This window comes from Burkholderia sp. PU8-34, assembly GCF_053427725.1.
Genome location: NZ_JBSAXC010000012.1, coordinates 1 through 115,343, shown reverse-complemented (window position 1 = coordinate 115,343; position 115,343 = coordinate 1). Strand labels below are relative to the sequence as shown.

The following is a 115,343-nucleotide window of genomic DNA, read 5'->3' as shown; positions in this document are numbered from 1 at the left end:
GCCGTAGTCGGTGTTGTCGTAGCCGATGCGCTTGATCGTGTCGCGCGCGATCTGGATGTAATCGATGTTGGCCGTCGTGGTGATTTCACCGGCCAGAACGACGAGACCCGTGTTGCACAGCGTTTCGGCGGCAACGCGGGAGTACTTGTCCTGCTCGAGGATGGCGTCGAGAATCGCGTCCGAGATTTGGTCCGCGACCTTGTCCGGATGGCCTTCGGAGACGGATTCGGACGTGAAGAGATAATCGTTTGCCACTTGTTCAGGCTCCTTTGTGGTTACGGGTGGTATCACGTAGCCAGCTTCTATCAGCCTGAAGCGGCGACGCTTTAGCGGATTACCAGTACCGGGAAGCGCGCTTCGCGCCAGCCGGCTTCGCCCCGCAAGTTGTCAGTTAACTCGGCGAAGCCCGTATTATAGCGGCTTTCCAGAATTGTCACAGAGCGCCGCCCGTGCCGCATCTTCCGCTGTCTTTCAACCCCATTTGCAACGTGCCGGCTGACCGGATCCACGGAGGTCGCGCATGCTAGGCCGCCTTGGTACGCTTCTCGCCATCGGCTTCCTGAAGCTGCTCGCGCGCCTGCCATACGGCCTGACCGCGCGGCTCGGCGACGGCCTGGGCTGGCTGCTCTATCAGATCCCCAGCGGGCGAAAGCGCATCGTACACACCAATCTGAAACTCTGTTTCCCGGACTGGAGCGACGAACGCCGCGAGGAAGTCGCCGGCCTGCATTTCCGCCACGCGATCCGCAGCTACGTCGAGCGCAGCTACCAATGGTTCGCGTCGGAGGAGACCTATCGCAAGCTGTTCACGGTCGACAGCGAGATCGATCTCACCGACCCCGACATGCCGCCGACCCTCCTGCTCGGTTTCCACTTCGTCGGAATCGAGGCGGGCTCGATGGCGATCAATCTCGCACTCGGCCGCATGTGCGGCTCGCTCTACACGCCGATGAAGAACCCCGAGATCGAGGCTGCGGCCAAGGCCGGCCGCAGCCGCTTCGGTGCGGAGCTGGCGAGCCGGGCCGACAGTGCGCGCGTCGTGCTGCGCTGGCTGCGCGATCGCAAGCCGGTGATGCTCGGCGCCGACATGGACTACGGGCTGCGCAACTCGACGTTCGTGCCCTTCTTCGGCGTGCCCGCGTGCACGCTGACGGCGGTCGGCCGGTTCGCAAAGACGGGTCACGCGCAGGTCTTGCCCTTCATCGGCGAAGTGCTGCCGAACTACAAGGGCTACCGGCTGAAGGTGTTCAAGCCGTGGGACCACTACCCGACCGGCGACGACGATCTCGACGCGCGCCGGATGAACGAATTCCTCGAAGAGCAGATTCCGCTGATGCCCGAGCAGTATTACTGGGTCCACAAGCGGTTCAAGACCCGCCCGCCGGGCGAGCCGAGCCTTTACTGAGCCGGGGCGCGCCAGCGGCCGCGCGCGTTGCAACGAAGGTGCGCCGGCACGACGCAGGCACTGCCGTCAGACGGTGCGCGACTGCGCCCGCTTCACGTTCGGCGCGCCCTTCGCGCGCGCCTGCCAGAGATCGTACGCGGCCTGTTGCGCGAGCCAGAGATCCGCGCGCCCGCCGTTGTCTTCGCCAAGCCAGGCTTCGAGGCGCAGCGCCATTTCCGGCGAAATGCCGGCATGGCCGTGCAGAATGCGCGACAGCGCCGCGCGCGTCACGCCGAGCTGCGCAGCGGCCTCGGTGACGGTCAAGCCGAGCGCCGGCAGTACGTCGTCGCGCAGCGTTTCGCCCGGATGGGGCGGATTGGACATGCGAGTCATGGCGTTGAATCACCTCAGTGGTAGTCCTGGTAGTCGACCAGGACGGCATCGGGCCCTTCGAACCTGAAGGTCAGGCGCCAGTTGCCGCTGACGCTCACCGCGTAGTGGCCCTCCAGCCCGCCGGCGAGCCCGTGGAAGCGCCAGCCCGGCACGTTCATGTCGAGCGGCTGGCTCGCGACGTCGAGACGGGCAAGCTGGCGCCGCAGTCTTGGAGCATGGTCGGGCCGAATGCCTGCCTTGCTCCCGTTCATGAAAAACGCCTCCAGCCCCTTGTGCTGCCATGACTTGATCATGGGCCTCCCATACTCGAGTCGCGATGTCGACGGCATGGTCCGCACAGCGTATAGCCACACTATACGAATCGCCTGATTGAATTGTCAATTTGACCGGTACGAAAGCGCGCGCCCGGTTCATCCCGTGCGTTCACGACGCTCGAACCTGCGTCGCGGGATGCGTCCTCCGCGACGACGCCTGCCACGCCGAACCCTGTCAATCTGCCCCCCTGCCGCTCGCGCAACCAGTCGACCGATCGACAGATACCGCCCCCTTTCGCCTTGGCAAGCAGCGTGAAACGCCCGCCCGCACGGGACGTCCATGACGGCTGCATGTATCATTCGCGATTGAGATCAGCACGACGAAACGGCCGTCCGGCATGACGCCGCCACGGCCGCGCCGCGCTGACCCCTTGTTCGCCATGGAATTCCGGTACCAGTGAAACTCTCGTTCACCAAGATGCACGGCGCGGGCAACGACTTCGTCGTGCTCGACGGCTACTCCCGCGCGCTGCCGCCGCTCACCGAAGCGCAGGTGCGCGCGCTCGCCAACCGCCACTTCGGGATCGGCGCCGACCAGTTGCTGGTCGTCGAAAAGCCGACCGTCGACGGCGCGGACTTCAAGTACCGGATCTTCAATTGCGACGGCGGCGAGGTCGAACATTGCGGCAACGGCGCGCGCTGCTTCGTCAAGTTCGTGCTCGACCGGCACCTCACCGACAAGCGCAGCGTGCGCGTCGAAGTGATGAAGGGCCTGATCACGTTGACGATGCAGGACAACGGCGAGGTCGTCGTCGACATGGGCGCGCCCGTGTTCGCGCCGGTGCTCGTGCCGTTCGACGCGTCGGGCCTCGACGGCCGCGCGGATGGCCGCGACACGCTGTGGCCGCTCGACGTGAACGGCGAAACGCGCTGGATCTCGACCGTGTCGATGGGCAACCCGCACGCGGTGCAGGTGGTCGACGACGCCGAGGCGTATCCGGTGCTCGCCGAAGGCCCGCTGATCGAACGCCACGCGCGCTTTCCGCAGCGGGTCAACGCCGGCTTCATGCAGATCGTGTCGCGCCACGAAGTGAAGCTGCGTGTCTACGAACGCGGCGCAGGCGAGACGCTCGCCTGCGGCACCGGCGCGTGCGCGGCGGTCGCGGCCGGCATCCGGCGCGGCCTGCTCGACACGCCGGTGACCGTGCACACCCACGGCGGCACGCTGACGATCGGCTGGGACGGTGCGCAGGACGAGGCCGCCCCGCTGCTGATGGCGGGGCCCGCCACGACCGTGTTCGAAGGCGAGATCGACCTGGCCGCCTGACCCATTCACCGTCCTGATTGAACGCTCCCGCCCCATGAACGATCGCGAAGTCGCCGACTACCTGCTCGCCAACCCCGAATTCTTTGCACGGCACGCCGAACTGCTCGCCACGATCCGTCTCGCGAACCCGCACGGCAAGGCGGCGATCTCGCTGCAGGAGCGGCAGATGGAGATGCTGCGCGACAAGAACAAGCATCTCGAGCGCCGGCTCGCCGAGCTCGTGCGCTACGGCCACGAGAACGACAGCCTGTCCGCGAAGTTCAGCCGCTGGACCGCGCGCGTGATCGCCGAGCGCGATCCGTACGCGCTGCCGCGCACGATCGCGGACGGCCTCGCCGACGTGTTCGACGTGCCGCAGACTGCGCTGCGCGTGTGGGACGTCGCCGACACGTACTCGCAGGCCGACTTCGCGCGCCAGGTCGGCGAAGAGGTGCGCCTCTTCACGAACGGGCTCTCGACGCCGTACTGCGGCGCGAACACGGGCTTCGAAGCCGCCCAGTGGCTCGCACCCGCGATCGCCGCATCGGCGAACGCGACGGACGGCGGCGAAGCGGCCCCGGCCGGCGACGGCTCGGCCGCATCGGTCGCGCTGCTCGCGCTGCGCGCGCCGCTGGCCGGTGCCGACACGCCCGCGTTCGGGCTGCTCGTGCTGGGCTCGCCGGACCCGCGCCGCTTCCACGACGGGATGGCGACCGACTTCCTCGCGCAGATCGCGACGCTCGCCAGCGCCGCGCTGACGCGCCTGCTGCCGCACTGATCCGCACGCCGCACCCATGACCGACGATCCGATCGCCGCGTACCTGTCGAACCTGAAGCACGTCAGGAAGCTGTCGGATCACACGCTGCGCGCGTACACGCACGAACTCGACGAACTGAAGAAGCTCGCCGCGGGCCGCCCGCTCGAAGCGCTGACCGCTGCCGACATGCGCGGCGCGGTCGCCCGCGCGCATGCGGGCGGCCTGTCCGCGCGCTCGATTTCGCACCGGCTGTCCGCGTGGCGCGCGTTCTACCGCTGGCTCGCGCAGCGCATCGAGCTTCCCGCGAACCCGGTCGCCGCGGTGCGCGCGCCGAAGCGCGCGAAGACGCTGCCGAAGGCGCTGTCGGTCGATCATGCAGCGGCGCTGATGGACGCGCCACTGCCCGACACGACCGAAGGCATCCGCGACCACGCGATCCTCGAGCTGTTCTATTCGTCCGGCCTGCGCCTGGCCGAGCTGATCGGGCTCGACGTGACGTACGCGCAGGCAGACGGCTACCGCTCGACCGGCTGGCTCGACCTCGCGGAAGCCGAAGTCACTGTGCGCGGCAAAGGCGACAAGGAGCGCAAGGTACCGGTCGGCCGCAAGGCGATCGACGCGCTGAACGCGTGGCTCGCGGTACGCGACACCTTCGTGAAGCACGACCCGCATCCGCTGTTCCTGTCGGTGCGCGGCAACCGGATGTCGCCGGGCGTCGTGCGCGAACGCGTGAAGCGCGCGGCGCTCGTCGCGGGCATTCCGGCGCACGTCCATCCGCACGTGCTGCGCCACTCGTTCGCGACGCACGTGCTCCAGTCGAGCGGTGACCTGCGCGCGGTGCAGGAGCTGCTCGGCCATGCGAGCGTCTCTGCGACGCAGGTGTACACGTCGCTCGATTTCCAGCACCTCGCGAAGATTTACGACAGCGCGCACCCGCGCGCGAAGAAGCGCGACTGACGCGCTTTCAGTTCTGACCCGCCGCGCCCGATGTCCGGACGAAGTCCCCGCGGGACGCGGCCCATTTCGATCAAGCCATGCAAACCGTCACACTCAAACCGTCGAAGGACAAATCGCTGCTGCGCCGTCATCCGTGGATCTATGCCAACGCGATCGACCGCGTGGACGGCAAGCCCGCACCCGGCGCGACCGTCGTCGTGCGCGCGCACGACGGCCGCTTCCTCGCGCGCGGCGCGTACAGCCCGCAGTCGCAGATCCGCGTGCGCGTGTGGAGCTTCGACGAGAACGAGCCGATCGACCATGCGTTCTTCAAGCGGCGCGTGCAGCGCGCGGTCGCGCACCGCCGGACGATGGTCGCCGGCACCGGCGCGGTGCGGCTCGTGTTCGGCGAGGCCGACGGGCTGCCGGGGCTGATCGTCGATCACTACGTCGAGGACTCGGGCAACGCATCGCCGCGCGGCCAGCTCGTCTGCCAGTTCATGGCCGCGGGCGTCGAAGCGTGGAAGGACGCGATCGTCACCGCACTCGTCGGCGCGACCGGCTGCCCGAATGTCTACGAGCGCTCGGACGTGTCGATCCGCGACAAGGAAGGCCTCGAGCAGACGACCGGCGTACTCGCGGGCGACGCGCCGCCCGCGACGCTGATCTCGAACGAGAACGGCGTGCGCTACCACGTCGACGTGCCGAACGGCCACAAGACCGGCTTCTACATCGACCAGCGCGACAACCGCGCGCTCGTCGCGCAGTACGCGCACGAGCGCGACGTGCTGAACTGCTTCTGCTACACGGGCGGCTTCTCGCTCGCGGCGCTGAAGGGCGGCGCGAAACGCGTCGTGTCGATCGACTCGTCGGGCGACGCGCTGGCGCTCGCGCAGCAGAACGTCACCGCGAACGGCTTCGACCCGGCCCGCGCAACCTGGCTCGACGCCGACGCGTTCAAGACGCTGCGCCGCCTCGTCGACGAAGGCGATCGTTTCGACCTGATCGTGCTCGACCCGCCGAAGTTCGCGCCGACGCGCGACAGCGTCGATCGCGCCGCGCGCGCATACAAGGACATCAACCTGAGCGGCTTCAAGCTGCTGCGTCCGGGCGGCCTGCTGTTCACCTATTCGTGCTCGGGCGCGATCGACATGGACCTGTTCCAGAAGATCGTCGCGGGCGCGGCCGCCGACGCGAAGGTCGACGCGCGAATCCTGAAGCGGCTCGGCGCAGGCGTCGACCACCCGCTGCTCGCCGCCTTCCCGGAAGGTGAATATTTGAAGGGCCTGCTGTTGCAAATCGTCTGATCGCCCCGATATGGGCGGGCAGCAGCTGTCCGCCCGGCCGAAGGGCGGGGGCTTGACAGATATGTTTCAATGGATGGTTGTGCGCCCGGCTCGCCGGGTGCAACGCACATCCCGGCTTTGACCCCGATTCACGAACCACAGGCGACCGACATGGCCACTCCCGTCACCATCCTCACCGGCTTCCTCGGCAGCGGCAAGACGACGCTGCTCAAGCGCATCCTGAACGAACAGCACGGCATGAAGATCGCCGTGATCGAGAACGAGTTCGGCGAGGAGAACATCGACAACGAGATCCTCGTGCAGGATACGAACGAGCAGATCATCCAGATGAGCAACGGCTGCATCTGCTGCACGATCCGCGGCGACCTGGCCCGCGCGCTCGGCGATCTGGCCGCGAAGAAGCGCGAAGGCAAGCTCGACTTCGACCGCATCGTGATCGAGACGACCGGCCTCGCGAACCCGGGCCCGGTCGCGCAGACGTTCTTCATCGACAGCGAGATCGCCGACGACTTCCTGCTCGACGCGGTCATCACGCTCGTCGACGCGAAGCATGCCGACGCGCAGCTCGACGAGCACGAAGTCGTGCAGCGCCAGGTCGGTTTCGCCGACCGCCTGTTCATCACGAAGTCGGACCTCGTCGACGACCAGACGGTTGCCGACCTCAAGCACCGCCTGATGCACATGAACCCGCGCGCGGCGATCAAGGTCGTCAACTTCGGCGACGCGGACATCAAGGAAATCTTCGACCTGCGCGGTTTCAACCTGAACGCGAAGCTCGAGATCGATCCGGACTTCCTCGCCGAGGACGACCACGCACATCACGCCCATGACCACGGCCATGACCACGATCACGACCACGCGAACTGCGATCACGATCACGGCCACTGCGACCACGATCACGCGCACGGTCATCACCACCACCACGCGCACCACGACGACAAGATCAAGTCGTTCGTGTACCGCAACGACCGCCCGTTCGACCCGAACAAGCTCGAGGACTTCCTCGGCGGCATCCTGCAGATCTACGGCGAGCGGATGCTGCGCTACAAGGGCGTGCTGTACATGAAGGGCGTCGACCGCAAGGTCGTGTTCCAGGGCGTGCACCAGATGATGGGCAGCGATCTCGCCGCGAAGTGGCTGCCGGTCGAGAAGAAGACCAACAAGATGGTGTTCATCGGCGTCGATCTGCCGCAGGACCTGATCACCGACGGCCTCGACGCCTGCCTCGCCTGACGACGCGGCGCCATTTGCCACCATTCGCCGCCGGTTCCCGCCCGGGTGCCGGCGGCCGCGGCAGGCCGCGAGCGGCGAGGGTTTTGGCGTCATCGCTTTTTCGCGGTTTGCGCGTTATATTTTCTAGATATTGGCGCAGCCGACGGGGATCGACCCGATACGGCGCAGGCTTGCGATTCAGTTACAATACGTGCCCGCTGGAGTACGGCCACAAAACGTCCGGACAACAGGCCCGGCTCTTGCGGAACGACTATCCGGGAATCGCAAACGTGCCGGATTGCGTGTCCGCCACCCGGCCGCGACCGATACGATCTGCCGCGCAGCACACCGGTTCGCCGCGCGCGCACATCGACGCCAGGCCTATCCTGGTATTTGAGAACCGGTTTTCCAGAGGCTTTCGGCCCCGCAGCGACTAAACGCAAATGATTGCAATCGCAGTTGCGGGTAATCCCAAAGTGCAGGCAATATCTCGTGATTTGCCGCACATTGAAGAAGCAAGCAGATGACGAAGAAACTCTTGACCGAAGCCGAAATCCTGAAGATGAGCGACAAGGATTACATGAATGAGGATCAGCTCGCCTTCTTCAAAGCTCGGCTCGAACAATTGCAGGCGGAAATTCTCCATAACGCCGGCCAGACGACCGAGAACCTCCGCGAGACGGTGATCGTGCCCGATCCCGCCGACCGCGCGACGATCGAAGAAGAGCACGCGCTCGAACTGCGTACGCGCGACCGCGAACGCAAGCTCCTCAAGAAAGTCCAGCAGTCGCTCGCCCGCATCGATTCCGGCGACTACGGCTGGTGCGAGGAAACCGGCGAGCCGATCGGCATTCCGCGCCTGCTCGCGCGCCCGACCGCCACGCTGTCGCTCGAGGCGCAGGAGCGCCGCGAGCTGCGCCAGAAGCTGTTCGGCGACTGACCAGCCGGCGTTCCGCCCAGACACGCTGCTTCACGAAAGCGCGCGGCCTCCCGCGCGCTTTTTGTTTTTCCGGCCAGGCATCCCCGGTTTTTCCGGCCGGGTTCCCGGCTCCCCCTTGATATCCCGCCGCGCGCCCTAAAATGAATCCAATGCGCGCCGGGCCGCTCCCCGGCGCACCGCGATTCATGCGGCGGCGCAGCGCGCCGCCGCCTCTTCCCCGTTTTTCTCAAGGAACGCAGATGGAGCAATTTCACGGCACGACCATCGTTTCGGTCCGGCGCGGCGACAAGGTCGCGCTCGGCGGCGACGGCCAGGTGACGCTCGGCAACATCGTCATGAAGGGTGGCGCGCGGAAAGTGCGGCGGATCTACAACAACCAGGTGCTGGTCGGCTTCGCGGGCGGCACCGCCGATGCGTTCTCGCTGCTCGACCGCTTCGAGGCGAAGCTCGAGAAGCACCAGGGCAACCTGACCCGCGCGGCCGTCGAGCTCGCGAAGGACTGGCGCACCGACCGGATGCTGCGCCGCCTCGAGGCGATGCTGATCACGGCCGACGCGACCACCACGCTCGTCATCACCGGCAACGGCGACGTGCTCGATCCGGAAGAGGGCATCTGCGCGATCGGCTCGGGCGGCGCGTACGCGCAGGCCGCGGCCCGCGCGCTCGCCGAGAACACGGAGCTGTCGCCGCGCGAAATCGTCGAGAAGGCGCTCGAGATCGCCGGCGACATGTGCATCTACACGAACCACAACCGCATTATCGAAACGATCGAGTAAGGACCGCACCATGAGCACCATGACCCCTGCCGAGATCGTCTCGGAACTCGACAAGCACATCATCGGCCAGGACAAGGCGAAGAAGGCCGTCGCCGTCGCGCTGCGCAACCGCTGGCGCCGCCAGCAGGTCGCCGACCCGCTGCGCACGGAAATCACGCCGAAGAACATCCTGATGATCGGGCCGACGGGCGTCGGCAAGACCGAAATCGCGCGCCGCCTCGCGAAGCTCGCCGATGCGCCGTTCATCAAGATCGAAGCGACCAAGTTCACCGAAGTCGGCTACGTCGGCCGCGATGTCGACAGCATCGTGCGCGATCTGATCGATATCTCGGTCAAGCAGACGCGCGAAGCCGAGATGCGCAAGGTGCGCAGCAAGGCGACCGACCAGGCGGAAGACCGCATCCTCGACATCCTGCTGCCGCAACCGCGCGCGGTGGGCTTCGGCGCGAGCGCCGAGCACGCGAACGACGACAACAACGCGACGCGCCAGACGTTCCGCAAGCGCCTGCGCGAAGGCCAGCTCGACGACAAGGAAATCGAGCTCGACCTCGAGCAGCCGACGGTCGGCATGGACATCATGGCGCCGCCCGGGATGGAAGAGATGACCGAGCAGATCCGCTCGATGTTCTCGAACCTCGGCGGCGGCAAGAAGCAGCGCCGCAAGGTGAAGATCAAGGAAGCGCTGAAGCTGCTGACCGACGAGGAAGCGGCGAAGATGCTGAACGAAGAGGAAGTGAAGACGAAGGCCGTGCAGAATGTCGAGCAGAACGGCATCGTGTTCCTCGACGAGATCGACAAGATCACGTCGCGCAACAACGAAGGCAGCGGCGGCGAAGTGTCGCGCCAGGGCGTGCAGCGCGACCTGCTGCCGCTCGTCGAAGGCACGACGATCAACACGAAGTACGGGATGGTGAAGACCGATCACATCCTGTTCATCGCGAGCGGCGCGTTCCACCTCGCGAAGCCGAGCGACCTGATTCCCGAACTGCAGGGGCGCTTTCCGATCCGCGTCGAGCTCGATTCGCTGTCGGTGAAGGACTTCGAGGCGATCCTCGTCGCGACCGACGCGAGCCTCGTCAAGCAGTATCAGGCGCTCCTCGCGACCGAAGACGTGCAGCTCGAGTTCGCCGACGACGGCATCCGCCGCCTCGCGGAGATCGCGTATGCGGTCAACGAGAAGACCGAGAACATCGGCGCGCGGCGTCTCTATACGGTGATCGAGAAGCTGCTCGAGGAAGTGTCGTTCGCGGCCGGCAACCACGCCGGCGAGCGCGTGATGATCGACGCGAAGTATGTCGACCGTGCGCTCGGCGAGGTATCGCAGGACGAGGACCTGTCGCGCTACGTGCTGTAACGCGTGAGCAGTCCGTAGCAAAAACGGGCGGCACCTTCGGGGCCGCCCGTTTTTTCATTCACGGCGACCGGCGCGGGCGACCGGCGTGGGCAACCAGCGAGAGCGCCAGCGCGGGCTTACTGCCGCACCGGCTTCTTCGCGAGCTTGCGCTGCAGCGTGCGGCGGTGCATGTTCAGCGCGCGCGCGGTCGCCGAGATGTTGTTGTTGTTTTCCGCGAGCACGCGCTGGATGTGCTCCCATTCGAGCCGGTCGACCGACAGCACGACCGGATTCTCGAGCGCCTCGTCCGCCTGCACCTCGCTTGCGTTGGTCTGCAGCGCGGCCAGGATCGATTCGACGTTCGCCGGCTTCGCGAGATAGTTGTCGGCCCCCTCCTTCACCGCCTGCACGGCGGTCGCGATGCTCGCATAGCCGGTCAGCACGAGGATCCGCGCGTCCGGCTGCAGGTCGCAGAGCGGCGCGATCAGGCTCAGGCCCGAATCCTCGCCGAGATGCAGGTCGACGGTGATGAACTGGAACTTGGCGCCGGCGGCGAGCTTGAGCGCCGTGTCCTTGTCGTGCGCCTGCTGGACCGCATAGCCGCGGCGCTCGAGGCCGCGTGCGAGCGTGCCCGCAAACACCTCGTTGTCGTCGATCACCAGGAAGTTGTTGTCGCTCATGTGGTTTCTCCGTCTACGTGTTGGGTGTGGCGGCGGGTGACGCCGCATGGCGCGCGACCGGCAGGCGCAGCACGGCCCGCGTGCCGCGACCTGACGAAGCGCCGGCCGGGCGACCGGCAGGCGTCCCGTTCGCGCCGTTCGAACGCCCGGCGGCATGGCCCGCGGGACGCGGCGTCACATCGGACAGCTCGATCACGCCGCCGAGCCGCGCCGCCGCGCTGAACGCCAGGTACAGGCCGACCCCGTGCCCGCCCTGCGTGCTGTCGACCGGCATCGCGCCGAGCGACTCGCGCAAAGCGACCGGAATGCCCGGGCCATCGTCGCATACTTCGAATTCGATTTCGTCCGTCGTGCCGCCGTGCGCGACCTTCGCGGCGAGCGTCACGCGTTGCGGGCTCGCGCGCGCGGCGTTGTCGAGCAGGATCGTCAGGATCTGGCCCGCCGCGACGGTATCGTCGAGCGCGACACCTGCCGGACGCGCGCCGAGCAGCTCGAACTGCACGTGCGGATGCCGCAGGCGCCAGTGCTCGACGAACGTGTCGAGCCAGTCGTCCACCGGCTGGCGGCTCGCCGGCGCGCTCGCGCGGCTGCGCAGTCGCGCGAGCGCCGACGTGCACAGCATCATCTGCTCGTCCAGCACCTTCAGGTCGGCCTCGTAGCGGGCGAGCCCCGCGTCGGCGCGCGCGGCGTCGCGCAACTCCTCGGTCAGCATCGCGATCGTCGACAGCGGCGTGCCCATTTCGTGCGCGACGGTCGCCGCCTGCACGCCGAGCGCGACCGCCCGCTCGTCGCGCAGCAGGTGCTGCTGCGCCTCGCCGAGCGCCGCGTCGCGCTGGCGCAGCGCATTCGACATGCGCGCGACGAACCACGCGATCAGGCCGACGCTCACCATGAAGTTCGCCCACATCCCGGTGCGGTAGTAGTCGAACAGGTTCGCCGGGTTGTCCAGGTTGAGCGGCACCGAATCGAAGCCGAGCGACGCATAGCAGGCAACCGCGAACGCCGCGAGCCAGATCATCAGATGCCACGGCAGCACCGCCGCCGCAATCGCGAGCGACGGCAGGTACAGCGACACGAACGGGTTGGTCGTGCCGCCCGACAGGAACAGCAGCGCCGACAGCGCGCCGAGGTCGACCCATAGCTGGCCGAGCAGCTCGAAATTGGTCTCGGGCCGCGCGCGCAGCACGCGCACCCAGGTCAGCGCGTTGAAGACGATCTCGAGCGCGATGACCATCAGCATCGCCGGCAACGGCAGATGCACGCCGAAATAGGTCTGGACGACGCCGATCGTCACGAGCTGGCCGATGATTGCAAGGTTGCGCAGCCAGAACAGGTGGCTCAGGTTGACGCGGCCGGTTGTAGTGATTCGTTGCATTCGCGCAGTTTACCCGTTTAGCCGCCGATGCCCCTAGCAGAGGGCCAGACCATGAGCGCGCCGCGCTTCATTCCGCCAGGCCCGCGCTAGCCGGACGCTCCGGCGACGCGCCGCGCGGTCTCGTCGGCAAGGCATTCCGGGCACAGGCAGCGCGCGCCGAGCGCCGGCTGCGCACCGTCGGGCAGGCCGGGCATCGACGCGCACCAGCATTCGAACGGCTGCGTGCGCGCACCGCAGTCGAAACTGCGCCCGCAACGCGGACAGCGCGCGCGGTGCGGGTCGGAACGGCGGTCGGTGGCGGAGGCGGTCATCGGGCGGTGATAAAGGGTGGCGATCGAGAGCGACGATCAACGGCGGGCGCGGCGGCGCCCAACGCGACAAGCATAGCGCGGCGGCCGGATTTTGCACGTCGGCCGTCCGGCTGATGTCACCGGCCGCTGCATACGGGTACGCTTGTCGCAACCGTGTCGCTGCAGCCCGCCGAGCCTGCTGCCGGACCTGCGCCGCCGGTCCAAATTCCCGATGCTGCGCTGCGCCACTCCTGTACAATTCGCCGTGTTTCAACCGTTCCCAGCCAGAGCCGCCGCCATGTCCGAGCCCATCGACCTCTCGCAGATCGCCCCCACTCTGAAAGCCGAAATCCTCGCGGAGGCGCTGCCGTACATCCGCCGCTACCACGGCAAGACCGTGGTCATCAAATACGGCGGCAATGCGATGACGGAAGAGCGGCTCAAGCAAGGCTTCGCACGCGACGTGATCCTGCTGAAGCTGGTCGGCATCAACCCGGTGATCGTCCACGGCGGCGGCCCGCAGATCGACCAGGCGTTGAAGAAGATCGGCAAGCAGGGCACCTTCATCCAGGGCATGCGCGTCACTGACGAAGAGACGATGGAAGTCGTCGAATGGGTGCTGGGCGGCGAAGTGCAGCAGGACATCGTGATGCTGATCAACCACTTCGGCGGCCACGCGGTCGGCCTGACGGGCAAGGACGGCGGCCTGATCCACGCGCGCAAGCTGCTGATGCCGGATCGCGACAATCCGGGCCAGTACATCGACATCGGCCAGGTCGGCGAGGTCGAGGCGATCAACCCGGCGGTCGTGAAGGCGCTGCAGGACGACGCGTTCATCCCGGTGATCTCGCCGATCGGCTTCGGCGAAGATGGTCTCTCGTACAACATCAACGCCGACCTGGTCGCCGGCAAGCTCGCGACGGTGCTGAACGCCGAGAAGCTGCTGATGATGACCAACATCCCGGGCGTGATGGACAAGGACGGCAACCTGCTGACCGACCTGTCGGCGCGCGAGATCGACGCGCTGTTCGAGGACGGCACGATCTCCGGCGGCATGCTGCCGAAGATCTCGTCGGCGCTTGACGCCGCGAAGAGCGGCGTGAAGTCGGTGCACATCGTCGACGGCCGGATCGAGCACTCGGTGCTGCTCGAGATCCTGACCGAGCAGCCGTTCGGCACGATGATCCGCTCGCATTGAGCGCCCGCCGCAAGACCGCCACCCCTGACCTGCCGGCCGCAGCCCTGCGCCGGCGCGTATCGCGCAGCCGGCCCCGCGCCGGTGCGCCGGTGTGGCTGTTCGACCTCGACAATACCCTTCACCACGCATCGCACGCGATCTTCCCGGAGATCAACCGGGCGATGACGCAATACATCGTCGACGCGCTGCAGGTCGAGCGCACCGAAGCCGACCGCCTGCGCAACGGTTACACGAAGCGCTACGGCGCAGCGCTGCTTGGCCTCACGCGCCATCATCCGATCGATCCGCACGACTTCCTGCGCGTCGTCCACACGTTTCCGGACCTGCCCGCGATGCTGCGGGCGGAGCGCGGCCTCGCACGGATCGTCGCCGCGCTGCCGGGCCGCAAGTTCGTGCTGACCAATGCGCCGGAAAACTACGCGCGCGCAGTGCTGCGCGAGTTGCGCATCGAGCGGCTGTTCGAGCGCGTGATCGCGATCGAGCACATGCGCGACCGCCGCACGTGGCGCGCGAAGCCCGACCACACGATGCTGCGCCGGACGTTGCGCGCCGCCAACGCGCGGTTGGCCGACGCGATCCTCGTCGAGGATACGCGCGGCCACCTGAAGCGCTACAAGCGCCTCGGCATCGGCACGGTGTGGATCACCGGCCATCTGCCTGGCCACCTGCCGAGCACCGGCCGCCCGCATTATGTCGATCAGCGGATTCGTTCGTTAAAATCGCTTCGACTGGGCACTCGATCGGGGCGACAGAAATGCAGCCGACTCACCCGCAGGACCAAGCGGTAACGGAAGACCAGGCCACCTCCACCCGCACCCGTGCGCGCCCGAAACCGGGTGAGCGCCGCGTGCTGATCCTGCAGACGCTCGCGGCGATGCTCGAGGCGCCGAAGCGCGAAAAGATCACGACGGCCGCGCTCGCGGCCCGGCTCGACGTGTCGGAAGCGGCGCTCTACCGCCATTTCGCAAGCAAGGCCCAGATGTTCGACGGCCTGATCGAGTTCATCGAAACCACGTTCTTCGGCCTCATCAACCAGATCGCTGCAAAGGAGCCCGATGGCGTGCTGCAGGCGCGCGCGATCGCGCTGATGCTGCTCAATTTCGCGGCGAAGAATCCCGGCATGACGCGCGTGCTGACGGGCGAGGCGCTCGTTGGCGAGCACGAGCGGCTCGTCGAGCGGGTCGACCGGATGATGGAGCGTGTCGAGGCAACCGTCCGGCAGAGCCTGCGCGTCGCGCTGATGGAGGCCAATGCGCGCCGCGACGGCAACGCATACGCGGACGGCGCCGTGCCGCTCTCCGCCGACTACGATCCGGCCGTGCGCGCGAGCCTGCTCGTCAGCTACGTGATCGGCCGCTGGCATCGCTTCGCGAAGAGCGGCTTTCAGAAGCTCCCCGGGGAACAGGCCGACGCCCATCTGCGCCTGATCCTGCAATGACCGGCGCCTGACGCGCGAGCCCGCGGCGGCCCCCCCCGCCGCCCCGCGCCCGGCCGAACCTGGAACGCCACCGCTCGCGACGCACGGCCCGCGCAGCCGGCGCAATCCCGCTTCCGCGGACAGCAAATTTCGAACTCGTCCAATTTCATCAGACCAACCACTCGGTTTATTTTTATCTCATTTGAGTTTGGATGAGGTGAGCGAGTGAATTTCTGTTTTTTCCATTTGCGGACGCGTGCGCGCGAGCCATTCCCCGGCGCGGAACCGCCTCACGTATCGCCGGCTGCGCCACGCGCCGCACGGTTCGCACGTTCCGCGCTGCTCGCCGGCGCGGTGATGCCCTGGCCGTCGGTTGCCGCGGTCGACGACGGCGGCGCCCAGCGCGCGGATGGCGTCGCGCTCGAAGTCGCGCCCGGCGACTATTCGACAACCGGCAACGCCAAGCCGGTGCTTTCCGCCGTCAACGGGGGCGTGCTGACCACCACCGGCAAGACGCGCCTGTTCTCGTCGGGTGTCTCGGCGCCAGCCGCTTCCGCCTGGCATACCGGCTCGCGCATCGTGCTGCGCGATGCCGAGATCCGGACCCGAGGCCCGCTCGGCTACGGCCTCGACGCCCGTTTCGGCGGCACCGTGCTCGCCAACGACATCGCCATCGACACCGACGGCGACAATGCGCACGGCGTCTACGTCGACGTGAGTGGCAACGGCGTCGATATTGCCGGCAGCGCGATCGTCACGCGCGGCCGGGAAGCGCACGGCATCGCCGTCAACTACGCTCCCGGCGCGGTCGTGAACGCTGCCGATACGCTCATCCATACCGGCGGCTTCGTCGGCTATGGCGTGTTCCTCAGCTACGACGACATACGCGCGACGCTGGATCGCGTCGACGTCCGCACCATCGGCGACTATGCATCGGCGCTGTTCATGCCGGGGGCCTCCACGACGACCTTCCACGACGCGCGCCTGGAAACCGACGGCTACGCCGCGCTCGGCGTGGACACGCGCAAGGGCAACGTCGAACTCGCGCGCACGCGCGTCTTCACGCATGGTGAAAGCGCGCATGGGCTGTACGCGTCGAAGGAGTACGACGAGACGCCCGTCATCCGGACAACCGATACGGACGTAGCCACGAGCGGTGCCCGTTCGATCGGCGTCGTCGCGCGGCTCGGCGGCCGGGTCGCGATGACAGGCGGCAGCATCGCGACGAGCGGCCCGCGTGCGTACGGTCTGCTGTCGAATGGCGCAGGCTCGACCGCTTCGATCGCGGATGGCGCCGTCACGACGGCCGGCCAGAACGCGGCCGCGCTCTATGCGGGCAAAGGCGCCTCGATCGACCTGCTGCGCACGGACGTGCGCGCGTCCGGCGACGGCGCGCCGGCCGCTGCGGTCTACGGCGGCACGCTGAGCGTCGACGGCGGCTCGCTCGTCAGCGAGCGGCACGGCGCAATCGACGCGTCCGATGCGGTCATCACGCTGCGAAACGGCGCGCGCGCCGCCGGTGGCAACGGCGCACTACTGTCCGTCGACGCGCAATCCGGCGCAGCCGTGCACATGACGCTCGATACCGGCGCGCAGATGGTAGGCGACATCGCCAATCGGCCGGACGCCGACGGAAACCCGATACCCACGGTCACCGCCGTCACCGACGTCGCGCTGTCCCGCGCGTCCGCATGGACCGGTGCGACGGACGCGATCCGGTCGCTGTCGCTCGACACGGGCAGCCGCTGGACCGTCACCGCGGATTCGTCGGTCGGCTCCGTTACGCTGAACGATTCGACGATCGCGTTCGCGTCGCCGGACGCCGGCAAGCCGCGCACGCTTGTCGTGACGGGCGACTACGCGGCGAACGACGGCAAGCTGCTCGTTCACACGACGCTTCGCGACGATTCATCGCCCACCGACAGGCTCGTGATCGACGGCGGGCACGCGTCGGGCAATACGGGCATCGTCGTGAAGCGCACCGGCGGCGAAGGCGCGCAGACGACGGTCGGCATTCCGATCGTCGAAACCCGCAACGGCGGCACGACGGACGCCGCGGCGTTCGCGCTCGATGCGGCGTCGGACGGCTACCGGAAGGGCTTCGGCACGCTGTCCGCGGGTGGCTACGACTACATGCTCGCGCGCGGCGGGCATGGCGGCCGTGCGGAAGACTGGTATCTGGTGTCCGCCGCCAAACCTGTCGAACCGCCGCCTGTCGAACCACCGCCTGTCGAACCACCGCCTGTCGAACCACCGCCTGTCGAACCGCCGCCTGTCGCACCACCGCCTGTCGAACCACCGCCTGTCGCACCACCGCCTGTCGAACCACCGCCTGTCGAACCGCCGCCTGTCGAACCACCGCCGACCGAATCAGGCGACGACAACTCGGCCACGCTTCCGGAAACCGTCGATCCGCCCCACCCCGCCGCCGTCGCGCCGGAGCCGGACGCGTATCTCGCGAACGCCGACGCGGCCGCGATGATGGCAATCCACTCGCTGCACCAGCGCGAGGACCGCTCGCTGCGTGCCGACGGCCCGCGCTCAGGCGCGCTCGACGGTGCAGTCTGGGTACGCGCGGAAGGTGAGCTCGCGTCGCGCTCGGGCGGCGAGCGCAGCGTGCGCGGCAACGGCCGGCGCGTACACGCGGGCGCCGACCTGCTGCGCTTCGACGACGGCCGCGGCGGCAGTTTCCGACTCGGTGCGATGGGGATGTACGGCAGTTTTACGAGCTGGTCGACGCGCACGCTGTGGAACGCGGCCGAGCAACGCGAAGCGCCGGCGACCGCGCGCGGAAGCGTCGACGGCTACAACGTCGGCCTGTACGGCACGTGGTACGGCAATCGGGACATCCTGTCGGGGCCGTACGTCGATACGTGGTGGCTGTACGGTGCGTACCAGAACACGATCGGCGGCAGCCTCACTGGCGATTCGTACCGGTCGAGCACGGTCACGGGCTCGGTCGAGGCAGGCTATTCGCTGCCGTTCTACGAGCAAGGCGAATCGCGCTTCTTCGTCGAGCCGCAGGCACAGCTCGTCTATTCGCACTACCACGCATCGGCGCATGACGCGCCGTCCGGGCGCATCGGCACGCAAAGCGCGAACGACGTGCTGGCGCGGCTCGGCGTGCGCGTGCACGGCGTGACCGCGATGCCGGCGGGACGCGAGCTGCGGCCGTTCGTCGAAGCGAACTGGTGGCGCGGCCCCGGCTCGCGCTCGCTGACGATCAACGGCAACACGTTCGACTACGGCGTGCCGCGCGACCGCGCGGCGCTTGCGGCCGGCGCGACCGGGCAGTTGACGAAGCGCGTGAGCGTGTCGGCGAGCATCGGCGTCGATACGGACTTCGGCGACTACTCGACCGTGAAGGGGCAGATCGCGGCGAAGTATCGCTGGTGAACGCTTCCGGCCAGCGCCTCGGCAGTGCGAGCAGGCGCGGGCCGGACGCCCCGCATGGTCGCGCGCGCCGCCGGCTGCGCCCCGCCGCCCGAACTTCGGCTATACTCTGCCGACTGCCGCCACCTTGGCGGCAGGTCGGAAGCGCGCCGATTTGCTGACTCGATTGCGGGCGCGCGAACCGGCCGGGGCCTTGATTTGTCTTGGTCCCGGCGGTTCACTACAAATGCGGCTAAAGAGGTCGTCAGCCGCGCATCTTCGACTCCGCGCATCGCCGACACCATTTAGCCGCCCAGTCATAAGGCGGAACGAATGGAATCGATCGGCATCGTCGCTCCACAGACCATGCACTTCGCCGAACCGCTGCGCTTGCAAAGCGGCAGCGTGATCGGCAACTATCAGCTCGTCGTCGAGACGTACGGCGAGCTCAACGCCGCGCGCTCGAACGCGGTGCTCGTCTGCCACGCGCTCAACGCGTCGCATCACGTCGCCGGCGTCTACGCGGACGATCCGCGCAGCACCGGCTGGTGGGACAACATGGTCGGCCCGGGCAAGCCGCTCGACACCAACCGCTTCTTCGTGATCGGCGTGAACAACCTCGGCTCGTGCTTCGGCTCGACCGGCCCGATGAGCACCGACCCATCCACCGGCAAGCCGTACGGCGCGCGCTTTCCGGTCGTCACGGTCGAGGACTGGGTGCATGCGCAGGCACGCGTCGCCGACGCGTTCGGCATCGAGCGCTTCGCCGCGGTGATGGGCGGCAGCCTCGGCGGCATGCAGGCGCTCGCGTGGAGCCTGATGTATCCGGAGCGCGTCGCGCACTGCATCGACATCGCGTCCACGCCGAAGCTGTCCGCGCAGAACATCGCGTTCAACGAGGTCGCGCGCTCGGCGATCCTGTCCGACCCCGACTTCCACGGCGGCGACTACTACGCGCACGGCGTGAAGCCGAAGCGCGGCCTGCGCGTCGCGCGGATGATCGGCCACATCACGTACCTGTCCGACGACGACATGGCCGAGAAATTCGGCCGCGCGCTGCGCCGCGCCGACGGCGCGCTCGACGCGTACAACTTCAGCTTCGACGTCGAGTTCGAGGTCGAGTCATACCTGCGCTACCAGGGCGACAAGTTCGCCGACTACTTCGACGCGAACACCTACCTGCTGATCACGCGCGCGCTCGACTACTTCGATCCGGCGAAGGCGTTCGACGGCAACCTGACGGCCGCGCTTGCGCAAACGCAGGCGAAATACCTGATCGCGAGCTTCTCGACCGACTGGCGCTTCGCGCCGGCGCGCTCGCGCGAGATCGTCAAGGCGCTGCTCGACAACAAGCGCACGGTCAGCTACGCGGAGATCGACGCGCCGCACGGCCACGACGCGTTCCTGCTCGACGACGCGCGCTATCACAACCTGATCCGCGCCTATTACGAACGAATCGCCAACGAGGTGGGCGCATGAACCAGCAAGCGCTGAATTCCCTGTCCGCGCGCGCGGACTTCCGCGCGATCGCCCGCTGGGTCGAGCCGCGCTCGACCGTGCTCGACCTCGGCTGCGGCGACGGCTCGCTGCTGTCGCTGCTGACGGAGGAACTGGACGTCAGCGGCTACGGGATCGAGCTGAACGACGCGGGCGTGCTCGCGAGCGCGAAGAACGGCATCAACGTGATCCAGCAGAACCTCGAGGACGGCCTGCGCCTGTTCGAGGACCACAGCTTCGATTTCGCGATCCTGTCGCAGACTTTGCAGACGATCCACCAGACGGCCGCGATCCTGCGCGAAACCGCGCGGGTCGGGCGCGAATGCATCGTGTCGTTCCCGAACTTCGGCTACTGGGCGCACCGGCTGTCGGTGCTGCGCGGCCGGATGCCGGTGTCGAAGTCGCTGCCGTACCAGTGGCACAACACGCCGAACGTCCGCGTGCTGACGATCAAGGATTTCGAGGCGCTCGCGCCCGAAGTCGGCGTCACGATCCTCGACCGCGTCGTGCTGCACGAAGGCCAGCCGATTCGATGGGGCGAGAACTGGCGTGGTAGTCTTGCTGTCTATCGCGTCAAGCGCAGCTGAGCCGGGGGGCCGTTGACGAACGGTACGGCCGGTCAGGTACGGCCGGTCAGGACGGCCGGTCAGGACGGCCGGTTAGGCCCGGCCCGCTTTGCGCGGGCGGCCGACACGCTGCGCCGCCCCGGCCGCCGCACGCGCTGCCGCCGCATTTACGCCAACGTTACGCCAACGCTACCCAGTTCCAGTACATGTCCAAAACGCCACACGAGGCGCCCGCACTCACCGCTCACGAGGATCATCCCGGCTGGCGCGCCTTCCTGAACACGCACATGCTGATCTGCGTGTTTCTCGGTTTCACGTCCGGCCTGCCCCTCTTCACGCTCGTCTATCTCGTCCAGGCCTGGCTGCGCTCCGAAGGCGTCGACCTGAAGGCGATCGGCCTGTTCGCGCTGATCCAGTTCCCGTATACGTGGAAGTTCCTGTGGGCACCGCTGATGGACCGCTACGTGCCGCACCTGCCCGGCTGGCGGCCGGGCCGCCGGCGCGGGTGGATGCTGCTTACGCAGCTCCTCGTCGCCGGCGCGATCGCCGCGCTCGGCTTCGTGTCGCCGCGCAACTCGATCTGGACGGTCGCCGCGCTCACCACGCTCGTCGCGTTCTTCGGCGCGAGCTCGGACATCGTGATCGACGCGTATCGCCGCGAGCTGCTGCGCGACACCGAGCAGGGCCTCGGCAATGCGGTGCACGTGAACGCATACAAGATCGCCGCACTGATCCCGGGCTCGCTGTCGCTGATCCTGTCCGATCACCTGCCGTGGAGCGGCGTGTTCGCGTTTACCGGCGCGTTCATGCTGCCGGGCATCGTGATGACGCTGTTCGTGCGCGAGCCCGAAGTGGCCGGCACGCCGCCGCGCAACCTGCGCGACGCGGTGATCCTGCCGTTCCGCGAATTCATCCTGCGCGATGGCTGGGCCGGCGCGCTGCTCGTGATTGCGTTCATCTTCCTGTTCAAGCTCGGCGATACGATGGCGACGACCTTGTCGACGTCGTTCTTCCTCGACATCGGCTTCAACAAGACGCAGATCGGCGTGATCGCGAAGACAACCGCGTTCTGGGCGAGCCTCGCGGGCGGCATCATCGGCGGCATCTGGCTCGTGAAGATCGGCATCGCGCGCGGGCTGTGGATCTTCGGCATCCTGCAGATCGTGTCGACGCTCGGCTTCGCATGGCTCGCGAAGGCCGGCGCGCAGCCGGGGCTGATGGCCGCCGTCTACGGCTTCGAAACGTTCTCGACGGGCCTCACGCTCGCCGCGTTCACCGCGTACATTGCGAGCACCACCGACCCGCGCTACACCGCGACGCAGTTCGCGCTGTTCACGAGCCTCGCGTCGGTGCCGCGCACGCTCGCGTCCGCCGCGAGCGGCTACATCGTCGCCGACATGGGCTGGTTCAACTATTTCCTGTTGTGCGCCGCGCTCGGCATTCCGGGCATGCTGCTGCTGTTCAAGGTCGCGCCGTGGAACGGCGACGCACGCGACAACGGGGTCGCCCGTGCGCAATGACCGACTGCGGCGCCTCGCACATCGGGGCGCGTCGCTGAGCCTCAGCGTCGCGGTGGCGCTCGGCGCGGGTTTCGCGCACGCGGGCGACACGGGGGCCGCGGCGGCGCCCGGCTCGGCGCAGTCGACCGTACCAAACCCGCCTGCCGCGCCCGCACAAGCCATCTCCACGCCAGCCACGCCGCCCGCACCACCCGTTGCGCCCGCCACCGCCGAGCCGGCCCAGCCTACCGGCGCTGCCGCGTCCGCGAAGGCGTACACGCCGACGCCGCAACAGGTCCGTTTCGGCGACGCGGTCGCGTTCCGCACGCTGATTCCGTCGCCGTTGCTCGAGCAACTGACCGCGAACGAATACGCGCAGATCGTGCTGGCCGCCGCGCAGGCCAACCGGCTGCTCCCCGCGAACCAGCCGCGCGTGAAACGCCTGCGCGCGATCGTCGCGAAGCTTGCGCCGTATTCGGTGAAATGGAACGACCGGGTCAAGACGTGGTCGTGGGACATCAACGCGATCCGCTCGCGCGACATCCGCCTGTCCTGCCTGCCGGGCGGCAAGATACTCGTCTACGGCGGGATGCTCGACCGTGTCCGCCTGAACGACGACGAGTTCGGCGTGCTGCTCGCGCACGGCATCGCGCACGCGCTGCGCGAACACGCGCGCGGCAACTTCAGCGAAGCGTCGCAGACGTCGCTGCGCGCGGCGTCGCTGCCGCCGCTGTTCGGCGTCGGCGATCCGCTGCCGCAGTCGCTGAACCTCGGCGAGCGCCTGCAGACGCTGCGCTACGATCCGACCGACGAAACGGAAGCCGACGTGATCGGCGGCGACATCGCCGCACGCGCCGGCTTCGACCCGCGCGCCGCGATCACGCTGTGGGACAAGCTCGCGGTGGCGACGCGCGCGAACAAGGCGACGGGCTACATCTACGCGCATCCGTACAGCGCCGCGCGCCGGCAGGATCTGCTGAACCGCCTGCCGGATCTGCTGCCGCTGTACGCGAAAGCGATCGGCAAGCGCGTTGACACGCTGCCCGACTACGCGGGGATCAGCGCGCAGCAACGCAAGGTCGTGCGGCGCTGAACGGGTGGCTCTGCGTGCGAGCTACGCAGTACGCATCACGCATCACGCATCACCCAGCACCCAGCACCCAGCACCCAGCACCCAGCACCCAGCAGCATACTCTGACGTCGGCACGCGCCCCATCGCGCATGCGCATACCTGCCTCCGCCGCATTACGCGCCACTCGTCGTCCCGGCCGACAGATCGATCGCCGTGCGCTCCTCGAATGGCCGGCTCCCCGTCTCGCGCATCCAGCGCACTTCGTCGCCGGGGCTGCGGCCGAACAGCCGCTTGAACTCGCGGCTGAACTGCGACGCGCTCGCATAGCCGACCCGCGCGGCCGCCGTGCCCGCGCCCACCCCGTCCTGCACCATCATCAGCCGCGCCTGGTGCAGGCGCGCGGCCTTCACGTACTGCATCGGCGACGTCGCCGTCACGTGCTTGAATTGCGCGTGGAACACCGCGAGACTCATGCCGGCCTCGCGCGCGAGCGTATCGACGTCGAGATCGGCGGTCGGGTCCGCATGGATGCGCCGCAGCGCCTTCGCGACGCGGCCGAAATGATGTTGCTGCACGAGTGCCGCGCGGATCGCGTCGCCCTGTGCGCCGGTCAGCACGCGGTACGCGATCTCGCGCATGATCGACGGCCCGAGCACGCGCGTGTCGTGCGGCGACACGAGCGTCTCGAGGAGCCGCAGCACCGCATCGGCGAGCGGCGTGTCGAGCGGAGTCGAATACACGCCACGCGGCTCGCTGACGGCCGCGCCGCGCGTCTCGTCGAGCAGGATCGACAGCTCGGCGACCACCGCGAGGTCGATCCGGATCGAGATCGCGAGAAACGGCTCGTCCGCGCTCGCGAAGGTTTCGCATTCGAACGGCAGCGGCACCGACAGCAGCAGATACTGCTGCGCGTCGTAGACGAACGACTGCTCGCCGAGATAGCCGAGCTTGCGCCCCTGGCAGACGACGACGATGCTCGGCTCGTACAGCACCGGCATGCGCGGCACCGGCCGGTTCACGCGGATGAAGCGCACGCCTTCGAGATCGGCACGCGTATCGCCCTCGTTCGGCGCGAGACGCCCGAGCAGGTCGATCATGCGGCGCTGCACACGGTCACCGGTATCGGCAAAAAGGGGCTGGAAGCTCATCGGTGCGATCCTGTGCTGCAAGAGAAACTGGCTTGCAATGTAGCACTTCGAAAGCGTTTTCTCGGCAGATCGGCGGCAACTCGAGAGGAATAGGCAAAGCTTCGAGACCTTCAGGTATTTCGCCGCGACGGCGCGCTCCTTACGATGGCGTCCTGTCTCGCCGCACCGCCACATGGTGCGACGGCAGTCTCTTTTGCCGGACAAGGAGCCACGCATGAGCACAACCTATGCCTACGCAACGACCGACGCGCAGTCGCCGCTCGCCCCGTTCGAATTCCAGCGCCGCGCGCTGCGCGACCTCGACGTGCAGATCGAGGTGCTCTATTGCGGCGTCTGCCACTCGGACCTGCACCAGGCCCGCAACGAATGGAAGAACACGATCTATCCGGTCGTGCCCGGCCATGAAATCGTCGGCCGCGTGACCGCAACCGGCGCGCAGGTGTCGCGCCTCAAGGTCGGCGAACTGGTCGGCGTCGGCTGCCTCGTCGATTCGTGCCGCACTTGCGCGAGCTGCGCAGAAGGGCTCGAGCAGTATTGCGAGAACGGCTTCGTCGGCACCTACAACGGGCAGGACCGCGTAACCGGCGACATCACGTACGGCGGCTATTCGACGCAGCTCGTCGTCGACGAGGCGTTCGTGCTGCGCGTGCCGGAGACGCTCGATCCGGCCGGTGCCGCGCCACTGCTGTGCGCGGGAATCACCACGTATTCGCCGCTGCGCCAGTGGAATGTCGGCCCCGGCAAGAAGGTCGGCATTGTCGGCCTCGGCGGCCTCGGTCACATGGGCGTGAAGCTCGCGCGCGCAATGGGCGCGCACGTCGTGCTGTTCACGACGTCGCCGTCGAAGGTCGAGGACGGCAAGCGGCTCGGCGCGCATGAGGTCGTGATCTCGAAGGACGAAGCGCAGATGAACGCGCACCTGAACAGCTTCGACTTCATCCTGAACACGGTTGCCGCGCAACACGACCTGAACCCGTTCCTGCACCTGCTGAAGCGCGACGGCACGATGACGCTCGTCGGCGCGCCGGAGCACGACCATCCGTCGCCGCAGGTGTTCAACCTGATCTTCAAGCGCCGCCGTCTGGCCGGCTCGCTGATCGGCGGGATCGCCGAGACGCAGGAGATGCTCGACTTCTGCGCGGCGCACGGCATCACGTCGGACATCGAAACAATTCCGATGCAGCAGATCAACGCCGCTTACGAGCGGATGCTGAAGAGCGACGTGAAGTACCGGTTCGTGATCGACATGGCGTCGCTCAAGCCGCAGCGCCGAGCGTGAGGTGAAGCGCGGCGACGGCAGTGCACGCCATCGCCGCGCCAGGCAAAAAGGGCCGCGACATGAAGAACACCCCAAAGGTTGGATCCAGGTCCAGCTTTCGGGGTGCAGCTCACATTCGCGGCCCGTTTTGCATCCGGCGGCATCCGGCGCCCGCGCAACGCGCGGACCGGCTTGTTACTTGTAGTCGTAATCGACCGTCAGCGGCGCATGGTCGCTGAACTTGATGTCGCGGAAGATCGACGTGCTTTTCGCGGTGCCTGCGATGCCCGGCGTCGCGATCTGGTAGTCGATCCGCCACCCGACGTTCTTCGCATACGCCTGGCCGCGGTTGCTCCACCACGTGTACTGCTCGGGACGCGGATCGAGCGTGCGGAACACGTCGACGTAGCCGACGTCGTCGAACAGCTTCGTGAGCCATGCGCGCTCTTCCGGCAGGCAGCCCGAGTTCTTCTGGTTGCTCTTCCAGTTCTTGATGTCGATTTCCTTGTGGACGATGTTCACGTCGCCGCACAGGATCACCTCGCGCTTCTTCTTGAGCTGCGCGAGGTGCGGCATGAACTCGTCCATGAAGCGGTACTTCGCCTGCTGGCGCTCATCGCCGCTCGAGCCGGACGGCACGTACACCGACACGACCGACAGCTTGCCGTAGCGCGCCTCGACGTAGCGCCCTTCCGAATCGAATTCGCTGCTGCCGAAGCCGATGATCACGTCGTCGGGCTCGTGGCGGCTGTACATGCCCGCGCCGCTGTAGCCCTTCTTCTCCGCGTGGTGGAAATAGCTCTTGAAGCCGTGCGGCTCGACGAATTCGGCCGGCAGGTCGTCAGCCGAGACCTTGATCTCCTGCACGCATACGCAATCGGCGTTCTGTTCGCCGAGCCAGTCGAAGAAGCCCTTCTTCGCGGCGGAGCGGATGCCGTTCAGGTTGGCGGTAATCACACGCATCATGTCGTTTCCGTTCAGTGTTCTCAGGTTCGTATCGTAGCGCAGCGCCTTGTTTGCCGCGCGTCGCCAGCCGCGCCTGGCCGGCCGCGCCTAGCTGATCTTCACGCCTTCGAGCTCGGGCTTCGGCGGAGGAAATTCCAGCTTCATGTCGGTCAGCGTGCGCAGCAGCAGTTCGGCGATCATCACGTTGCGGTGCGTCTTCGAGTTCGCCGGGATCACGTACCACGGCGCATGCTCGGCCGACGTCGCGGCGAGCGCGTCTCGGTAGGCCGCCTGGTACGCATCCCAGTGCTTGCGCGCGTCGAGATCGGAGATGTCGAACTTCCAGTGCTTGGTCGGATCGTCGACCCGTGCCTGCAGCCGGTCGCGCTGCTCGTCCTTCGAGATGTGCAGGAAGCACTTGACGATCGTCGTGCCGTTCTCGACGAGCATCGTCTCGAAGTCGCGAATCTGCCGATAGCGGCGTTCGCACTCCTTGTCGTCGATCGCCCCCAGCACGCGCGGCACGAGCACGTCCTCATAGTGGCTGCGGTTGAAGATCGCGAGCTCGCCGGCCGCCGGCACCTGTGCATGCACGCGCCACAGGTAGTCGTGCGCGGCCTCGATCGGCGTCGGCGCCTTGAACGACACGACGCGCAACCCGAGCGGATCGACCTCGCGGAACACCGCGCGCACGGTGCCGTCCTTGCCGCTGGTGTCCATCCCCTGCAGCACGAGCAGCACGCGCTTCTTCTGCTGCGTGTGCAGCCGTTCCTGCTCCGTGTCGAGCGCCATCGACACGGCCGACAGCCGTTCGCGGTCGGTTTCCTTCGCCCCCGACGAGAACGGCTTCGCGGACGGATCGAACGCGTCGAGCGTGAACGCCGCGGCGTCCTTCTCGCGCGTGTGGTACGGCACCCGGTAGTCGTCGAGCGACGGTTGCTTCGCCATGCGTTCCTCCGTGTGATGGCGCGCACGCCACGTGCGCACCAGATGCAACGGGCCGCCCCGAACAGCGTCGGCGGCGGCCCGTCGTCAAGCGCGGTTCAAGGCGTGTGCGGCTTACCCGAGCTTCTTCTTCAGCAGTTCGTTGACCTGCTGCGGGTTCGCCTTGCCCTTGGTCGCCTTCATCGCCTGGCCGATCAGCGCGTTGAACGCCTTTTCCTTGCCCGCGCGGAATTCCTCGACCGACTTCGCGTTCGCCGCGAGCACCTCGTCGATGATCGCTTCCAGCGCGCCGGTATCGGAGATCTGCTTCAGGCCCTTCGCGTCGATGATACGATCCGCCGCGCCTTCGTCGGTCGCCTTCTCGTCCCAGATCGTCGCGAAGATTTCCTTCGCGATCTTGTTCGAGATCGTGCCGTCGGCGATGCGCTGCAGCACCAGCGCAAGCTGCGCGGCCGACACCGGAATCGCGTCGATCTCGATGCCGTCGCGGTTGAGCTGCGACGATACGTCGCCCATCAGCCAGTTCGCCGCGATCTTCGCGTTCGCCGCGCCGGCCTTCGCGACCACCGCCTCGAAGTAGGCGGCCATCGCCTTGCTCGACGTCAGCACGCCCGCGTCGTACGCGGACACGCCGTACTGCTCGGCGAAGCGCTGCTGCATCGCGGCCGGCAGTTCGGGCATGCCGGCCTGCACGCGCTCGATCCAGTCCTGGCCGATCACGAGCGGCATCAGGTCCGGGTCGGGGAAGTAGCGGTAGTCGTGCGCGTCTTCCTTGCTGCGCATCGAGCGCGTCTCGCGCTTGTCCGGGTCGTACAGGCGGGTTTCCTGCACGACCTCGCCGCCGTCCTCGATCAGCTCGATCTGGCGGCGCACTTCGTAGTTGATCGCTTCCTCGAGGAACCGGAACGAGTTCAGGTTCTTGATCTCGGCACGCGTGCCGAACTTCTCCTGGCCGACCGGGCGCACCGACACGTTCGCGTCGCAGCGGAACGAGCCTTCCTGCATGTTGCCGTCGCAGATGCCGAGCCACACGACGAGGCCGTGCAGCGCCTTCGCATACGCGACCGCCTCGGCCGCGCTGCGCATTTCCGGCTCGGTGACGATCTCGAGCAGCGGCGTGCCCGCGCGGTTCAGGTCGATGCCCGTCATGCCCGCGAAGTCTTCGTGCAGCGACTTGCCCGCGTCCTCTTCGAGGTGCGCGCGGGTCAGGTTGACCGTCTTCGAATACGCGTCCTTGCCGGCCTTTTCATTCGCGGGCACCTGGATCGTGATCTGGCCGCCCTGCACGACCGGGATCTCGTACTGGCTGATCTGATAGCCCTTCGGCAGATCGGGGTAGAAATAATTCTTGCGCGCGAAGATGCTGCGCGGCGCGATGGTCGAGCCGATCGCGAGGCCGAAGCGGATCGCCCGCTCGACCGCGCCGCGGTTCAGCACCGGCAGCACGCCCGGCAACGCGAGGTCGACCGGACAGGCCTGGGTGTTCGGCTCCGCGCCGAACTGCGTCGGCGCACCCGAGAAAATCTTCGAGACGGTCGACAGTTGCGCGTGCGTCTCGAGACCGATAACAACTTCCCATTGCGTCATGATCATGCCTCCCGCCGAGCCGCCTCAAGGGAGGCATGCGCCCCCTCGGGGGGCAGCGAACAAAGTGAGCGTGGGGGCTCATTCCCCACCCCCGCCGGAACTTGCTTGTGCCAATCGGTCGCGCGCTGGAACGCGTCGGCGACCTGCAGCATCCGGGCTTCGTTGAAATAGTTGCCGATGATCTGCAGGCCGACCGGGCGCTTCGCGTTCGCGCCGAAGCCGCACGGCACGCTCATGCCGGGCAGGCCCGCAAGGCTCACCGACAGCGTGTAGATGTCCGCGAGATACATCTGCACCGGATCGTCGCCCTTCGCGCCGAGATCCCATGCGACCGTCGGCGACGCCGGGCCCATGATCACGTCGCAGGACTTGAACGCTTCCTGGAAATCCTGCGCGATGATGCGGCGGATTTTCTGCGCCTGCAGGTAATACGCATCGTAGTAGCCGTGCGACAGCACGTAGGTGCCGACCAGGATGCGGCGCTTCACCTCGGGCCCGAAGCCCTCGGCGCGCGACTTCTTGTACATGTCGAGCAGGTCGCCGTACTGCGCCGCGCGGTGGCCGTAGCGCACGCCGTCGAAGCGCGACAGGTTCGACGATGCCTCGGCCGGCGCGATCACGTAATAGACGGGGATCGACAGCTCGGTCTTCGGCAGCGACACGGGCACGAGCGTCGCGCCGAGCGCTTCATACGCCTTGAGTGCCGCGTCGATCGCCGCGCGCACGTCGTCGGCGAGGCCGGCGCCGAAGTATTCGTTCGGCAGGCCGATGCGCAGGCCCGCGAGCGGCTTGGCCGCGTCGTTGCCGGGCGCCCACGGCTGGCCGAGGTGGCGCGTGAAATCCTCGTCGTCGCGCTCGAGGCTCGTCGAGTCGCGCTCGTCGAAGCCCGCCATCGCGTTCAGCAGCAGCGCGCAGTCGGCCGCACTCTGCGCCATCGGGCCGCCCTGGTCGAGCGACGACGCGAACGCGATCATCCCGTAGCGCGACACGCGGCCGTAGGTCGGCTTGATGCCCGTCACGCCGGCGAACGACGCCGGCTGGCGGATCGAACCGCCGGTGTCGGTGCCGGTCGCGGCCGGCGCGAGGCGCGCGGCGACGGCGGCCGAACTGCCGCCCGAGCTGCCGCCCGGCACCGCGTTCGTGTCCCACGGGTTCTTCACGGGGCCGAATGCCGAGTTCTCGTTCGACGAGCCCATCGCGAACTCGTCCATGTTGGTCTTGCCGAGCGTCACCATGCCGGCCGCCGACAGGCGGGCGACGACGGTCGCGTCGAACGGGCTCGCGTAGTTCGCGAGCATCTTCGAGCCGGCGGTCGAGTGCCAGCCGCGCGTGACGAAGACATCCTTGTGCGCGATCGGCAGGCCGGTGAGCGGGCCGGCCGCGCCGCGCGCGAGTTCCGCGTCGGCGGCCTTCGCCTGCGCGAGGGTGAGATCGGCGTCGACATGGACGAATGCGTTCAGGTCCTGTGCGGCGTCGATCCGTTTCAGATAGTACTGGGCCAGCTCGACGGCCGAGCATTCCTTGGCGGCGAGCGCGGCGCGCAGTTCGGTCAGGCTTTTTGCGTGCATTGAGTGGTTTTCCTGGGAATTCTTGGGCGCGTGCAGCGCGAGCGCGGTACGAAGCGGGTACGGATCGGCGCGCACGCGTGTAGTCGAACGCTTACTCGATCACCTTCGGCACGAGGTAGAGGCCGTCCTGGACGGCCGGCGCCGGCCGCTGGTTGTCGTCACGGTTCACGGCTTCCGTGACGGCGTCGTCGCGCAGGCGCTGCGCGACTTCCTGGATCTGCTCGATCGGGTGGGCGAGCGGCGCGATGCCGGTGGTGTCGACTGCCTGCATCTGCTCGACGAGGCCGAAGAATTCATTGAGCTGGCCAAGCGTATGCTCGGCGTCGGCGTCGGCCATTTCGAGCCGCGCAAGGTGCGCGATGCGTTTCACATCGGTCAGGGTCAGGGCCATGCGGTCACCGGAAAACAAGGCGGCGCAGCACGCGAAATGCGGGGCTGCGGCGTGGGTTGGAGGGTACGATCCCACCCTCAAAAATCGGGGACGAAGCGGGAAAAATACCGCCCGTTTCGATTCAAATACCGCGAAATTATAAGGTATCATTACGCGTTCGACCCAAACCCGGCAGCCATTTCCCGCACCGTTTCGCCCCGCTTCGGCAAGCCGTGCGAGCTTCGTGCGCCTCCCGGTAGATTTCACTCGCAGCTTCGAGCGCCGCGGCGGCCGCTTCCGCCACGATCCGAGGCTGTTATTTTTTCCGCTGCCCGCCCTCGGCGATCGCTATGCAGGGCCGGCCCAGAGCGAAACAGGATTCTGAATGTTCGGTTTTTTGCGCAGCTACTTCTCCAACGATCTGGCGATCGACCTCGGCACCGCAAACACCCTGATCTACATGCGCGGCAAGGGCATCGTGCTCGATGAGCCGTCGGTCGTGTCGATCCGCCAGGAAGGCGGCCCCAACGGCAAGAAGACGATCCAGGCGGTCGGCAAGGAAGCCAAGCAGATGCTCGGCAAGGTGCCGGGCAACATCGAGGCAATCCGCCCGATGAAGGACGGCGTGATCGCCGACTTCACCGTCACCGAGCAGATGATCAAGCAGTTCATCAAGACGGCCCACGAGTCGCGCATGTTCTCGCCGTCGCCGCGCATCATCATCTGCGTGCCGTGCGGCTCGACCCAGGTCGAGCGCCGCGCGATCAAGGAAGCGGCCCACGGCGCCGGCGCATCGCAGGTCTACCTGATCGAGGAGCCGATGGCGGCCGCGATCGGCGCCGGCCTGCCGGTGTCGGAAGCCACCGGCTCGATGGTCGTCGACATCGGCGGCGGCACGACGGAAGTCGGCGTGATCTCGCTCGGCGGCATCGTCTACAAGGGCTCGGTGCGCGTCGGCGGCGACAAGTTCGATGAAGCGATCGTCAACTACATCCGCCGCAACTACGGGATGCTGATCGGCGAGCAGACCGCCGAGGCGATCAAGAAGGAAATCGGCTCCGCGTTCCCGGGCTCCGAAGTCAAGGAAATGGAAGTGAAGGGACGCAACCTGTCGGAAGGCATTCCGCGCAGCTTCACGATCTCCAGCAACGAAATTCTCGAAGCGCTGACCGATCCGCTGAACCAGATCGTGTCGTCGGTGAAGATCGCGCTCGAGCAGACCCCGCCGGAACTCGGCGCGGACATCGCCGAACGCGGGATGATGCTGACGGGCGGCGGCGCGCTGCTGCGCGACCTCGACCGCCTGCTCGCGGAAGAAACCGGACTGCCGGTGCTCGTCGCCGAAGATCCGCTCACCTGCGTCGTGCGCGGCTCGGGCATGGCGCTCGAGCGCATGGACAAGCTGGGCAGCATCTTCTCGTACGAGTGATCGTCTAAGCAGTTCCCTGATATGGCGCACCTTCGGCGTGGCCGGCTCGCTCGCTCAGATCGAACCGCCGCGCCGTTTGCGCGTCTGAGCATCATTTAACCGATCACACGCGCCCGGCGCCGACCATGGAATACAGTCCGCCGCCCCTCTTCAAGCAAGGCCCTCCCGCGCTCGCGCGGCTCATCTTCTTCGTCGCCGTCGCGATCGCGCTGCTCGTATCGGACGCGCGCTTCAACACGCTCGAGATCGTCCGCGGCGTGCTCGGCACCGTGCTGTATCCGCTGCAGCGCGCAGCGCTCGTGCCGCGCGACCTGTTCATGGGCGCGGCCGACATCGCCGCGACCGGCGCGACGCTGCGCCACGAGAACCAGCAGCTGCGCGCGCGCAACCTGCAGCTGTCGACGCAGGCCAACCAGGCCGCCGTGCTCGTGCAGGAGAACATGCATCTGCGCGCGGTGCTCGAGCTGCGCCAGCACATCGCGACGCAGTCGACGCCCGTCGAGATCCAGTACGACACGAGCGACCCGTTCACGCAGAAGATCGTGATCGGGCACGGCTCGCAGCAAGGCATCCAGAACGGCGCGCCCGTCGTCAGCGAAGACGGTGTGGTCGGCCAGGTCACGCGCGTGTTCCCGCTGCAGGCCGAAGTCACGCTGATCACCGATCGCGATCTCGCGATTCCGGTCCAGGTGCTGCGCACCGGCCTGCGCAGCGTGATCTACGGCACGCCGAAGGGCGACTCGCTCGACCTGCGCTTCGTGCCGACGAGTTCCGACGTCGTCGTCGGCGACGAACTCGTGACGAGCGGCCTCGACGGCGTCTATCCGCCGGGCCTGCCGGTCGCGAAGGTCGTGCGCGTCGACAAGCTCGCCGACACCGCGTTCGCACGCGTGACCTGCGCACCGGTCGCGGCCGTGCGCGGCGCACGGCAGATGCTGGTGCTGCATTACCAGAACGACATCCCGCCGCGCCCGGCCGAGCCGGACACGGCCTCCGACAAGAACGCGAAGGGCGGCAAGAAGGCCGCCAAGGCGGCTGCAAATCCGGCCGCAAAACCGGCCGACAAGGCCGCCGACGCAAGCGCGAAACCGGCCGCCGCCGCGCCGCCGGGCGCAACGTCCGCGCCTGCGGCGAAGGGCACGCCGACCAAACCCGCCGCCGCACCCGCGAAGCCCGCGGCTGGGCAATCAGGAGCCCAGCGATGAACCGCCCGCAATACATCCTGCAGCCGGTCAACCCGTACTTCATCGTCTTCAGCCTCGCCGCCGCGTTCCTGCTGAACCTGATGCCGTGGGGCCGCCTGCCCGGCATCCCCGACTTCGTCGCGCTCGTGCTGCTGTTCTGGAACATCCACCAGCCGCGCAAGGTCGGGATGGGCGTCGCGTTCGCGCTCGGCATCCTGATGGACGTCCACGACGCAGGCCTGCTCGGCGAGCATGCGCTCGCCTATACGCTGCTGTCGTACGGCGCGATCACGATCCACCGCCGCGTGTTGTGGATGCCGATCGGCGTGCAGGTGCTGTACGTGACGCCGCTCCTCGTCGTCGCGCAGCTCGTGCCGTTCGTGATCCGCCTCGTGATGGGCGCCGCGTTTCCCGGCTGGCGCTACCTGGTCGACGGTTTCGTCGAGGCCGCGCTGTGGCCCGTCGCGAGCCACCTGCTGCTGATGCCGCAGCGCCGTCCGGTCGACCCGGACGACACGCGCCCCATCTGAGCCGCGCCCGCGCCGCCTGGACCGAGCCTTGAACATCCGCCGCCCGTTCGCCCGCCGCCCGTTGCGCGCCGTGCCTCGGGCAGGCGCCACGCCCGTACGCGTTCGCCGCGCGCGGGCCGATCGACCGTAATCGCATGACCGAATTCAACGACACCCAACAGCAGCTCTCGAGGTTTCGCTTCCGCGTCGCGGCGGCGGGCCTGTTCGTGTTCGTCTGCTTCGGGCTGATCGCGAGCCGCTTCTTCTACCTGCAGCTGTTCCAGCACGGCAAGTACGCGCTGCAGGCCGAGGAAAACCGCATCTCGGTCGCGCCGATCGTGCCGAACCGCGGCATCATCACCGACCGCAACGGCGTCGTGCTCGCGAAGAACTACTCGGCGTATACGCTCGAGATCACGCCGTCGAAGCTCACCGACACGCTCGAGAACACGATCGACAAGCTGTCCGCGATCGTCCAGATCGACGCGCGCGACCGCCGCCGCTTCAAGAAGCTGCAGGAAGACTCGAAGAACTTCGAGAGCCTGCCGATCCGCACCCGCCTCACCGACGGCGAAGTCGCGCGCTTCACCGCGCAGCGCTTCCGCTTCCCCGGCGTCGACGTGCGCGCGCGGCTGTTCCGCCAGTATCCGCTCGGCACGACGGCGGCGCACGTGATCGGCTACATCGGCCGGATCTCGAAGCGCGACCAGGACAGGATCGACGCGATGAGCGACGACAACGACAGCGATCCGGAGAACTACGATCCGCGCCGCGACGCGAACAACTACAAGGGCACCGACTACATCGGCAAGATCGGCGTCGAGCAGAGCTACGAGGCCGAGCTGCATGGCCTGACCGGCTTCGAGGAAGTCGAGGTGACGGCCGGCGGCCGGCCGGTGCGCACGCTGTCGCGCACGCAGGCGACGCCCGGCAACAACCTCGTGCTGTCGCTCGACATCGGGCTGCAGCAGGTGGCCGAGCAGGCGTTCGCCGGCAAGCGCGGCGCGCTCGTCGCGATCGAGCCGAAGACGGGCGACGTGCTCGCGTTCGTGTCGTCGCCGAGCTTCGATCCGAACTCGTTCGTCGACGGCATCGACCAGCAGACCTGGGACGAGCTGAACAACTCCCCCGACAAGCCGCTCCTGAACCGCCCGCTGCACGGCACCTACCCGCCGGGCTCGACGTACAAGCCGTTCATGGCGCTCGCGGGCCTGACGCTCGGCAAGCGCACGCCGAGCTGGGGCATCCAGGATCCCGGCTACTTCACGTTCGGCGGCCACACCTTCCGCAACGACGTGCGCTCGGGCCAGGGTTTCGTCGACATGAACAAGGCGATCATGGTGTCGAACGACACCTACTTCTACATGCTCGCCCGCGACCTCGGCGTGAACGCGATCGCGAGCTTCATGAAGCCGTTCGGCTTCGGCCAGATCACCGGCATCGACATCCAGGGCGAGGCGCGCGGCATCCTGCCGTCGCCGGACTGGAAGCGCAAGACCTTCAAGAAGGCCGCGCAGCAGAAGTGGTTCGACGGCGAGACGATCAGCCTCGGGATCGGCCAGGGCTACAACTCGTTCACGATCCTGCAGCTCGCGCACGCGACCGCGACGCTCGCGAACGACGGCGTCGTGATGAAGCCGCACCTCGTGAAGGAAGTCGAGGATCCGATCACGCGCGGACGCCACCTGACGGTGCCGAAGGAAAGCGAAACGATCCCGCTCAAGCAGTCGGACATCGACGTCGTGAAGCGCGGGATGGAGAACGTGATCGAGAACCCGTCCGGCACCGCGTACAAGCTGTTCCGCGGCACGCCGTACCTCGCCGCCGGCAAGACCGGCACCGCGCAGGTGTTCTCGCTGCAAGGCGGCAACTACAAGGGCCACCTGCTCGCCGAGCACCTGCGCGACCACGCGCTCTTCATCGCATATGCGCCCGTCGACCATCCGCAGATCGCACTCGCGCTGATCGTCGAGAACGGCGGCTGGGGCGCGCAGTCGGCCGCGCCGATCGCGCGCAGCGTGCTCGACTTCTACCTCGTCGATCGCCAGAAACCGGAGAATGAGGCAGCCGCCGTCGCCGCTGCCGCGTCGGCGACCGAGCCGATCAACGCCCCGGTGATCGGCGATGCGTCGAAATCCGTGGGCGTCGCGGCCGGCTTCAAGGCGCTGCCGCAGCCGGTCGTGCCGACCGCGGCCAGCGCGGCGGATGCGGCGTCGGCCGCGTCGGCACCGGACGCGTCCGGTGTATCGGCCTCGAACGCTGCCAGCGCCGTCAGCGCCGCAGCGCCGGTGGCCGCGAGCCTGCCGCCGATCCGGCGCATGCCGCACCGGCCGCGCCGGCCTGCCAGCGACGCGCAGCCGCTGGCTGCCGCGCCGCGGGACGACAACCGTGCAACGTCCGCCGCGAAGACGGCGGACGCCGGCACCGCTCATTAACGGAGAAAGGCATGCAATTCGACAAGCGCGCCTGGCTCGACAAGATCAAGCAGATGTTCGCGGGCTTCGACCGCCCGCTCGCCCTCATCGTGTTCCTGCTGATGTGCGTCGGCATCGTCACGCTATACAGCGCGAGCATCGACATGCCGGGCCGGGTCGAGGACCAGTTGCGCAACATCCTGCTGACGTTCGTGCTGATGTGGGTGATCGCCAACATACCGCCGACGACGCTGATGCGCTTCGCGGTGCCGCTCTATACGTTCGGCGTCGCGCTACTGGTCGCGGTGGCGCTGTTCGGGATGACCAAGAAGGGCGCGAAGCGCTGGCTGAACGTCGGCGTCGTGATCCAGCCGTCGGAGATCCTGAAGATCGCGACGCCGCTGATGCTCGCGTGGTACTACCAGCGCCGCGAAGGCGGCCTGCGCTGGTATGACTTCGTCGCCGCGTTCGGCATCCTGCTGGTGCCGGTCGGTCTGATCGCGAAACAGCCCGATCTCGGCACCGGCCTGCTGGTGTTCGCGGCCGGCTTCTTCGTGATCTACCTCGCGGGCCTGTCGTTCAAGCTGATCGTGCCGGTGCTCGTTGCCGGCGTGATCGCGGTCGGCTCGATCGCGGTATTCGAGGAGCGGATCTGCCAGCCGGAAGTGCAGTGGCCGCTGATGCACGACTACCAGAAGCACCGCGTCTGCACGCTGCTCGACCCGACCTCCGATCCGCTCGGCAAGGGCTTCCATACGATCCAGGCGGTGATCGCGATCGGCTCGGGCGGCGTGCTCGGCAAGGGTTACCTGAAGGGCACGCAGGCGCACCTCGAGTTCATTCCGGAAAAGCACACCGACTTCATCTTCGCGGTGTTCTCGGAGGAGTGGGGCCTCGCCGGCGGTCTCGTGCTGCTCACGCTGTACATGGCGCTGATCGCGCGCGGGCTGTACATCGCCGCGCAGGGCGCGACGCTGTTCGGCCGGCTGCTCGCCGGATCGCTCACGCTCGCGTTCTTCGTCTACGCGTTCGTCAACATCGGGATGGTGAGCGGCGTGCTGCCCGTCGTCGGCGTGCCGCTGCCGTTCATGAGCTACGGCGGCACCGCACTCACGACGCTCGGCATCGCGATCGGGATGATCATGAGCGTCGGCCGGCAGAGACGCTTGATGAAAAGCTGATTCGGGGTCGAGCCGGCAGCGGCGCGTCGTACTTGCCGCGTCATTACGGCGTCGTTACGGCGTTATTGCTGCGTTATTGCGCCGCTATTGCCGTGTCATTGCGTCGTCATCGCGTCGTCATCGCCTCGTCATTGCGTCGTCCCGTGCGGGCTCGAATCGGTCGCCGGGCCCTGCGCCTTCAGGCGCTCGCTCAGCTCCTTGAATTTCAGGCCGGCCGTCTCGTCGCCCTGCGCGGCCGCCGCCGCGTAATACGCGCGCGCGATGTTCAGGTTCTGCTCGACACCGTCGCCGCCGCGCTCGTAGAACGATGCGGTCACGTACTGCGCGGTCGGCTCGCCCGCATCGGCGGCCTGCTTGTACCAGACGAACGCCTGGCGGTTGTCGCGCGGCGTCCCGCGCCCGTCGAGGAACTGGTTCGCGAGCGACAGCTCGGCCTGCACGTGGCCCTGCCGCGCCGCCTTCAGGAACCAGCGATGCGCTTCGGCGGGATTGCGCGCGACGAACTCGCCGTCGTCGAACATCCGGCCGTACACGTACTGCGCATGTGACATGTTCGCGTCCGCCGCGCGCCGCAACCAGCGCAATCCCTCGTCGACATTCGCCGTGACGCCCTCGCCTGTCAGCAACATCATCGCGTAGTTGAATTCCGCAAGGCGGTCGCCGCGCTCGGCCGCGTCGCGGAACTGCACGAGCGCGGCCCGGATATTGCCCGCGTTGTAATCGGCGATCGCGGACTGCGTCTCGCGTGCCGGGTCCGGCTGCGTGTGCGCACCCTGCGCATTCTGCGCGCCCGCCGGGCCGCAGGCGGCCCACAGGCCGAGTGCCGCGGCGCCTGCACGCAGCGCGCTTGCATGGGTGCGCGCCCCGTCGCCCGCACCGTCGATGCCGTTCATGACCGTACCTCCTGCAGCGCCTGCCGCGTCGCGCGCAGCAGCCAGCTCACGTCGGCGGACAGCGAGATCATCCGGTAGCCGGCCTCGCGGTATTGGCGCGCGGCCGCCGTGTCCGCCGCAAAGATGCCGACCGCGACGCCCGCCTGCCGGCCCGCCGCGAGCACGCGCGCCATCGCCCGTTCGACGTCCGGATGCCGGATGTCGCCGAGGTGCCCGAGGCTTGCCGCCAGATCGGCCGGGCCGATGAACAGGCAGTCGATGCCGGGCGTCGCGGCAATCCGCTCCACGTCGTCGACGCCGCGCGCCGATTCGATCTGCGCGATCACCGCGACCTGCGCGTTCGCGGTCTGCAGATAATCGCGCCGCATCCCGAACGCTGCCGCACGCACCATCCCCGCGACGCCGCGCAGCCCGTCCGGCGATTCCGGCGACGGGTAGCGGGTGAGCCGCACCGCGTGCGCGGCGTCGTCGACGGTTTCGATGCTCGGGAACATCAGCGTGCGCGCGCCTGCGTCGAGCGCGCGCTTCACGAGCCACGGCTCGCGCGCCGGCACGCGCACGACCGGCTCGCTCGGCAGGTGCGCGGCGGCCAGCGCCCGCAGTTGCGACGCGACGTCGTGGCTGTCGTTCGGCGCGTGCTCCATGTCGATGCAGAGCCAGTCGTAGCCGGCATGCGCGAGCGCCTCGGCGGCGGCGTCGCTCGCAAGCGTCAGCCACAGGCCGTACAGCGGGTCGTCGCCGTCGTGCAGGCGTTGTTTGAGGGAATTGGTGAGCGTGCTCATCGAAACGGCCTCCTGGCGGAACGGCAATCGAAAAGGACAAGCAACAGGCGGGGCGGGACGCCGGACAGTGCCGGGCAGTCGAATCGTTCGGCGGCGGCACCGGACGCGGCCCTCGAACGTCAGTCGGCCGCGAGCGGCCGATCTGACAGCGCAACCGCCCGAGCGCTGCGCCTGGACGCATTTCGCGACGCCACGCAACGATCATAGCGCGCTGCCGCGCGGAATGTGGGAACGGTCAGGCAGCAGGGCCGGAGCGGAGAAAGGCGACGGCGCGCCGTGGCGGGCAGCCCGCACCGACGGGCGGGACTGCCGGGAGGGGAGGCTCGGCGGAGCAGCAGATCAGCGGCCGAGCGTGCGCTCGACGTCGGCCCAGCAGTTCGGGGTTTCGTACAGGCGCACGCGCTCGAGGCGCAGGTTCACGCCGTAGTGCGCGTCGTAGACGTTCGCGAGGATGTCGAACGCGATCGCCGCGAGGTTCTCGACGGTCGGGATCCGGTCGATCACGACCGTCTTGTGGTCCGCCATCTGCTCGAGGAACGAGCGCACGACTTCGTCGCGCGCATAGACGAGGAACGCGTGATCCCACTTGCTGACCAGATGCTCCATCGCGAGCGCCTTCACGTCGGCGAAATCCATCACCATGCCGCGGTCGGGCGCGCCCTCAACATCGACGAGATCGCCGCGCAGCGTGATTTCGAGCGCGTAGCGATGGCCGTGCAGGTTCCTGCACTGGCTGCGGTGATCGGGGATGCGGTGGCCCGCGTCGAATTCAAGTTTTCGGGTAATCAGCACGATGTCAAAAGCCGTGGCTCAGGGAATGTTCAGATATTTGTGCGTCTGCATCGACAGGCGCCACTGCGGATGGCGCTTGCACCAGTCGATCGCGAGCTTCGTGTTGAGATCGCGCGACGGGCCGTCCATCGGCTGGACGAGGAAATAGTCGAAGTCGAGCTTCGCGTAGTCGGCGAGCCGCTGGTTGTCCTGCGGGATCACGACCTTCAGCTCGTTGCCCTTCGTGACGACGAGCGGCGCGTCGGCCTTGGGGCTCACGCAGATCCAGTCGATCGTTTCGAGCACCGGCAGCGAACCGTTGGTCTCGATCGCAATTTCGAAGCCCGCCGCATGCAGCGCGTCGACGAGCGGCTGGTCGAGCTGCAGCATCGGCTCGCCGCCCGTGCAGACGACGAAGCGGTGTGCCTCGCCTTCCGGCCACAGGCTCGCGACCTTCGCAGCGAGCGCCGCGGCGTCCTTGAACTTGCCGCCATTCTCGCCGTCGGTGCCGACGAAATCCGTATCGCAGAAGCGGCACACCGCTTCTTCGCGGTCTTCTTCGCGGCCCGACCACAGATTGCAGCCGGCGAACCGGCAAAACACGGCCGGCCGGCCGGCATTCGCGCCTTCGCCCTGCAACGTGTAGAAAATTTCCTTGACCGCGTAAGTCATCGTTCCTGGTCCGGCTCGCGCCGTGCGTTGTCGATCAGTTCATTCATTGTGCGCCACCGGCGCGCACGCGTCACAGCGGCGCTTCGGTCACCCGCTCGCCCTTCAGATAGGCCTCGTAGCCGCGCTTGCGCAGCTTGCAGGCCGGGCATTCGCCGCAACCGAAACCCCAGTCGTGCAGTTCGGCGCGCTCGCCGACATAGCACGTATGCGTCTCGATGCGAATCAGCTCGACGAGCGCCGGGCCACCAAGCTGCTCGGCGAGTTGCCAGGTCTGCGCCTTGTCGAGCCACATCAGCGGCGTCTCGAGCACGATGCGCGTGTCCATCCCGAGGTTCAGCGCGACCTGCAGCGCCTTCATCGTGTCGTCGCGGCAGTCCGGATAACCGGAGAAGTCGGTTTCGCACATCCCGCCGACCAGCACGCGCAGCCCGCGGCGGTAGGCGATCGCCGCGGCGATCGTCATGAACAGCAGGTTGCGGCCCGGCACGAACGTGTTCGGCAGCCCGTTCGCCGACGTCTCGATCTCGATCGCGCGCGTCATCGCGGTATCGCTGATCGCGCCGAGCACCGACAGGTCGATCATGTGATCGTCGCCGAGCCGGCCAGCCCACGCGGGGAACTGGCGCTTCAGCGCTTCGCGCACGCCTTCGCGGCACTCCAGCTCGACGCGATGGCGCTGGCCGTAGTCGAAACCGAGGGTCTCGACCGTCTGGTAGCGTTCGAGCGCCCATGCCACGCATGTGGCCGAGTCCTGCCCGCCGGAAAACAACACGAGCGCGCTGTCTTTAGCGTCTGTCCGAATCACCGTGATACTCCGTGAATATGTAGGCCCGCGTCGCGCTGCGCGCTGGCGGCCGGCTGCAGCCAGGCGGCCCGACGCGTGCCGGCATGCGCCGGCCCGACCAGTATAGGCAGCGCCGCTCGCCGCGAAGACGGCGGGACGCTTATACCGCCCATCGCGCGGCATCGGCGCCGCATGCCGGACCTGCCGCTTCGCGATGCCCGCGAAGCGATGCGCTAAGTCATTGAGCGGACACGGATTTTATCACGCCGCCACCGATGCCGCCCGGCAGCCTGCACCACCACAAACGAAAAACCCCAAGAATCTTGCGATTCTTGGGGTTCGGTAATGCTGGTGGCCTGGGACGGAATCGAACCATCGACACGCGGATTTTCAATCCGCTGCTCTACCAACTGAGCTACCGGGCCAACGAAGAAATGAGAGTATATCGGGGTGCCTGGTACCGCGCAAGGGGTTTCGTGAATTTTTTTACAACGCGCCTTCCGAAGGCTTCTTGCCGAGCTCGACGCCGAGCTGCTTGAGCTTGCGGTACAGGTGCGTGCGCTCGAGGCCCGTCTTCTCCGCGACGCGCGTCATGCTGCCGTTCTCGCGCGCGAGGTGATACTCGAAGTAGGCGCGCTCGAATGCATCGCGCGCCTCGCGCAATGGAATGTCGAACGGAATGGCCGCCGTCTGCCCCGCGAAGCCGAGCGCCGAGGCCATGTCGTCGCCGAGCGTCGGCAGCGCCGCCGCGGACGCGACCGATGCCGGGCCCGCGGCCTGCCCGCCCGCCGTCTTCGACATCGCGTTGACGGTCACCGGCGCCGCGCCGCGCGCGAGCCCGTGCTCGACCGCCTTCAGCAGTTTCTGCAACGCGATGGGCTTCTCGAGGAAATCGAGCGCACCGATCTTCGTCGCCTCGACGGCCGTGTCGATCGTCGCGTGCCCGGACATCATGATCACGGGCATCGTCAGCAAGCCCTGCGCCGCCCACTCCTTGAGCAGCGTCACGCCGTCAGTATCGGGCATCCAGATATCGAGCAGCACGAGATCGGGCGCCTGATCGAGGCGATATTCACGCGCGGCCTGCGCGTTCTCCGCCGCTTCGACGACATGTCCTTCGTCGCTGAGGATCTCCGAGAGCAATTCCCGGATGCCCATTTCATCATCTACCACCAGGATGGTTGCCATTTACGCTGCCTTTATCTGCACACTTGCTTTTGTCTTTGCGGGGGCCGGCCTACCGGGGGCCGGCCCGCCCTGCGCGCCTGGTTCGGCGTCCGGCGCATCGCTCGCCAGTTGCAGGAACAGGATCGACACCTGCGCACCCTCGACGGTCTCGCCGTGCATGCGATTGCGCAGATCGATCCGCGCGCCGTGCTCGTCGACGATTTTCTTGACCGTGGCCAACCCGAGGCCCGTGCCCTTTGCCTTCGTCGTCACGTAAGGCTCGAACGCGCGGGTCAGGATCCTCGCCGGGAAGCCCGGCCCGTTGTCGGACACGGTAAGACGAACCGCGACGCGCGCTTTGCCCTCGGCGTCGGGATCGCCATATTCTACTGTCTTGGTTTCGATCACCACACGCGGTTGCGCGACGTCCGCAACCGAATCCTGCGCATTCTGCAGCAGGTTGTGGATCACCTGGCGCAGTTGCGTCGCATCGCCGCGGATCACCGGCAACGGCGCGAGCTCGACGGCGATCGGGCTCTTGCCTTCGCCGACACCGTACAGCCCGAGCACTTCGCTCACGAGTTCGTTGAGCTGCAGGTTCGCGAGCACCGTGGGCGGCGTGCGCGCATATTCGCGGAAATCGTCGACCATCCGCTTCATCGCCGCGACCTGGTTGACGATCATCGTCGCGCCGCGCTTCAGCACGTCCGCGTCGGACGGCGCGAGCTTGTCGGAGAGCTTCATCTGCAGCCGCTCGGCCGACAGCTGGATCGGCGTCAGCGGATTCTTGATCTCGTGCGCGAGCCGGCGCGCGACCTCGCCCCATGCGACCGAGCGCTGGGCCGAGATCACGTCGGAGATGTCGTCGAACACGACGACGTAGCCGGACGTCTGCGAATCATCCACCTGTCCGTCCGCCTGCCCTTCCGCCGTCGACACGAGACGCGTGCCGCGCACGAGCAGCGTCAGCGGATCGGCTTCGCCGGGCACCTCGATCGCGAACTGCTGCTGCCAGTGGCCGCGATCGCCGCAGCCATTGTCGGACGCCGCCTCGCGATCGGCGAACGCCTTGCGCACCATCGCGCCGAATTCCGCGACGACGCCGACCTGGTCGAGCGTCGCGCCGATCAGCGCATTGAACGGCTGCCGGAAAATCCGTTCGGCGCCGCGGTTCGCCGTCGTCAGCCGGAACTGGCGGTCGAGCACGAACACGCCCGCGGTCAGGTTCGCGAGGATGCTTTCGAGATACGTCTTCGAATGCTCGAGCGCGATGCGGTTCTTCTCGACCGCGAGCCGCGCCTCGGACAACTGGCGCGTCATCGCGTTGAACGACTGCGTGAGGAAGCCGAGCTCGTCGCGCGTCTTGATCTCGCGCTTCGGCGTGTAGTCGCCTTCCGCGACTTCCTTCGTGCCCTGCGCGAGCAGGAACAGCGGCCGCGCGAGCTGCTGGCCGAGCGCGAGCGCGAGCATCATCGCGATGAAGGTCGCGAGGAACAGCGCGAGCGTCAGCGTGCCGATGTACATCTTGCGCAGGCCCGTGCGGCCGAGCGACTTCTCCTGGTATTCGCGATACGCGCGCTGCACGGCGTCAGCGTTGTGCGCGAGCGTCGGCGGCACCGGCTGCGTGAGCTGCAGGAAGCGCTCGGCCGGCTGCAGCATCGAGGTGGTCGCATCGGGGATCAGGCGGACCACGCGCAAGCGCAGCGCGCCCTTCGCGCCGTGCGCATGCGGATCGCCGTCGACCTCGCCTTCGATCGCCGCGTACGCGCCGTGTTCGCGCGCCTGGCTCAGCATCAGCGGGGTCGGCAGGTCGTCGGGAATCAGCGCGGCGAAATTGCCGGACGCCTGCGCGACGATGTGAAAATCGGGCGCGGCGCCCGAACCGCTGCGGCCGGGCTCGACGATCGTCGCGTCCTGCACGCCGAACTGGTCGCGCAGGCGCAGCAGCGTGAGCGTCGTGCCGTTCGTGTTCGTGTCGGCGCTCGCGAGCTGGTCGGACATCAGCCGCGCCTTCGTCTGCAAGTCGGACAGCGATGCGTCGAGCATCCCGCGGCCGAGATTGAGGCCGGCCGTCAGCGCGGTCTCGACGTTCACGTCGAACCACGATTCGATGCTGCGCGACACGAACTGGTACGACACGACGTAGATGATCCCGCCCGGCACCACGCCGACGAGCGCGAAGAACACCGCGAGCTTCGCGAGCAGCCGCGTGCCGAACTTGCCCTTCCTCAGGCGCAGCACGATCATCCCGATCAGGCCGACCACGACCAGCAGGAACACGAGCGCGACGATGATGTTCGCCGCGTACAGCCACGAATAGTAGCGATCGAAGAACTCGGTGTTCGCGCTCGCGGCTGCGAGCAGCACGAGCAGCAACAGCGCGGTGACCGCAACCGTCGACACGATCACGCGAACGAGGAGGCTCTTCCCGCTGGTCGCGCGGCGCACTTTATTTAGCACGTTCGGCCACCGTAAAGGTAAAGCGCTTCCAGTCCGAGCCGAGCGACCAGTCGCGGTTGTTGACCGCGTCGACCTGGAACGGCTTCGGCATCAGCGCCGTGTCGAGCTGCATTCGCACCGAGGCCGTATAGGTCTCGCCCTGGTGCACCTGATTCCGGTCGATCACGTGCCACGACGTGATGTGCCTGACGACCGCGAGCGCATCCTTCAGCGTCGCGAAGCCAAGCTGCAGCCCGCCCGTCGACACGCGGTATTCGCGCGTGAGCGGCTGGAAGGACAGGCGGATCGTCTGCGACACCGACACCGGCTGCTCGTCGAACCAGTACCAGCGCGCGCGGCTCAGTTCGAAGTCGGTCGTGAAGTAAAGCGGAATGCCTTTGTTGACGGCGTCCTCGAGGTTCGCGTTCAGCTCGAAGTCGAAGCGGGCGTCGAGGCTCCAGCCGCTGCCGTCGGATTGCAGCGATGCGCGCTGCACGGCGATCGACTGTGCGTGCGCCGGCATCGCGACGGCCAGGCACAGCGTCAGCGCGACCATCAGCACGGTCGCGAGCCGGAGTGGAAAGAGGCGTTTGATCGTCACCGTTTCTGAAACCGCGCGTAGAAGAATCCGTCGTGATCGGTGGTCGGGTCGAGTGCGCTCGCGACCGAACCGCCCTGCGCCCCGCCCTGGACGGCGCGCGGCAGCAGCTGGCCGGGCGCGTCCAATCGTACCGCATCTTCACAGGCCGCTTCAAACCAGCGCGCCTGCTGCTCGCCCTCTTCCGGGAAGATCGAGCACGTGACGTAAAGCAATTCGCCGCCCGGCTTCACGAGCGGCCACAACGCCGACAGGATGCGCCGCTGCTCGGCAACGAGCGCCGGGATGTCGGCCGCGCGGCGCAGCCAGCGGATGTCGGGATGCCGGCGCACGATGCCGGAAGCCGAGCACGGCACGTCGGCGAGGATGCGGTCGAACGGCCGGCCGTCATGCCAGCTGCCGGGCGCGCCTGCATCGCCGACGCGCACGTCCGCGACGAGCGACAGGCGCGCGAGATTCTCGCCGATGCGCGCCGCACGGGCCGCGTCGCTTTCGAGCGCAACCACCTCCGCGTCGGCCAGCTCGAGAATGTGCCCGGTCTTGCCGCCGGGCGCCGCGCACGCGTCGAGCACACGCATCCCGTCGGCCGCGCCGAGCCATTCGGCGGCGAGCTGCGCGCCGGCATCCTGCACGGACACGACGCCGTCGGCGAAGCCCGGAATGCGGTCGACCGGCAGCGCCGACGCGAGCCGCACCGCATGCTTGCCGATTGCGGCCGCATCGATCCCGTGCGTGCGCAGCGTGTCGAGATACGCGTCGACCGTCGTGCGGCGTGCATTCACGCGCAACGTGAGCGGGCCCGGACGATCGCCGGCCGCGAGCATCGCCTGCCAGTCGTCGGGCCAGGCGGCCTTCACCGCGTCGGCCCACCATGCACGGTAATTCCAGCGTGCGACCGGATCGTCCTGCATGGCCGCGACGAGTGTGTCGCGTTCACGCAGGAACCGCCGCAGCACCGCGTTGACCATCCCTTTCGCGAACCCGAACTCGCGGCGCGCGCCGATCGTGGTCACGGCCTGGTCGACGACGGTGAACGGCGGGTATGCAGCCGTGTCGGCATCGTCGAGCAGCAGCGCGATCGCGCACGCGAGCACCGCATGAACCTGCGCGGGCGGCGCCTTGCTGACGAGTCGGCCGATCAGCCAGTCGGCGCTGCCGAGGCGCCGCATCGTCCGGTACGCGACGTCCTGCGTCGCGCCGCGCGCCAGCGCCTGCGCGCCGGACGGCATGCCTGCGAACACCACCGCCAGCGCCGCCGGCAGCGCGGTGCCGCGGCGCACTGCGTCGACCGCCTGCGCGGCCGCGTCGAGCGCAAAGGCGAGCGAATCGGGCGCGACGTGCAATGCGGACAGACGGACCGGACGGCCGGAGGACGGTTTGGCGGAGGAGCGGGTTCGTGTCATCGGAGAAGCGTCGGCAAGCGGCGGGCATCGGGGCTGGCGGATGGCCGCCGCGATCCCAAACCGGGCATTGTAGCGTGTGACCATGCGCCCCTCTTTTCGAGACGCACAAACAGAACACCCCGCAGCACGAAGCATGCGGGGCGGATCGAGCGTGCGCGACGGTGACGACCACGCACGGTACGACAGGGGGAACTCAGTCGAAGCGGCCCGTGCGCGCCATTTCCATCAGGCGCGCGATGCGCTCCTCGGTGGCCGGGTGCGTCGAGAACAGGTTCTGCAGGCCGCCGCCGTGCAGCGGGTTCATGATCATCATCTGCGCGGTGGCCGGATGCTCCTCGGCCGCCGGGAACGGAATGCCCGCCGCGTAGCGATGGATCTTGTCGAGCGCCGATGCGAGCGCCTGCGGATCGCCGGAAATCTGCGCGCCGCCGCGATCTGCCTCGAATTCGCGCGCCCGCGAGATTGCCATCTGGATCAGCGCGCCCGCGATCGGTGCGAGCAGCGCGACCGCGATGCCGGCGATCGGGTTGGCCGGACGGCCGTTCTCGTCGCGCCCGCCGAAGAACATCGCGAAGTTCGCGAGCGCCGAAATCGCGCCCGCCATCGTCGCGGTGATCGTCGAGATCAGGATGTCGCGGTGCTTCACGTGCGCGAGTTCGTGCGCCATCACGCCGCGCATCTCGCGCTCCGACAGCACGCGCAGGATGCCCGTCGTGGCCGCGACAGCCGCGTGATCGGGGTTGCGGCCCGTCGCGAACGCGTTCGGCGCGTCCTCGTTGATCAGGTAGACGCGCGGCATCGGCAGGTTCGCGCGCGTGGCCAGCTCGCGCACCATCCGGTAGAACTGCGGCGCGGTGTTCTCGTCGACTTCCTGCGCGTTGTACATGCGCAGCACCATCTTGTCGGAGAACCAGTAAGAGAAGAAATTCATGCCGAGCGCGAACAGCAGCGCGATCGTCATGCCGCGCGATCCGCCGATCATTCCGCCGATCACGATGAACAGGGCCGTGATCGCGGCCATCAGCATCGCCGTTTTGACCCAATTGAACATACGTCGACTCCTTATCCGAATGCGACTCCCGCCGGCTGCCTCACCCCGGCACGGCGGAAAATTGTAAGCGATATGTTAGATAAGTGCGCGTCGGAAAAATTCAATATCACCGTTGCGCCGTCGCAAGCCGGAGACCGAGGCCGACGAACGCGCTGCCGACCGTCCGGTCGAGCCATTTCTTGACGCCCGGCTTGCCCGAAAAACGGCGCGTCACGCTGCCCGCGACCCACGCCAGCATGCTGTTCCACAGCGTGCTCATCACGACGAACACCGCGCCGAGAGTCAGGAACGCCAACGCCTTGTGCGCGCTGTCGGCGGACACGAACTGCGGAAAGAACGACACGAAGAACAGCACGACCTTCGGATTCAGCACGTTGGTCCAGAAGCCCTGCATGAACAGCTGGCGCAACGGCTTCGCGGCCGCGACCGGCGCGGCCGGCGCAGCATCGGCTCCGGCCGCCTGCTTCGCGAAGATCATCCGCACGCCCAGATAGATCAGGTAGGCCGCGCCCACCAGCTTGATCACGGTGAACGCCGCGGCCGACGCCGCCAGCAGCGCGGTCAGGCCGAACGCACAGGCGAGCGCGTGCACGCAGCAGCCGGCGGAGATGCCGAGCGCGGACATCAGCCCCGCGCCGCGCCCCTGCGCGACGCTGCGGCCGACGATATACGCGGTGTCGGGCCCCGGCGTGACGTTCAGCAGGAAAACCGCCAGGAGAAAGAAGCCGAAATGGGTGATGCCAAGCATGGGAACCTCGGAACCGGGGAGCGCAGGGAAATTCTACGCGCGAGTGCCGTGCGGCGCGACTCGGCCGTGCGGCCGCTCGGTCGATTCTGCGCGACCGGCACGCCGCGTCAAATGGCGGTCAGGATGCGTCGGAAAGCGTGAAGCGCTGGCCCGCGGCGAGCGGCGAGCCGGCCAGGAACTCGCGCGCCGGCAGCCGCTTGCCGCCCGGCTTCTGCAGTTGGGTCACGCGCAGCGCGCCCGTGCCGCACGCAACGACGACGCCATCCTGCCCCGCGTCGACGATCGTGCCGGGTGCCGCGTCGACCCCGGTGCCGGGCGCCGCCACGGGCTCCGCCGCCCACAGCTTGAGCGCCGCGCCGTCGAGCGTCGCGACGCCGCCCGGGAACGGGTCGAATGCGCGCACCTGGCGCGCCAGCACGTCCGCGGGCTTGCGCCAGTCGAGCGCGGCCTCGTGCTTGCCGATCTTTTCCGCATAGGTCACGCCGTCGGCCGGCTGCGGCGTCGACGGCAGGCTGCCGGTGCGTTCGAGCTGCACCAGCGCGTCGACGATGAGCCGCGCGCCGGCGGCTGCGAGCCTGTCGTGCAGCGTGGCGGTCGTGTCGTCGGGCGCGATCGCGATGCGGGCATCTTCCAGCATGGCGCCCGTATCGAGCCCGGCGTCCATCTGCATCAGCGTGACGCCCGTCTCGGCGTCGCCCGCCTCGATCGCGCGATGGATCGGCGCAGCGCCGCGCCAGCGCGGCAGCAGCGACGCATGGATATTGATGCAGCCGTGACGCGGAATGTCGAGCACCTCCTGCGGCAGCAGCAGGCCGTATGCGGCGACCACCATCACGTCGTGCGGCGTCGCGCGCAGCAGCTCGATCGCTTCGGCCGCCTCGGCCGGATACTTGCCCGCGCGGCGCAGCGACGGCGGCTGGGCGACGGGCATGCCATGCTCGACGGCATAGCGCTTCACGGCGCTTGCCTGCAGCTTCATGCCGCGCCCGGCGGGGCGGTCCGGCTGCGTGAGGACGAGCGGCACCGGAAATCCGGCCTCGTGGATCGCGGCGAGTGCAGCCGCGGCGAATTCCGGCGTGCCGGCAAAAATGACGCGCAACGTATGTGTCATGACAACGGTCAGGATCAGGCAGGGCGAACGCGCGTCACATCGCGCGTTCGAGTTTCTTCATCTTCGTCTTGATGCGGGTCTGCTTGAGCGGCGACAGGTATTCGACGAACACGCGGCCCATCAGGTGATCCATCTCGTGCTGGATGCACACGGCGAGCAGGCCTTCGCAATCGACCTCGAACGTCTCGCCCTTTTCGTTGAGTGCGCGCACGCGCACGTGGTCCGGACGCTCGACTTCGTCATAGATGCCCGGCACCGACAGGCACCCTTCCTCGTAGACCTGCTTCACGTCGCTCGACCACACGAGCTCGGGATTGATGAAGGCGCGCAGCTCGTTCTTGTCCTCGGAAATGTCGATCACGATCACGCGCTCGTGCACGTCGACCTGCGTCGCGGCGAGGCCGATGCCCGGTGCGGCGTACATCGTCTCGGCCATGTCGGCGACGAGCTTGCGGATCCGGTCGTCGACCTTGTCGACCGGCTTGGCGACCTTGTGCAGCCGCTTGTCGGGGTAGTGAAGGATGTTGAGCAAAGCCATGGTGTTCGGTAATCGGTAGAGCGGCGCGGCGCGCCGGCCATCCGGCCAGCTGGCGCAGCCGCCGGGATGCAATGAAGATGAGGCGGATACGCGGGTGAAGCAACGCTCGCGGATCGCGCCTCCTGCAACCGGCCGCACGCCTGCGCGCGGCCTCTTGAATTATTTCGGATGATGAAAATTTTATCATGGCGACACGCGGCCCGCTGGTCGCTGCGTTCGACGGAGTATTCATGTCGCCGCAAGCGCTGAGCGTCGCCGAGCTGCGCGCATGGTTGCGGCTCGCGGAAACGCCCGGCCTGACGCCCGCCGCGCTGCGCGCATTGCTCGATGCGTTCGGCTCGCCGGCCGCGCTGCTCGACGCACCGGACGATGCGATCGCCGCGGCAAGCAGCCCGGCGGCGGCGCTGGCCGTGCGGGCCGGCATGCGGGGCGATCTCGACGCGCGCACCGATGCGGCGCTTGCGTGGCTCGACGCGCCGGGCAACGGCGTCGTCACGCTCGACGATCCAGCCTACCCGCCGCGGCTCCTCGACCTGCACGATCCGCCGCCGCTGCTATATGTAAAGGGTCGCGTCGCACTGCTGCACGCGCGCAGCATCGCGATCGTCGGCAGCCGCCACGCGACGCCGCAAGGGCTCGCCGACGCGACACGCTTCGCGCGCACGCTTTCCGACGCCGGGCTCGCGATCGTTTCCGGGCTCGCGCTCGGCATCGACGGCGCCGCCCACCGGGGCGGGCTGGACGGGCGGTCGAGCACGATCGCGGTGATCGGCACCGGGGCCGACCTCGTCTATCCGGCGCGGCATCGCCCGCTCGCGCACGAGATCGCCGCGCACGGCGTCATCGTGTCGGAATGGCCGCTCGGCACGCCGGCCCGTGCGTGGCACTTCCCGCAGCGCAACCGGGTGATCGCCGCGCTCGTGAGCGGCGCGCTCGTCGTCGAGGCGGCGCCGCGCTCCGGTTCGCTGATCACCGCGCGGCTCGCAAACGAAATGGGGCGCGACGTGTTCGCGATGCCGGGATCGATCCATGCGCCGCTCGCGCAGGGTTGTCATGCGCTGATCCGCGACGGCGCAAAGCTCACCGCGACGCCCGAGGATGTTCTCGAGGAATACGGGCTGAGCGAATGGTCGCGTCGCGCGCCGGGCCAGGGGGAAACGGCTGCTCCAGCATCCATCGGTTCAGTTGCCGGTTCATCCACCGATGTTGGCGATTGCGTCGGCGTGAGTGCCGGGGCGGGTGGTGACGCGAGTAGCCGGGGGGTTGGCGTTCGTGCTGGTGCTGGCACCGACGAACGTAGCCATGAGAATCCCGATACAGGGGCAGACTTGACCGCAACGACAGATGGAAACGCGAGCGTGCCCGACGCAACCAGGACTCCCGCAGCGCCGTCGACCTGCAGCGCCACCGAACGCGCCGTCCTCGCCGCCATGGGGTATGGCCCCGTTACCTACGAATGGCTTGCCGAGCACTGCGGGCTGTCCGATGACGCGCTCCACCAGGCCCTCCTCGCGCTCGAACTGGCCGGCCGCGTCGCGAGCCTGCCGGGCGGCCGCTTCGCGCGGCTCGACGCGGCGGCCACCCCGCCCTCGCGCGGCGTGCTACATTCCCGCGCATAGGGGTGGCCGAGCCGCCCGCCGACCTGCAAGGAAACCCATGCCCGCGCTGAATCTCGACACCGATGCGGATCGGATCGCCGAGCGCCTCCGCTATCCCGACACGCTGCTCGTCGCCTGCCTGTGCGCCGAATGGTGCGGCACGTGCCGCGACTACCGTACGGCCTTCGACCAGCTCGCCGACGCGCACCCCGACATGTGCTTCGCGTGGATCGACATCGAAACGCACGCCGACCAGCTCGACGACCTCGATGTCGAGAATTTCCCGACTATCCTGATCGAGGATGCCCACGCCGCGCGCTTCTTCGGCACGGTGCTGCCGCACGCGGCCATCGTCGACCGGATGCTGTCCGACCTGACCGCGCTGCCGGGCGTGCCGCATGCACCAAAATTGCGCAACATCCTGAACGTCGAGGCGTGAGCCACGTGCCGGCGCCGCGGTTTTTCGCGCAAAAGCGCGTCCGGCCGCGCCAGGCGCTTGCCGCCGTCACGGCCCCCCTCTATGATGAGCCGCTTTTTGCACGCCGAGCCGCCGTCACGGCGCCGTGTGCTATAAAGCGGTCGTAAAAGGGACCCACAACCGGCAAACCCGGTCTACCAACACACACCAGTCATGTCCAAAGCTCTGATCATTGCGGAAAAGCCATCTGTCGCGAACGACATCGCGCGCGCTTTGGGTGGCTTTACCAAGCATGACGAATACTACGAGAGCGACGAGTACGTCCTTTCGTCCGCTGTCGGCCACCTGCTGGAAATCGCTGCCCCGGAGGAATACGAGGTCAAGCGCGGCAAGTGGAGCTTCGCGCATCTGCCCGTCATCCCGCCGCATTTCGACCTGAACCCGATTGCGAAGAGCGAGTCGCGCCTCAAGGTGCTGACCAAGCTGATGAAGCGCAAGGACGTCGATCATCTGATCAACGCATGCGACGCGGGGCGCGAGGGCGAGCTGATCTTCCGCCTGATCGTCCAGCACGCGAAGGCGAAGCAGCCTGTCCAGCGCCTGTGGCTGCAATCGATGACGCCGCAGGCGATCCGCGACGGCTTCGCGCACCTGCGCAGCGATTCGGACATGCAGCCGCTCGCGGACGCCGCCCGCTGCCGCTCGGAAGCGGACTGGCTCGTCGGGATCAACGGCACCCGCGCGATGACGGCGTTCAACAGCAAGGGCGGCGGCTTCTTCCTGACGACGGTCGGTCGCGTTCAGACGCCAACGCTGTCGATCGTCGTCGAACGTGAGGAGAAAATCCGCCGTTTCGTGCCGCGCGACTACTGGGAAGTGAAGGCGCAGTTCGCGTGCGCAGGCGGCTTCTACGAAGGCAAGTGGTTCGACCCGAAATTCAAGCGCGACGAGTTCGATCCCGAAAAGCGCGACTCGCGGCTCTGGAGCCTGCCCGCCGCCGAAACGATCGTCGCGGCCTGCCGCGACCAGATCGGCACGGTCAGCGAGGAATCGAAGCCGTCGACGCAACTTTCGCCGCTGCTGTTCGACCTGACGAGCCTGCAGCGCGAGGCGAACAGCCGCTTCGGCTTCTCCGCGAAGAACACGCTCGGCCTCGCGCAGGCCCTGTATGAAAAGCACAAGGTGCTGACCTACCCGCGTACCGACGCGCGCGCGCTGCCGGAAGACTACATCGCGACGGTCAAGTCGACGCTCGAGATGCTCAAGGAGAGCCACAACTACCTGCCGCACGCGAAGCAGGTGCTCGACAAGGGCTGGGTGAAGCCGAACAAGCGGATCTTCGACAACTCGAAGATCAGCGACCACTTCGCGATCATCCCGACGCTGCAGGCGCCGAAATCGCTGTCCGAGCCCGAGCAGAAGCTCTACGACATGGTCGTGAAGCGCTTCCTCGCGGTGTTCTTCCCGGCTGCGGAATACAAGGTCACGACGCGGATCACCGAAGTGGTCGGCCACACCTTCAAGACCGAGGGCAAGGTGCTCGTCGAGCCGGGCTGGCTGCAGGTGTACGGCCGCGACGCAGAAGGCGCCGACGCGAACCTCGTGCCGGTGCAGAAGGACGAGAAGGTCAAGACCGACGAGATCGCCGCGCAGGCGCTCGTGACCAAGCCGCCCGCACGCTACTCGGAAGCGACGCTGCTGTCGGCGATGGAAGGCGCGGGCAAGCTGGTCGAGGACGACGAGCTGCGCGAGGCGATGGCCGCGAAGGGGCTCGGCACGCCGGCTACGCGCGCGGCGATCATCGAAGGGCTCCTCGGCGAGAAATACCTCGTGCGCGAAGGCCGCGAACTGATCCCGACCGCGAAGGCCTTCCAGCTGATGACGCTGCTGCGCGGGCTCGGCGTGAAGGAACTGACCGCGCCGGAGCTCACCGGCGAATGGGAATACAAGCTGTCGCAGATGGAGCGCGGCAACCTCGCGCGCGACACGTTCATGCAGGAAATCGCCCGCATGACGCAGCAGATCGTCAAGCGCGCGAAGGAATACGATTCCGACACGATCCCCGGCGATTACGCGACGCTCGAGACGCCGTGCCCGAATTGCGGCGGCCAGGTGAAGGAAAACTACCGCCGCTTCGCTTGCACGAAGTGCGAGTTCTCGATCTCGAAGATCCCGGGCAGCCGGCAGTTCGAGATCGCGGAAGTCGAGGAGCTGCTGCAGAAGAAGGAAATCGGCCCGCTGTCCGGTTTCCGCAGCAAGATGGGGCGGCCGTTCTCGGCAATCCTCAAGCTGTCGTTCGACGACGAGACGAAGAACTACAAGCTCGAGTTCGATTTCGGCCAGGACCAGGGCGGCGAGGAAGGCGAAGCGCCGGACTTCTCCGCGCAGGAGCCGGTCGGCGCGTGCCCGAAGTGCAAGGGCCGCGTGTTCGAGCACGGGATGAGCTACGTGTGCGAGCACTCGGTCGCGAACCCGAAGACCTGCGATTTCCGCTCCGGCAAGGTGATCCTGCAGCAGGAAATCACCCGCGAGCAGATGGGCAAGCTGCTCGCCGACGGCCGCACGGACCTGCTGCCGAACTTCAAGTCGTCGCGCACGGGCCGCAATTTCAAGGCGTATCTCGTGAAGCAGCCGGACGGCAAGATCGGCTTCGAGTTCGAGAAGAAGGAGCCGAAGGCGGCTGCCGCGAAGAAGACGGCCAAATCGGCGACGAAGGAAGCGGAAACGGTGACGGAAGGCGCAGAAGAGAAACCGGCGCCGGCCCGCAAGACCGCCGCACGCAAGACGACGACGCGCAAGACCGGCTCATAACCGGAACATAACGCCTTCGCGCGTCAGCAGCCCGGCGCGCACCGCCGGGCCGCCCACAAAAAAACGCGGATCGATCGCTCGATCCGCGTTTTTTATTGCGCGGGCGGTTCGTCACCGCCCCGCCCTGCGCAGCGTTACAGCGGCGACGGCACCGCGACGCGCGGGCGCGGCGAACGCGGCAGGCGCGGCGACAGCTTCGGGTCGGCCGCTTCAGGCCGCTCGGTGCGCGTCTCGACGCCGATCGGCGCCGCCGCGACACCCTGCGCCGCCCATTGCTCGCCCATCATCGCATCGGTCGAGTGGCTGAAATGCTCGACGAGGTGGTCGATGAAGGTGCGCACCTTGGCCGGCAGATGGCGCCGGCTCGGGTACGCGATGTTGATCTCGACCTGCGGCAGCCGGAAATCGGGCAGCAGCCGCACGAGCGCGCCGCGCGCAATATCGCTGCCGATCAGGTAGCTCGGCAGGATCGCGACACCCATGCCGAGCAGCGCGAACTGACGCAGCATCGCGGTGTTGTTCGCGACGATCACGTTGGTCGGCCGTACCCGCACCTCGCCTTCCGGCCCCGTAAACACGCGCTCATCGCCCCAGTATTCGGTCGGCAGGCTCAGGCTCGGGTGCTCCGCGAGCTGTTCCGGATGGGTCGGCACGCCGTGCTTTTCCAGATAGCTCGGCGTCGCGCAGACGGTCATGCAGCCGGTGGTGAGCCGCCGCGTGACGATGCTTGCGCTGCGCATCTGGCGCGTGACCACGATGCCGACGTCGAAGCCTTCCTCGACGAGATCGACCTGCCGGTCGACCAGCGTCAGATCCGGCACGACTTTCGGGAACTGCTCGGTGTACGACTGAAGGACGGGCGCGAGGTTGTGCAGGCCGAACACGACCGGCGCAACGATGCGCAGCGTGCCGACCGGCTCGTGATTGCGCGCGACGACCATCTGTTCGACATCCTCGAGTTCATCGAGGATCTGGCGCGCGCGCTCCAGATAGACCTGGCCAGACTCCGTCAGCGAGAGGCTGCGCGTGGTGCGATTGAGCAAGCGCGTGCCGAGACGGCCTTCCAGATCGGCGACGTGACGTGTCGCAACCGCGTTGGAGATATCCATTGCGCTCGCGGCCCGCGCGAAACTGCCGAGATCCGCAACCTTGACGAACACTCGCATCGACTGCAAATGATCCATAAACGACTCCTGCCGCTGTTACCGCTACAAAAAGATGAAGCAAATGCGTAATTCTCCTACGACAGCGGAATCGATGCAGAGTTGCTCACCAAGCCCCCAAACTCCGATAAAAATAGTCAAACTTCCTCGGGTTACGCGGATGGATGATCTAATTATTCTGATTCGAGCAACAATTGGGTGAACCTCGTCGGCGAAACGGCGGATTCAGCAAGGACGTGTTTGATGCGACACAGCATCGCATGGGGCCTGACCTCGAAACCGGCGCCGGGACAGGCCTGGCGCCAATTGCGGCGGGGCGTAACAACCTGTTAAAAAGACACCACGCGGCCGTTCTACATAGCATCATGTCGGCCCCGGCCGGGCGGGGCGGTGCGCAATGCGCCGTTACTGCCCCCTGATTCAACGCGCGACTCCCGCTCACCATGAAAATTGCCATCCTCGACGACTACCAGGACGCCGTCCGCAAGCTGAACTGCTTCCAGATGCTCGCCGACCACGACGTGAAGGTCTTCAACAACACGGTACGCGGCCTGGGACAGCTCGCGAGCCGCCTGGCGGAAGTCGAGGCGCTCGTGCTGATTCGCGAACGCACGCCGATCTCGTCGCAACTGCTCGCCAAGCTGCCGCATCTGCGCATGATCAGCCAGACCGGCCGCATCGGGACCCACATCGATCTCGAAGCCTGTACCGAACGCGGCATCGCGGTGCTCGAAGGCTCGGGCTCGCCGATCGCGCCCGCGGAGCTGACCTGGGCGCTGATCATGGCTGCCCAGCGGCGGATTCCGCAGTACGTCGCGAACCTGAAGCAGGGTGCATGGCAGCAGTCGGGCCTGAAGACGTCCGCGATGCCGCCGAACTTCGGCCTCGGTCAGGTGCTGCGCGGCCAGACCCTCGGCATCTGGGGGTACGGGAAGATCGGCCGGCTCGTCGCCGGCTACGGCAAGGCATTCGGGATGAACGTGCTGGTCTGGGGCCGCGAGCACTCGCTCGAGGCGGCGCGCGCGGACGGCTACACCGCGGCCGACAGCCGCGAGGCGCTGTTCGAGCAGAGCGACGTGCTGTCGCTGCACCTGCGCCTGCACGACGACACTCGCGGAATCGTCAAGCAGGACGACCTGATGCGGATGAAGCCGACGTCGCTGCTCGTCAACACGAGCCGCGCCGAACTGTTCGAGGAAAACGCGCTCGTCAACGCGCTGTCGCACAACCGGCCGGGGATGGTCGCGATCGACGTGTTCGAGAGCGAGCCGATCCTGCAGGGCTATGGCCTGCTGCGGATGGAGAACGTGATCTGCACGCCGCACATCGGCTACGTCGAGCGCGAAAGTTACGAGCTGTACTTCAGTGCGGCGTTCAAGAACATCCTCGCGTTCGACCAGGGCGACACGTCGAACGTCGTCAATCCGGAAGCGCTGACGCCGATCCGCAAGCGCTGACCGCCAGCCCGGCCGCGCTTGCCGCGGCCCTTGCCGTGCCGTGCCGCGCCGCTCCGTCAGCCGGCCACGCAGCCGCCCGTCATCGCGGCGACGCGGGTGAGGAAATGCTCGCCGTCGCGCCGGCCGAGGTCGTACGCGTGCCGCATCTGCGACGGGCTCGTGTAGTCCCAGCTCGAGATCGGCACCTTGCTCGACGGCTGCACGTACAGGCGCTGCTGGTCGCCGTGCGCGACCGTGAACATCTGCGGCCGCGGGTACAGCCGGGTGACGAGCACCAGCACATGCCCCGGCGACGCGTCGAGCGCATCGACCGGCACGTTGTCGACCATCCCGCCGTCGAGCACCGGCCGGCCGTTGCGGCGCAGGACCGGCGTGAACGGCGGCGTGCACGACGACTGCAGGATCAGGTCGGCCAGTTCCTCGACCCGCGCGCACGCCTGCGCGCGCACGAATTCCGGCCGGAAGCCCAGCTTGCGGCCGAGCGTCGGATGCAGTGTCTTGCGCACGTACTTCTCGATGTTGTACGCGACGAGGCCCGCCGCGACTGCGCTGCGCGCGCCGAGCCAGCGCGGCACGTGCGACACGCCGATGCGGATCTCGGGCGCGTCGGCGAGTTTCGCGAACGGTTCGCCATAGATGTCGAGCAGCGCCTGCCGGTAGATCCGGTAATGCGGAAACACCGGCTCGCGGCCGAACAGGTTGCCCCAGTACGCGTTCTTCCGGTTGTGGCGCAGCGCCTCCTCGTAATAGCGCATCACCCACGCCGCGTCGCGCGTATACAGCATGCATGCGGTCGCGGCACCGGCCGAGATACCGGCGATCACACGCGGCCGCAGCCCGAGCGCAGGCTGCGCGACATCCCACAAGCCCGCTTGCCACCAGCAGCGGTTGCCGCCGCCCGCGAACACGATCTGGTCGAACATCGCGCGCCGCTCAGCTGACGAGCGCGTAGGTCGACGTCGCGTGGACGGCCATCTTGCCCTCCTCGTCGTACAGCTCGACCTCGCCGAACACCAGGTTGCGGCCCATCCGCAGCACGCGCGCGGTGACGAGCACGTCGCCCTTGCGCACCGGACGCATGAAGTTCGTGTTCAGCGACACGGTCGTCATCGGGCGGAATTCGCCGAGCGCGACCGAGATCGCGACGACCATCGCGGTATCGGCAGCGGCCGTGAACACCTGGCCGCAGATGCCGCCGCCGGAGTGGCGGAATTCACCGGAAAAAGGCAAACGCAGCGTGACGCTGTCGTCGGCGATCGAAACGGGGACCAGACCGAGCGAGCGGACCCACGGGGCCAGCAACCGGTCCAGCAATTCGCGGACTGCGTTTTCGTCCATCTTCGAATGTCCAGGAAATGTTGCGCGACCGCCGCGCAACAGGTGTGGACGTCATCATACCGGGAGCGCGGCGACTGCGATGGCTCGTTGCCCCGCCGGTTTCGTTGCAGGGCGATGACGAAATATTTTTGAGAAATTCGCAGAAAGGGCTTGCACACCTCCAAAAAGCCGTGCATAATTTCACTTCTGTTGGGGGCGTTAGCTCAGTTGGTAGAGCAGCGGACTCTTAATCCGTAGGTCGAGTGTTCGAGTCACTCACGCCCCACCAGGAATTCCAAAGGCCGGTCAGCGCAAGCTGACCGGCCTTTTCCGTTTTCAGAGCCACGCCCAGACAACCCGCGCAGCCTTCGAACACGCGCGGTAGAGTCGCCCGATACGGGCAAGCTCATCCGAAAACGATCCGCTGCAGCTCCACCCCACACATCGGCCAGCGCGCACCCGAAATCAGCGCGTCCCACCGCCCCCTCACCTGAATGTTACGGCCAGTTACACAAGCGACAACGCGGTATCACCCGCGCGGCCTGCGCTACGTACCATTGAGGCAAGGTGAACCAATAGCTCGCGAGCCCGCATGGCCGCGAACGGAGTGAAGGAAGATGAAGCGAGTCCTGTTGTCCGGCGCCCTCGGCGTCGTGACTGCCTGCCTGTCGGCCAGTGCGTTCGCGCATGCCGACATCGGCGTGTACCTCGGCGTGCCGGGACCCGTGATCGAGGCGCCGCCGCCGGTCATCTATGAACCGCCGCCGCCCGTCGTGTACCAGCCGGCGCCGGTCTATTACGGCCCGTATTACGGCGACTACCGCTACCGCCGCGAATGGCGCGAACGCGAATGGCACGACCACGGCTGGCATCGCGGCTGGCGTCATCATCACGACGACGATTGATCTTGCGCAGGCGGCCGGTCGTTGCGGCCGCACCTCGCCGGGGACATCCATCCGCGCGCAACGGCGACGCGGTATCGAACGGCGCAACGCATGCGCTTGCCAACTGGCGTGCGAGCAGCCCCCGATAGCATGCCCACCCGCCAAATATCGAACCGCGCCGGCCTGACAGCCGGCGCGTTTGCATCACCTCCCGATTACCACGGCAGTGAATAAGTCTTCGTATTCGTGAAGCTCTTCATCGCTTCCTGCACGCCTTCCTTGTAGCCGAGCCCCGAATCCTTCACGCCGCCGAACGGCGTCAGCTCGAGCCGGTACCCCGGCACTTCGCGCACGTTCACGCTGCCCACTTCCAGCTCGGTGATGAAGCGCGTGATGGTGTCGAAGCGGTTCGTGCAGATCGACGACGACAGCGCATAGTCGGTACTGTTCGACATCCTGATTGCCTCGTCGATGTCCTTGAAGCGCATGATCGGCGACACGGGCCCGAACGTCTCGTACTTCACGAGCGGCATGTCGGGCGTCACGCGGTCGACGACCGTCGGCGAATACAGCGCACCGTCGCGCACGTTGCCGACCAGCAGCCGCGCGCCGCGCGCGATCGCATCGTTCACCTGCTGCTCGCAGAATCGCGCAGCCGCCTCGTCGATCACCGTGCCCATGTCGACCGACGGATCGGCCGGATTGCCGTATGACCACGCGCGCGTCTTCTCGACCACCAGCTCGGTGAAGCGATCGGCCACCGACTCGTGCACGAGCATCCGCTTGATCGCGGTACAACGCTGCCCGGAATTCTTGTACGAGCCCGACACCGCGAGCGAGCTCGCCTCGTCAAGGTCCGCATCCTCCATCACGATGATCGGGTCGTTGCCGCCGAGCTCGAGCACGGCGCGCCGATAGCCCATGCGCGCAGCGATCGACTTGCCGATCGATACGCCGCCCGTGAACGTGATCAGGTCGATCGCGGGGTTCGTGATCAGCTCGTCGGCGATCTCCTTCGGGTCGCCGGTAATCACCTGCAGCATCTGCGGCGGCAACCCGGCTTCATACAGGATGTCCGCGAACAGGTAGCACGACAGCGGCACCTTCTCCGACGGCTTCACGACGATCCGGTTGTTGGTCGCGACCGACGGCACGACCTTGTGCGCGACCTGGTTCATCGGATGGTTGAACGGCGTGATTGCCGAGATCACGCCGAGCAGCGGCTCGCGCTGCGTGTACACGCGGCGCTTCTTGCCGTGCGGCGTCAGATCGCATGAAAAGATCTGTCCGTCGTCCTTCAGCACTTCGCCCGCGCCGAACGTCAGCACGTCGGCGACGCGGCCGGCCTCGTACGTCGAGTCCTTGATGCACAGCCCGGCTTCGGCGGAGATCAGCCGCGCGATCTCGGCGGTGCGCGCACGCACGATGTCGGCCGCGCGGCGCAGGATCGCCGCGCGGTCGTGCCGCGTCAGCGTCGGCCGGTACGCGCGCGCAACGGCAAAGGCGCGCCGCACGTCGTCGAGCGTCGCCTTCGGCACGGTGCCGACGAGCGAGCCGTCGTACGGATTGCGCACGTCGATCACTCGATCGCGGCGGATCTGTTCGCCGTCGATCCGCAACGCCTCGTGGCGGATCTCGCTGACGGCCGTCGATGCTGCAATGGCGTTCATGAATGAGCCCCCTTACGGATTCGTTCGCATCACTGAAGATGATTGAGCGCGATATCGATGATGTCGAAGTTGCGCAGCCGCGCACGGCCGGTCACATCGGCGGCCACCGGCTTGCTGAAGATCAGCGGCACGATCTGCTCGGAAATCCCGCCGTGCGAGCGCAGCGGCACGTCGAGCCCCGACAGGTCGTGCTTGATGCGCCGCGTGCCGAGCACCACATGCTGCTTCGAGATCACGATCAGGTCGCCCATCCGCGCCGGCGGAAGCTCGAAGCGCGCGCAGCCTTCGGCGCCCGTCAGCACGACCTCGATGCCGTCGACGGCCGCGAGCCGCGCGCGCAGCGCGTCGAGATCGGCCGAGTCCGGCACATAGACGGTCGCGAACGAACCGAGCGCGCCGTGGTGCACGACGTACGGATCGGTGATCGGCAGGATCACGCGCGCGGCGTCGTGGCCGAGCCAGTCGTCGAACAGCTCCTGCAGATAGACCACGTTCGGTTCGCCGGTCGTATCGTCATGCTTCGCGTTCATCCCGTGGTCGGCCGTGATCGCGACGATCGCACCGAGCTCGTCGAGCCGCTTCAGGTACTTGTCCATCATCTGGTAGAACGCATTCGCGCCGGGCGTGCCGGGCGCGCACTTGTGCTGCACGTAGTCGGTGGTCGACAGGTACATCAGGTCGATCGGCCGCGTCTCGAGCAGGCGCACGCCCGCGGCGAACACGAACTCCGACAGCTCCGCGCTGTACACGCTCGGCACCGGCTTGCCGACCAGCTCGAGCACGTTGTCGATGCCGTTCTCGTCGACCGTCGCCTCGTCGGCCTTCTCCGACGAGAAGCAGATGCCCTTCAGGCCCTTGCCGAGCAGGCGGCGCAGCTTGTCCTTCGCCGTCACCACCGCGACGCGCGCGCCCTGTTCGGCGAACGTCGCGAGCACGGTGGGCGCGACGAGGTACTTCGGGTCGTTCATCAGCACTTCGGCGCCGCTTTCGCGATCGTAAAAATAATTGCCGCTGATACCGTGTACCGACGGCGGCACGCCCGTCACGATCGACAGGTTGTTCGGGTTCGTGAAGCTCGGCACCACGCACTCGCCCTTCAATGCGGTGCCGGGCTTCAGCAGCGTGCGCAGGAACGGCGCGACGCCGGCCGCCGCAGCCATCTCCAGGTATTCGTATGCGCAGCCGTCGACGCACACCACCACTACCGGTCTGCTCATCCAGTTGTAGCGGCGGCCGTTCACTTCTACGGAAACAGGCGTTTCGGTCATGACAGTCCTTTCAGTTCTGAGGGGGTTGAGCCGTCGGCGCCCGCGGCGCGCCGCCATGGTGATTTCCATGCTTGACATTAAAATCGATGGTTTGTAGATTGTCAACAACATGCAGAGAACAGAAAGCAAAACGTCGTAGCAGAGAGAGGGCTGGTCACCACTCATCCGCCGCGTGCCGCGGCACCACAGTCAAGGGGTCTGAAGATGAACGAAGTGCCGGTAAGCAAGCGTTTCAAAACGTGGGCGGCAGGTGCGGCCCGTTGCGCGCTCATCGCATCGGTTGCATCGATCGCGCTGGGCGTCGCGCACGCGGCGCACGCGAAGACGTCGCTGCTCGTCTACACCGCGCTCGAAGACGAGGCGATGAAGCCCTACAAGGACGCCTTCGAGAAGGCGAACCCCGACATCGAGATCCGCTGGGTGCGCGACTCGACCGGTGCAGTTACCGCGAAGCTGCTCGCCGAAAAGAACAACCCGCGTGCGGACGTCGTGCTGGGCCTCGCCGCGTCGAGCCTCACGCTGCTCGACCTGCAGGGGATGCTGATGCCGTACGAGCCGAAGGGCTTCGACCAGCTCACGCGCAAGTACAGCGACGCGGCCAATCCGCCGCGCTGGGTCGGCATGGACGTGTGGGGCGCGACGATCTGCTACAACCGCGTCGTCGGGCAGGCGAAGAACATTCCGAAGCCGACGTCGTGGGAGGACCTGACGAAGCCGATCTACAAGGGCGCGATCGTGATGCCGAGCCCCGTGTCGTCCGGCACCGGCTACCTCGACGTGACCGCGTGGCTGCAGACTTTCGGCGACGACCGTGGCTGGAAGTTCATGGACGCGCTCGACAAGAACGTCGCGCAATACGTGCATTCGGGCTCGAAGCCGTGCACGCTTGCCGGCACCGGCGAATTCCCGATCGGCATCTCGTTCGAGTTCCGCGGCCACGAGCTGCAGGCACAGGGCGCGCCGATCGACCTGGTCTTCCCGAAGGAAGGGCTCGGCTGGGACATGGAAGCGACCGCGATCATGAAGACGACGAAGCAGCCTGAAGCCGCGAAGAAGCTCGCCGACTTCATGGCGAGCAAGGATGCGAACGCGATCACCGCGCGCTGGTGGGCGATCGTCGCGTATCCGGGTGTCGCGAGGAAGCTGTCCGGCATTCCGGACAACTATGCAGACCTGCTCGTGAAGAACGACTTCACGTGGTCCGCGAAGAACCGGCAGTCGATCCTCGATACCTGGCAGAAGCGCTACGGCTCGAAGGCGCAGCAGTAAGGCCACGAACGGCGGCGGGGCGGCCACGGATGCCGCCCCGCGCCACCTTGCAACCGTCGAACCCGGCCTTCGGGCCGCCCGCAGCGTGGAGGCGCGCATGGCACCTTATCTGAGCGTAGAACGCATCGAGAAGCGGTACAACGACACGCAGGTGCTCAGGGACATCAACCTGAGTGTGATGAAGGGCGAAATGATCTGCTTCCTGGGGCCGTCCGGCTGCGGGAAAACCACCTTGTTGCGCATCATCGCCGGGCTCGAATCGCAGAGCGCCGGCCACATCATGCAGGACGGCCGCGACATCTCGCGGCTGCCGCCGCAGCTGCGCGACTACGGGATCGTGTTCCAGTCGTACGCGCTGTTTCCGAACCTCACCGTCTACGACAACGTCGCGTACGGGCTCGTCAACCGCAAGATGAAGCGCGACGCGATCCACGAGCGCGTGCACACGCTGCTCGCGCTCGTCGGGTTGCCCGACAGCCACCGCAAGCATCCGAATCAGCTGTCCGGCGGCCAGCAGCAGCGCATCGCGCTTGCGCGTGCGCTCGCGACGTCGCCGGGCCTCCTGCTGCTCGACGAGCCGCTGTCCGCGCTCGATGCGCGCGTGCGCGTGCGGCTGCGCCAGGAGATCCGCACGTTGCAGCAGCAGCTCGGCGTGACGACGATCATGGTCACGCACGACCAGGAAGAGGCGCTGTCGATGGCCGACCGCATCGTCGTGATGAACCACGGCGTGATCGAGCAGATCGGCACGCCGCTCGAAATCTACCGGCAACCGGCATCGCCGTTCGTCGCGGACTTCATCGGCAAGGTCAACTCGATTCCCGCCGAGGTGATGCACGACGGCACGCTGCGCGCGGGCGGCATCGGGCTCGATTACCGCCGCGGCAATGCGCGCCCGGCGCAAGGTTCGACGGTGTCCGTCTACGTGCGGCCGGAAGACCTCCGCATTCGCGTGCCGGGCGATGCGCCGGACAACCTGTTGAGCGGCTGCGTCGAGAAGCTCGAGTTCCTTGGCGCGTTCTGCCGCGTCAGCTTCCGCATCGACGGGCTCGACGGCCAGGAGGTGGTCGCCGACCTGTCGTTCCATGAAGTCGACCGTACCGGCCTGCGCGAAGGCGCGCGTTTCGATCTCGCGCTCGACCGCGAGCATGTCTGCGTGTTCTCGTCCGCCAAGGAGCGACTGCAATGAGCGCCGTGCTTACCGAGCGCCGCCGCGGCGCACCCGCCCCTGCCGACGTGCGGCAGATCACTCACTGGCACGACCGCGTCGCGCAGCTCGCGCTGCTTGCCATGGCCGCGCTGCTGTCGCTGTTCCTGCTGCTGCCGCTCGCGCTCGTCGTGCAGAAATGCTTCGTCGACGCGGACGGGCGTTTCGTCGGCCTGCACAATGTCGTCACGTATCTCGAGGACAGCGGCGTGCTGCGCTCGATGCTGCATTCGCTGACGGTCGGCGCGCTCGTCACGTCGATCGTCGTGCCGATGGCGTTCACGTTCGCATATGCGCTGACGCGCTCGTGCATGCCGCTCAAGAACGCCGCGCGCACGATCGCGCTGCTGCCGCTGCTCGCGCCGACGCTGCTGTCCGCCGTGTCGTTCATCTACTGGTTCGGCAACGCGGGCCTGCTGAAACCGCTGCTGCACGGCCATTCGATCTACGGGCTGCCGGGCATCGTCGCGAGCATGGTCTACGCGTCGTTCCCGCACGTGCTGATGATCCTCGTGACCGCGCTGTCGCTCGCCGACGGCCGGCTCTACGAAGCGGCCGACGCGATGGGCACGAGCCGCACGCGCAAGTTCTTCACGATCACGCTGCCCGGCGCGAAGTACGGGCTCATCAGCGCGATGATGGTGTCGTTCACGATGTGCATCAACGATTTCGGCGTGCCGGTGGTGATCGGCGGTTCGTACAACGTGCTGTCGACCGACATCTACAAGCTGATCATCGGGCTGCAGGACTTCAACCGCAGCGCGGTCGTGAGCCTGATGCTGCTGTTCCCCGCGCTGATCGCGTTCGGCATCGACTTCTTCATCCGCCGCCGCCAGCAGTCGCAGCTCGGCGCGCGCTCGACGCCGTACCAGCCGAAGCCGTCGCGCGGCTTCGATCTCGCGATGCTCGCGTATTGCGGCGTCGTCTGCGCGTTCTTCGTCGCGGTGGTCGGGATCTCGGTGTTCGCATCGTTCGTGAAGTTCTGGCCGTACCAGATGAGCCTCGGGCTGCAGCACTACGAGATGGGGCTGATCGCGGCCGGCATCTTCGACGCGTACAAGAACAGCCTGCGGATGGCGGCAACGGTCGCGATCGGCGGCACGATCGTCGTGTTCGGCGGCGCCTACCTGATCGAGAAGACCCGCGGCGCACGCTGGCTGCGCGGCTTCATCAGCCTGTGCGCGATCCTGCCGATGGGCGTGCCGGGCCTCGTGCTCGGCATCAGCTACATCTTCCTGTTCAACGCGCCCGGCAACCCGCTGAACGGACTGTACGGCTCGCTCTGGCTGCTCGCGATCGTCACCGTCGTCCACTACTACTCGTCGAGCCACCTGACCGCGGTCACCGCGCTGCGCCAGATCGACAGCGAGTTCGAAGCGGTGTCCGCATCGCTTAAGGTGCCGTTCTACAAGACCTTCATGCGCGTGACCGTGCCCGTGTGCCTGCCCGCGATCCTGCTGATCGCGCGCTACCTGTTCGTGAACGGGATGACGACCGTGTCGGCGGTCGCGTTCCTGTATTCGCCGGACACGCAGCCCGCATCGGTCGCGATCCTGAACCTCGACGACGCCGGCCAGATCGGCCCGGCCGCGGCGATGGCAACGCTCGTGCTCGCGACATCATCGTGCGCATGCCTGCTGTTCGCGTGCGTGTCGCACGGCCTGCTGCGACGCACGCAGGCGTGGCGCAACCCGCATCGCCGCTGATCCCCGCTCGACACTGAATTCACGTGACGTCCAGACTTCATCAAGGAGACACCATGACGCTCGCTGCTCAACCCATCCTGCTCACCCCCGGCCCGTTGACGACTTCCGACCGCACGCGCGAAGCGATGCTACGCGACTGGGGGTCGTGGGATAGCGACTTCAACGCGATCACCGCTCGCCTGCGCGAACGCATCCTGCAGATCGTGCACGGCGAACGCACGCACGAATGCGTGCCGCTGCAAGGCAGCGGCACGTTCTCGGTCGAAGCCGCGATCGGCACGCTCGTGCCGCGCGACGGCCACGTGCTCGTGCCGAACAATGGCGCGTACTGCCAGCGCATCGCGAAGATCTGCCGCGTGCTCGGCCGCAAGCTGACGACGATCGACTACACGGAGGAGCAGCGTGTCGATCCGGCCGATGTCGACCGCGCGCTGGCCGCCGACCCCGGCATCACGCACGTCGCGCTCGTGCATTGCGAGACGGGCACCGGCGTGCTGAATCCACTCGACGACATCGCGAAGGTCGTCGCGAAGCATGGGCGAGGCCTGATTGTCGATGCGATGAGCTCGTTCGGCGCGATCGACATCGACGCGCGCACGACGCCGTTCGATGCGGTGATCGCCGCATCCGGCAAGTGCCTCGAAGGCGTGCCGGGGATGGGCTTCGTGATCGTGAAGCGCAGCACGCTCGAACGCTGCGAAGGCAACTGCCACTCGCTCAGCATGGACCTGTACGACCAGTGGACGTACATGCAGCGCACGACGCAATGGCGCTTCACGCCGCCGACGCACGTCGTCGCGGCGCTCGATGCCGCGCTCACGCAGTACCTCGACGAAGGCGGGCTCGCCGCGCGCGGCGGCCGCTACGTGCGCAACTATCGCGCGCTGATCGACGGGATGACGGCGCTCGGCTTCCGCCCGTTCCTCGATGCGTCGGTGCAGGCGCCGATCATCGTCACGTTCCATGCGCCGGACGATCCGAACTACGACTTCAAGACGTTTTATCAGGAGGTCAAAAAGCGCGGCTACATTCTGTATCCGGGCAAGCTGACGCAGGTCGAGACGTTCCGCATCGGCTGCATCGGGCATTTCGGCGAAGCGGGCATCCCGGGCGCCGTCGCCGCGATCGCCGACACGCTGCGGGCGATGGGCGTGCGGCGGGTGTCCGCCGAAGCCGCGGCGTGACCCGCCGGGGCTGGGGCCGTGCATCGCTCACGACCGATGCGCGGCCCGGCCCGCTGTTGACCCGGCCGTGCGCGACACGGCCGCCTTTCCTTTCATGCGAAACACGTGATGCGTCCCTTCTGGATCGAACAAGCGCTCTTCAACGACGGCGACCTCGCCCCCGCGCTGCAGGGTGCGGCGAAAGCCGACGTCTGTATCGTCGGCGGCGGTTTCACGGGGCTCTGGACCGCGATCCAGGCCAAGCAGCAGAACCCCGCGCTCGACATCGTGATACTCGAAGGCGACCTGTGCGGCGCGGGCGCGAGCGGCCGCAACGGCGGCTGCCTGCTCACGTGGTCCGCGAAATTCCTGACGCTGCGGCGCCTGTTCGGCGAGGCCGAGGCGGTGCGGCTCGTCAAGGCGTCCGAAACAGCGGTGCAGCACATCGCCGGCTTCTGCCGCGAACACGGCATCGACGCGGAACTGCGGCTCGACGGCACGCTGTACACGGCGACGTCGCCCGCGCAGGTCGGCACGCTCGCGCCCGTGCTCGACGCGCTCGCCGCGTGCGGGATCCACAGCTACGAACCGCTGCCGCCGGCGGAAGTCGCGCGCCGCTCGGGGTCGGCGCGCAATCTCGACGGCGTGTATTCGCCGATCGCCGCGACCGTGCATCCGGGCAAGCTCGTGCGCGGGCTGCGCCGCGTCGCGCTCGCGATGGGGATCCGCATCCATGAACGCACGCCAATGCTCGACTTCACGCCGGGGCCGCAGGTCGTCGTGCGCACGCCGGCCGGCAGCGTCACCGCGGGCAAGCTCGTGTTCGCGATCAACGCATGGATGGCGAGCCGCTTTCCGCAGTTCGCGCGCACGATCGCAGTCGTGTCGAGCGACATGATCATCACCGAGAAGTGTCCGGAGCTGCTCGCGAAGACGGGGCTCGCCGACGGCGTGTCGGTGCTCGATTCGCGGATCTTCGTGTACTACTACCGCAGCACGCCCGACGGCCGGCTGATGCTCGGCAAGGGCGGCAACACGTTCGCGTGGCGCGGGCGCATCGCGCCGGTGTTCGACCAGCGCTCGCCGTACGAGACGCAGCTCACGCACAGCCTGCGCGAATTCTTCCCGTCGCTCGCCGACGTGCCGATCACCGCAAGCTGGAACGGCCCGTCGGACCGCTCGGTGACGGGCTTTCCGTTCTTCGGCCGCCTCGACGGCGCACCGAACGTGTTCTACGGCTTCGGCTATTCGGGTAACGGCGTGGGGCCGACCTACATGGGCGGGCAGATCCTGTCGTCGCTCGTGCTCGATCTCGATAACGCGTGGACGCGCAGCCCGCTCACGCAGGGCCCGCTCGGCCATTTCCCGCCGGAGCCGTTCCGTTATGTCGGCTCGCACGTCGTGCGCAACGCGATCCGCCGCAAGGAGCGCGCGGAGGACGCGAACCGGCAGCCGTGGATCGTCGATACGTGGCTGTCGAAGCTCGCGAGTGCGGCCGGGAAGGCGGACAAGGCCTAAGCGCACCGGCCGCGCATGTGGCATGACGTTGCGCCGGGTCACGTCGATGAGATCGGCGCCAGTGCGGCGATCGCACACAAGCGCTGCCCTGCGCCGCATCGCGTCGGACGCAATAAGGAATCTGCGCGTGGCTAGCCATTTGAGCAGCAGATCGGTCTGCTCGCTCACCACGCCCCTCCAAGCCTGCCCCTGGAAATACAAAACCCCACGCTCCGAAAAACGTGGGGTTTCGTCAGCAGTCCGGGGCGCTTCACCGCGGCCTGTCTACTGTTCCCGGCTAGTGCGCAGCGGCCGGCACCGCGTCCTTCACGCCAGCCCCTTACCCGCTCCTCACACCCGCTCTGCCTTCTGCTTCGCGCCCTTGCCGGCCGCCGGCAAGCCCTGCTCGTGCGTGCGGCGCATCCGCGCGAGACCGTGCGCGACGTGCTCGCGCACGAGCGCGACCGCCTTCTCGTCGTCGCCGCTCGCGAGCGTCTGAACGATCTTCTCGTGCTCGGACGCCGACACCGACAGCGCATCGTGCTCGGCCTCGATCGCAGCCTGCCGCAGCAGCCCGAGCTGCCGCACCAGGCGACGATACGTATCGGTCAGGTGCGTATTGCCGACGCCGACGACCATCGCGTCGTGGAACTGCACGTTCAGCTCGGTGTAGCGCGTGACGTCGTGCGTCTTCGCGGCTTCCTTCATCGACTGGATGATGCCTTTCAGCACCTTCAGCGTGTCGGGCGAGATGCGCTTCGCGAGCGCTCGCGCGACCGACTCGTCGAGCATCGCGCGCACTTCGTAGATTTCCTCGGCTTCGCGCAGCGGCACGATGCGCACCGTCACGCCGCGGTTCTTCTCGTTGCGCAGCAGGCCCGCCTGCTCGAGCGCGCGGAACGCCTCGCGCACGGGGCCGCGCGACACGTTCAGCTTCGTCGCGATATCGACTTCGTTGAGTTTCTCGCCGGGCGCGTATTCGCCGGACACGATCGCGCGTTCGAGCATGTCCTGGACGATCATCGCAAGTGACTGGCTCTGCAGGAGTTCGATGGCGTTGAGCGCGTTCGGGGCAGTCATGGTCGGGCAGGCAGCAGCGCTGCGGTGGAAAACGAGGGCGCCATATCGGCGAATGATCCTTGTATACCCTCGGCCCGGCACATTGTCAACAGTTTTCAGTTTCCAAACGCCAATCCGACGTGCCGACGTGCCGACGTGCCGACGTGCCGACGTGCCGACGTGCCGACGTGCCGACGTGCCGACGTGCCGACTTGCCGACTTGCCGACTTGCCGACTTGCCGACTTGCCGACGCGACGCCGTGTTGTCCCGATGCCCCGATGCCCCGATGCCCCGATGCCCCGATGCCCCGATGCCCCGATGCCCCGATGCCCCGATGCCCCGATGCCCCGATGCCCCGATGCCCCGATGCCCCGATGCCGGCGGCATGATCCTGCCGCCGGCATCGCGGTGCGCGCCTGTCGGCTATCCGCCGATCAACCCTTCACCGGCCCCGGGTCGCTCTGGCTCGGCCGGCCCGTCTCGACGTGCCCGGCGAAGCGGCGCACGACCTTGTCGCTCGCGCCACCCGTCGTGGTCGCGACGATGTTCAGGTCGTACCAGCCGTGGCTCGAGCTGAGCTCGAAGTGATCCTCGACGCGCTCGCCCGGCGCGAGCATGTAGCTGCGCGCGTGCGCATGGCTGTACGCGTTGTCGACGACCACGCGGCACGTTGCGCGGCCGCTGTTGCGCAGTTGCAGGTACACGTGGCGGTTGCGCACGTCGTAGCCGATCTTCGCTTCGGGGTTCGCGTGCTGGCCGTCCATCGCGAGCGTCGTGTTGCCCTGGAACTCGCACAGGTAACCGTTCGGGCCGTACACCGCGAGGTGATAGTCGCCCTGCGCGACCGACGTGGTCCAGCAGTCGGCGATCTTGTCGCCGGCGGACACCGCATAGCGGCGCGGCTGGCTCGACGGGTTGCGGCGATCGTACACGTAGAACGCCGCACCGGCGTCGCCCGTGTTCGCGAAATCGAGCCACACGTTGCCGTCATGGCTGTTCACGCGGCCGTGCACGAACACTTCGTACGGCAGCGCGCGCGCCGGCCGCGTGCCCGCCTCCTGCGCGGGCATCGTCTGCTGCGCGGGCACTTGGTACGCCTGCCCGGCCGTCGCGATGTGCTGCGGCACCGTGAAGCTCACCGTGCGCGTGTCGGGCTTGCCGGAGAAGTCGAACGCGGACGTCAGGTCGCCGCAGATCGAGCGGCGCCATGCGCTGATGTTCGGCTCCTGCACGCCGAAGCGCGCTTCGAGGAAGCGCAGCACCGACGTGTGGTCGAACGTCTCCGAGCACACCCAGCCGCCCTTCGTCCACGGCGAAATGATGATGAGCGGCACGCGCGGTCCGAGGCCGATCGGCTGGATGCCGCCCGGGTCCGCGCCCGGCACGAGCGGGCTCATCTCGTGCGGATACTTGTTCAGGTCGAGCAGTTCGTCGCCGAGATTGCCCAGCAGGTTCGACGACACGACGCCCTGCCCGTTCACGCCGCTCGTGACGGGCGGCACCGGCGGCACGACGTGGTCGAACAGCCCGTCGTTCTCGTCGTAGTTCAGGATGAACACGGTCTTCGCCCACACGTCCGGGTTCGACGTCAGCGCCTCGAGCACCATGTTGATGTAGAACGCGCCGTCGGTCGGCGATGCCTGCGGGTGCTCGCTGTACTTGTACGGCGCGACGATCCACGACACCTGCGGCAGCCGGTTCGCCTGCACGTCGGCCTTCAGTTCCGCGAGCGTGTGGTTCGACGCACCCTTGTCGACGAGCGGGCCGCTCGCGCCTTCCTTCACCTGGAAGCGCTTGAAGAACATCAGCGAATTGTCGGTGTAGTTGTCGGTCGGGTCGCCCGGGATGCCGGTGCCGCCCTGGTACACCTTCCAGCTGACGTTCGCGTTCTCGAGGCGCTCCGCATAGGTCGTCCACGTGTAGCCGTTGACGTCGTCGCGCTCGCCGATGCCGGGGCCGTTCGGCGGCATCCCGTAGATGTTGCGCGAGTCGATCGTGCCGGTCCACAGGTAGATGCGGTTCGGCGCGGTGTCCGCGTGCGCGGAGCAGAAGTACGCGTCGCAGATCGTGAACGCGTCGGCGAGCGCGTAGTGATACGTGAGGTCCTGGCGCTTCAGGTAGCCCATCGTCAGCACGTCCTGCTTCTGGTTCACCCACTGGTTCCACTGGCCGTTGTTCCACGCGAGGTGGCCGCTGCTCCAGCCGTGGTTCGTGCCCGGCTGGAATTCGGTCGTCTGCTTCGGGTCGAGGTAGAACGGCAGCACGTACGGCGCGGACGGGTCGAGGCCGCGCGAATGATAGTTCTTCGTGAACGCCGACGCGGGCGGCTGCTGCCACACCGGCGCGCCGTTCGGCAGCAGGTGCGGGCGCGGGTCGTTGAAGCCGCGCACGCCGCGCAGCCCGCCGAAGTAGTGGTCGAACGAGCGGTTTTCCTGCATGAAGATCACGACGTGCTCGACGTCCTGGATCGTGCCGGTGCGCGATGCGGCCGGCATCGCCAGCGCCTTGCGGATCGCGGGCGGGAAACCCGCGTAGGCGGCCACCGCGCCCGCCGACTGGGCGGCGAGGCGCAGGAAATCGCGTCTGTTGGTCGAAGACATGGGGAAGATCCTGTTGTGTCGGTAGGGAAACAAGAAACCGGCTGAGCGGGGCCGGCGGTTCGGTGCATTGCCGCTATTAGTCCGCATCGGCGTGTCCCGGACGTGACCGGTTCCAGCAGGTTTCTTGCGGTCATCCCCAGCTTTTTTTCGAAGCGGCGCACGGCGCGCGTTTCATCGGGCCGACACAGGCACGCGCTACGGTGACACGCATGAAGAAGGAAAAGGCGGAGTCGTGTTCGATCAGCTGAAGGCGTTCCACGCGACCGTCCGGCAGGGCAGCATCACGCGCGCGGCGCGGCATCTGGGTGTGAGCCAGCCAACCATCGCCGCGCAGATCAGGCAGGTCGAGCAGGTGTACGGCGTCGAGCTGTTCTATCGCAGCGGCCGCCGGCTCGAAGTGACCGAGACCGGCATCGAGCTGCTGCCGCTGATCGAGAAGATGATCGCGCTCGAAGCACAGGCCGACATCATGCTGCGCAACGTCGGCGGCCTGTTCGAAGGCCAGCTGCGCATCGGCGCGACGGGGCCGTACTACATCATGGACGCGGTCGGGCGCTTCTCGAACGCGCATCCGTCGATCGCGCTCACGTGCCGGATCGGCAATTCCGAGGAAATGCTGCAGGCGCTGCACGAATTCCGCATCGATCTCGCGGTGTCGTCGCAGCGCAACGACGCGGACGGCATCGAGCGGCAGGTGATCTCGACCGATCCGCTCGTGCTCGTCGTGCATCGCAGCCATCCGCTCGCGCGCTTCGCGGAGATCGATGCGCGGCAGCTCGCCGACGTGCGGCTGCTGATTCGCGAGGAAGGCTCGGTCACGCGCCGCTGCACCAAGGAGATCCTCGCGGCGGCCGGCGTCGCGCCGGTGTCCGTCGCGGAAATCGGCAGCCGCGAAGCGATCCGCGAGGCGATCCTGCACGGTGTCGGCGGCAGCCTGTTTCCGCGCGGCGAGGCCGAACATCATCCGGACTTGCGGATCGTCGCGCTACGCGGTGTGGACACGACGATCGACGAATACGTGTACTACCTGAAGGCGCGCCGCCACAGCCCCGCGATCGCCGCGTTCCTCGCGTGCATCGTGCCGGCGCGCGGCGAGGCGGTCGCCGAACGGAACACGCGCCGTGCGACCGCGCGCTGAATGCGGGTGGCAGTCAACCGTATGGCGTGGCAAGGGCTGCGACTGCTCGCTGAGCGTAGGTGACGGTCAACCGCACGGCGTGGCTAGGACTGCGACCGCTCACTGAGCGCGGGTGACGGTCAACCGCACGGCGTGGCAAGGACTGCGACTGCTCGCTGAGCGCGGGTGACGGTCAACCGCACGGCGTGGCAAGGACTGCGACCGCTCGCTGGGCGCTGGTGACGGTCAGCCGCACGGCGCAACAAGGACGCACGCCCTCGCCACGCTCTCCCCGGTTCACTTCGGCAGCGTCGGAATCATCCACGTGAGCACGTGCTGCTGGAGGAACACGAGCACGCCGAGCAGCAGCGTGAGGATCACGCTGTGCCAGAAGGTGCGCGCGAACACGACGCCCTCCTGCCCCTTCAGGTCGGTCGTCGACACGCCGGTCGCGATGTTCTGCGGCGAGATCATCTTGCCCATCACGCCGCCCGACGAGTTGGTCGCCGCCATCAGTACCGGATCGAGGCCGAGCTGCCGCGCGGCGACCACCTGCAGGTTGCCGAACAGCGCGTTGCCCGACGTGTCGCTGCCGGACAGGAACACCGCGACCCAGCCGAGCGATGCCGACACGAGCGGGAACAGCGCGCCCGTCGACGCGACGCCCGTGCCGAGCGTGTAGCTGATCCCCGAGTAGTTCAGCAGGTAGGCGAGGCCGACGATCATCATCACCGTGACGATCGCGATGCGCGTCTGCCGCCACGTCTTCGCGACGCAGCCGAAGAAATCGCCGGCGCCGGTGCGCGTCCATGCGGCGGTGACGATCGCCGACAGCAGGATCGCGGTGCCGGTGCCGAGCGGCTGGAAGTCCCAGACCGCCGCATACGGCTTGTGGTACAGCGTAACGAACACCGCATTGTGCAGGCCGGGCCACGGGATCTTCACGTCGCCGATCGCCGCGATGTTCGCACGCACCCAGACGATCACGATCACCGACACGACGAGCCACGGCAGCCAGCCGCCGTAGCCGATGCGCGCGCCGCCGCCGTTCGCGGGCGTCGTGCGCACGACCGCGAATTGCGGGTCGGGCTGCGGCTTCCACACGTGCAGGAAGCCGATCGTGACGATCAGCGAAGTCAGCGACGACAGCACGTCGGTGAGCTGATAGCCGAGGAAGTTCGACGTGACGAATTGCGCGAGCGCGAAGCTGCCGCCCGACACGAGCAGCGCGGGCCACAGGCGCGCGATCGACCGCACGCCGCCGTATGCGCCGACCACGTAGAACGGCAGCAGCAGCGCGAAAAACGGCAGCTGACGGCCGACCATCGCGCCGAGCGTCGCGGGCGGCAGCGACGTGACCGCGCCGAGCACGGTGATCGGCACGCCGAGCGCGCCGAACGCGACCGGCGCGGTGTTGAACAGCAGCGTATACGTGAGCGCCTCGATCGCCGGGAACCCGAGCGCGATCAGCAGTGCGCTCGTGATCGCGACCGGCGTGCCGAATCCGGAGATCCCCTCGAGCAGACAGCCGAACGAGAATGCGACGACGAGCAGCACGAGGCGGCGGTCGTCGGGCAGATGGTCGAGCATCCATTGCCGGAACTGGTCGAAGCGGCCCGACTTCACCGCGATGTTGTACAGCAGCAAGGCGTTGAACACGATCCACATCACGGGGATCAGCGCGAGCGCCATGCCGGCGGCGACCGCGTCGAGCGCGAGGCCGACCGGCATCCCCCATGCGCCGATCGCGACCGCGATCCCGGCAATCAGCCCCGCGAGCGACGCCTGCCACGCGGGGCGCCGCAACACGCCGAGCGCGATCAGCGCGACCGCGATCGGGATCGCCGCGACCAGGAACGACAGCAACAACGAATTGCCGACCGGCGTAAGCGGCTGCGAGAAGACGATGCCGGCGGGTAGAGCGGCGGTAGGGTTCATCGTGTCTCCTGAGTGTGCCGGGCGCTTGCGCACGCAACGACGTCGCCGCACCAATGGATCGGTCACTTAAAAAGGTTAGGAGGCGCGTCGCGCTTCTACAAGGAGGGACAAGCCCGAGGCGCGCGGCACCGCAACAGGGCGCGCAGCGCTGCCATCCGGCAACGCACCGCCGCAGTCTTGCACGGCGAACAAAGGTGCCTCTCCGGCAGCGGGATGTTTCGTTCGGCGACCGAAGCCTAGACTGGCCGCATTGGTTCCGTTCGCGCCGACGACGGCGCGACACCGGAACGCCTAAGGAGAGTACGAAAATGAAGACGATGATTCGTGCGGCCTGGGCCTGTGTCCTGATCGGCACGGCCGTCGCAGCCCATGCGCAACCGGCATCACAACCGCTGACGCGCGCCGAAGTCCGCCAGGAACTGGCCGACATGCAGGCCGCCGGCTACCGGCCGAGCATGATCAGCAGCCCCGACTATCCGCAGAACATGCAGGCGATCGTGAAGCAGGTCGCGCAGGCACGCGCCAACGCAACCGATTACGGCAGCAACGGCAACGCCGCCGTCGAGTCCGGCAAGCCAGGCCACGTGCCCGCGGTCGATCGCAATAGTCTCAATACGTACGCGCATCACTGACGCGGGCATGCAATGAACCGCATCGCCAACGTGATGGCCGCGGTGCCGCCGGGCAATGTCGGCGGACGCCATGCGCGACGGCCGCCGCACACGCTGCGCCGGCTGCGCGCCGCGCACGGCCGCCGTCCGCATCGGGCATCGACGCCCCGCACGCCGATGCGTGCGGCCGCGTGCGCCATCGTCAGACGCTGAAGCGGTTCAGCGTGTAAGCGCGATAGGCCGCGACGAACGCGTCGAACGAGCCGGCCTCCTTCGCTTCCAGTTCGGCCTGCTCGACGAGCGACTTCTCGGCGAGCGCCGCTGCTGCGCGCGTGTCGGCTTCGCTGAGCGGGCTTGCGCGGAAATGCGCGGCATGTGCGTCGCTTTGCGCGCGCGCGAACGCGAGGAACGACTGCTGGTTGTCGCGCATCGTGCGCAGCACGCGCGCGGACGGCGTGCGCTCCGGATCGGCGAGCTTCTCGCGCTGCGCGGCGATGGCGCGCACATGCTCGTCGCCGCCGCGAATCTCGTCGAGGCGACGGCCGACGGCTTCGATCTTCGCCATCAACTCGTCCGCCCACGCGTGCAGCGCGACCGGGCTGCCGTCGCGCGACAGCATGAGCCCCGGCTTGCGCCCTTCCATCGTCACACTGCCGAAGTTCGCGTTCGCTTCCCGGTACCCGTCGGCATCGAGCGGCGCGCTCGCATCGAGCGCGCACACGAGCAGATACGCATCGAGAAAACGCGCGGTATCGAGCGCGATGCCGGTCGGCTCGAACGGATCGATATCGAGGCAGCGCACTTCGATGTACTGCACGCCGCGCGACGCGAGCGCATGCAGCGGCCGCTCGCCCGAATACGCAACGCGCTTCGGCCGGATCGTCGAGTAGAACTCGTTCTCGATCTGCAGCACGTTCGTGTTGATCTGGATCCACTCGCCGTCGCGATGCGTGCCGATCGCCTCGTACGGCGGATACGGCTCGCTCACGGCCTTCGACAGCGCGTCGAGATAGCCCTGCAGCGTGTTGTAGTCGGCCTGAAGCGCGGCCTGCGCGGTCGTGTTCGAGTAGCCGAGATCGCTCATCCGCAGGCTCGTCGCGTACGGCCGGTACAGCGTCTCGGCATCGAACGTGTCGAGCCCGTGCGGCTGGCTGCGCAGGAATTTCGCGTCGAGCGCGGGCGATGCGCCGAACAGGTACATCAGCAGCCAGCTCGTGCGGCGGAAGTTGCGGATCTGCGCGAGATAGCGCTCGGACTGGTAGTCGACGAGCGTCGCGGTCGAGCCCTCTTCCGCGTGCAGGCGCCGCCACACCTCTTCGTGCAGCGAGTAGTTGTAGTGGATGCCGGCGATGCACTGCATCGTGCGGCCGTAGCGATACGCAAGGCCGCGCCGGTACACGGTCTTCAGGCGGCCGATGTTCGACGTGCCGTAGTCGGCGATCGGAATCTGGTCGTCCGCGGGCAACAGGCCCGGCATCGAATCCGTCCACAGCATCTCGTCGCCGAGCGATGCATAGACGTAGCGATGCAGCTCATCGAGGCGTTCGAGCGTGAGCGCGGCGTCGGGTTCGGCCGGCGTGATCAGTTCGAGCAGCGCTTCCGAATAGTCCGTCGTCAGCGACGCGTGCGTGAGCGCCGAACCGAGCGCACGCGGATGCGGCGTGAACGCGATCATCCCGTCGCGCGTCACGCGCAGGCTTTCCTTTTCGATGCCGCGCAGGCCGTCGGGCAGATGCTGCCGCGTCGGGCCGGTGCTCAGCGCGTCGAGGCGATCCAGCAACAAATCGGTCTGGCGGATGGTCATGGTGTTCGACATGGATGCGCAAGTGCGGGCACGGCGCGCGCGGAACGCCACGCGCGGCCGGCTGGATTGTTGGTCGCTTCGTTGGTAGCGGGCACTTTAACATCTCGCCGGAACACGCGCTTGAGGTGGCTCCGGGCGGGAGCCGGCGCGTCGCGGCACCCCGGGCGAGCCCAGTGCAGGCGCGGCTGCCGCTGCAGCGGAACGTCCGCGTCGGCGTCGGGTGGCGTCGCGCGGACGCCATGACCTGGGCCAAAACGAGGGATTCGAACGGAGATTCAAAGGGGAATTCGTCTGCAGGATGACGAATCACGCCGGCCAGCGAATGGTGCAACCCGATCTGCGCGACGGGCCGCACCACCACCGCACTGCCACCGCACTACCCGCCACGCGCGCCGCCCGCGCGATCGGCCACCTCGTTCCACAGATGGAGTGCCGCATACGCGCGCCACGGGCGCCAGCCGTCGGTGCGGCGCTTCTGGCTCGCGAGCCGGTCGAGCGACGGATCGCGCGCGGCGATCGACTGCATCAGCACGAGGTCGGACGCGGGCCACGCGTCCGGATCGCGCCATGCACGCATCGCGATGTATTCGACAGTCCACGGACCGATCCCGGGCAGATCGAGCCATGCCTTCCGCAGCGTCGCCAGGTCGGCATCCGCGGGATCGACCGGTACGTCGCCCGCCGCGACCGCGCGCGCCATCCCGGTCAGCGCCGCCGCCCGCTTGCCGGGCATCCCGATCCGCGCGAGGTCGCACGCGGCAAGCGCGTCGGGCGTCGGGAACCGCCACGCGGGGGCGCGGGCGCGGCCGCCGCTATCGCTGCCGCGGTCGCGGTCGCCATCATGCACGACGCGCTCGCCCGCGCGCTCGACGAGCCGCCCGACGATCGTCGTCGCCGCCTTCACGCTGACCTGCTGGCCAACGATCGCGCGCACCGCCAATTCGAAACCCGACCACGCGCCCGGCACGCGCAGCCCCGGCGCGGCCGCGACGAGCGGCGCGAACCACGGGTCGCGCGCGAGCTCCCCGCCGATTGCAGCCGGATCTGCGCGCAGGTCGAACATCGACGCAAGCCGCACGGCAAACGCGTCGTCCACGTGGCGCGCCGCCGGGCCGTCGACGGTCGCGACGAGGCAATGCTTGCGCGGATGCCGCTCGACGGTGAGCCGCCCCGCTTGGCCATGCAGATCGACAATCCGGCGATACACGCCTTCCTCGACCTGTTCGACACCGGGAATCGCGCGCCCGCTGAAGAAGCGCAGCACGCGCGCCCAGTCATAGGGCGCCTTGAAGCGCAGTTCGAGCTGCGCGACCGTCGGCGCGGCGTCGCCGGCCGACGTTGTCGTTGTAATCGTGACGCTCAAGCTGCGTTGTCCTCCGCAATGGCGACGGCGGTTTCATCGTCGTGCGCATGGTGCGCCTCGGCCGCGAGCAGCGTCGCCTTGCGGCGCACGCCCCAGCGGTAGCCGGCGAGCGCGCCGCCCTTCTGCACGACGCGGTGGCACGGAATCGCGAGCGCGACCGGATTCGACGCGCAGGCGGACGCGACCGCCCGCACCGCGCGCGGCGAACCGAGCGCTTCGGCGATGTCGGAATAGCTGCGCGTCTCGCCGTACGGAATGTGCGTCAGCGCTTCCCACACGCGCTGCTGGAACGCTGTCGGCGCGATGTCGAGCGGCAGCTCGAACGTGCGCCGCGTGCCGTCAAGATACGCACCGATCTGCGCGACGAACGGCGCGAGCCGTGCCGGCGCTTCGACCAGCTCCGCACGCCCGAACGCGTCCTTCAGCGCGGCAACGAGGGACGCAGGCTCGTCGCCGAACGCGATCCGGCAGATCCCCTGCCCGGTCGCGGCGACGAGCACCATGCCGAGCGAGGTCGGTGCGGTCGCGTAGTCGATCCGCAGCCCGGCGCCGTGGCGGCGAAACGCGGACGGCGCCATCCCCAGTTCGCGCGGCACCGACGCATAGAGCCGCGACGGCGAATTGAAGCCCGCATCGATGGCCGCCTGCGTGACCGGCTGCCCGCTTTGCAGCGCCTGCCGCAGCGCGGCGCCGCGATGTGCGGCCTGGTACTGGCGCGGCGACACGCCGACCACGCGCTTGAACAGCCGCTGCAGGTGAAACGGGCTCACATGCACCGCGTCGCTCAACTGCTGCAGCGTGAGCCGCTCGGCGTGCGCGTCGAGCACCGCGCACGCACGATTGACGATGTCGAGTTCGCGCGGCAGCCCCTCGGGCTGGCAGCGCTTGCAGGGCCGGAACCCGGCTGCGCGCGCGGCGGCCGGATCGTCGAAGAACGCGACGTGTTCGCGCCGCGGCAGACGCGACGCGCAGGTCGGGCGGCAGAACACGCCGGTCGTGCGCACCGCATAGAAGAACGCGCCGTCCGCATGCGGATCGCGGGCAGTCACGGCATTCCAGCGGGCGTCGTCGGTCGGATAGGCGGTTTTCATCGGAACCTCGCACTCTCAGTGTAGATGGTGCCTACTCTAGCCAGCGGCAGACACCGTCGCGCCCTGAATCTTGCTCTGTGATTCGCAGCTGTCGAGCGGGGACATATCAAAAGCCGTCCGAACGGCCGGACAGTTGCCTGCCTGTCACCGTGCCGCCACGTTTATGTTGCAGTGCGGGTGCGACAAATCGCCGTCCTGACGTTTTTTTACACAAATAATATTGCGTTGCACCATGGCCGTGTGTATAGTTGGAACTGTCTCCTCCATGTCTCCTCCTGATATGGATTAAGCCCGTTCCACGTGAACGGGCTTTTTTTTCGCCCGTCGATTGTGCCGCGTTTGCGCGGTCGCCGTGGTCTACACTCGATGAACCCTGCCTGCGAAGGAGCGTTCGTCCATGAAACCCACCATCCGCGCGATCGATCACGTCGTGCTGCGCGTGACCGACATGGCCGCGATGACACGCTTTTACTGCGACGCCGTCGGCTGCCACGTGGAAAAGGAACAGCCCGATCTCGGCCTCGTGCAGCTGCGCGCGGGCGATGCGCTGATCGACCTGCTTGCCGTCGGCGGCAAGATCGACCGGCCCGACAGTGGCCCGCCCGGCGCAGGGCGCAATCTCGATCACCTGTGCCTGCGCGTCGAGCCGTTCGATCCGCAAGCGCTCGCCGCGCACCTGAGCGCGCACGGTGCGCGGCCGGGCGGCGTCGAGGAGCGCTACGGCGCCGGCGGCTACGGCCCGTCGATCTACCTGTTCGATCCCGAAGGAAACATGCTGGAATTCAAGGGGCCGCCGGCCGCGATCGGGTAAATGCGGGGTGCGCGGCTGACGTGTGCGTCACGCTTCCGCGCGCGCCTTGAGGACGGTCCATTCGACGGCGACCGGATCGTGATCCGCGCTCGAGATCCACGCGGCGCCGTCCTGCACCGTGCACTGCAGCCGCATCGTGCGTTCGGCGAGGCGCCCGAGCGCGGCCGCAACGCCGTCGGCGAGCGACAGCACCTGCACGTTGCGCAGCCGCTCGACCTTGCTGCGCACGCCCTGCCACCAGATATCCGACGTCCTGCCGCCATACGCGATCACCGTCACCTGCGCGGCGCGGCCCGCCGCCTTCGAGATGCGTCGCTCGTCGGGCTGGCCGACCTCGATCCACACGTCGATCGCGTCCGTCAGGTCCTTCTGCCAGAGATCGGGCTCGTCGATGTCCGACAGCCCCTTGCAGAACTCGAGCCGCTCGTGCGCGAACAGCGCAAACGCGGCGATCCGCACCATCATCCGCTCGTCGGTTTCCGACGGATGGCGCGCGACCGTCAGTGCGTGGTCGGCGTAGTAATGCCGATCCATGTCGGCGATTTGCAGTTCAGCTTTGTAGATCGTGGATTTGAGCGCCATGCGGGAAGTGCCCGGGCGGGCATCGATTCAGGTCGGGCCGTGATGATACCGAAAGCCCGGCGTGAACCGTGTGACGCGCACAGCAGAACGGCCCGGCAGGCGGCCGGGCCGTGTTCGGTTCGCGCCGCCGGCTCATGCCGGCACGCGCATGCGCCTGCCGTGCGACGGCGCGTGACGCGTTACTGCTTGACGAAGCGGGAATCGGTCCAGAGGCCTTGCTGGTCGCTGTTGTCGGCGCTGACGAACTGCACGTCGCCCTGCTCGACCGACACCACGCGGAACCGCTGGCCTTCCGGCACCGACAGGCAACGGTAGTCGTCGAAGTACTGCTGCTTCGCCTGCGACTGGCCGTCACGCTCGTGATTCAGTACGGAATCCAGATTATCCTTCGACAGACAGCCCCATGCGTTCCTCGTCAACTGGATTTCCTGTTTCGGCTGCACGGCCGAATCGCCGCCGGCCTGGGCAATGGACACCACGGCAAAGGCGCCGACGAGCGCAAGAAAAACACCGGATCGCTTCATCATTTTTTGTCTCCATGCTCGCGGGCACCAGGCTGGGGTTAGCTATGTGCTTAAAGGTGATCGTGAACCCGCATTGTTCAATTTAGAAGACCGGCAGGCGATGGCAAGCACAATTGTTGTGCGATCGCAATAGCGGCGAATTGTCGCACCCTGCGCGCCGCATCGTTCGGGGTTCTGTCGCATCGGTGCGAATCATTCGCGCGTGACATGCCAACGAGAAACGGCCGTCGCAAAGCCGTGTCCAGAAAGGCTTGCACCGAATCGTCTCGGTCTCGGTTGAACGGTTTGGATAATCCATTTCGATATCCGGACGGTTTTGATGCATTGCACATAAAGTCATCCGGAACGACATCGGTTTTACTGCATTGCGCCACGCTATTAAGCGCAAACAAGAAAAATGCCAGGTACTCGAATACCCGGCATTTACCCGTACTTTCCGGCGGGTGCCCGCCCCCGTCGAATGGCGCACCGCAACGCGTCAGGCCGAGTGCTGGCGCTCGAAATAATCGCGCTGGAACAGGCACATCCGGTACGCGTTGTGATACGCGCCGTTGCCGAAGAATTCCTCGATCAATTCCGCTTCGTGCTGGAACCCGCATTTTTCATAGATGTGGATTGCCGCTGCATTCGACGTATCGACGATCAGGTACAGCTTGCGCATGTTCAGCACCTTGAACGCGTATTCGATCGCGAGCCGCGTCGCCTGTCCCGCATAGCCGCGCCCCTGGCATCGCGGCGCAATGATGATCTGGAATTCGCCGCGGCGGTGGATGTAGTCGAGCTCGATCAGCTCGACGAGGCCGACCAGCTCGCCTTGCGCGTCGACCGCGACGAAGCGGCGCTCGCGCTGGTCGTGCACGTGACGGTCATACAGCTGCGACAGTTCGGCAAAGGTTTCGTAAGGCTCCTCGAACCAGTAGCGCATGATCTTCGCGTCATTGTTCAGCCCGTGAACGAAATGCAGATCCTGGCGCTCGAGCGGCCGCAGTGCGAGCGTGTTCATGTCGTTTTGTAGTTGCATCGTAAGGGTTCTCGCGTCGGGCGGCGGGGCGCGGGACGACCCTGTCGGGCGCAGTCCCGATGGCTCCTCGCACGCACGGTAAGAAAATGAACGTGGGTGAAGTTGAGAGCCTAGAATGGGAAGAGGGTTCCTGCCACCGTCTGGGAGGCAATCGTGATCGAGCAAGTGATACTCGGTGTTTTTCTGGTGCTGCCGCTCGTGATCGTGGCCGTGCTGTTTTCCGATGAACTGTGGCAGGAACACCGGCGTCAGCATCCGCGCGACGAGAATGCACCGCACATCGACTGGAAGCATCCGTGGCGCCGCGTGCGGCGCGGGCATTGAAGGGCCTGCGCCGACGGGATGCAGCAGGATTGCGCACCGGCCGTGGCGCGCAATCGTGGCCGGCGCGCGCCACCGTCCACGGCCTTGCCGGGCACGCTCGCGCCCGGCTATGACGTGCGGCCCGTTTCGATCCGATTGCGAGGCGCTGACGTGAACAACACCCATTCCCCCCGGAAGCCCGACATCCCGCACGAAACGATCGACCTGCAGATCGCCGACGTGCTCGCCACCGTCCGCTACCCCGCGAACAAGGACACGATCGTCGACGCCGCGCGCGATGCGGGTGCAAGCAACGAAGTGCTGACGATGCTCGACGGGCTGCCCGAACAGGACTACGCGGACATCGACGCGGTCACGCGCTGGGTCGCCGGCAACTATGGTCCCGGGCTCGGGATTTGAGCGCGCACCGATAACGCGATAGGATCAGGCCGCACCGGTCGCACCGCGGCCGGGATGCGCGACGCCCGGGATCTCGACCGGGCGCTTTCGGGCAAGCGCCTCGGAGACCTCATGGAAGGCATCCTGATCCAGCACACCACACGCCGGCAACTCTGGTTCGGCGCGCTGACGGCGCTCGTGATCCTGCTGGCGCTCGGCATCGCCGCACCGCAAGCGAACGTTGCGCTGCCCTCGGTCGAACCGTTCATGCCGATGTGCGCGCTGACCGTGTTCAGCACTGCCAGCATCGCGGCGTTCTTCCTCGGCGCACAATTCACCGTCACGCGCCAGCCGGTGCTCGGTGCGCTCGGCGGCGCCTATGCGTTTACCGCGCTCGCGGTCTCGCTGCAGTTGCTGACCTTTCCCGGCATCTTCGCGCCGCATGGGCTGTTCGGTGCGCTGCCGCAAAGCGCCGCGTGGATGTGGATCTTCTGGCATGCCGGCTACCCGTGCTTCGTGATGCTCGCCCTCTTTGCGCGCGAGCGCATGATCCGCTCGCCGATCAGCGTGCAGCGCACGCACTGGTGGACGATCGCGTTCGTCGGCGGCCCGGCTGCCGTCGCCGCGCTGCTGTGCGTGTTCGCGCTGAACGTGCACCTGCCGCCCGCGTTCGGTTCGCCCGGCGAGGCGGCGTTGATCCCGGTCAACCCGATCGCGCTCGTCGTCTGGACGCTCAACGCGATCGCGCTCGTCGCCGTGCTCGTCACCGGGCGGCTGCGCACGACGCTCGACCTGTGGCTCGCGATCGCCGTGCTCGCATGCCTCACCGACACCACGCTGAACCTGCTGAGCAAGAACCGCTTCACGGTCGGCTGGTATCTTGCGCGCGTGTTCAGCATGTTCACGCCGGGCGTGCTCGTCTGCGTGCTCGCGTGGGAAGTGACGATGCTGTATCAGCGCCTCTTCGAAGCGCACGCGACGCTGATCCGCTCGTCTGCCCGTGACGGCCTGACGGGCGTCTACAACCGCAGCCATTTCAACGATCACTTCCATCTGCTGTTCCTGCAGGCGCGGCGGCAAGGCGAGCCGCTGTCGCTGCTGATGGTCGACGTCGATCACTTCAAGGCCTATAACGATGCGTTCGGCCACGTGAAGGGCGATGCGTGCCTGATCGCGATCGCGAACGCGCTGACGGGCGTCGTGCGCAGGCCCGCGGATCTCGTCGCGCGCTATGGCGGCGAAGAGTTCGCGATCGTGCTGCCGAATACGGGCGTGCGCGGCGCTCGGCTCGTCGCGGAAGAAGCGCGCGAGGCGGTGCTGCGGCTCAATCTGTCGACGCTTGCGCCGTCCGGGCGGGTGTCCGTCAGCGTCGGCTGCGCGACCGTGTCGCCCGACGAATTGTCGATGCCGGATGCGCTGATCGAAGCGGCGGATGCCGCGCTGTATCGTGCGAAGGATGCGGGTCGCAACCGGATTGCGACGGTGTGAGGCGCCCATCTGATCGGGCGTTTTGACCGGAATAATGCGCCGTTACGCAATGCGGTGTTGAGAAACGATTACTTACAGCCGCCGCCAAAGGCGCTCGATATGCTGGGCTCATCTTGAAAACCTGTGCAGGTGAGCGCCATGAAAACCCTGTTGTTGATTGCCGGCGTGGCCGCGTTGTTGAGCGGCTGTGTCATCGCGCCGTATGACGGCTACTACGGTGGTGGCGGGTATTACCACCATCATCATCGCGATTGGGATTGAGAACGGTGAGCGCGGCACGGTTCGACGTGGGTGTCACCGTGCTGCCGCAGGCAGGCAATGGTCGGGATCGCTCAGTGATACTGAGCGATCTGGATGAGACTCCACCAAGTGTCGTCGAACACCGCCGTTGCAATGGGTCGCATATCGGTCAGCGGTTGAGTCAAGCGAACGATATGAGCGCTCGCCGCCCTCTCACTTCCCGATACAGAACCTGCTGAAAATCACCCCCAGCAGATCGTCCGACGTGAACTCCCCGGTAATCGAGTTGAGCTGCTCCTGCGCGAGCCGCAGCTCTTCCGCGAACAGATCGAGCGACTGCGCACGCTGTTCCGCGTGATCGGCCGCCTGCGCGAGATGTTCCTGCGCCGCACGCAATGCGATCAGATGCCGCTCGCGCGCCAGATACACGCCTTCCGCACCGGCCTGCCACCCCGCGATCCGCAACAGTTCACCACGCAGCAGATCGATCCCGTCGCCGCGCTTCGCGGACAGATGCACTTCGGTGAGATCCCCCTCCGCCGCCGGATGCGCGACCGATGCCGGCACGCCGGTCAGATCCGTCTTGTTCAGCACGCGCACGACCGGCACGCCCGTCGAAAACCGCGCGGCGATCGCCTCATCGTCAGCCGTCATGCCGTTGCGCGAATCGAGCAGATGCAGCACGACGTCCGCGCGCTCGATCTCGCTCCACGTGCGCGCGATGCCGATCCGCTCCACCTCGTCCTCGGTTTCACGCAAGCCCGCCGTATCGATGATGTGCAGCGGAATCCCTTCGACCTGGATCGTCTGCGCGACCTTGTCGCGCGTCGTGCCGGCGATCGGCGTGACGATCGCGAGCTCCGCGCCCGCCAGTGCGTTCAGCAGCGACGACTTGCCGACGTTCGGCTGCCCCGCGAGCACCACCGACAGCCCTTCGCGCAGCAGCGCGCCCTGCCGCGCATCGCCGAGCACGTGCGCGAGCTGCTCGCGAATCCGCGCGAGCTTGCCGCGCGCATCCGCCGCCTCGAGAAAGTCGATTTCCTCTTCCGGAAAATCCAGCGTCGCCTCGACCAGCATCCGCAGGTTGATCACGTCGTCGACGAGCACGTGGATCTGCCGCGAGAACGCGCCGTCGAGCGAACGTCCGGCCGAGCGCGCGGCCGCCTCGGTGCTCGCCTCGATCAGGTCGGCGACTGCCTCGGCCTGCGCGAGATCGAGCTTGTCGTTCAGGAACGCGCGCCGCGTGAACTCGCCCGGCTCCGCGAGCCGCAACCCGAAGCCGCGCCCGGCGTCGAGGCAGCGCTGCAGCAGAAGCTGCATCACGATCGGCCCGCCGTGGCCCTGCAGTTCGAGCACGTATTCGCCCGTGTACGAATGCGGCGCCGGGAAATACAGCGCGATGCCGCGGTCGAGCGGCGCATCGTGTTCGTCGAGAAACGGCACGTAGCTCGCATGTCGCGGCGCGAGCCGCTGCCCGCACAACGCATCGATCAGCGGCAGCGCCGCCGCCTCGCCGCTGCGCCCGAACGATACGCGGACGACCCCGATCCCGCCCCGGCCGGCAGCGGTGGCAATGGCGACGATCGGATCGGAATCGGTAGCAAGCATGGCAATCGGAAGAAGTCGGAAGATTCAGGCAGTTATTCGGCAGCACCGCGGCAGCACCGCGGCAGACTCGCGGCAGACTCGCGGCAGCCCCGTCGCAGAGCCGCAACACACCCGCACAATAACGCGGGCATCGGGACGCCGGCATTGTAGCGTGGCGGCGCCCCCGCCACCGCGCATGCGCCGGAATTCGGATTCGTCCGAATTTATCCCGATCACGATAAGATGATTCCCATATCGACTGCGACGCTCGGCATCCGCTTCGGACAAGTATGACCGCCCGGACCGACCGACGCGCTGTCCTATCGCTTCGCGACAAACCTGGCATTAGCCTGGGACCAATCCAATCAAGATACGTTTATCTCGATTGGTTGTCTGAGAGATGTCGGCTGAACTGCACAATCCCCTCCATGCCGACACCCGAAGAAAAAGCGGCGTTCACCGAACGTCTGAAATTCGCCTTGTTGCGCAGCCCCGAGAAAATCACGGGCGCGACGGAGCTTGCGTTGCATTTCAATCTCCGCCACCACGGCGAGCAGCCGGTGTCGCCGCAGACCGCGCACAAGTGGCTGACGGGGCGCACGATTCCGACGCAGGACAAGCTGCGCACGCTCGCGGACTGGCTTCGCGTCGATCTCCACTGGCTGCACTACGGCCCGCCGCCGAATGCCGCGGCGCGTTCGACGCCGCAACCGCTGCCGCGCGACGAGCGTTATCCGCCGACACCGGAGACGATCGAACTCGCGTCGAAGATCGAGGCGCTGTCGCCGCATCACCGCTATCTGGTTCAGGAACTGATCGAGCAGTTCTACGGCGATTCGTCGAAATCCTGAGCACTCGACGGCCGAGCAACGATCAGCACCACCGCGCGCCGCCATCCCGCTTCACCAGTAAAAAAGCCGCAGGGCCCGAAGGCCATGCGGCTTTTTTTCATCGTCGCGAAGACCGGCGCTGCGGGCGGACAGCGTCCGCCCCGGCGCCAGCCATCGGTCAGGCAGGCTTCTTCTTGACCCCGCCCAGCTTGCGCGTGATGTAGTACTGCTGTGCGATCGACAGCACGTTGTTCACGACGTAGTACAGCACGAGGCCGGCCGGGAAGAAGAAGAACATCACCGAGAACGCGATCGGCATGAACATCATCATCTTCGCCTGGACCGGATCCGGCGGCGTCGGGTTCAGGCGGGTCTGCACGAACATCGACACGGCCATCAGCACCGGCAGGATGAAGAACGGATCGCGTTGCGACAGGTCGGTAATCCACAGAATCCACGGCGCGCCGCGCATTTCGACCGACGCGAGCAGCACCCAGTACAGCGAGATGAACACCGGGATCTGGATCACGACCGGCAGGCAGCCGCCGAACGGATTGACCTTCTCCGTCTTGTACAGCTCCATCAGCGCCGCGTTCATCTTCTGCGGATCGCTCTTGAAGCGTTCGCGCAGCGCCTGCATGCGCGGCGTGATTTCCTTCATGCGCGCCATCGACTTGTAGCTCGCAGCCGACAGCGGGAAGAACACGGCCTTGATCAGCAGCGTCAGCAGCACGATCGCCCAGCCCCAGTTGCCGATGACGCCGTGGATCTTCTCGAGCAGCCAGAACAGCGGCTTCGCGATGATCGTCACCCAGCCGTAGTCCTTCACGAGCTCGAGGCCCGGCGCGATGCCTTCCAGCATCCGCTCTTCTTCCGGACCGGCGAACAGGCGCGCCGACACGTCGGCCGACTGGCCCGGCGCGATCGCGGCGACCGGCTGCTGCACGCCCACGCGGTACAGCCCCGGCGTAACCTGCTCTGCGTAGTTCTTGCGCGCGACGCCCTGCTTCGGAATCCACGCCGACGCGAAGTAGTGCTGGACCATCGCGACCCAGCCGTTATCCGCGGATTCGACGAAATCGGCCTTCTTCTTGTCGATGTCGCTGAAGTTGATCTTCTGGAAATGCTTCGCGTCGCTGAACACCGCCGGGCCAAGGAACGTGTGCGAGAACATCGGCGTCTCGACCGGCGTGCTGTCGCGCACGAGTTCCATGTAGGCGGTCGGCGACACCGGCGCCGTGCCGACGTTGTCGATCTTCGTATCGACGCCGATCACGTAGCTGCCGCGCGTGAACGTGTAGGTCTTCACGACCTTCACGCCGCCCTTGACCGGCGATTCGAACGACAGCTTCAGCGTGTTCGCGTCACCCGTGAGCGACGTCGGGCCTGCGACCTGCGTGAACACGTCGTTATGGTTCGGGTAATCGCCGCCGAACAGGCCCGTGCGCGCCACGTACGTGTGCGAAGGCGACTGGTCGAACAGCGTGACCGCTGCCTCGTTGGCGTTCTTGCCGTCGCCGGCCTTCTTCAGCACGAGCTTCGCGAGCGTGCCGCCGCGCGTGTCGATCTCGCCTTCGTACACATCGGTCGAGAACTTCACGAGCTGCGCCTGCGCGGCCGGTGCCGTCGTTGCGGGGGCCGTGCCGGCTGCGGCGGTGGGCACGCCGCCGGCCGCAGCCGTGTCAGTGCCGGCGCCGGTCGCGCCGGCTCCGGATGCGCCGCCAGCTGCCACGGGCGCCGTCTGCGTGGTGTTCGGGAAGAACATCGACGGGCGTCCATGGGAGCGCTGCCAGTTGTCATACAGCATGACAGCTGACATGAAGAAGATCACCCATAGGACGGTGCGTTTGATATCCATGCGTTGTCTCAGAGTCGATGGGACTGCGCTTCGGCGTCGCCGCGGGCGCGTGTTTCGGAGTTGGGCGGCGGGACAAGGTCGATGCCGCCCGCGGAAAACGGGTGGCATCGGCACAGCCGCCTGGCGGCGAGATACGTGCCGCGCGCGGCGCCATGATACTGGATTGCCTCGCGCGCGTAATCCGAACAGGAAGGATAAAAACGGCAACGGTTGCCGAGCAGCGGACTCACGGCAACCTTGTAGAAACGCAGCAACGCGATCAATACCGTTTGCATACCAGGGGCGGCGTCAGTTCAGCGCCGCTTCAAAGCCGGCCGCGCAGGCGCGAACGCCGCCGCGGCGGGCGGGTGCGTCACTCGGACGCGGGCTTCGACGCACGACGGGCGATCTCCCGCGCCGCCCGGTCGAGCAGCTCGCGGATCTCGGTCGCGCACAACGCCGCGAGCGGGGCCGAAGCCGCGCTCGGCAGCGCCTTCTTGTCGAAGCGCGTGTGCTGGCGCAGCAGCAGGTCGTAACCGGCGAACTCGGCCCGGCGCAGGCGAAATGCATCGCGTGCGAGCCGCTTCACGAGGTTGCGCGTCACTGCGCGCGGCGCGTACTTCTTGCCGACGACGAGCCCCAGCCGTGCGGGCTGGCCCGTCGGCTTGCCGTAAATCACGAAGTGCGCGGAGCGCCGCCACGGGCGCAAACGAAAAACGGATGAAAATTCATCCGTTTTCAGAAGTCGCGCAGCTTTCGGGAAGACGGCCTTCGTCTGCAACGGATTCGCACCCGGCTCGACGGCCCCCTCCGCAGCACTGCGGACGGCGGACACAGCGCGCAACCTGCCTTAGATGGCGAGGCGCTTGCGGCCCTTCGCGCGGCGAGCGTTGATGACCTTGCGGCCACCTGCCGTCTTCATGCGGACACGGAAGCCATGGGTGCGCTTGCGGCGCGTCACGGACGGTTGGTAAGTACGTTTCATGATGCTCTCACTTGTTCGAGAATGTCGAAATTCAGGGGACCGCGTGCCCTAACCAGGAGGCCTTCGGGCGAACGCAATCGCCGGAAATACAGGATTGGTTTTCGCGGAACCCGCTATTTAAACCGTTTTTCTGTGGGCGGTCAATACTTTAGGCACCCTCCAGCCGCGCCGCGCCCCTGTGATCCGGCCCCGCGACCCACAACACCGGCCTGTGGATAACTCCCGCTGTGGCCGCTTTTGCGGGTAGAATCTCGCCTTATCTCCAAGAATCCCGCACGCCGCTTCGGCTCACGCCTGCCCTCCGACACTGTGACGCAGGCGCCCGAAGCATGCTCGCACGACCGCTTCGGGCCTTGTTGCGCAACCGCGACAAGGGCGACGGCGAGCCCGAGTGCACGCAAAAAACGACAGTTACTTGATGAACGATTTCTGGCAACACTGTTCCGCACTGCTGGAGCGCGAGCTGACGCCCCAGCAGTACGTGACGTGGATCAAACCCTTGGCCCCGGTGGCTTTCGATGCGGCGGCGAACACGCTGTCCATCGCCGCGCCGAACCGCTTCAAGCTGGATTGGGTCAAGAGCCAGTTCTCGGGCCGGATCTCCGATCTGGCCCGAGATTTCTGGCACGCGCCGATCGAAGTCCAGTTCGTCCTCGATCCGAAGGCCGGCATGCGCAGCGCGGCTCATGCTGCGCCGGCGGCCCCGCGCGCGCCGCTGGCCCCGGCCAGTGGCCCCGCTGCCGCTGTGGCCGCGATTGCGGCGAATTTTGCGGCGAACGTCGCCGCAGCCGCGTCCGCTGCTTCCGCTCCGGTTGACATGCCGATGAGCGCGCAGGCCGCCGCGCATCTGCACGCCGACGACGCCGACATCGACCTGCCGAGCCTGCCCGCGCATGAAGCCGCGGCGGGCCGCCGCACGTGGCGGCCCGGCAACGGCGCCGCGCCGGCCGCCGCCGGCGAGGCCGATTCGATGTACGAGCGCTCGAAGCTGAACCCGGTGCTCACGTTCGACAACTTCGTGACGGGTAAGGCGAACCAGCTCGCGCGCGCCGCCGCGATCCAGGTCGCGGACAACCCCGGCATCTCGTACAACCCGCTGTTCCTGTACGGCGGTGTCGGCCTCGGCAAGACCCACCTGATCCACGCGATCGGCAACCAGCTGCTGCTCGACAAGCCGGGCGCGCGGATCCGCTACATCCACGCCGAACAATACGTGTCGGATGTCGTGAAGGCATACCAGCGCAAGGCGTTTGACGACTTCAAGCGCTATTACCACTCGCTCGACCTGCTGCTGATCGACGATATCCAGTTCTTCTCCGGCAAGTCGCGCACGCAAGAGGAATTCTTCTACGCGTTCGAGGCGCTGGTCGCGAACAAGGCGCAGGTGATCATCACGAGCGATACGTACCCGAAGGAGATTTCGGGGATCGACGATCGCCTGATCTCGCGCTTCGATTCGGGCCTGACCGTCGCGATCGAGCCGCCCGAGCTGGAAATGCGGGTCGCGATCCTGATGCGCAAGGCCCAGTCGGAATACGTGAACCTGTCGGAGGACGTCGCGTTCTTCGTCGCGAAGCACCTGCGCTCGAACGTGCGCGAACTGGAAGGCGCACTGCGCAAGATCCTCGCGTATTCGAAGTTCCACGGCCGCGAGATCTCGATCGAGCTGACCAAGGAAGCGCTGAAGGACCTTCTGACCGTGCAGAACCGGCAGATTTCGGTCGAGAACATCCAGAAGACCGTTGCCGACTTCTACAACATCAAGGTCGCCGACATGTATTCGAAGAAGCGTCCGGCGAACATCGCGCGGCCGCGGCAGATCGCGATGTACCTCGCGAAGGAGCTGACGCAGAAGAGCCTGCCGGAAATCGGCGAGCTGTTCGGCGGGCGCGACCACACCACCGTGCTGCACGCGGTGCGCAAGATCGCCGACGAGCGCAGCAAGGATGCGCAGCTCAACCACGAGCTGCACGTGCTGGAACAGACGCTGAAGGGGTGATCCGGCGCAGCGCGCTTGAGAATTCGGCGTCCGCCCCAAATTAAGGGGGGCGGTTCGGTTTTGAGGCACAATATAGGTTTGACCGCTCCGGCGGGGGCGGGCCATGCGCCCGGCCGGCGGGGCGTTGCGAGGCTGCTGCAGGCCGTTATCTCAACGAAGGAACTCTATGCAACTGGTCAAGACCGAACGAGACACCCTCCTCAGGCCGCTGCAAACGGTCAGCGGCATCGTCGAACGCCGCCACACGTTGCCGATCCTCGCCAACCTGCTGATCACCAAGAACGGCGGGGACGTTTCGTTCCTGTCGACCGACCTGGAACTGCAGATCACGACGCGCGCCGATTTCGGTGTCGGCAACGACCACGTCGCGACCACGGTTGCCGCCCGCAAGCTGCTCGACATCCTGCGCGCGATGCCTGACGGCCAGGTGACGCTGTCGCTCGCCGACAAGCGCCTGACCGTTCAGTCGGGCAAGAGCCGCTTCGCACTGCAGACGCTCGCGGCCGACGAGTTCCCGACCGTCGCGCACGCGAAGGATTTCAGCGCGAGCCTCACCGTCCCGCAGAAGTCGTTCCGCCAGCTGCTCGGCATGGTGCACTTCGCGATGGCGCAGCAGGACATCCGCTACTACCTGAACGGCATGCTGCTCGTCGTCGACGGCGACCAGCTGATGGCAGTGGCCACCGACGGCCACCGCCTCGCGTTCTCGTCGATGAAGATCGAAGGCGGCACGTTCGGCCGCCAGGAAGTGATCGTTCCGCGCAAGACCATCCTCGAACTGCAGCGCCTGCTCGAGGACATCGACGACACCGTCACGATCGACATCGCGCAGACCCAGGCCAAGTTCACGTTCGGCCAGGTCGAGCTCGTGTCGAAGCTCGTCGAGGGCAAGTTCCCCGACTTCCAGCGCGTGATCCCGAAGGCGCACAAGAACACGTTCGAGATCGGCCGTGAAGAACTGCAGCGTTCGCTGCAGCGCGCGGCAATCCTGACCTCGGACAAGTTCAAGGGCGTGCGCTGCATCATCGCGCCGGGCCAGCTGAAGATCATGTCGACCAACGCCGACCAGGAAGAGGCGCAGGAAGAACTGGAAATCGCCTACCAGGGCGACACCGTCGACATCGGCTTCAACGTCACGTACCTGCTCGACGTGCTCGCGAACCTGAAGGTCGACACCGTGCAGGTGAGCCTCGGCGACGCCAGCTCGAGCGCACTGATCACGGTGCCCGAGAACGACGAGTTCAAGTATGTCGTGATGCCGATGCGCATCTGACGCGCGCGACATCACGATACACACCAGGGGGCGGCAAGCCCCTTTGGCGTTTTTATGGCGAATCGAAAACCCATCCTTTTGGTGCCGGGCCGGCGCCCTGGATGGGTCAGGAAAACTGGAGCGGCCCGGCGTTTTCTCGCGAAAACGCACCACGCCGCCGCTTGAGTGGCCTCGCAGAACCGGAAGATATCCATGAGTGAACAGCACAATACGCAGCCCGATAACAGCAGCTACGGCGCATCCTCGATCCAGATCCTCGAAGGGCTGGAAGCGGTGCGCAAGCGCCCCGGGATGTACATCGGCGACACGTCGGACGGCACCGGTCTGCATCACCTCGTGTTCGAGGTGCTCGATAACTCGATCGACGAAGCGCTTGCGGGGTATTGCAACGACATCCACGTGACGATTCATGCGGATAACTCGATCTCCGTGACCGACAACGGGCGCGGGATTCCGACCGACGTGAAGATGAACGACAAGCACGAGCCGAAGCGCAGCGCCGCCGAGATCGTGATGACAGAGCTGCACGCCGGCGGGAAGTTCGATCAGAACAGCTACAAGGTGTCGGGCGGCCTGCACGGCGTGGGTGTGTCGTGCGTGAATGCGCTGTCGAGCTGGCTGCGCCTCACCGTGCGCCGCGACGGCAAGAAGCGTTTCATGGAGTTCCATCGCGGCGTCGCGCAGGATCGCGTGCTCGAGATGGTGGACGGTGTGGAAGTGTCGCCGATGCTGGTGACCGGCGATACCGAGAACCGCGGCACCGAAGTGCACTTCATGGCCGATCCGACGATCTTCGGGAACGTCGAGTTTCACTACGACATTCTCGCGAAGCGCATGCGCGAGCTGTCGTTCCTCAATAACGGCGTGCGGATTCGGCTCACCGATCTGCGCTCGGGCAAGGAAGACGATTTTGCGTTTGCGGGTGGCGTGAAGGGCTTCGTCGAGTACATCAACAAGACGAAGACCAATCTGCATCCGACCATCTTCCACATCATCGGCGAGAAGGATGGCGTCGGCGTGGAAGTCGCGATGCAGTGGAACGACAGCTACAACGAAAACGTGCTGTGCTTCACGAACAATATTCCGCAGCGGGATGGTGGGACGCACCTTACCGGGTTGCGGGCTGCGATGACGCGCGTCATCAACAAGTACATCTCCGATAACGAAATCGCGAAGAAGGCGAAGGTCGAGACGAGCGGCGATGACATGCGCGAAGGGCTTTCCTGCGTGCTGTCCGTGAAGGTGCCGGAGCCGAAGTTCAGCTCGCAGACCAAGGACAAGCTGGTTTCTTCTGAAGTGCGTGCGCCGGTTGAGGATGTTGTGGCGAAGGCGCTGGAAGAGTTCCTGCTCGAAACGCCGAACGACGCGAAGATCATCTGCGGGAAGATCGTTGAAGCTGCGCGTGCGCGCGATGCCGCGCGGAAGGCGCGGGAAATGACGCGGCGCAAGGGCGTGCTCGATGGCGTCGGGCTGCCGGGCAAGCTCGCTGATTGCCAGGAGAAGGATCCGGCGAAGTCGGAAATCTACATCGTCGAGGGTGACTCGGCAGGTGGGTCGGCCAAGCAAGGCCGCGATCGGAAGTTCCAGGCGATTCTGCCGCTGCGCGGCAAGGTGCTGAACGTCGAGAAGGCTCGGTATGACAAGCTTCTGTCCTCCGAGCAGATCGTTACGCTCGTGACCGCGCTCGGCTGCGGCATCGGCAAGGACGATTACAACCTCGACAAGCTCCGGTATCACCGGATCATCATCATGACCGACGCGGACGTCGACGGTGCGCACATCCGGACGCTGCTGCTCACGTTCTTCTATCGGCAAATGCCGGAGATGATCGAGCGCGGGTATGTGTATATCGCGCAGCCGCCTCTCTACAAGGTCAAGGCCGGGAAGGACGAGCGGTATCTGAAGGATGATGTCGAGCTGAACGCGCATATGCTGCGGTTGGCGCTGCAAGGGTCGGAGCTTGTGCCTGGTGAGAATGCGACGCCGATTTCGGGGGATGCGCTTGGGGAGCTCGCGCGGTCGTATCTGATGTCGCAGAGCGTGATCGAGCGGTTGAGCCGGTTGTATGACCCGGCCGCGCTCGAGGCGATTCTGGATGGGGTTGTGATCGATCTCACCAGTGAAGAGGCCACTGAGGCTTCGGCCAAGGCGCTGCATGCCGCGCTTCATGATGATCAGGTCAAGAATGGCGTGCGGGTTGTGGCCGCTTATGACCCGGTGCGGGAGCTTCGGTCGCTGCGGGTTGAGCGTACGCATCATGGGAATGTGCGGGTTTCTGTCATCGATGAAGAGTTCCAGCACACGGCGGATTATCAGCAGCTTGTGACGACCGCGAATACGTTCAAGGGGCTCATTCAGGCCGGGGCGGTCATCAAGCGTGGGGAACGCAGCATGGCTGTGGGCGACTTCAAGGGGGCTATGAAGTGGCTGATTGCAGATGCCGAGCGCAACGTGTCCAAGCAGCGCTATAAGGGCCTCGGCGAGATGAACCCAGAGCAGCTGTGGGAGACGACGATGGATCCGGCGGTGCGGCGGTTGCTGCGTGTGCAGATCGAGGATGCGATTGCTGCGGATGGGATCTTTACTACCCTAATGGGGGATGAGGTCGAGCCGCGGAGAGCGTTTATCGAGTCGAATGCGTTGCGGGCGGGGAATATTGATGTTTGATTCAACTGAATGCGATGACTCACGATGGTTGAAAAATTGGAAAATGGCGCCTAACTCGTAAGCACGGATCATGGCTCTGGTTTGCAGTTTAGACAGCCCAACCCTTGCAGCTTCGGCAGAGGCGCAAGGGTTTTTTTATATGGCGTTCTAATCTCATACCGCTAAAGTGATATATCGAAAATCCGCGAGCGACTCGGGTCCCTGCGGTTGCAGTCAATACGAGAGATCATAGCGTCGCCGAACGTCCGTCAGGAACGGCGCTCGTGGTAGGCACTTCGACGAGCAATTCTTTTGCTTCGCTTACAATGCCGAATTTGGGGTCTGGATTCGCAAGTGGCCGACATGCCGACGTCGAGCTGATCTTTCGGAAGCGGGCCCTTGCAGCAAGCATAATTCCAGATCGTCAGAGAGCGATGAACGAACAAAGCCTAGGGAATTCGCGGGGAAAATCGCTTCGACCACGCGCGTGCGCTTTAGAGCGGAGTGGGCCATGACCAAGCCCGCACCGGATGCCGTGCGGCCAATTGGACGGCTGTTCAAGATTGCCGTATCGGCAGGCATTGAGTCGGCCGTGAAGTTGCACATCGGTCGGGGCGACAGTCTTGAGTGTCGCGACGAAAGAGGCCTCACTCCGCTGATGATAGCCGCGTCACGCGACCGGGCAGGTATTTGCACACTGCTTATAAACGCTGGTGCCGACGTATTTGCAACCGACCACGCCGGTCGGAATGCTCTTGAAATCGCTAGAGAATCCGGTGCTTCAGCCGCCGCTGAAACCATAGCCGCGACGCTCGACCACATGGCGTCCAAGGAAAATTGGACGGCAGTGGTCCCAACAACCGCGGACGACATCGAGCTGCCGCCCCCCCCGAACCTGACCACTGGTCACGACCTGAAGCCGTACTCGAATGCAGAACCTAAGGCTACTGACTCGGCGCCCGCACACACACATCACAAATACATCGGCAACGCCCAAACCGACACCACTGAAAGTTCAGCTGCAAACCACTTTGAAGACAACTCGCAACTGAGCAACGCAGATTCGAGATCTATAGAGATCTCGCATCCCACATCTTTTGCGAAAAAGTTTCGTGTTGAACAGGTAACGCCCGCCGAAAACTTCTTCGACGGCAACGAACTTCCCAAGATTGAGGCACCGTCCACGGGGTCAGAATCTGGAGTCGTTGCAGATTCGCCTGACTTCAATACCTGCCTACCAGACGCAACGTCGCTACTATTGTCCCAACAGGCAGATGGCATACAAGTGAACAGTAGCGCGGTCCCTGACGAGTCGAGCAAAGCGTCGAATCCGCGGGTCGAGGATCACCAGCCAACCATCGAACTAATGTTCGGAGATTGGGAACCTGTTGTAACGACGGAGCCTCCTCAGGAAAATCTCAAGGTGGTCATGGCAGAGGCTGAACGGCAGCGACACATCGACAGCCATATCCCAATCGACCACAGTGCCGGCTGGGACGAATTCGAGGCCTTTTTACCGGAGCTGGCAAGTCCACAACCTCGGGTCGGCGACCATGAACTTCGTCAAGCATTACGAAAACTGCTGCTGCGAGCGCTGCGTGAAGGTAGCGTACCTCGAGTAGCCATCGAGGACGCATTATTCGAACGGGAGAATGGTGAAAATCATAGCCGGCGAGTCGAGACAGCGCTCGAATTTATCCTTGATGACATTGGTGCTGACATTGATGAGCGTCTCGAGTTTTCATCGGACGTCCCGAGCAATAATTTTGAAATATTTGTCGATCCCGTAGAAACCGCCGCCGAAGAAGCAGAGGTCGACGGTGCCATCCTGCATTTCGAGGAACTGCTCTCTGACAGCAATGATCCGCTTCGCATGTACTACCGCGCGATCACCGAGCATTCTCTGTTAACGGCGGAACAGGAAATTGAGCTTGCGCAAAAGATGGACGAAGCTGTTTCCTGTGCCCTCGATGCCTTGGCAAGTTGGCCTCTTGGCCTGAACCATCTTCTCGGCGAGATCGACAAAGCGAATGCCGGCACCGCAAGTCTTTCAACCATCGTGAGCTTGGCTGGTAGCGATACTCGTGACGCCGATTCAAGCGCCGATAGCGATGAAAACGCCGATATCGAATCGGATTTTGACATCGGCCAAGGTGAAGATAACACGCTAACGAGCGGCGACGATGCGACACAGTTTGTCGACGACGTATTTGAAGTTTTTTCCAATATCCGGGAGCTGGTTACGGAGTCTTTACGTGCAGAGACGATCACGGTGGTTCGGTCTGAACTCGGGCGGCTACGATTGCGGCGACCATTCCTTATCAGCTTGGACAAAGTAGCGCTGGGCGACTGTCATCCCTCGGCATCGGCCTATCGGAGTTCCATCGCACGACTAATCCATTCTCGCAACCACATGGCGCAAGCCAACGTACGCTTGGTCATGGACATAGCTCGTCGCAGGCAGCATTCCGGGCTCGCGTTAGAAGATCTCATCCAAGAAGGAAACTTGGGCCTGCTCAAGGCAATTGATCGCTTTGATTGGCGTCGAGGATTTCGATTCTCGACAATGGCAACGTGGTGGATCAAGCAGCAGCTCAGTCGCGGGATATTCGACACTTCCTTGACGATCCGACTTCCGGTACATGTCCACGAAAAAGTGTCTCGCAGTAAATGGGAAATCGAATCGCGTGAGCGCATGCTCGGAAAACCGATCTCTTTGGCCGGAAAAGCGGCCATCTTCCACATGACGCCCGACAAGTACGAGCTGGTTGCCCGCGCACTTTCAGACCCATTGTCGATCACCGACGCAAAACGGGAAGGCTGGTTCGAATCCGAAGATGCCGATGAGCCCTTTGCCCGTCTGGCAGCATCCGAAGAGGCACAATTGGTTGACAAGTTGTTAGCAAAACTGAAGCCGAATGAAGCCGAGGTGCTTCGCTTGCGCTTCGGTATTCGAGTTAACGAGCATCGAACTTTAGAGCAGGTCGGAGAGATTTTCGGAGTAACGCGTGAACGCGTGCGTCAGATTGAATCGAAGGCGATGCGCAAGCTTTTATCTGCTCCCTACTACGACCCGCTCGCGAAAGCTGTCGGTCGAGCGCCACAGCAACGTCAGATAGCACCTGCCGAAGAGGAAATCCCAACCGGAGACAGTGCTGCTCCAACGAACACCACATCAGGTCACTCAAGCGAATCTTCGAGCGTATACGAAGCACAAACGAGAAGCGATGCGTCGTGCCGAGCTTTCGCGACCTCGGTACCAATATCCAACTCAGCCACCGATTCGATACCTAAATCCCTGCAGAGACTGCTCGATCTGGCTCACGAGCTTGGCGTATCAGTTTTACGGGATCCGAGCGGATCCGGCACAAACTTCGTATTCGGTGAGATCAAACAACAGAACATCAAGGCCCGCAAGCTAATCCGGAATCTGCTTGGAATGGGCTACACCTGGCAACCAGGAAAAGGCTATCGACAATGACCACGATACGACAGGCGCCCCCGCGAGCAGGCGCGATGCTTGAAGCCTTGCGGGGCATGGGTTATTCCACCGGCGCTGCAATTGCAGACATCGTGGACAACAGTGTTGCAGCAGGAGCCACCTGCGTGGACATTGAGTTCGTATGGGATGGTGCAGCCAGTCGCGTGGCCATACTCGACGACGGTCGCGGAATGGATGACTCCGAACTTGAGAGTGCCATGACACTTGGGGACAAAAGTCCGCTTGACTCACGAGATCCTGACGACCTCGGGCGGTTTGGTATGGGGCTCAAGACAGCTTCCTTCTCTCAGTGCCGAAGGCTGACCATCGCAAGTGCAAAAAATGGCACTCACACTTGTCTTAGGTGGGACCTCGATGAACTCACGCTGAAACCCGAAATCGGATGGGCCCTGCTCGAGGGGCCTGCTCCTGGATCCGAGACTTTCATTGCGAAAATGCTCGACCGCTCTCATGGTTGCCTGGTCCTCTGGGAGACGATGGACCGGATCGTAACCAAGGCATTTTCACCGGATCACTTTCTTGATCTGCTTGACGAAGTCGAGCAGCACTTGGCCATGGTCTTCCACCGCCTCATCGAGGGAGTGCGCCCGAAGCTACGATTGACGATCAACTCACGCCCCGTCATCGGTTGGGATCCGTTCATGTCCGGGCATCCTGCAAAACCATGGGAATCGCCAGTCGCAAAAATGCAGACGGACGCGGGCGTGATTACCGTGCAATGCCATGTGCTACCTCACAAGGATCGGCTCGGGTCCGACGAATTCGAACGCGATGGCGGTCCTGCAGGCTGGAGCGCTCAGCAAGGATTCTACGTGTACAGAAACGAACGCCTTCTTGCTGCTGGGGGGTGGCTCGGACTGGGGCAAGGTCGGGCCTGGAATCGAGAAGAAGCCTATCGTCTGGCGCGCATACGGATGGACATACCCAATACTGCTGACGCAGCTTGGAAGATTGATATCCGCAAATCAACAGCACGGCCGCCGGTGTCGTTGCGACCATGGCTGACCAAGCTTGCAGAGGATACGCGGGAAAGAGCGCGACGAGTTTTTGCCTTCCGGGCGGCACCACAAACCCGGACTGGTGTGGCACCGGTCGGTCTTGCCTGGAGAGCCGAGCACACAAAGGCCGGCGTGAAATATCGCATCGACGAGAAGCACCCGGCGGTCGCAGCCGTACTCGACGCCTGCAACGGGAATTTGGAACTCGTCCGGGCAATGCTTCGTGTAATTGAAGAGACGGTACCTGTTCAGCGCATCTGGCTCGATACGGCCGAGGCGAAGGACACCCCTCGCGGCGGCTTTTCCGGTGAACCAAGCAGGGAGGTGCAGAGGGTCTTATCCGTTTTATTCAGAGACATGGTCATCCGAAAGAACATGAGTGAGGAGCTCGCCAGAGCGACTCTGGCTACAACCGAACCATTTCAGGAATACGCAGCTCTAGTCACCACCTTGCAACTTCAAACCTGACAGAACGTGCCGACAACGGGGAAAAAATGAGCACTTCCGAATCTATTCAGACAAAGATAATCTCGATCGCTCAGATCCTGCTGCGTGACGCGCCAGAAGAAACAACGCGATCGCCCAGCGCAATTGCCGACAACGTGCGAATAGCGTCCACGATGATGAAGGTTGCGCCCGGCGACTATGACGAAGAAGCTGCTGTCGCCGAACTCATCCGCCGGTTTAGCCACTGGGTACCCAACGACTCCGCGTTGACCGACCCGACCGGCCACGAGGATTGGTTCCAGCCATCAATGAAGAAGGACTGGCGCTACTGGCAGCGCCTGCAACGTTACCTTGAACGCTCCCTCGCGGTGAATGTCGTCGAGGCTCTCGACCGTTCAACCGACGGAGTCATGGCGCAACTTGAAGATCCCAAGCGAGATGCACCATGGGACCGCCGAGGACTGGTCGTAGGCCATGTTCAATCTGGCAAGACCAGTAGCTACTCGGCTCTCATCTGTAAGGCTGCGGACGCTGGCTACAAAATCATCGTTGTCCTCGCCGGCATGCACAACAACCTGCGATCGCAAACGCAGATGCGTCTTGAGGAAGCGTTCTTAGGTTATGAGACTGCTCCGAATAGAGATCCAGGCAACCCAATCGGCGTCTTCTTTGAAGACCGGGATCCAAATATCCACCCAAATTGCGCCACTTCGCGAGATGAGAAGGGGGACTTTAATGGCGCCGCAGCAAAGAAATTTTCTGTCTCGCCGGAACAGCGACCTTGGCTATTCGTTGTCAAGAAGAACAAATCGGTGCTTGAGAAGTTGCTCAAATGGATGCGAAGCAACCATGTGGCAAATGCGACCGATCCACAAACTGGCCGACGAATTTCGACAAATCTTCCATTGCTCGTAATCGACGACGAAGCTGATAACGCCTCCATCGATACAGGGGAGCAAGAGTTTGACGAGAACGGCACTCCTGATCCAGAGCATGAACCGAAGGCGATCAATAGCCTCATCCGACAGATACTGGATACCTTCGCAAAATCCGCATACGTCGGATATACGGCCACACCCTTCGCCAACGTATTCATCCATCGCCGCGGTAAAACGAACGACGAGGGCGAGGATCTCTTTCCTCGCTCGTTCATTCGCAATCTAGCGGCGCCATCGAACTACGTGGGACCAACCCGCGTCTTTGGCATAACTGGTCCTGATGGCGTGCGTGCTGGTGGGCTCCCATTAGTACATGAGTTCAATGACCATGCGGATGCCGAAGGCGGCGGATGGATGCCGAGAAAGCACAATAAAGACCATTTACCGATGCATGGCGGCCAAGACGCCTTGCCACCATCACTCCGCGAGGCCATCTACTCGTTCTTGCTCGCATGTGCAGCTCGCGCGTGTCGCGGACAGAAGACGAAGCATTGTTCGATGCTGGTCCACGTCACGCGGCTCACGCTCGTGCAAAATCAGGTTCGACGGCAGATCGATGAATTTGTAAAACGAATCTCGCAGCGCTTGGCACGCAACGTCGATGCAGACGGACTTCTGGCCGAGCTTCATGATCTCTGGGAATCAGACTTCGTTTCGACCCATGACACAATCCAAGAAGCATTGACGGATGGCGATCGACCGACGGCGCTACCCTCGTGGGACGAAATCGCCTCCGCCCTTCCTGATACTGCCGCAGATATTGTCGTCAAAACAATTAATGGCTCTGTCAAGGATGCGCTCGACTATGTCGAAAAGGAAGCCACCGGCTTAAAGGTAATTGCCATTGGAGGAGACAAACTGGCGCGCGGTCTGACGTTGGAGGGTCTCACGACCAGCTACTTCGTTCGCACCACGAAAATGTATGACACGCTCATGCAAATGGGCCGCTGGTTCGGCTACAGACCTGGCTACCTCGATCTCTGCCGACTGTACACAACCAAAGATCTGATTCAGAGCTTCGGTCTGATCGCCGATGCCGCCGAGGAGTTACGACAGGAGTTTGACGCAATGGTGGCCGTGGGTGCCACCCCAGACAAGTATGGCCTCAAGGTAGCATCGCATCCCAGCCTGTTGGTAACGTCGCCGATGAAAATGAGAACGGCGCAGACAGTACGGCTCTCATATAGTGGCTCTCTCACGCAAACTATTGCATTTCCCGCAGACACGGAATCACTTCAGGGCAATCTCGACGCAGCAGACCGACTTATCACGAGTATGGGATCCCCCGCCAATTCCGAACTAGAGCAGATCCGTCCAGAAAAACCGGACAAATGGTCAAATTCCCTCCTCTGGAGAAACGTCTCTTCTGACGTGATCAAGACATTCCTGCGTGCCTATACAACAGCACCTGGCATTGAGCGTGCGAATGGAGCAGTGATGGCAGAGTTTGTCGATGAGATGAACAAGAAGTGCGAGCTGGATCTCTGGACAGTGGCGCTCGTTGCAGAGGGCAAGGACAACGAAGGAGATGGACCGTCTCACACATTTGCCAAACGCTTCACCGTGACAGCCATGCCAACGCGCACGCCAAAGGGGAATGCCAAAGGTCATTCGATTGGCGTTCTGACTGAATCGCACGACGAAGGAATCGACGTCGGAATTGATGAGTGGAACGCTGCTCTCGACGCTACCATCGATGCTTGGAAGAGAGACGGAAGCAAGGGCCGGCCTGAACCCTTACGTCCGAGTGGGCGCTCGCTGCGTGATCTCCGAGCAGCCAATCGATATGGTGCAAACCATCGCGGGCTGCTGCTACTTTATCCGCTATCACCGCTCAACCGTGAAGGGAAGAACATAATCAACGGATGGGACAAACCGATCATCGGATTTGCGGCCAGCTTCCCCTCAAGTGACCAGGAGGTGTCGGTCGAATATAAGGTCGACCATTTGCTATGGGAGGAGCAATATGGCTCTGCCGAGTAATCAGCTTACGCTCGCGTGGAGTTCACTAGCGGTATCTGACGACACTGCCGACGGTTGGCGCAGTATTGAGATATCGCCACCTGGGTCTGCACTGGTCCGAGCAGGTCGCCGCTTCCCCATTGGAACCGAGGCAATCCTCGTGCAGTTTTCCGCTTCCTCACTGCCAGCGACAGTCAAGCTTCCGGAAGGTGGCGGTTTTCTTGTCGAGCGAGCGTCGTTTATTGACGGTGTCACCTGGGTTGCTTTGACGCGGCGTGAGGCTGCCAGCCCCGACTTGTTTGCAGCCATGGCAAGTGATATCGCAACGGCCCTTTCAGCTTGTCCAGCGTCCGACGAAGCCAAGTCACTCGCGACGCTTCTGGGTCGGGTACGTGCGTGGCAGGAATTCATGCGCAGAGGCGGTGAACCTCTGGGCGCTGAAGCCGAACTTGGCCTCTTTGGCGAACTTTCATTGTTGCGCGCGATGTTTGACGAGGGCATCGACCCTACCGTGGCTTGCGAGGCATGGCGCGGCCCGCTTGGTGGCCTGCGTGATTTCGAGCTCGGCACTGGCGCCATCGAGGTCAAGAGCACACTATCGTCAACAGGGTTTCGAGCACGGGTTGGAAGCCTTGAACAACTGGACGATACGGAGCGCCAACCGCTGTTCGTCGCAGCAGTAAGACTTCGCCAGACGCAAAATGGTCGAACTCTGTCTGAGGCAGTAGAGATGGCGCGCGACATCATTGCAGGAGATTCGATAGCCGAGCGGTTGCTGTCGGAGCGGATCATTGCATCCGGTTACCGCGACGAGCATGCCGATAGCTATGTGCGTAGGTTCGAGGTAGTAGAAACTCGAGTCCTGCTCGTCGGACCAGGATTCCCGCGCCTAACACCACATTTGATGCCAGACGGCGTGGTACGCGCTTCATATGAAATAGATATCGATAAAGCGACCGCAGACGTGTTTGACTTACACCGCGCGCTTGTAGAAATGAAAGGAATCTGAATGGAACTTATCGACTTCTTGCACGAGACGCAGTCCGAAGTACGCGCTCAGATCGAGGGCGACCAGCCATTTCCGGAGAGTGCCTTCACTGAAATCGTGATGCAGCACATGGCCGACATCGGAATGACTGACGAGCCGCAACCGACCCATTTTTCCCGAAAGGTCGGCACGGCGAACGTGCGCCTGAGCGGCTACTCGATCTCCGACGAACAGGAGCAACTCGACCTGTTCGTGAGCCTCTATGAGGGAGTCGACGAGCTGACGTTTGTCCCGGACTCGGAAACCAAGACGGCAGTGGAGCAATGTCTTAGATTCCTCCAGCTTTGCGCCGAAGGCAAGCTCGCCAGCAAGCTTGATCAATCGGACGAGATTCGTATTCTGGCTGAGTTGATCCACGGTCTTTATGACGAACTGGAGCAGATTCGTATCTACGTCCTAACCGATCGTGTCGCAAGAACTCTGCAGTTCAAACCGCGAGAAATCGGTGGAAAAACCGTACATCTAGAAGTCATGGATATCGCACGGTTGCACCGTCACTGGTCTGAGGGCAAACCGCGCGATGAACTGATCGTCGACTTCAACGACGTTTGCGGCGGTCCGCTGCCATGCGTCTTCGTACCTGGAAACGGTGAGGACTACGATTATGCTTTGACCGCCGTACCCGGAGAGGCGCTGCGCATTCTTTACGAAAAGTATGGCGCGCGACTTCTCGAAGCCAACGTGCGCTCATTCCTCAGCGTCAAGGCAAAGGGCGTCAATGCGGGCATTCAGAATACGCTTAGGACGGCACCAAGTCGGTTCATGGCATATAACAATGGGATCGTGGTCGTTGCCGATGAAATGAGAGTTGGCGACGCGGGAGGAGGCGCTGCCGGCATCGCTTGGCTCAAAGGCCTTCAGGTAGTCAACGGCGGTCAGACCACCGCCTCGATCTACTTTGCAAAACGGAAGTACCCTGACACTGATCTTTCCCGCGTACGTGTCCCGGCAAAGATCATCGTTATGAAAACGCAAGATGCGGTGAAAGAAGAAGCACTTGTCTCGGACATCTCTCGGTTCGCGAACAGTCAGAACGCAGTGAAGCAATCAGACCTGTCCGCAAATAAACCGTTCCATGTCCAGGTCGAACGCCTGTCGCTGACCGTCTATTGTCCTGACGGACGCAGTCGCTGGTTCTATGAGCGCGCTGCGGGAAGCTACAACACCATGCTGGTCCGTGAGGGGACAACTGCAGCGAAACTGCGGGACCTCAAGGAGACAATGCCGCCAGCGCGGCGTATTACGAAAACAGATCTGGCCAAATACCTCAACGCGTGGGACAAGCGACCGGACATCGTAAGCCGCGGCTCGCAGAAGAACTTCGAACAATTCATGGCCAGTTTGTCAGCATCGGAAGGTGCTGAAATACCTTTGCCTGATGTCTCAGAGTACAAACGAATGATCGCAAAGGCGAAGCTGTTCAAGGACACGCAGAAGATGATGCGGTCAATGTTTCCGGCATTTCAGGCCAACATTGCAGCTTATACGTTCTCCTTGTTAGCCGATCGACTCGGCGACCGTATTGATCTTGATCGCGTCTGGGCAGCACAGGGTGGCTCGCAACAGTTGATGGATCAGATCGCTCGCTGGGCACGCGAGGTGGATGAGGTTCTGAATCGTACAGCAGGCGGCAAAATGGTTTCTGAATGGGCCAAAAGACCAGAGTGCAAAGACGCTGTTTTCTCTGCAACCTACTCGACACCTGACGAGTCAATCCCGGAGCTCAAGAGGGCTTAAGCGGCAGTCCATGCCAGAACTTGGACAGCGGGACGAGACAATCCCGCTGTCCGAAGCCGAATGGTGGCTGAACGGGCAATGAAGCCGTTGTACCGGAAAGTCGCCCAAATGGCATATCAGTCAGCAGAGGCCTCTTCGATGTGCGATACCCACGGAGCAGTCGCATGACCGATGTTGTCGATCCGGCGAAACGCAGTCAGATGATGTCGGGGATACGGGGGAGACACACCAAGCCGGAGCTGGTGGTTCGGCGAATGCTGCATGCCGCTGGTTTCCGCTACCGACTTCATCGACGAGACCTGCCGGGCACCCCCGATCTGGTACTACCCAAGCATCGAGCAGTGGTCATGGTTCATGGCTGTTTCTGGCACGTTCACGAGGGGTGCAGATTTGCCACTATACCTGCATCCAACAGCGAATTCTGGCGCGAGAAACTAGCCAGAAATCGCGAGAGAGATCGTCGACAGCTAGAGGCTTTGCAATCGCTCGGATGGCGCGTACTGGTTGTCTGGGAATGTTCGACAAGAACCGGTGAACTTCGAGATCGTCTTGAGCCGGAACTGATCCGATGGCTTAACGGTAACGAGGAGTTCGGAGAACTCCCCGCTACCCCAACGGATCGTCATCCAAGCTCGGTGAAAAGATCCCGTGCCAACCGCGGCTGACCGGCAGCTCGCTTGGGCCGCCGCAAGAAGCTTGCGACCGATTCACCCAGTTGCTCCGCCAGAAATGGCGGTACCGCATTGCCGACCTGGTGATACTGCTGTGTGCGAGTTCCTTCGAAAAAGTAATTGTCCGGAAACGTCTGAAGGCGTGCAGCCTCGCGGACGGTGAGACTACGACACTGCGAGGGATCGGGGTGGATATAGTAGTGCCCGTCTTTGGATATATGCGACACGATCGTGGTTGATGGTGTTCCGGAAATCTGCACTCTGAATCGATCGTCAAACGGCACGTTCTCTTCATCCACGTTGCGATGATTTGGCAGCAGTCCGGGAGGGAACATGTTCAGTTTTGGAGAGTACTGATATTCCTTTGCATAACATGAAGCAAACAGGTATCGATGCAGGTCGGAAACCATATGGCCGCGTGATTCGTGCTGACAAACACCACCGATGCGGGGGTCATGTATCCACGAAGCAAGGTTATCCGCAAGACCACGCGGAGCGCGCATGTCCCGTCGAATGAATCGGCCACCAACGCTGTTGAGGCGTTGAGCCTGAATTACCGCATCCGCCATCAGACTTTCGATGTTCGTACGGACGGGTGATCGCCAGCCTTTAAGAGTGGACTTTGCAGCCTTCAGTGCGCGAAGCCAGGCGTCTGCAGAATCTGACTCCTTCGACAGTTTGCTGCGCAACATGGGAAGGCCAGTGAGAATATCGCGCACACTCACCCGATCCTGACAACGATCGAGCAAGTCGTGAGGCTGCCCCGCCCGGTCGGAGCGAACCCCGAGCAAAATCACGCGATGCCGCATCTGAGGAACGCCAAAATCCTCCGCTCTGATGATGTATTCCTCTGGAGCCAGTCCACCCGGACGCGAGGCAGTCACGAATGAACGAATATCATAATGGACTCCAGGAGCCGGCTCGGAAATATCGTCATAAATACGTTCAAATATGCGCTGACCATTATGCGTGGACGTGAGCATCCCTTTCACGTTTTCCATTACGAAAACTGCTGGCTGAAAGTCGCGAATAATCCGCAGATATTCTCTGTAAAGAAAGTGCTTTGGATCGCTCTCGAACTCCGGATCAACGTTTCGACGACGAGATCTTCCCGCGAGTGAATATGCTTGGCACGGCGGGCCACCTATGAGTACCCAGTCATCGTGTCCATCAATGGCTCTTCTGATAAGTGAGTCGATCTCATCCTCTGGGGTCACGCCCAGTTCGAGGCAGTGTGCTTCTTGAGTAGCTGCCTCCAGCGCCGGCGCAACAGCTCGATCGTTAAAGAAGGTCCCGCGATCGATTTCGCCTCGAACATAGTCGTAGTATGCATCCGGAACGCGATCGTGTGCCAAAGCACGAAACAATGCCCGTAGCGTAAGCGTCTGATGAGCTACAGCGTCCTTTTCGATCGAGACCCGAATGTCAAACACGCGATTCCCGTCCGCGTCGCGTACGGCGGAAAAACCCTCGCCCAGACCTCCTGGGCCTGCGAACAGATCTACAACGGGAATGGTCATTTTGCTTGCTGAAGGAAAGTCCAGAATCGTGCCGAAACTTTACCAGGTCCGGGTCGAGCAGTCTCCTGTTTGTTGATATTTGGCGCCAATCAGGAGAGTGCGGAGGTATTGTCTGGCAACCCCATCCCCGCCGTCACTATGCCGTTCGGCCAATCCGCGTTTCCCAGCAATTTTTAGGTATAGGATCCGGTAGACTCGATTCGCAGCGCTGCAAAAAAGCGCGGGCCGCATGGGCTGCCACCCATACGACCCGCTGACCACCACCAACTCAACCAAGGAGTTGACCATGGCTGACGCCAATCATAAGTCACGTCCAAAGAAGCGCAAACAGCAGAACCCGAACACCGTGCTTGCGATGATCCTCCGCAGTACGCCTGACCGCCCCAAGAGAGGCTGGCCGTACCTGCCATGGATGAGCGTCATCGATGCGCACTTCAAGCTGTTCGGATTCGAACCGGGTGACCGCGTCTATCTCGACATCAACCACGTCACCCGAAAAATCACCATCACGCCTGACTACAGCCAGCTTGCGCTGCGAGAGCAGCCCTACCATCAGCATCCCGAGCCAGAACAGTCAGCGTAACGAGCGAGGGCCGCTTGCGCGGCCCTTGCCTCCTCGATCGTTGGCTCAACGCGAAGCGGCTCCCTTCAGTCGGACTTCGGATATCCTGCAGGCGGCCTTCGGCTGGGAAGACACCCACCTCTGCACGATTTCCTGATCGACGGCATGACCTACGCCATGTTCGAGGTCGATGACATTGGCAATACCTCATCCCCCGGGTCACCACCTCGGACGTCACACCGATTTTCGACGGCCATCGTTAGCAACTGTCACAACCGAAAGTAGCCTTACTCGGTACGTTGCCGATATCAACTCACGCTCCGATACCACGCGGATATTCTTCCTGCCGATCCTGCTCATCATTCGCCAGCGCTTCTCATCCCGCACTAAACACGCCCCACCCTCCGACGTCCTCACTGGGTTTCGAGAGCCCACTGACGAGTTTTTGACGTTTTCGTCATACATTTGGTTTACAGTAGCCCCGACGCAATCCCGAAAGACGGAAACAACAACATGGATGCATTCATTGTCGAGGGCGACACCACCGATCATGGCGGGCGCGTGGTCGGCTGCGCATCGACGACCAACGTCGATGGCAAAGCGATGGCGCGCGTGGGCGATATGGTCACGTGCCCACGTTGCGGCGGTATCTATCCAATCGTCACCAGCAAAAATCCGGGCTTCAATCTGCAAGGCCGAGCGGCCGCATTCGACGGCGACAAGACCGCGTGTGGCGCATCGCTGATCTCGTCGCAGGCGCTTGCTCGAGCGCGCGTACCGATGGGTCCTGGCGGAACCGGCGGAAAGACCGCGACGCATGAGGCGGCTACCAACTCGGCGGAATCGTATCGCGGGCGCTTTCAGGTGCTCGACGAAGTAACGGGCAAGCCGGTCCCCAACCATCCCTATTCCCTGGAAACGGCGGATGGCCGAACGCTGAAGGGCACAACGGACGCCGAGGGCTACACGCAGTGGCATGAAGCAGATTCGCCCGCTTCGCTGCGCTTTGGCTCTGATGCGTCGGGCGAAGGGGCCCCGGCATGAGTGGCTACGGATCGAGCAGCGCCCCGGGCGGAATGACGCCCAAAGGTACGACCACACCCGTTCGCTTGAAGCCTTTGACGCTCGACCCGCTCGACAGGCAGGTCATCTGCAAAGCAATCTGTGTCTGCAACCGCTCGCCCGACAAGAGCGAGTCCGAGGCCAAGCTTAAACAGCAGTGCGTCTCGCGCAATTTGCGCGACCTCGACAAGGACATGGGTTGGATGAGCCCGTATAAGGCCGAGGTCAACTACAACATGGACACCACCCCGCCGACGCCTGTGATGCGCTCGGCGACGCCGCTGGAGCCGCACCCATATCTGCCGGGATGGCTGCAGAAGTATTGGCCCGGAGGGATCGAAGAATATCCACGTGGAACGATGCGCCGACCGGATGTCGTCATCGTGAAAGATCCAAGCCGGCCGCCGACGCAAGACAACATCAAGAGCGTCGTCGAAATCAAATTCCCGCCGCAGAAGCGCGACCCTGAACAGGAAGAAGACTTTCGGTTGATCGCCGGCTCACGCGAGAAGCTCGAAGTGATGGGTCCAGAGGACTGCGACTGTTCGGAAAACGACGGCAACGAAAGTCCGGTGCGGGTTGCGGCAGAAAAGCTCTCGGAACTTGCCCGCTCTCTGCGTAATTTGATCGGCAAGGGGCCTCCGAAGATCCCTGGCTTCGGTGGGCTGCCGCCTCCGCCGCCGATCTTTGTTCCATAATTTGCATTGCCATAGTGCCTCGTCTGCGACTCTGGCGCCGGCACGAGCATGCGAGCCAAGCCCGGATTTCCGCCTCCGACCTTCGGGCCAAATGCCTCGAATTGAACAGAACCCATGGACAAGAATTTCATCAATTGGGCCAAGGTGAATCAAGACCAGGCCCTCATCGCCAACGGCTTGCTCGAGCCTCGCTATGCAACTGGCGGCATCGGTGCCGCGTTCGTTGTGCGAGCGGCGCTCTACTTTGAACGCGCTTTCGACTTGGGCGTGCGCGTGGCGATCGCCGAATGCCTCGACGACTATCTCAAGACCGCGCCCGACAAGCTGACGTTCGTCTGGCACAACGGCAAGGCCGCGCAGACTTTCAAAAAAGCGAAGCCGTTGCGCGAGCTCGCTGCTTCGTTGTCGCCGGAAGAGCGCTTCGACTTCGACTACGTCGGTGGCAAGGAAGCCACGGATGCGAGCCTCTATCAGTTTTCCGTCGTCGGGTTGCGGCAGAGACAAGAGAAGACGGGCAACCGAGGATTCAATACGCTATCGTTCTCCTGGCCGTTGGTCGACGTGCAAGAGAATCCGGGCGCGTTCGTGAAACTCTTTTTCGACGCCGCGGCGCGGCTCAACGCGGCTCACGGGCATGCAGGCTTCGCGGTCAATCTGTCGCCGACGGCGGTCAACGAGAACGAGCCGACGGAGTATTGGATTTCACGCATGATGCCCGGCCTCGATGTGGGGGCACCGGGTGATCTGGCAACGCGCCAGCTCAAAGGAAAAGTCAAAACCGTCGATTGGCTGACTGCCATCGACAAATCGATGCTCGACACCGTCGGTGGGCTCTCCGCGCTACGCTCGGAACTGCCTCCGGATTGGTTTGCGATTGGCGACTACGGCACCGGAATAGTCATTCGCGCGGGCGAACTGCCAGACTCAGGCGCGTCGAACGATGAGGGACAACCTCCCGTCGTGCCGCCTGCCTACATCATCCTCGATCACGCATTGCGCGCGATCCGCGCAGACTCGCTCGACGCTTTGCAGCATGGAACGGTGAATGGCGGAGCACCGACTTACAACACGGCCACGTCTACGGCCGAGTGGCTCCGTCGCTTTGAAGTGAGCGACGACGAACTGCTGGGTGCGAAAGCCGCGGTGCTTGACACGTCGCCCTTGCCGGCCGAAAACGCTATCCCCAATCGGGTTTAGGTCGCCGGACCTGCGTCAAGCAGCCGATGATCGTTTCAAATGGGCAGAGGGCCGCGACCATCCTCGAGTACGGGTTGACTCACCGTCGATGGCGCCTTGGTGGTCTTGCAGTGGCGTAGCGTCGGCCTGGGGTAAACGGACAGCAGATCGTGCTGACGCAGGGAAGTTACAGCGGGGTAAGGTCAAGGTCAGCCTCGCAGTGGCGTAGCGTCGGCCAGGGGAGACGGACAGCAGAGGCGGCCCCGGCATGGCTGCCGGGGCAGCAACTGCGCGCGGCCAGGCGAGTGTGGCCGGTCGAGGAGGAGAAGGAGGCGGCGGAACGAACACGGCGGGCCCGCCATGTCAGCAGCATGCCTTTCCGCCGCGCCAATGCAAAAACCCCCGCCTTTACGGGCGGGGGTTTC

At 65.4% G+C, this 115,343-nt stretch carries 100 protein-coding genes, 2 tRNA genes and 1 pseudogene (1 of these 103 running past the window's edge); 57 read left to right on the top strand and 46 right to left on the bottom strand.

Going from position 1 to position 115,343, the window contains the following annotated elements:
• Positions 1–255, bottom strand: the start of a protein-coding gene (gene metK / locus ACV22Z_RS25370; protein ID WP_448079025.1) for a methionine adenosyltransferase. The gene continues 933 nt to the left of window position 1, outside the view; only the first 255 of its 1,188 coding nucleotides appear in the window; it begins with the start codon at positions 253–255; the stop codon falls past the left edge of the window.
• A gap of 265 nt (positions 256–520) precedes the next feature.
• Between metK and ACV22Z_RS25365 the strand changes: the two genes are divergently transcribed.
• On the top strand, positions 521–1,405 hold the full coding sequence (locus ACV22Z_RS25365; protein ID WP_448079024.1) for a lipid A biosynthesis lauroyl acyltransferase: 885 nt from the start codon (positions 521–523) through the stop codon (positions 1,403–1,405).
• A gap of 66 nt (positions 1,406–1,471) precedes the next feature.
• Here the strand turns inward: ACV22Z_RS25365 and ACV22Z_RS25360 are convergent, their stop codons facing one another.
• Together ACV22Z_RS25360 and ACV22Z_RS25355 are read right to left on the bottom strand one after the other, a co-directional pair.
• Complete coding sequence (locus tag ACV22Z_RS25360; protein WP_448079023.1) at positions 1,472–1,777, bottom strand: HigA family addiction module antitoxin; 306 nt, start codon at positions 1,775–1,777, stop codon at positions 1,472–1,474.
• A gap of 14 nt (positions 1,778–1,791) precedes the next feature.
• Positions 1,792–2,070: a type II toxin-antitoxin system RelE/ParE family toxin gene (locus ACV22Z_RS25355; RefSeq protein WP_448079022.1), complete on the bottom strand. Its 279-nt coding sequence runs from the start codon at positions 2,068–2,070 to the stop codon at positions 1,792–1,794.
• Positions 2,071–2,488: 418 nt separating this feature from the next.
• Between ACV22Z_RS25355 and dapF the strand changes: the two genes are divergently transcribed.
• From dapF to hslU, 8 genes are all read left to right on the top strand, one after another.
• Complete coding sequence (dapF, locus tag ACV22Z_RS25350) at positions 2,489–3,358, top strand: diaminopimelate epimerase (protein WP_448079021.1); 870 nt, start codon at positions 2,489–2,491, stop codon at positions 3,356–3,358.
• A 34-nt stretch (positions 3,359–3,392) separates the two neighbouring features.
• Positions 3,393–4,115: a DUF484 family protein gene (locus ACV22Z_RS25345; RefSeq protein ID WP_448079020.1), complete on the top strand. Its 723-nt coding sequence runs from the start codon at positions 3,393–3,395 to the stop codon at positions 4,113–4,115.
• Between the two features lie 16 nt (positions 4,116–4,131).
• Positions 4,132–5,052, top strand: a complete 921-nt coding sequence (xerC, locus tag ACV22Z_RS25340; protein WP_448079019.1) for a tyrosine recombinase XerC — start codon at positions 4,132–4,134, stop codon at positions 5,050–5,052.
• 77 nt (positions 5,053–5,129) lie between these two features.
• Complete coding sequence (locus ACV22Z_RS25335) at positions 5,130–6,338, top strand: class I SAM-dependent rRNA methyltransferase (protein ID WP_448079018.1); 1,209 nt, start codon at positions 5,130–5,132, stop codon at positions 6,336–6,338.
• A 69-nt stretch (positions 6,339–6,407) separates the two neighbouring features.
• Positions 6,408–7,571 carry a CobW family GTP-binding protein gene (locus ACV22Z_RS25330; RefSeq protein WP_448079017.1) on the top strand — a complete coding sequence of 388 codons (1,164 nt, stop codon included), beginning with the start codon at positions 6,408–6,410 and terminating at the stop codon, positions 7,569–7,571.
• A 502-nt stretch (positions 7,572–8,073) separates the two neighbouring features.
• Positions 8,074–8,490: an RNA polymerase-binding protein DksA gene (gene dksA / locus ACV22Z_RS25325; RefSeq protein WP_059611863.1), complete on the top strand. Its 417-nt coding sequence runs from the start codon at positions 8,074–8,076 to the stop codon at positions 8,488–8,490.
• A gap of 239 nt (positions 8,491–8,729) precedes the next feature.
• Positions 8,730–9,266: an ATP-dependent protease subunit HslV gene (gene hslV / locus ACV22Z_RS25320; RefSeq protein WP_124652817.1), complete on the top strand. Its 537-nt coding sequence runs from the start codon at positions 8,730–8,732 to the stop codon at positions 9,264–9,266.
• Positions 9,267–9,276: 10 nt separating this feature from the next.
• Entirely contained in the window at positions 9,277–10,620 is a 1,344-nt protein-coding gene (hslU, locus tag ACV22Z_RS25315) for an ATP-dependent protease ATPase subunit HslU (RefSeq protein WP_448079016.1), read from the top strand.
• Between the two features lie 116 nt (positions 10,621–10,736).
• On the opposite strand, the gene ACV22Z_RS25310 is transcribed toward hslU, so the two are convergent.
• From ACV22Z_RS25310 to ACV22Z_RS25300, 3 genes are all read right to left on the bottom strand, one after another.
• Positions 10,737–11,279 carry a response regulator transcription factor gene (locus tag ACV22Z_RS25310; protein WP_448079015.1) on the bottom strand — a complete coding sequence of 181 codons (543 nt, stop codon included), beginning with the start codon at positions 11,277–11,279 and terminating at the stop codon, positions 10,737–10,739.
• Between the two features lie 13 nt (positions 11,280–11,292).
• A complete protein-coding gene (locus ACV22Z_RS25305) occupies positions 11,293–12,654 on the bottom strand; it encodes an ATP-binding protein (RefSeq protein WP_448079014.1) in 1,362 nt (453 codons plus the stop codon).
• Positions 12,655–12,740: 86 nt separating this feature from the next.
• Positions 12,741–12,965, bottom strand: a complete 225-nt coding sequence (locus ACV22Z_RS25300; RefSeq protein WP_448079013.1) for a cysteine-rich CWC family protein — start codon at positions 12,963–12,965, stop codon at positions 12,741–12,743.
• 277 nt (positions 12,966–13,242) lie between these two features.
• Here ACV22Z_RS25300 and argB point away from each other — a divergent pair, with 277 nt between their 5' ends.
• The 8 genes from argB (at position 13,243) to ACV22Z_RS25260 (ending at position 23,586) form a co-directional block, all read left to right on the top strand.
• Entirely contained in the window at positions 13,243–14,142 is a 900-nt protein-coding gene (gene argB / locus ACV22Z_RS25295) for an acetylglutamate kinase (RefSeq protein ID WP_010090348.1), read from the top strand.
• The gene (locus ACV22Z_RS25290) at positions 14,139–14,930 is read left to right on the top strand and encodes a pyrimidine 5'-nucleotidase (RefSeq protein ID WP_448079012.1); all 792 of its coding nucleotides are present in this window, start codon (positions 14,139–14,141) and stop codon (positions 14,928–14,930) included. The genes argB and ACV22Z_RS25290 overlap by 4 nt, the downstream gene beginning before the upstream one ends.
• A complete protein-coding gene (slmA, locus tag ACV22Z_RS25285) occupies positions 14,897–15,580 on the top strand; it encodes a nucleoid occlusion factor SlmA (RefSeq protein ID WP_448079011.1) in 684 nt (227 codons plus the stop codon). The genes ACV22Z_RS25290 and slmA overlap by 34 nt, the downstream gene beginning before the upstream one ends.
• A gap of 336 nt (positions 15,581–15,916) precedes the next feature.
• Positions 15,917–18,955 (top strand): autotransporter family protein, encoded by a 3,039-nt coding sequence (locus tag ACV22Z_RS25280; protein ID WP_448079010.1) that lies wholly within the window; start codon positions 15,917–15,919, stop codon positions 18,953–18,955.
• Positions 18,956–19,264: 309 nt separating this feature from the next.
• The gene (metX, locus tag ACV22Z_RS25275; protein ID WP_448079009.1) at positions 19,265–20,410 is read left to right on the top strand and encodes a homoserine O-succinyltransferase MetX; all 1,146 of its coding nucleotides are present in this window, start codon (positions 19,265–19,267) and stop codon (positions 20,408–20,410) included.
• Positions 20,407–21,015 (top strand): methionine biosynthesis protein MetW, encoded by a 609-nt coding sequence (gene metW / locus ACV22Z_RS25270; protein WP_448079008.1) that lies wholly within the window; start codon positions 20,407–20,409, stop codon positions 21,013–21,015. Before metX ends, metW begins: the two co-directional genes overlap by 4 nt.
• 185 nt (positions 21,016–21,200) lie before the next feature.
• On the top strand, positions 21,201–22,514 hold the full coding sequence (locus ACV22Z_RS25265; protein WP_448079007.1) for an AmpG family muropeptide MFS transporter: 1,314 nt from the start codon (positions 21,201–21,203) through the stop codon (positions 22,512–22,514).
• Positions 22,504–23,586, top strand: a complete 1,083-nt coding sequence (locus tag ACV22Z_RS25260; RefSeq protein WP_448079006.1) for a M48 family metallopeptidase — start codon at positions 22,504–22,506, stop codon at positions 23,584–23,586. Before ACV22Z_RS25265 ends, ACV22Z_RS25260 begins: the two co-directional genes overlap by 11 nt.
• Before the next feature lie 152 nt (positions 23,587–23,738).
• On the opposite strand, the gene ACV22Z_RS25255 is transcribed toward ACV22Z_RS25260, so the two are convergent.
• Positions 23,739–24,713: an AraC family transcriptional regulator N-terminal domain-containing protein gene (locus ACV22Z_RS25255; protein ID WP_448079005.1), complete on the bottom strand. Its 975-nt coding sequence runs from the start codon at positions 24,711–24,713 to the stop codon at positions 23,739–23,741.
• Between the two features lie 214 nt (positions 24,714–24,927).
• Between ACV22Z_RS25255 and ACV22Z_RS25250 the strand changes: the two genes are divergently transcribed.
• Positions 24,928–25,992: an NAD(P)-dependent alcohol dehydrogenase gene (locus ACV22Z_RS25250; RefSeq protein ID WP_448079004.1), complete on the top strand. Its 1,065-nt coding sequence runs from the start codon at positions 24,928–24,930 to the stop codon at positions 25,990–25,992.
• A gap of 174 nt (positions 25,993–26,166) precedes the next feature.
• On the opposite strand, the gene ACV22Z_RS25245 is transcribed toward ACV22Z_RS25250, so the two are convergent.
• The 5 genes from ACV22Z_RS25245 to gatC form a co-directional block, all read right to left on the bottom strand.
• Complete coding sequence (locus tag ACV22Z_RS25245; protein WP_448079003.1) at positions 26,167–26,937, bottom strand: exodeoxyribonuclease III; 771 nt, start codon at positions 26,935–26,937, stop codon at positions 26,167–26,169.
• 87 nt (positions 26,938–27,024) lie between these two features.
• Positions 27,025–27,864: a polyphosphate kinase 2 family protein gene (locus ACV22Z_RS25240; protein ID WP_448079002.1), complete on the bottom strand. Its 840-nt coding sequence runs from the start codon at positions 27,862–27,864 to the stop codon at positions 27,025–27,027.
• A gap of 111 nt (positions 27,865–27,975) precedes the next feature.
• A complete protein-coding gene (gene gatB, locus ACV22Z_RS25235; protein ID WP_448079001.1) occupies positions 27,976–29,448 on the bottom strand; it encodes an Asp-tRNA(Asn)/Glu-tRNA(Gln) amidotransferase subunit GatB in 1,473 nt (490 codons plus the stop codon).
• A 2-nt stretch (positions 29,449–29,450) separates the two neighbouring features.
• Positions 29,451–31,016, bottom strand: coding sequence for an Asp-tRNA(Asn)/Glu-tRNA(Gln) amidotransferase subunit GatA (gene gatA / locus ACV22Z_RS25230; RefSeq protein ID WP_448079000.1), 1,566 nt, complete (start codon positions 31,014–31,016; stop codon positions 29,451–29,453).
• A 91-nt stretch (positions 31,017–31,107) separates the two neighbouring features.
• Entirely contained in the window at positions 31,108–31,407 is a 300-nt protein-coding gene (gatC, locus tag ACV22Z_RS25225) for an Asp-tRNA(Asn)/Glu-tRNA(Gln) amidotransferase subunit GatC (RefSeq protein WP_205798694.1), read from the bottom strand.
• Positions 31,408–31,771: 364 nt separating this feature from the next.
• On the opposite strand from gatC, the gene ACV22Z_RS25220 reads away from it, so the two are divergent.
• The 5 genes from ACV22Z_RS25220 (at position 31,772) to rodA (ending at position 38,103) form a co-directional block, all read left to right on the top strand.
• Complete coding sequence (locus ACV22Z_RS25220; RefSeq protein WP_004189550.1) at positions 31,772–32,815, top strand: rod shape-determining protein; 1,044 nt, start codon at positions 31,772–31,774, stop codon at positions 32,813–32,815.
• Positions 32,816–32,940: 125 nt separating this feature from the next.
• Entirely contained in the window at positions 32,941–34,020 is a 1,080-nt protein-coding gene (gene mreC, locus ACV22Z_RS25215; protein ID WP_448078999.1) for a rod shape-determining protein MreC, read from the top strand.
• Positions 34,017–34,529 (top strand): rod shape-determining protein MreD, encoded by a 513-nt coding sequence (mreD, locus tag ACV22Z_RS25210; protein ID WP_448078998.1) that lies wholly within the window; start codon positions 34,017–34,019, stop codon positions 34,527–34,529. Before mreC ends, mreD begins: the two co-directional genes overlap by 4 nt.
• A 134-nt stretch (positions 34,530–34,663) precedes the next feature.
• Positions 34,664–36,943 carry a penicillin-binding protein 2 gene (mrdA, locus tag ACV22Z_RS25205; protein ID WP_448078997.1) on the top strand — a complete coding sequence of 760 codons (2,280 nt, stop codon included), beginning with the start codon at positions 34,664–34,666 and terminating at the stop codon, positions 36,941–36,943.
• An 11-nt stretch (positions 36,944–36,954) separates the two neighbouring features.
• Positions 36,955–38,103, top strand: coding sequence for a rod shape-determining protein RodA (gene rodA, locus ACV22Z_RS25200; protein ID WP_448078996.1), 1,149 nt, complete (start codon positions 36,955–36,957; stop codon positions 38,101–38,103).
• 128 nt (positions 38,104–38,231) lie between these two features.
• On the opposite strand, the gene ACV22Z_RS25195 is transcribed toward rodA, so the two are convergent.
• The 14 genes from ACV22Z_RS25195 to def all read right to left on the bottom strand — a co-directional run bounded on the left by ACV22Z_RS25195 (position 38,232) and on the right by def (position 51,060).
• The gene (locus ACV22Z_RS25195) at positions 38,232–38,996 is read right to left on the bottom strand and encodes a tetratricopeptide repeat protein (RefSeq protein WP_448078995.1); all 765 of its coding nucleotides are present in this window, start codon (positions 38,994–38,996) and stop codon (positions 38,232–38,234) included.
• Complete coding sequence (locus tag ACV22Z_RS25190) at positions 38,993–39,778, bottom strand: HpcH/HpaI aldolase family protein (protein ID WP_448078994.1); 786 nt, start codon at positions 39,776–39,778, stop codon at positions 38,993–38,995. The genes ACV22Z_RS25195 and ACV22Z_RS25190 overlap by 4 nt, the downstream gene beginning before the upstream one ends.
• 339 nt (positions 39,779–40,117) lie before the next feature.
• Positions 40,118–40,570 (bottom strand): 6-carboxytetrahydropterin synthase QueD, encoded by a 453-nt coding sequence (gene queD, locus ACV22Z_RS25185; protein WP_448078993.1) that lies wholly within the window; start codon positions 40,568–40,570, stop codon positions 40,118–40,120.
• An 18-nt stretch (positions 40,571–40,588) separates the two neighbouring features.
• Entirely contained in the window at positions 40,589–41,221 is a 633-nt protein-coding gene (gene queE, locus ACV22Z_RS25180) for a 7-carboxy-7-deazaguanine synthase (protein ID WP_448078992.1), read from the bottom strand.
• 70 nt (positions 41,222–41,291) lie between these two features.
• Entirely contained in the window at positions 41,292–42,026 is a 735-nt protein-coding gene (gene queC / locus ACV22Z_RS25175) for a 7-cyano-7-deazaguanine synthase QueC (protein WP_448078991.1), read from the bottom strand.
• A 328-nt stretch (positions 42,027–42,354) separates the two neighbouring features.
• A tRNA-Phe gene (locus ACV22Z_RS25170) sits at positions 42,355–42,430 on the bottom strand.
• 61 nt (positions 42,431–42,491) lie between these two features.
• Positions 42,492–43,193, bottom strand: a complete 702-nt coding sequence (gene esaR, locus ACV22Z_RS25165; RefSeq protein ID WP_448078990.1) for a response regulator transcription factor EsaR — start codon at positions 43,191–43,193, stop codon at positions 42,492–42,494.
• Positions 43,194–45,632: a sensor histidine kinase EsaS gene (gene esaS / locus ACV22Z_RS25160; RefSeq protein ID WP_448078989.1), complete on the bottom strand. Its 2,439-nt coding sequence runs from the start codon at positions 45,630–45,632 to the stop codon at positions 43,194–43,196.
• Positions 45,622–46,212 (bottom strand): DUF4390 domain-containing protein, encoded by a 591-nt coding sequence (locus tag ACV22Z_RS25155; RefSeq protein ID WP_448078988.1) that lies wholly within the window; start codon positions 46,210–46,212, stop codon positions 45,622–45,624. The genes esaS and ACV22Z_RS25155 overlap by 11 nt, the downstream gene beginning before the upstream one ends.
• Entirely contained in the window at positions 46,209–47,612 is a 1,404-nt protein-coding gene (rsmB, locus tag ACV22Z_RS25150) for a 16S rRNA (cytosine(967)-C(5))-methyltransferase RsmB (protein ID WP_448078987.1), read from the bottom strand. The genes ACV22Z_RS25155 and rsmB overlap by 4 nt, the downstream gene beginning before the upstream one ends.
• A 193-nt stretch (positions 47,613–47,805) precedes the next feature.
• Positions 47,806–48,663 carry a zinc metalloprotease HtpX gene (gene htpX, locus ACV22Z_RS25145; RefSeq protein WP_205799862.1) on the bottom strand — a complete coding sequence of 286 codons (858 nt, stop codon included), beginning with the start codon at positions 48,661–48,663 and terminating at the stop codon, positions 47,806–47,808.
• A 106-nt stretch (positions 48,664–48,769) separates the two neighbouring features.
• Positions 48,770–49,411 carry a LysE family translocator gene (locus tag ACV22Z_RS25140; protein ID WP_448078986.1) on the bottom strand — a complete coding sequence of 214 codons (642 nt, stop codon included), beginning with the start codon at positions 49,409–49,411 and terminating at the stop codon, positions 48,770–48,772.
• A gap of 118 nt (positions 49,412–49,529) precedes the next feature.
• Positions 49,530–50,522, bottom strand: a complete 993-nt coding sequence (gene fmt / locus ACV22Z_RS25135; protein WP_448078985.1) for a methionyl-tRNA formyltransferase — start codon at positions 50,520–50,522, stop codon at positions 49,530–49,532.
• 34 nt (positions 50,523–50,556) lie between these two features.
• The gene (gene def / locus ACV22Z_RS25130) at positions 50,557–51,060 is read right to left on the bottom strand and encodes a peptide deformylase (RefSeq protein ID WP_448078984.1); all 504 of its coding nucleotides are present in this window, start codon (positions 51,058–51,060) and stop codon (positions 50,557–50,559) included.
• A gap of 185 nt (positions 51,061–51,245) precedes the next feature.
• Between def and dprA the strand changes: the two genes are divergently transcribed.
• From dprA to ACV22Z_RS25115, 3 genes are all read left to right on the top strand, one after another.
• Entirely contained in the window at positions 51,246–52,679 is a 1,434-nt protein-coding gene (gene dprA, locus ACV22Z_RS25125) for a DNA-processing protein DprA (RefSeq protein WP_448078983.1), read from the top strand.
• Positions 52,680–52,716: 37 nt separating this feature from the next.
• Positions 52,717–53,097, top strand: coding sequence for a thioredoxin family protein (locus ACV22Z_RS25120; protein ID WP_448078982.1), 381 nt, complete (start codon positions 52,717–52,719; stop codon positions 53,095–53,097).
• 192 nt (positions 53,098–53,289) lie between these two features.
• Entirely contained in the window at positions 53,290–55,887 is a 2,598-nt protein-coding gene (locus ACV22Z_RS25115) for a DNA topoisomerase III (RefSeq protein WP_448078981.1), read from the top strand.
• Positions 55,888–56,021: 134 nt separating this feature from the next.
• On the opposite strand, the gene ACV22Z_RS25110 is transcribed toward ACV22Z_RS25115, so the two are convergent.
• Positions 56,022–57,071: a LysR family transcriptional regulator gene (locus tag ACV22Z_RS25110; RefSeq protein ID WP_448078980.1), complete on the bottom strand. Its 1,050-nt coding sequence runs from the start codon at positions 57,069–57,071 to the stop codon at positions 56,022–56,024.
• Positions 57,072–57,493: 422 nt separating this feature from the next.
• Between ACV22Z_RS25110 and ACV22Z_RS25105 the strand changes: the two genes are divergently transcribed.
• Positions 57,494–58,507 (top strand): D-2-hydroxyacid dehydrogenase family protein, encoded by a 1,014-nt coding sequence (locus ACV22Z_RS25105; RefSeq protein ID WP_448078979.1) that lies wholly within the window; start codon positions 57,494–57,496, stop codon positions 58,505–58,507.
• Between the two features lie 56 nt (positions 58,508–58,563).
• Here ACV22Z_RS25105 and ACV22Z_RS25100 read toward each other — a convergent pair whose 3' ends face one another.
• Together ACV22Z_RS25100 and ACV22Z_RS25095 are read right to left on the bottom strand one after the other, a co-directional pair.
• A complete protein-coding gene (locus tag ACV22Z_RS25100; protein ID WP_448078978.1) occupies positions 58,564–59,430 on the bottom strand; it encodes a patatin-like phospholipase family protein in 867 nt (288 codons plus the stop codon).
• 10 nt (positions 59,431–59,440) lie between these two features.
• On the bottom strand, positions 59,441–59,845 hold the full coding sequence (locus ACV22Z_RS25095; protein WP_448078977.1) for a PaaI family thioesterase: 405 nt from the start codon (positions 59,843–59,845) through the stop codon (positions 59,441–59,443).
• Positions 59,846–60,037: 192 nt separating this feature from the next.
• Between ACV22Z_RS25095 and ACV22Z_RS25090 the strand changes: the two genes are divergently transcribed.
• Together ACV22Z_RS25090 and ACV22Z_RS25085 are read left to right on the top strand one after the other, a co-directional pair.
• Positions 60,038–60,113 (top strand) — tRNA-Lys (locus tag ACV22Z_RS25090).
• A gap of 328 nt (positions 60,114–60,441) precedes the next feature.
• Positions 60,442–60,729, top strand: a complete 288-nt coding sequence (locus ACV22Z_RS25085; protein WP_448078976.1) for a hypothetical protein — start codon at positions 60,442–60,444, stop codon at positions 60,727–60,729.
• Positions 60,730–60,923: 194 nt separating this feature from the next.
• Here ACV22Z_RS25085 and phnY read toward each other — a convergent pair whose 3' ends face one another.
• Positions 60,924–62,378: a phosphonoacetaldehyde dehydrogenase gene (gene phnY / locus ACV22Z_RS25080; protein ID WP_448078975.1), complete on the bottom strand. Its 1,455-nt coding sequence runs from the start codon at positions 62,376–62,378 to the stop codon at positions 60,924–60,926.
• 29 nt (positions 62,379–62,407) lie between these two features.
• Positions 62,408–63,646, bottom strand: coding sequence for a phosphonoacetate hydrolase (gene phnA, locus ACV22Z_RS25075; RefSeq protein WP_448078974.1), 1,239 nt, complete (start codon positions 63,644–63,646; stop codon positions 62,408–62,410).
• A 204-nt stretch (positions 63,647–63,850) separates the two neighbouring features.
• Between phnA and ACV22Z_RS25070 the strand changes: the two genes are divergently transcribed.
• The 5 genes from ACV22Z_RS25070 to ACV22Z_RS25050 all read left to right on the top strand — a co-directional run bounded on the left by ACV22Z_RS25070 (position 63,851) and on the right by ACV22Z_RS25050 (position 70,509).
• The gene (locus ACV22Z_RS25070) at positions 63,851–64,915 is read left to right on the top strand and encodes a putative 2-aminoethylphosphonate ABC transporter substrate-binding protein (RefSeq protein ID WP_448078973.1); all 1,065 of its coding nucleotides are present in this window, start codon (positions 63,851–63,853) and stop codon (positions 64,913–64,915) included.
• 97 nt (positions 64,916–65,012) lie between these two features.
• The gene (locus tag ACV22Z_RS25065; RefSeq protein WP_448078972.1) at positions 65,013–66,104 is read left to right on the top strand and encodes a putative 2-aminoethylphosphonate ABC transporter ATP-binding protein; all 1,092 of its coding nucleotides are present in this window, start codon (positions 65,013–65,015) and stop codon (positions 66,102–66,104) included.
• Positions 66,101–67,828, top strand: coding sequence for a putative 2-aminoethylphosphonate ABC transporter permease subunit (locus ACV22Z_RS25060; RefSeq protein ID WP_448078971.1), 1,728 nt, complete (start codon positions 66,101–66,103; stop codon positions 67,826–67,828). The genes ACV22Z_RS25065 and ACV22Z_RS25060 overlap by 4 nt, the downstream gene beginning before the upstream one ends.
• A gap of 53 nt (positions 67,829–67,881) precedes the next feature.
• Positions 67,882–69,012 (top strand): 2-aminoethylphosphonate--pyruvate transaminase, encoded by a 1,131-nt coding sequence (locus ACV22Z_RS25055; protein ID WP_448078970.1) that lies wholly within the window; start codon positions 67,882–67,884, stop codon positions 69,010–69,012.
• A 108-nt stretch (positions 69,013–69,120) separates the two neighbouring features.
• Positions 69,121–70,509, top strand: a complete 1,389-nt coding sequence (locus ACV22Z_RS25050) for an FAD-dependent oxidoreductase (protein WP_448078969.1) — start codon at positions 69,121–69,123, stop codon at positions 70,507–70,509.
• 330 nt (positions 70,510–70,839) lie between these two features.
• Here the strand turns inward: ACV22Z_RS25050 and ACV22Z_RS25045 are convergent, their stop codons facing one another.
• Entirely contained in the window at positions 70,840–71,568 is a 729-nt protein-coding gene (locus tag ACV22Z_RS25045; RefSeq protein ID WP_448078968.1) for a phosphonate utilization associated transcriptional regulator, read from the bottom strand.
• Positions 71,569–71,982: 414 nt separating this feature from the next.
• On the bottom strand, positions 71,983–74,148 hold the full coding sequence (locus tag ACV22Z_RS25040; protein WP_448078967.1) for a phosphocholine-specific phospholipase C: 2,166 nt from the start codon (positions 74,146–74,148) through the stop codon (positions 71,983–71,985).
• 232 nt (positions 74,149–74,380) lie between these two features.
• Between ACV22Z_RS25040 and ACV22Z_RS25035 the strand changes: the two genes are divergently transcribed.
• Complete coding sequence (locus ACV22Z_RS25035) at positions 74,381–75,286, top strand: LysR family transcriptional regulator (RefSeq protein ID WP_448078966.1); 906 nt, start codon at positions 74,381–74,383, stop codon at positions 75,284–75,286.
• 276 nt (positions 75,287–75,562) lie between these two features.
• On the opposite strand, the gene ACV22Z_RS25030 is transcribed toward ACV22Z_RS25035, so the two are convergent.
• Positions 75,563–77,203 (bottom strand): L-lactate permease, encoded by a 1,641-nt coding sequence (locus ACV22Z_RS25030; RefSeq protein WP_448078965.1) that lies wholly within the window; start codon positions 77,201–77,203, stop codon positions 75,563–75,565.
• A gap of 308 nt (positions 77,204–77,511) precedes the next feature.
• Between ACV22Z_RS25030 and ACV22Z_RS25025 the strand changes: the two genes are divergently transcribed.
• The gene (locus ACV22Z_RS25025) at positions 77,512–77,835 is read left to right on the top strand and encodes a DUF4148 domain-containing protein (RefSeq protein ID WP_448078964.1); all 324 of its coding nucleotides are present in this window, start codon (positions 77,512–77,514) and stop codon (positions 77,833–77,835) included.
• 12 nt (positions 77,836–77,847) lie between these two features.
• On the top strand, positions 77,848–78,027 hold the full coding sequence (locus tag ACV22Z_RS25020) for a hypothetical protein (RefSeq protein WP_448078963.1): 180 nt from the start codon (positions 77,848–77,850) through the stop codon (positions 78,025–78,027).
• Here the strand turns inward: ACV22Z_RS25020 and gshA are convergent.
• The 3 genes from gshA to ada all read right to left on the bottom strand — a co-directional run bounded on the left by gshA (position 78,017) and on the right by ada (position 82,072).
• Entirely contained in the window at positions 78,017–79,630 is a 1,614-nt protein-coding gene (gene gshA, locus ACV22Z_RS25015; protein WP_448078962.1) for a glutamate--cysteine ligase, read from the bottom strand. The two genes, ACV22Z_RS25020 and gshA, sit on opposite strands and share 11 nt — an antisense overlap.
• 364 nt (positions 79,631–79,994) lie before the next feature.
• Positions 79,995–80,981 carry a DNA-3-methyladenine glycosylase family protein gene (locus tag ACV22Z_RS25010; protein WP_448078961.1) on the bottom strand — a complete coding sequence of 329 codons (987 nt, stop codon included), beginning with the start codon at positions 80,979–80,981 and terminating at the stop codon, positions 79,995–79,997.
• On the bottom strand, positions 80,978–82,072 hold the full coding sequence (gene ada / locus ACV22Z_RS25005; protein WP_448078960.1) for a bifunctional DNA-binding transcriptional regulator/O6-methylguanine-DNA methyltransferase Ada: 1,095 nt from the start codon (positions 82,070–82,072) through the stop codon (positions 80,978–80,980). The genes ACV22Z_RS25010 and ada overlap by 4 nt, the downstream gene beginning before the upstream one ends.
• Before the next feature lie 397 nt (positions 82,073–82,469).
• Here ada and ACV22Z_RS25000 point away from each other — a divergent pair, with 397 nt between their 5' ends.
• Positions 82,470–82,883 (top strand): VOC family protein, encoded by a 414-nt coding sequence (locus tag ACV22Z_RS25000; RefSeq protein ID WP_448078959.1) that lies wholly within the window; start codon positions 82,470–82,472, stop codon positions 82,881–82,883.
• A 27-nt stretch (positions 82,884–82,910) separates the two neighbouring features.
• Here ACV22Z_RS25000 and ACV22Z_RS24995 read toward each other — a convergent pair whose 3' ends face one another.
• From ACV22Z_RS24995 to speG, 3 genes are all read right to left on the bottom strand, one after another.
• On the bottom strand, positions 82,911–83,465 hold the full coding sequence (locus ACV22Z_RS24995) for a YaeQ family protein (RefSeq protein ID WP_448078958.1): 555 nt from the start codon (positions 83,463–83,465) through the stop codon (positions 82,911–82,913).
• 179 nt (positions 83,466–83,644) lie between these two features.
• The gene (gene sap1, locus ACV22Z_RS24990; protein WP_448078957.1) at positions 83,645–83,992 is read right to left on the bottom strand and encodes a surface attachment protein Sap1; all 348 of its coding nucleotides are present in this window, start codon (positions 83,990–83,992) and stop codon (positions 83,645–83,647) included.
• 475 nt (positions 83,993–84,467) lie between these two features.
• Entirely contained in the window at positions 84,468–85,010 is a 543-nt protein-coding gene (gene speG / locus ACV22Z_RS24985; protein ID WP_448078956.1) for a spermidine N1-acetyltransferase, read from the bottom strand.
• A 153-nt stretch (positions 85,011–85,163) separates the two neighbouring features.
• Between speG and ACV22Z_RS24980 the strand changes: the two genes are divergently transcribed.
• The 4 genes from ACV22Z_RS24980 (at position 85,164) to ACV22Z_RS24965 (ending at position 87,461) form a co-directional block, all read left to right on the top strand.
• A complete protein-coding gene (locus ACV22Z_RS24980) occupies positions 85,164–85,334 on the top strand; it encodes a hypothetical protein (RefSeq protein ID WP_042586622.1) in 171 nt (56 codons plus the stop codon).
• 150 nt (positions 85,335–85,484) lie between these two features.
• On the top strand, positions 85,485–85,733 hold the full coding sequence (locus tag ACV22Z_RS24975; protein ID WP_448078955.1) for a DUF2795 domain-containing protein: 249 nt from the start codon (positions 85,485–85,487) through the stop codon (positions 85,731–85,733).
• 111 nt (positions 85,734–85,844) lie between these two features.
• Positions 85,845–87,200 (top strand): sensor domain-containing diguanylate cyclase, encoded by a 1,356-nt coding sequence (locus ACV22Z_RS24970; RefSeq protein ID WP_448078954.1) that lies wholly within the window; start codon positions 85,845–85,847, stop codon positions 87,198–87,200.
• A 138-nt stretch (positions 87,201–87,338) separates the two neighbouring features.
• Positions 87,339–87,461: a hypothetical protein gene (locus tag ACV22Z_RS24965; protein ID WP_448079107.1), complete on the top strand. Its 123-nt coding sequence runs from the start codon at positions 87,339–87,341 to the stop codon at positions 87,459–87,461.
• Between the two features lie 192 nt (positions 87,462–87,653).
• Here ACV22Z_RS24965 and mnmE read toward each other — a convergent pair whose 3' ends face one another.
• Complete coding sequence (gene mnmE, locus ACV22Z_RS24960; protein ID WP_448078953.1) at positions 87,654–89,048, bottom strand: tRNA uridine-5-carboxymethylaminomethyl(34) synthesis GTPase MnmE; 1,395 nt, start codon at positions 89,046–89,048, stop codon at positions 87,654–87,656.
• Positions 89,049–89,455: 407 nt separating this feature from the next.
• On the opposite strand from mnmE, the gene ACV22Z_RS24955 reads away from it, so the two are divergent.
• Complete coding sequence (locus ACV22Z_RS24955) at positions 89,456–89,878, top strand: transcriptional regulator (RefSeq protein WP_448078952.1); 423 nt, start codon at positions 89,456–89,458, stop codon at positions 89,876–89,878.
• Between the two features lie 157 nt (positions 89,879–90,035).
• Here ACV22Z_RS24955 and yidC read toward each other — a convergent pair whose 3' ends face one another.
• The 4 genes from yidC to rpmH all read right to left on the bottom strand — a co-directional run bounded on the left by yidC (position 90,036) and on the right by rpmH (position 92,679).
• On the bottom strand, positions 90,036–91,715 hold the full coding sequence (gene yidC / locus ACV22Z_RS24950; protein WP_448078951.1) for a membrane protein insertase YidC: 1,680 nt from the start codon (positions 91,713–91,715) through the stop codon (positions 90,036–90,038).
• An 8-nt stretch (positions 91,716–91,723) separates the two neighbouring features.
• The gene (gene yidD / locus ACV22Z_RS24945) at positions 91,724–91,990 is read right to left on the bottom strand and encodes a membrane protein insertion efficiency factor YidD (protein ID WP_010093045.1); all 267 of its coding nucleotides are present in this window, start codon (positions 91,988–91,990) and stop codon (positions 91,724–91,726) included.
• Between the two features lie 77 nt (positions 91,991–92,067).
• Positions 92,068–92,529 carry a ribonuclease P protein component gene (rnpA, locus tag ACV22Z_RS24940; RefSeq protein WP_448078950.1) on the bottom strand — a complete coding sequence of 154 codons (462 nt, stop codon included), beginning with the start codon at positions 92,527–92,529 and terminating at the stop codon, positions 92,068–92,070.
• A gap of 15 nt (positions 92,530–92,544) precedes the next feature.
• Positions 92,545–92,679, bottom strand: coding sequence for a 50S ribosomal protein L34 (gene rpmH, locus ACV22Z_RS24935; protein ID WP_004198824.1), 135 nt, complete (start codon positions 92,677–92,679; stop codon positions 92,545–92,547).
• 418 nt (positions 92,680–93,097) lie between these two features.
• Between rpmH and dnaA the strand changes: the two genes are divergently transcribed.
• The 9 genes from dnaA to ACV22Z_RS24890 all read left to right on the top strand — a co-directional run bounded on the left by dnaA (position 93,098) and on the right by ACV22Z_RS24890 (position 109,894).
• On the top strand, positions 93,098–94,678 hold the full coding sequence (gene dnaA, locus ACV22Z_RS24930; protein ID WP_448078949.1) for a chromosomal replication initiator protein DnaA: 1,581 nt from the start codon (positions 93,098–93,100) through the stop codon (positions 94,676–94,678).
• Between the two features lie 166 nt (positions 94,679–94,844).
• Positions 94,845–95,951: a DNA polymerase III subunit beta gene (gene dnaN / locus ACV22Z_RS24925; protein ID WP_448078948.1), complete on the top strand. Its 1,107-nt coding sequence runs from the start codon at positions 94,845–94,847 to the stop codon at positions 95,949–95,951.
• A 192-nt stretch (positions 95,952–96,143) separates the two neighbouring features.
• Positions 96,144–98,618, top strand: a complete 2,475-nt coding sequence (gyrB, locus tag ACV22Z_RS24920; RefSeq protein WP_448078947.1) for a DNA topoisomerase (ATP-hydrolyzing) subunit B — start codon at positions 96,144–96,146, stop codon at positions 98,616–98,618.
• 490 nt (positions 98,619–99,108) lie between these two features.
• A complete protein-coding gene (locus ACV22Z_RS24915) occupies positions 99,109–102,078 on the top strand; it encodes a sigma-70 family RNA polymerase sigma factor (RefSeq protein WP_448078946.1) in 2,970 nt (989 codons plus the stop codon).
• Between the two features lie 35 nt (positions 102,079–102,113).
• Positions 102,114–103,565 carry an ATP-binding protein gene (locus ACV22Z_RS24910; protein WP_448078945.1) on the top strand — a complete coding sequence of 484 codons (1,452 nt, stop codon included), beginning with the start codon at positions 102,114–102,116 and terminating at the stop codon, positions 103,563–103,565.
• 26 nt (positions 103,566–103,591) lie between these two features.
• Entirely contained in the window at positions 103,592–106,465 is a 2,874-nt protein-coding gene (locus tag ACV22Z_RS24905; RefSeq protein WP_448078944.1) for a Z1 domain-containing protein, read from the top strand.
• Entirely contained in the window at positions 106,449–107,453 is a 1,005-nt protein-coding gene (locus ACV22Z_RS24900; RefSeq protein ID WP_448078943.1) for a PD-(D/E)XK motif protein, read from the top strand. The genes ACV22Z_RS24905 and ACV22Z_RS24900 overlap by 17 nt, the downstream gene beginning before the upstream one ends.
• A complete protein-coding gene (locus tag ACV22Z_RS24895; protein WP_448078942.1) occupies positions 107,454–109,229 on the top strand; it encodes an AIPR family protein in 1,776 nt (591 codons plus the stop codon). It begins immediately after the preceding gene.
• Between the two features lie 164 nt (positions 109,230–109,393).
• Complete coding sequence (locus ACV22Z_RS24890) at positions 109,394–109,894, top strand: very short patch repair endonuclease (protein WP_448078941.1); 501 nt, start codon at positions 109,394–109,396, stop codon at positions 109,892–109,894.
• Here the strand turns inward: ACV22Z_RS24890 and ACV22Z_RS24885 are convergent.
• On the bottom strand, positions 109,852–111,420 hold the full coding sequence (locus ACV22Z_RS24885; RefSeq protein WP_448078940.1) for a DNA cytosine methyltransferase: 1,569 nt from the start codon (positions 111,418–111,420) through the stop codon (positions 109,852–109,854). The two genes, ACV22Z_RS24890 and ACV22Z_RS24885, sit on opposite strands and share 43 nt — an antisense overlap.
• A gap of 286 nt (positions 111,421–111,706) precedes the next feature.
• On the opposite strand from ACV22Z_RS24885, the gene ACV22Z_RS24880 reads away from it, so the two are divergent.
• The 5 genes and pseudogenes from ACV22Z_RS24880 (at position 111,707) to ACV22Z_RS24860 (ending at position 114,939) form a co-directional block, all read left to right on the top strand.
• The gene (locus tag ACV22Z_RS24880; RefSeq protein WP_448078939.1) at positions 111,707–112,003 is read left to right on the top strand and encodes a hypothetical protein; all 297 of its coding nucleotides are present in this window, start codon (positions 111,707–111,709) and stop codon (positions 112,001–112,003) included.
• 82 nt (positions 112,004–112,085) lie between these two features.
• Positions 112,086–112,204, top strand: a pseudogene (locus tag ACV22Z_RS24875) (IS1096 element passenger TnpR family protein); the annotation flags it as partial.
• A gap of 291 nt (positions 112,205–112,495) precedes the next feature.
• On the top strand, positions 112,496–113,026 hold the full coding sequence (locus ACV22Z_RS24870) for a PAAR domain-containing protein (protein WP_448078938.1): 531 nt from the start codon (positions 112,496–112,498) through the stop codon (positions 113,024–113,026).
• Positions 113,023–113,742, top strand: a complete 720-nt coding sequence (locus ACV22Z_RS24865; RefSeq protein ID WP_448078937.1) for a VRR-NUC domain-containing protein — start codon at positions 113,023–113,025, stop codon at positions 113,740–113,742. Before ACV22Z_RS24870 ends, ACV22Z_RS24865 begins: the two co-directional genes overlap by 4 nt.
• 114 nt (positions 113,743–113,856) lie before the next feature.
• Positions 113,857–114,939 (top strand): type VI immunity family protein, encoded by a 1,083-nt coding sequence (locus ACV22Z_RS24860; RefSeq protein WP_448078936.1) that lies wholly within the window; start codon positions 113,857–113,859, stop codon positions 114,937–114,939.
• Positions 114,940–115,343: the final 404 nt, after the last annotated feature.

Coding starts and splice junctions, on each gene's coding strand:
- ACV22Z_RS25365 (WP_448079024.1), top strand. CDS start 521: ATGCTAGGCCGCCTTGGTACGCTTCTCGCCATCGGCTTCCTGAAGCTG.
- ACV22Z_RS25360 (WP_448079023.1), bottom strand. CDS start 1,777: ATGACTCGCATGTCCAATCCGCCCCATCCGGGCGAAACGCTGCGCGAC.
- ACV22Z_RS25355 (WP_448079022.1), bottom strand. CDS start 2,070: ATGATCAAGTCATGGCAGCACAAGGGGCTGGAGGCGTTTTTCATGAAC.
- ACV22Z_RS25345 (WP_448079020.1), top strand. CDS start 3,393: ATGAACGATCGCGAAGTCGCCGACTACCTGCTCGCCAACCCCGAATTC.
- xerC (WP_448079019.1), top strand. CDS start 4,132: ATGACCGACGATCCGATCGCCGCGTACCTGTCGAACCTGAAGCACGTC.
- ACV22Z_RS25335 (WP_448079018.1), top strand. CDS start 5,130: ATGCAAACCGTCACACTCAAACCGTCGAAGGACAAATCGCTGCTGCGC.
- ACV22Z_RS25330 (WP_448079017.1), top strand. CDS start 6,408: ATGGATGGTTGTGCGCCCGGCTCGCCGGGTGCAACGCACATCCCGGCT.
- dksA (WP_059611863.1), top strand. CDS start 8,074: ATGACGAAGAAACTCTTGACCGAAGCCGAAATCCTGAAGATGAGCGAC.
- hslV (WP_124652817.1), top strand. CDS start 8,730: ATGGAGCAATTTCACGGCACGACCATCGTTTCGGTCCGGCGCGGCGAC.
- hslU (WP_448079016.1), top strand. CDS start 9,277: ATGAGCACCATGACCCCTGCCGAGATCGTCTCGGAACTCGACAAGCAC.
- ACV22Z_RS25310 (WP_448079015.1), bottom strand. CDS start 11,279: ATGAGCGACAACAACTTCCTGGTGATCGACGACAACGAGGTGTTTGCG.
- ACV22Z_RS25305 (WP_448079014.1), bottom strand. CDS start 12,654: ATGCAACGAATCACTACAACCGGCCGCGTCAACCTGAGCCACCTGTTC.
- ACV22Z_RS25300 (WP_448079013.1), bottom strand. CDS start 12,965: ATGACCGCCTCCGCCACCGACCGCCGTTCCGACCCGCACCGCGCGCGC.
- argB (WP_010090348.1), top strand. CDS start 13,243: ATGTCCGAGCCCATCGACCTCTCGCAGATCGCCCCCACTCTGAAAGCC.
- slmA (WP_448079011.1), top strand. CDS start 14,897: ATGCAGCCGACTCACCCGCAGGACCAAGCGGTAACGGAAGACCAGGCC.
- ACV22Z_RS25280 (WP_448079010.1), top strand. CDS start 15,917: ATGCCCTGGCCGTCGGTTGCCGCGGTCGACGACGGCGGCGCCCAGCGC.
- metX (WP_448079009.1), top strand. CDS start 19,265: ATGGAATCGATCGGCATCGTCGCTCCACAGACCATGCACTTCGCCGAA.
- metW (WP_448079008.1), top strand. CDS start 20,407: ATGAACCAGCAAGCGCTGAATTCCCTGTCCGCGCGCGCGGACTTCCGC.
- ACV22Z_RS25265 (WP_448079007.1), top strand. CDS start 21,201: ATGTCCAAAACGCCACACGAGGCGCCCGCACTCACCGCTCACGAGGAT.
- ACV22Z_RS25255 (WP_448079005.1), bottom strand. CDS start 24,713: ATGAGCTTCCAGCCCCTTTTTGCCGATACCGGTGACCGTGTGCAGCGC.
- ACV22Z_RS25250 (WP_448079004.1), top strand. CDS start 24,928: ATGAGCACAACCTATGCCTACGCAACGACCGACGCGCAGTCGCCGCTC.
- ACV22Z_RS25245 (WP_448079003.1), bottom strand. CDS start 26,937: ATGATGCGTGTGATTACCGCCAACCTGAACGGCATCCGCTCCGCCGCG.
- ACV22Z_RS25240 (WP_448079002.1), bottom strand. CDS start 27,864: ATGGCGAAGCAACCGTCGCTCGACGACTACCGGGTGCCGTACCACACG.
- gatB (WP_448079001.1), bottom strand. CDS start 29,448: ATGACGCAATGGGAAGTTGTTATCGGTCTCGAGACGCACGCGCAACTG.
- gatA (WP_448079000.1), bottom strand. CDS start 31,016: ATGCACGCAAAAAGCCTGACCGAACTGCGCGCCGCGCTCGCCGCCAAG.
- gatC (WP_205798694.1), bottom strand. CDS start 31,407: ATGGCCCTGACCCTGACCGATGTGAAACGCATCGCGCACCTTGCGCGG.
- ACV22Z_RS25220 (WP_004189550.1), top strand. CDS start 31,772: ATGTTCGGTTTTTTGCGCAGCTACTTCTCCAACGATCTGGCGATCGAC.
- mreC (WP_448078999.1), top strand. CDS start 32,941: ATGGAATACAGTCCGCCGCCCCTCTTCAAGCAAGGCCCTCCCGCGCTC.
- mreD (WP_448078998.1), top strand. CDS start 34,017: ATGAACCGCCCGCAATACATCCTGCAGCCGGTCAACCCGTACTTCATC.
- mrdA (WP_448078997.1), top strand. CDS start 34,664: ATGACCGAATTCAACGACACCCAACAGCAGCTCTCGAGGTTTCGCTTC.
- rodA (WP_448078996.1), top strand. CDS start 36,955: ATGCAATTCGACAAGCGCGCCTGGCTCGACAAGATCAAGCAGATGTTC.
- ACV22Z_RS25195 (WP_448078995.1), bottom strand. CDS start 38,996: ATGAACGGCATCGACGGTGCGGGCGACGGGGCGCGCACCCATGCAAGC.
- ACV22Z_RS25190 (WP_448078994.1), bottom strand. CDS start 39,778: ATGAGCACGCTCACCAATTCCCTCAAACAACGCCTGCACGACGGCGAC.
- queE (WP_448078992.1), bottom strand. CDS start 41,221: ATGACTTACGCGGTCAAGGAAATTTTCTACACGTTGCAGGGCGAAGGC.
- esaR (WP_448078990.1), bottom strand. CDS start 43,193: ATGGCAACCATCCTGGTGGTAGATGATGAAATGGGCATCCGGGAATTG.
- rsmB (WP_448078987.1), bottom strand. CDS start 47,612: ATGACACGAACCCGCTCCTCCGCCAAACCGTCCTCCGGCCGTCCGGTC.
- htpX (WP_205799862.1), bottom strand. CDS start 48,663: ATGTTCAATTGGGTCAAAACGGCGATGCTGATGGCCGCGATCACGGCC.
- ACV22Z_RS25140 (WP_448078986.1), bottom strand. CDS start 49,411: ATGCTTGGCATCACCCATTTCGGCTTCTTTCTCCTGGCGGTTTTCCTG.
- fmt (WP_448078985.1), bottom strand. CDS start 50,522: ATGACACATACGTTGCGCGTCATTTTTGCCGGCACGCCGGAATTCGCC.
- def (WP_448078984.1), bottom strand. CDS start 51,060: ATGGCTTTGCTCAACATCCTTCACTACCCCGACAAGCGGCTGCACAAG.
- dprA (WP_448078983.1), top strand. CDS start 51,246: ATGGCGACACGCGGCCCGCTGGTCGCTGCGTTCGACGGAGTATTCATG.
- ACV22Z_RS25120 (WP_448078982.1), top strand. CDS start 52,717: ATGCCCGCGCTGAATCTCGACACCGATGCGGATCGGATCGCCGAGCGC.
- ACV22Z_RS25115 (WP_448078981.1), top strand. CDS start 53,290: ATGTCCAAAGCTCTGATCATTGCGGAAAAGCCATCTGTCGCGAACGAC.
- ACV22Z_RS25110 (WP_448078980.1), bottom strand. CDS start 57,071: ATGGATCATTTGCAGTCGATGCGAGTGTTCGTCAAGGTTGCGGATCTC.
- ACV22Z_RS25105 (WP_448078979.1), top strand. CDS start 57,494: ATGAAAATTGCCATCCTCGACGACTACCAGGACGCCGTCCGCAAGCTG.
- ACV22Z_RS25100 (WP_448078978.1), bottom strand. CDS start 59,430: ATGTTCGACCAGATCGTGTTCGCGGGCGGCGGCAACCGCTGCTGGTGG.
- ACV22Z_RS25095 (WP_448078977.1), bottom strand. CDS start 59,845: ATGGACGAAAACGCAGTCCGCGAATTGCTGGACCGGTTGCTGGCCCCG.
- ACV22Z_RS25085 (WP_448078976.1), top strand. CDS start 60,442: ATGAAGCGAGTCCTGTTGTCCGGCGCCCTCGGCGTCGTGACTGCCTGC.
- phnY (WP_448078975.1), bottom strand. CDS start 62,378: ATGAACGCCATTGCAGCATCGACGGCCGTCAGCGAGATCCGCCACGAG.
- phnA (WP_448078974.1), bottom strand. CDS start 63,646: ATGACCGAAACGCCTGTTTCCGTAGAAGTGAACGGCCGCCGCTACAAC.
- ACV22Z_RS25070 (WP_448078973.1), top strand. CDS start 63,851: ATGAACGAAGTGCCGGTAAGCAAGCGTTTCAAAACGTGGGCGGCAGGT.
- ACV22Z_RS25065 (WP_448078972.1), top strand. CDS start 65,013: ATGGCACCTTATCTGAGCGTAGAACGCATCGAGAAGCGGTACAACGAC.
- ACV22Z_RS25060 (WP_448078971.1), top strand. CDS start 66,101: ATGAGCGCCGTGCTTACCGAGCGCCGCCGCGGCGCACCCGCCCCTGCC.
- ACV22Z_RS25055 (WP_448078970.1), top strand. CDS start 67,882: ATGACGCTCGCTGCTCAACCCATCCTGCTCACCCCCGGCCCGTTGACG.
- ACV22Z_RS25050 (WP_448078969.1), top strand. CDS start 69,121: ATGCGTCCCTTCTGGATCGAACAAGCGCTCTTCAACGACGGCGACCTC.
- ACV22Z_RS25045 (WP_448078968.1), bottom strand. CDS start 71,568: ATGACTGCCCCGAACGCGCTCAACGCCATCGAACTCCTGCAGAGCCAG.
- ACV22Z_RS25040 (WP_448078967.1), bottom strand. CDS start 74,148: ATGTCTTCGACCAACAGACGCGATTTCCTGCGCCTCGCCGCCCAGTCG.
- ACV22Z_RS25030 (WP_448078965.1), bottom strand. CDS start 77,203: ATGAACCCTACCGCCGCTCTACCCGCCGGCATCGTCTTCTCGCAGCCG.
- ACV22Z_RS25025 (WP_448078964.1), top strand. CDS start 77,512: ATGAAGACGATGATTCGTGCGGCCTGGGCCTGTGTCCTGATCGGCACG.
- ACV22Z_RS25020 (WP_448078963.1), top strand. CDS start 77,848: ATGAACCGCATCGCCAACGTGATGGCCGCGGTGCCGCCGGGCAATGTC.
- gshA (WP_448078962.1), bottom strand. CDS start 79,630: ATGTCGAACACCATGACCATCCGCCAGACCGATTTGTTGCTGGATCGC.
- ada (WP_448078960.1), bottom strand. CDS start 82,072: ATGAAAACCGCCTATCCGACCGACGACGCCCGCTGGAATGCCGTGACT.
- ACV22Z_RS25000 (WP_448078959.1), top strand. CDS start 82,470: ATGAAACCCACCATCCGCGCGATCGATCACGTCGTGCTGCGCGTGACC.
- ACV22Z_RS24995 (WP_448078958.1), bottom strand. CDS start 83,465: ATGGCGCTCAAATCCACGATCTACAAAGCTGAACTGCAAATCGCCGAC.
- sap1 (WP_448078957.1), bottom strand. CDS start 83,992: ATGATGAAGCGATCCGGTGTTTTTCTTGCGCTCGTCGGCGCCTTTGCC.
- speG (WP_448078956.1), bottom strand. CDS start 85,010: ATGCAACTACAAAACGACATGAACACGCTCGCACTGCGGCCGCTCGAG.
- ACV22Z_RS24970 (WP_448078954.1), top strand. CDS start 85,845: ATGGAAGGCATCCTGATCCAGCACACCACACGCCGGCAACTCTGGTTC.
- ACV22Z_RS24965 (WP_448079107.1), top strand. CDS start 87,339: ATGAAAACCCTGTTGTTGATTGCCGGCGTGGCCGCGTTGTTGAGCGGC.
- mnmE (WP_448078953.1), bottom strand. CDS start 89,048: ATGCTTGCTACCGATTCCGATCCGATCGTCGCCATTGCCACCGCTGCC.
- ACV22Z_RS24955 (WP_448078952.1), top strand. CDS start 89,456: ATGCCGACACCCGAAGAAAAAGCGGCGTTCACCGAACGTCTGAAATTC.
- yidC (WP_448078951.1), bottom strand. CDS start 91,715: ATGGATATCAAACGCACCGTCCTATGGGTGATCTTCTTCATGTCAGCT.
- yidD (WP_010093045.1), bottom strand. CDS start 91,990: ATGCAAACGGTATTGATCGCGTTGCTGCGTTTCTACAAGGTTGCCGTG.
- rpmH (WP_004198824.1), bottom strand. CDS start 92,679: ATGAAACGTACTTACCAACCGTCCGTGACGCGCCGCAAGCGCACCCAT.
- dnaA (WP_448078949.1), top strand. CDS start 93,098: ATGAACGATTTCTGGCAACACTGTTCCGCACTGCTGGAGCGCGAGCTG.
- dnaN (WP_448078948.1), top strand. CDS start 94,845: ATGCAACTGGTCAAGACCGAACGAGACACCCTCCTCAGGCCGCTGCAA.
- gyrB (WP_448078947.1), top strand. CDS start 96,144: ATGAGTGAACAGCACAATACGCAGCCCGATAACAGCAGCTACGGCGCA.
- ACV22Z_RS24915 (WP_448078946.1), top strand. CDS start 99,109: ATGACCAAGCCCGCACCGGATGCCGTGCGGCCAATTGGACGGCTGTTC.
- ACV22Z_RS24910 (WP_448078945.1), top strand. CDS start 102,114: ATGCTTGAAGCCTTGCGGGGCATGGGTTATTCCACCGGCGCTGCAATT.
- ACV22Z_RS24905 (WP_448078944.1), top strand. CDS start 103,592: ATGAGCACTTCCGAATCTATTCAGACAAAGATAATCTCGATCGCTCAG.
- ACV22Z_RS24900 (WP_448078943.1), top strand. CDS start 106,449: ATGGCTCTGCCGAGTAATCAGCTTACGCTCGCGTGGAGTTCACTAGCG.
- ACV22Z_RS24895 (WP_448078942.1), top strand. CDS start 107,454: ATGGAACTTATCGACTTCTTGCACGAGACGCAGTCCGAAGTACGCGCT.
- ACV22Z_RS24890 (WP_448078941.1), top strand. CDS start 109,394: ATGACCGATGTTGTCGATCCGGCGAAACGCAGTCAGATGATGTCGGGG.
- ACV22Z_RS24885 (WP_448078940.1), bottom strand. CDS start 111,420: ATGACCATTCCCGTTGTAGATCTGTTCGCAGGCCCAGGAGGTCTGGGC.
- ACV22Z_RS24880 (WP_448078939.1), top strand. CDS start 111,707: ATGGCTGACGCCAATCATAAGTCACGTCCAAAGAAGCGCAAACAGCAG.
- ACV22Z_RS24870 (WP_448078938.1), top strand. CDS start 112,496: ATGGATGCATTCATTGTCGAGGGCGACACCACCGATCATGGCGGGCGC.
- ACV22Z_RS24865 (WP_448078937.1), top strand. CDS start 113,023: ATGAGTGGCTACGGATCGAGCAGCGCCCCGGGCGGAATGACGCCCAAA.
- ACV22Z_RS24860 (WP_448078936.1), top strand. CDS start 113,857: ATGGACAAGAATTTCATCAATTGGGCCAAGGTGAATCAAGACCAGGCC.